The sequence below is a fragment of the Pseudomonas sp. SJZ103 genome, assembly GCF_007828335.1.
Taxonomy (GTDB): domain Bacteria; phylum Pseudomonadota; class Gammaproteobacteria; order Pseudomonadales; family Pseudomonadaceae; genus Aquipseudomonas.
In genome coordinates, this window is the sequence record NZ_VIUN01000002.1 from 285,297 (window position 1) to 397,748 (window position 112,452).

Annotated in this window: 108 protein-coding genes and 1 other RNA gene (2 of these 109 running past the window's edge); 41 read left to right on the top strand and 68 right to left on the bottom strand. The window is 61.0% G+C overall.

The annotated features are described in order from the left end of the window. From FBY10_RS06560 to FBY10_RS06580, 5 genes are all read right to left on the bottom strand, one after another. A protein-coding gene (locus tag FBY10_RS06560; RefSeq protein ID WP_145336920.1) for a putative 2-aminoethylphosphonate ABC transporter substrate-binding protein crosses the window boundary here: on the bottom strand, positions 1-891 show its 5' portion. It extends 132 nt beyond the left edge of the window; the window shows 891 of its 1,023 coding nt (coding positions 1-891); it begins with the start codon at positions 889-891; its stop codon lies beyond the left edge, outside the window. A gap of 22 nt (positions 892-913) precedes the next feature. Beyond that, on the bottom strand, positions 914-2,620 hold the full coding sequence (locus FBY10_RS06565) for a putative 2-aminoethylphosphonate ABC transporter permease subunit (protein WP_145336921.1): 1,707 nt from the start codon (positions 2,618-2,620) through the stop codon (positions 914-916). A gap of 1 nt (position 2,621) precedes the next feature. After that, complete coding sequence (locus FBY10_RS06570; RefSeq protein ID WP_131697536.1) at positions 2,622-3,686, bottom strand: putative 2-aminoethylphosphonate ABC transporter ATP-binding protein; 1,065 nt, start codon at positions 3,684-3,686, stop codon at positions 2,622-2,624. 246 nt (positions 3,687-3,932) lie between these two features. Continuing rightward, positions 3,933-4,796 (bottom strand): LysR family transcriptional regulator, encoded by an 864-nt coding sequence (locus FBY10_RS06575; protein ID WP_145336922.1) that lies wholly within the window; start codon positions 4,794-4,796, stop codon positions 3,933-3,935. A 16-nt stretch (positions 4,797-4,812) separates the two neighbouring features. Further along, positions 4,813-7,065: a heavy metal translocating P-type ATPase gene (locus FBY10_RS06580; RefSeq protein ID WP_145336923.1), complete on the bottom strand. Its 2,253-nt coding sequence runs from the start codon at positions 7,063-7,065 to the stop codon at positions 4,813-4,815. A gap of 85 nt (positions 7,066-7,150) precedes the next feature. On the opposite strand from FBY10_RS06580, the gene cadR reads away from it, so the two are divergent. After that, complete coding sequence (gene cadR / locus FBY10_RS06585) at positions 7,151-7,591, top strand: Cd(II)/Pb(II)-responsive transcriptional regulator (protein WP_131697539.1); 441 nt, start codon at positions 7,151-7,153, stop codon at positions 7,589-7,591. Positions 7,592-7,719: 128 nt separating this feature from the next. On the opposite strand, the gene FBY10_RS06590 is transcribed toward cadR, so the two are convergent. The 3 genes from FBY10_RS06590 to FBY10_RS06600 form a co-directional block, all read right to left on the bottom strand. Further along, positions 7,720-8,553 (bottom strand): thymidylate synthase, encoded by an 834-nt coding sequence (locus FBY10_RS06590; protein ID WP_131697540.1) that lies wholly within the window; start codon positions 8,551-8,553, stop codon positions 7,720-7,722. Between the two features lie 52 nt (positions 8,554-8,605). Beyond that, positions 8,606-9,418 (bottom strand): prolipoprotein diacylglyceryl transferase, encoded by an 813-nt coding sequence (gene lgt, locus FBY10_RS06595; RefSeq protein ID WP_090401608.1) that lies wholly within the window; start codon positions 9,416-9,418, stop codon positions 8,606-8,608. Positions 9,419-9,483: 65 nt separating this feature from the next. After that, positions 9,484-10,266 (bottom strand): sulfite exporter TauE/SafE family protein, encoded by a 783-nt coding sequence (locus FBY10_RS06600; RefSeq protein WP_145336924.1) that lies wholly within the window; start codon positions 10,264-10,266, stop codon positions 9,484-9,486. Between the two features lie 121 nt (positions 10,267-10,387). Here FBY10_RS06600 and FBY10_RS06605 point away from each other — a divergent pair, with 121 nt between their 5' ends. Beyond that, complete coding sequence (locus FBY10_RS06605) at positions 10,388-11,134, top strand: NRDE family protein (RefSeq protein WP_145336925.1); 747 nt, start codon at positions 10,388-10,390, stop codon at positions 11,132-11,134. Between the two features lie 118 nt (positions 11,135-11,252). Here FBY10_RS06605 and ptsP read toward each other — a convergent pair whose 3' ends face one another. Beyond that, positions 11,253-13,532 carry a phosphoenolpyruvate--protein phosphotransferase gene (gene ptsP / locus FBY10_RS06615; protein ID WP_092489401.1) on the bottom strand — a complete coding sequence of 760 codons (2,280 nt, stop codon included), beginning with the start codon at positions 13,530-13,532 and terminating at the stop codon, positions 11,253-11,255. Between the two features lie 22 nt (positions 13,533-13,554). Next, positions 13,555-14,034 (bottom strand): RNA pyrophosphohydrolase, encoded by a 480-nt coding sequence (locus FBY10_RS06620; protein WP_053128161.1) that lies wholly within the window; start codon positions 14,032-14,034, stop codon positions 13,555-13,557. Positions 14,035-14,177: 143 nt separating this feature from the next. Here FBY10_RS06620 and FBY10_RS06625 point away from each other — a divergent pair, with 143 nt between their 5' ends. After that, positions 14,178-14,834 carry an HAD family phosphatase gene (locus FBY10_RS06625; protein WP_131697543.1) on the top strand — a complete coding sequence of 219 codons (657 nt, stop codon included), beginning with the start codon at positions 14,178-14,180 and terminating at the stop codon, positions 14,832-14,834. Between the two features lie 111 nt (positions 14,835-14,945). Here FBY10_RS06625 and FBY10_RS06630 read toward each other — a convergent pair whose 3' ends face one another. Then, positions 14,946-15,359, bottom strand: coding sequence for a DUF2269 family protein (locus FBY10_RS06630; protein ID WP_131697544.1), 414 nt, complete (start codon positions 15,357-15,359; stop codon positions 14,946-14,948). Between the two features lie 41 nt (positions 15,360-15,400). Then, the gene (gene ilvA / locus FBY10_RS06635) at positions 15,401-16,915 is read right to left on the bottom strand and encodes a threonine ammonia-lyase, biosynthetic (RefSeq protein ID WP_145336926.1); all 1,515 of its coding nucleotides are present in this window, start codon (positions 16,913-16,915) and stop codon (positions 15,401-15,403) included. A 136-nt stretch (positions 16,916-17,051) separates the two neighbouring features. On the opposite strand from ilvA, the gene rpiA reads away from it, so the two are divergent. Next, the gene (rpiA, locus tag FBY10_RS06640) at positions 17,052-17,723 is read left to right on the top strand and encodes a ribose-5-phosphate isomerase RpiA (RefSeq protein WP_131697546.1); all 672 of its coding nucleotides are present in this window, start codon (positions 17,052-17,054) and stop codon (positions 17,721-17,723) included. A 71-nt stretch (positions 17,724-17,794) separates the two neighbouring features. Here rpiA and FBY10_RS06645 read toward each other — a convergent pair whose 3' ends face one another. The 4 genes from FBY10_RS06645 to FBY10_RS06660 form a co-directional block, all read right to left on the bottom strand. Continuing rightward, positions 17,795-18,709, bottom strand: coding sequence for an SdiA-regulated domain-containing protein (locus FBY10_RS06645; RefSeq protein WP_131697547.1), 915 nt, complete (start codon positions 18,707-18,709; stop codon positions 17,795-17,797). Positions 18,710-18,830: 121 nt separating this feature from the next. Beyond that, the gene (locus FBY10_RS06650; RefSeq protein ID WP_145336927.1) at positions 18,831-19,757 is read right to left on the bottom strand and encodes an SdiA-regulated domain-containing protein; all 927 of its coding nucleotides are present in this window, start codon (positions 19,755-19,757) and stop codon (positions 18,831-18,833) included. Positions 19,758-19,928: 171 nt separating this feature from the next. Further along, entirely contained in the window at positions 19,929-20,594 is a 666-nt protein-coding gene (locus FBY10_RS06655; RefSeq protein ID WP_145336928.1) for a fumarylacetoacetate hydrolase family protein, read from the bottom strand. Positions 20,595-20,616: 22 nt separating this feature from the next. Beyond that, positions 20,617-22,011, bottom strand: a complete 1,395-nt coding sequence (locus FBY10_RS06660; protein WP_145336929.1) for an FAD-binding oxidoreductase — start codon at positions 22,009-22,011, stop codon at positions 20,617-20,619. A 205-nt stretch (positions 22,012-22,216) separates the two neighbouring features. On the opposite strand from FBY10_RS06660, the gene serA reads away from it, so the two are divergent. Beyond that, entirely contained in the window at positions 22,217-23,446 is a 1,230-nt protein-coding gene (gene serA / locus FBY10_RS06670; protein WP_010167810.1) for a phosphoglycerate dehydrogenase, read from the top strand. 68 nt (positions 23,447-23,514) lie between these two features. Here serA and FBY10_RS06675 read toward each other — a convergent pair whose 3' ends face one another. Beyond that, positions 23,515-23,955: a DUF4399 domain-containing protein gene (locus FBY10_RS06675; protein WP_131697550.1), complete on the bottom strand. Its 441-nt coding sequence runs from the start codon at positions 23,953-23,955 to the stop codon at positions 23,515-23,517. 134 nt (positions 23,956-24,089) lie between these two features. Between FBY10_RS06675 and FBY10_RS06680 the strand changes: the two genes are divergently transcribed. Continuing rightward, positions 24,090-24,614, top strand: coding sequence for a transporter substrate-binding domain-containing protein (locus FBY10_RS06680; RefSeq protein ID WP_145336930.1), 525 nt, complete (start codon positions 24,090-24,092; stop codon positions 24,612-24,614). Here the strand turns inward: FBY10_RS06680 and FBY10_RS06685 are convergent. After that, positions 24,565-25,047, bottom strand: a complete 483-nt coding sequence (locus FBY10_RS06685) for a DUF523 domain-containing protein (protein ID WP_145336931.1) — start codon at positions 25,045-25,047, stop codon at positions 24,565-24,567. The genes FBY10_RS06680 and FBY10_RS06685 overlap by 50 nt on opposite strands. 2 nt (positions 25,048-25,049) lie before the next feature. Then, entirely contained in the window at positions 25,050-25,682 is a 633-nt protein-coding gene (locus FBY10_RS06690) for a 2OG-Fe(II) oxygenase (protein WP_145336952.1), read from the bottom strand. Between the two features lie 131 nt (positions 25,683-25,813). Between FBY10_RS06690 and FBY10_RS06695 the strand changes: the two genes are divergently transcribed. Next, positions 25,814-26,566, top strand: coding sequence for a DUF2059 domain-containing protein (locus tag FBY10_RS06695; RefSeq protein WP_145336932.1), 753 nt, complete (start codon positions 25,814-25,816; stop codon positions 26,564-26,566). 104 nt (positions 26,567-26,670) lie between these two features. Here FBY10_RS06695 and FBY10_RS06700 read toward each other — a convergent pair whose 3' ends face one another. Next, entirely contained in the window at positions 26,671-27,612 is a 942-nt protein-coding gene (locus FBY10_RS06700) for an alpha/beta hydrolase (RefSeq protein WP_145336933.1), read from the bottom strand. Between the two features lie 99 nt (positions 27,613-27,711). Between FBY10_RS06700 and FBY10_RS06705 the strand changes: the two genes are divergently transcribed. Both FBY10_RS06705 and FBY10_RS06710 read left to right on the top strand, forming a co-directional pair. Then, entirely contained in the window at positions 27,712-28,287 is a 576-nt protein-coding gene (locus FBY10_RS06705; protein WP_145336934.1) for a DUF6436 domain-containing protein, read from the top strand. A gap of 30 nt (positions 28,288-28,317) precedes the next feature. Beyond that, the gene (locus tag FBY10_RS06710; protein WP_145336935.1) at positions 28,318-30,672 is read left to right on the top strand and encodes a penicillin acylase family protein; all 2,355 of its coding nucleotides are present in this window, start codon (positions 28,318-28,320) and stop codon (positions 30,670-30,672) included. A 29-nt stretch (positions 30,673-30,701) separates the two neighbouring features. On the opposite strand, the gene FBY10_RS06715 is transcribed toward FBY10_RS06710, so the two are convergent. Continuing rightward, positions 30,702-31,673 (bottom strand): GlxA family transcriptional regulator, encoded by a 972-nt coding sequence (locus tag FBY10_RS06715; RefSeq protein ID WP_145336936.1) that lies wholly within the window; start codon positions 31,671-31,673, stop codon positions 30,702-30,704. A gap of 292 nt (positions 31,674-31,965) precedes the next feature. Between FBY10_RS06715 and FBY10_RS06720 the strand changes: the two genes are divergently transcribed. Beyond that, complete coding sequence (locus tag FBY10_RS06720; protein ID WP_131697558.1) at positions 31,966-32,607, top strand: HD domain-containing protein; 642 nt, start codon at positions 31,966-31,968, stop codon at positions 32,605-32,607. A 112-nt stretch (positions 32,608-32,719) separates the two neighbouring features. On the opposite strand, the gene FBY10_RS06725 is transcribed toward FBY10_RS06720, so the two are convergent. The 7 genes from FBY10_RS06725 to FBY10_RS06755 form a co-directional block, all read right to left on the bottom strand. Next, positions 32,720-33,604 (bottom strand): ABC transporter permease subunit, encoded by an 885-nt coding sequence (locus tag FBY10_RS06725; protein WP_095185162.1) that lies wholly within the window; start codon positions 33,602-33,604, stop codon positions 32,720-32,722. Next, positions 33,601-34,521, bottom strand: a complete 921-nt coding sequence (locus FBY10_RS06730) for an ABC transporter permease subunit (protein WP_027608406.1) — start codon at positions 34,519-34,521, stop codon at positions 33,601-33,603. Before FBY10_RS06730 ends, FBY10_RS06725 begins: the two co-directional genes overlap by 4 nt. Then, positions 34,518-35,660 (bottom strand): ABC transporter ATP-binding protein, encoded by a 1,143-nt coding sequence (locus tag FBY10_RS06735; protein WP_027608405.1) that lies wholly within the window; start codon positions 35,658-35,660, stop codon positions 34,518-34,520. Before FBY10_RS06735 ends, FBY10_RS06730 begins: the two co-directional genes overlap by 4 nt. A 64-nt stretch (positions 35,661-35,724) precedes the next feature. Next, the gene (locus FBY10_RS06740; RefSeq protein ID WP_145336937.1) at positions 35,725-36,819 is read right to left on the bottom strand and encodes a polyamine ABC transporter substrate-binding protein; all 1,095 of its coding nucleotides are present in this window, start codon (positions 36,817-36,819) and stop codon (positions 35,725-35,727) included. 155 nt (positions 36,820-36,974) lie between these two features. Then, positions 36,975-38,069 carry a polyamine ABC transporter substrate-binding protein gene (locus FBY10_RS06745; protein ID WP_131697742.1) on the bottom strand — a complete coding sequence of 365 codons (1,095 nt, stop codon included), beginning with the start codon at positions 38,067-38,069 and terminating at the stop codon, positions 36,975-36,977. A gap of 181 nt (positions 38,070-38,250) precedes the next feature. After that, positions 38,251-39,615, bottom strand: coding sequence for an aspartate aminotransferase family protein (locus FBY10_RS06750; protein ID WP_145336938.1), 1,365 nt, complete (start codon positions 39,613-39,615; stop codon positions 38,251-38,253). A 58-nt stretch (positions 39,616-39,673) separates the two neighbouring features. Beyond that, entirely contained in the window at positions 39,674-41,032 is a 1,359-nt protein-coding gene (locus FBY10_RS06755; protein ID WP_003176780.1) for a glutamine synthetase family protein, read from the bottom strand. Between the two features lie 597 nt (positions 41,033-41,629). Between FBY10_RS06755 and FBY10_RS06765 the strand changes: the two genes are divergently transcribed. After that, positions 41,630-43,006 carry a glutamine synthetase family protein gene (locus FBY10_RS06765; RefSeq protein WP_003213894.1) on the top strand — a complete coding sequence of 459 codons (1,377 nt, stop codon included), beginning with the start codon at positions 41,630-41,632 and terminating at the stop codon, positions 43,004-43,006. Between the two features lie 203 nt (positions 43,007-43,209). Beyond that, entirely contained in the window at positions 43,210-43,839 is a 630-nt protein-coding gene (locus FBY10_RS06770; protein ID WP_131697562.1) for a TetR/AcrR family transcriptional regulator, read from the top strand. 121 nt (positions 43,840-43,960) lie between these two features. Here the strand turns inward: FBY10_RS06770 and FBY10_RS06775 are convergent, their stop codons facing one another. The 10 genes from FBY10_RS06775 to argE all read right to left on the bottom strand — a co-directional run bounded on the left by FBY10_RS06775 (position 43,961) and on the right by argE (position 54,288). Then, positions 43,961-44,176 carry a molybdopterin-binding protein gene (locus FBY10_RS06775; RefSeq protein ID WP_003176783.1) on the bottom strand — a complete coding sequence of 72 codons (216 nt, stop codon included), beginning with the start codon at positions 44,174-44,176 and terminating at the stop codon, positions 43,961-43,963. Positions 44,177-44,204: 28 nt separating this feature from the next. After that, on the bottom strand, positions 44,205-45,011 hold the full coding sequence (gene ssuB, locus FBY10_RS06780; protein WP_122716502.1) for an aliphatic sulfonates ABC transporter ATP-binding protein: 807 nt from the start codon (positions 45,009-45,011) through the stop codon (positions 44,205-44,207). Next, entirely contained in the window at positions 45,008-45,796 is a 789-nt protein-coding gene (gene ssuC / locus FBY10_RS06785; protein WP_145336939.1) for an aliphatic sulfonate ABC transporter permease SsuC, read from the bottom strand. The genes ssuB and ssuC overlap by 4 nt, the downstream gene beginning before the upstream one ends. 9 nt (positions 45,797-45,805) lie before the next feature. Continuing rightward, positions 45,806-46,954: an FMNH2-dependent alkanesulfonate monooxygenase gene (gene ssuD, locus FBY10_RS06790; RefSeq protein ID WP_145336940.1), complete on the bottom strand. Its 1,149-nt coding sequence runs from the start codon at positions 46,952-46,954 to the stop codon at positions 45,806-45,808. Positions 46,955-46,979: 25 nt separating this feature from the next. Further along, positions 46,980-47,948: a sulfonate ABC transporter substrate-binding protein gene (locus FBY10_RS06795; RefSeq protein ID WP_027608397.1), complete on the bottom strand. Its 969-nt coding sequence runs from the start codon at positions 47,946-47,948 to the stop codon at positions 46,980-46,982. Positions 47,949-48,047: 99 nt separating this feature from the next. Continuing rightward, the gene (gene ssuE, locus FBY10_RS06800) at positions 48,048-48,641 is read right to left on the bottom strand and encodes an NADPH-dependent FMN reductase (RefSeq protein WP_145336941.1); all 594 of its coding nucleotides are present in this window, start codon (positions 48,639-48,641) and stop codon (positions 48,048-48,050) included. Between the two features lie 199 nt (positions 48,642-48,840). Continuing rightward, positions 48,841-49,479, bottom strand: a complete 639-nt coding sequence (locus FBY10_RS06805; RefSeq protein WP_053127857.1) for a peroxiredoxin — start codon at positions 49,477-49,479, stop codon at positions 48,841-48,843. Between the two features lie 275 nt (positions 49,480-49,754). Further along, the gene (locus tag FBY10_RS06810; protein ID WP_131697564.1) at positions 49,755-51,080 is read right to left on the bottom strand and encodes an OprD family outer membrane porin; all 1,326 of its coding nucleotides are present in this window, start codon (positions 51,078-51,080) and stop codon (positions 49,755-49,757) included. A 624-nt stretch (positions 51,081-51,704) separates the two neighbouring features. After that, positions 51,705-53,006, bottom strand: coding sequence for an amino-acid N-acetyltransferase (gene argA, locus FBY10_RS06815; RefSeq protein ID WP_090401578.1), 1,302 nt, complete (start codon positions 53,004-53,006; stop codon positions 51,705-51,707). Positions 53,007-53,139: 133 nt separating this feature from the next. Then, a complete protein-coding gene (gene argE / locus FBY10_RS06820) occupies positions 53,140-54,288 on the bottom strand; it encodes an acetylornithine deacetylase (protein WP_145336942.1) in 1,149 nt (382 codons plus the stop codon). A 158-nt stretch (positions 54,289-54,446) separates the two neighbouring features. On the opposite strand from argE, the gene FBY10_RS06825 reads away from it, so the two are divergent. Then, a complete protein-coding gene (locus tag FBY10_RS06825; protein ID WP_145336943.1) occupies positions 54,447-55,814 on the top strand; it encodes an inorganic triphosphatase in 1,368 nt (455 codons plus the stop codon). A 66-nt stretch (positions 55,815-55,880) separates the two neighbouring features. Here the strand turns inward: FBY10_RS06825 and FBY10_RS06830 are convergent, their stop codons facing one another. Next, complete coding sequence (locus tag FBY10_RS06830) at positions 55,881-56,351, bottom strand: Lrp/AsnC family transcriptional regulator (protein ID WP_069558544.1); 471 nt, start codon at positions 56,349-56,351, stop codon at positions 55,881-55,883. A gap of 127 nt (positions 56,352-56,478) precedes the next feature. Between FBY10_RS06830 and FBY10_RS06835 the strand changes: the two genes are divergently transcribed. The 6 genes from FBY10_RS06835 (at position 56,479) to FBY10_RS06860 (ending at position 61,725) form a co-directional block, all read left to right on the top strand. Further along, on the top strand, positions 56,479-56,817 hold the full coding sequence (locus tag FBY10_RS06835) for a hypothetical protein (protein WP_131697567.1): 339 nt from the start codon (positions 56,479-56,481) through the stop codon (positions 56,815-56,817). Positions 56,818-56,900: 83 nt separating this feature from the next. Further along, positions 56,901-58,580, top strand: coding sequence for a GspE/PulE family protein (locus FBY10_RS06840; RefSeq protein WP_131697568.1), 1,680 nt, complete (start codon positions 56,901-56,903; stop codon positions 58,578-58,580). 77 nt (positions 58,581-58,657) lie between these two features. Beyond that, positions 58,658-59,578, top strand: coding sequence for an SPFH domain-containing protein (locus FBY10_RS06845; RefSeq protein WP_145336944.1), 921 nt, complete (start codon positions 58,658-58,660; stop codon positions 59,576-59,578). A 10-nt stretch (positions 59,579-59,588) separates the two neighbouring features. Then, positions 59,589-60,035 (top strand): NfeD family protein, encoded by a 447-nt coding sequence (locus FBY10_RS06850; protein ID WP_145336945.1) that lies wholly within the window; start codon positions 59,589-59,591, stop codon positions 60,033-60,035. Positions 60,036-60,104: 69 nt separating this feature from the next. Beyond that, a complete protein-coding gene (locus tag FBY10_RS06855) occupies positions 60,105-60,419 on the top strand; it encodes a DUF2388 domain-containing protein (RefSeq protein ID WP_003176799.1) in 315 nt (104 codons plus the stop codon). Positions 60,420-60,582: 163 nt separating this feature from the next. Further along, positions 60,583-61,725 carry a DegT/DnrJ/EryC1/StrS aminotransferase family protein gene (locus tag FBY10_RS06860; RefSeq protein ID WP_145336946.1) on the top strand — a complete coding sequence of 381 codons (1,143 nt, stop codon included), beginning with the start codon at positions 60,583-60,585 and terminating at the stop codon, positions 61,723-61,725. A 65-nt stretch (positions 61,726-61,790) separates the two neighbouring features. On the opposite strand, the gene gcvH is transcribed toward FBY10_RS06860, so the two are convergent. The 9 genes from gcvH to FBY10_RS06905 form a co-directional block, all read right to left on the bottom strand. Next, positions 61,791-62,174 carry a glycine cleavage system protein GcvH gene (gene gcvH, locus FBY10_RS06865; RefSeq protein ID WP_028618385.1) on the bottom strand — a complete coding sequence of 128 codons (384 nt, stop codon included), beginning with the start codon at positions 62,172-62,174 and terminating at the stop codon, positions 61,791-61,793. Positions 62,175-62,226: 52 nt separating this feature from the next. Further along, a complete protein-coding gene (gcvT, locus tag FBY10_RS06870) occupies positions 62,227-63,309 on the bottom strand; it encodes a glycine cleavage system aminomethyltransferase GcvT (protein WP_145336947.1) in 1,083 nt (360 codons plus the stop codon). 155 nt (positions 63,310-63,464) lie between these two features. Further along, on the bottom strand, positions 63,465-65,081 hold the full coding sequence (locus tag FBY10_RS06875) for an iron ABC transporter permease (RefSeq protein ID WP_131697572.1): 1,617 nt from the start codon (positions 65,079-65,081) through the stop codon (positions 63,465-63,467). 159 nt (positions 65,082-65,240) lie between these two features. After that, positions 65,241-66,245 carry an extracellular solute-binding protein gene (locus FBY10_RS06880; RefSeq protein ID WP_053127831.1) on the bottom strand — a complete coding sequence of 335 codons (1,005 nt, stop codon included), beginning with the start codon at positions 66,243-66,245 and terminating at the stop codon, positions 65,241-65,243. Between the two features lie 95 nt (positions 66,246-66,340). Then, positions 66,341-67,558, bottom strand: a complete 1,218-nt coding sequence (locus FBY10_RS06885; RefSeq protein WP_167656808.1) for a 2-octaprenyl-3-methyl-6-methoxy-1,4-benzoquinol hydroxylase — start codon at positions 67,556-67,558, stop codon at positions 66,341-66,343. Positions 67,559-67,567: 9 nt separating this feature from the next. Beyond that, the gene (locus tag FBY10_RS06890; RefSeq protein WP_053127827.1) at positions 67,568-68,053 is read right to left on the bottom strand and encodes a DUF4442 domain-containing protein; all 486 of its coding nucleotides are present in this window, start codon (positions 68,051-68,053) and stop codon (positions 67,568-67,570) included. Continuing rightward, positions 68,046-69,233, bottom strand: a complete 1,188-nt coding sequence (ubiH, locus tag FBY10_RS06895; protein WP_131697574.1) for a 2-octaprenyl-6-methoxyphenyl hydroxylase — start codon at positions 69,231-69,233, stop codon at positions 68,046-68,048. The genes FBY10_RS06890 and ubiH overlap by 8 nt, the downstream gene beginning before the upstream one ends. Continuing rightward, positions 69,230-70,552, bottom strand: coding sequence for a Xaa-Pro aminopeptidase (gene pepP, locus FBY10_RS06900; RefSeq protein ID WP_145337450.1), 1,323 nt, complete (start codon positions 70,550-70,552; stop codon positions 69,230-69,232). The genes ubiH and pepP overlap by 4 nt, the downstream gene beginning before the upstream one ends. A gap of 24 nt (positions 70,553-70,576) precedes the next feature. Further along, the gene (locus FBY10_RS06905; protein WP_145337449.1) at positions 70,577-71,134 is read right to left on the bottom strand and encodes a YecA family protein; all 558 of its coding nucleotides are present in this window, start codon (positions 71,132-71,134) and stop codon (positions 70,577-70,579) included. A 138-nt stretch (positions 71,135-71,272) separates the two neighbouring features. On the opposite strand from FBY10_RS06905, the gene FBY10_RS06910 reads away from it, so the two are divergent. The 4 genes from FBY10_RS06910 to FBY10_RS06925 all read left to right on the top strand — a co-directional run bounded on the left by FBY10_RS06910 (position 71,273) and on the right by FBY10_RS06925 (position 72,691). Beyond that, positions 71,273-71,482 (top strand): TIGR02449 family protein, encoded by a 210-nt coding sequence (locus FBY10_RS06910; protein ID WP_007982902.1) that lies wholly within the window; start codon positions 71,273-71,275, stop codon positions 71,480-71,482. Next, on the top strand, positions 71,479-71,796 hold the full coding sequence (locus tag FBY10_RS06915; protein ID WP_131697576.1) for a cell division protein ZapA: 318 nt from the start codon (positions 71,479-71,481) through the stop codon (positions 71,794-71,796). The genes FBY10_RS06910 and FBY10_RS06915 overlap by 4 nt, the downstream gene beginning before the upstream one ends. Positions 71,797-71,826: 30 nt before the next feature. Then, positions 71,827-72,005: non-coding RNA, 6S RNA (gene ssrS / locus FBY10_RS06920), on the top strand. Positions 72,006-72,061: 56 nt separating this feature from the next. After that, positions 72,062-72,691: a 5-formyltetrahydrofolate cyclo-ligase gene (locus FBY10_RS06925; protein WP_131697577.1), complete on the top strand. Its 630-nt coding sequence runs from the start codon at positions 72,062-72,064 to the stop codon at positions 72,689-72,691. A 7-nt stretch (positions 72,692-72,698) separates the two neighbouring features. On the opposite strand, the gene FBY10_RS31455 is transcribed toward FBY10_RS06925, so the two are convergent. Continuing rightward, complete coding sequence (locus FBY10_RS31455; protein WP_164299887.1) at positions 72,699-72,848, bottom strand: hypothetical protein; 150 nt, start codon at positions 72,846-72,848, stop codon at positions 72,699-72,701. 195 nt (positions 72,849-73,043) lie between these two features. On the opposite strand from FBY10_RS31455, the gene FBY10_RS06930 reads away from it, so the two are divergent. From FBY10_RS06930 to FBY10_RS06945, 4 genes are all read left to right on the top strand, one after another. Continuing rightward, positions 73,044-73,493 (top strand): EVE domain-containing protein, encoded by a 450-nt coding sequence (locus FBY10_RS06930; protein ID WP_131697578.1) that lies wholly within the window; start codon positions 73,044-73,046, stop codon positions 73,491-73,493. Positions 73,494-73,630: 137 nt separating this feature from the next. Beyond that, positions 73,631-74,596, top strand: coding sequence for an HlyD family secretion protein (locus FBY10_RS06935; RefSeq protein WP_131697579.1), 966 nt, complete (start codon positions 73,631-73,633; stop codon positions 74,594-74,596). Then, a complete protein-coding gene (rbbA, locus tag FBY10_RS06940) occupies positions 74,593-77,310 on the top strand; it encodes a ribosome-associated ATPase/putative transporter RbbA (protein WP_145337448.1) in 2,718 nt (905 codons plus the stop codon). Before FBY10_RS06935 ends, rbbA begins: the two co-directional genes overlap by 4 nt. Next, the gene (locus FBY10_RS06945; protein WP_131697581.1) at positions 77,310-78,428 is read left to right on the top strand and encodes an ABC transporter permease; all 1,119 of its coding nucleotides are present in this window, start codon (positions 77,310-77,312) and stop codon (positions 78,426-78,428) included. The genes rbbA and FBY10_RS06945 overlap by 1 nt, the downstream gene beginning before the upstream one ends. A gap of 60 nt (positions 78,429-78,488) precedes the next feature. On the opposite strand, the gene FBY10_RS06950 is transcribed toward FBY10_RS06945, so the two are convergent. Beyond that, entirely contained in the window at positions 78,489-78,896 is a 408-nt protein-coding gene (locus FBY10_RS06950; RefSeq protein ID WP_131697582.1) for a flagellar basal body-associated protein FliL, read from the bottom strand. Between the two features lie 150 nt (positions 78,897-79,046). Between FBY10_RS06950 and FBY10_RS06955 the strand changes: the two genes are divergently transcribed. Further along, positions 79,047-80,024, top strand: a complete 978-nt coding sequence (locus FBY10_RS06955) for an NADPH:quinone oxidoreductase family protein (RefSeq protein ID WP_131697583.1) — start codon at positions 79,047-79,049, stop codon at positions 80,022-80,024. A 292-nt stretch (positions 80,025-80,316) separates the two neighbouring features. Then, complete coding sequence (glpT, locus tag FBY10_RS06960; protein ID WP_092489833.1) at positions 80,317-81,654, top strand: glycerol-3-phosphate transporter; 1,338 nt, start codon at positions 80,317-80,319, stop codon at positions 81,652-81,654. On the opposite strand, the gene FBY10_RS06965 is transcribed toward glpT, so the two are convergent. Then, positions 81,651-82,304, bottom strand: coding sequence for a gamma-glutamylcyclotransferase (locus FBY10_RS06965; RefSeq protein WP_145337447.1), 654 nt, complete (start codon positions 82,302-82,304; stop codon positions 81,651-81,653). The two genes, glpT and FBY10_RS06965, sit on opposite strands and share 4 nt — an antisense overlap. 265 nt (positions 82,305-82,569) lie before the next feature. On the opposite strand from FBY10_RS06965, the gene FBY10_RS06970 reads away from it, so the two are divergent. Then, positions 82,570-83,052 carry a sn-glycerol-3-phosphate transporter gene (locus FBY10_RS06970; RefSeq protein WP_131697585.1) on the top strand — a complete coding sequence of 161 codons (483 nt, stop codon included), beginning with the start codon at positions 82,570-82,572 and terminating at the stop codon, positions 83,050-83,052. 34 nt (positions 83,053-83,086) lie between these two features. On the opposite strand, the gene FBY10_RS06975 is transcribed toward FBY10_RS06970, so the two are convergent. The 5 genes from FBY10_RS06975 to FBY10_RS06995 all read right to left on the bottom strand — a co-directional run bounded on the left by FBY10_RS06975 (position 83,087) and on the right by FBY10_RS06995 (position 88,321). Then, on the bottom strand, positions 83,087-84,055 hold the full coding sequence (locus tag FBY10_RS06975) for a CDP-6-deoxy-delta-3,4-glucoseen reductase (RefSeq protein ID WP_131697586.1): 969 nt from the start codon (positions 84,053-84,055) through the stop codon (positions 83,087-83,089). Next, on the bottom strand, positions 84,055-85,521 hold the full coding sequence (gene ubiD / locus FBY10_RS06980) for a 4-hydroxy-3-polyprenylbenzoate decarboxylase (RefSeq protein ID WP_027608362.1): 1,467 nt from the start codon (positions 85,519-85,521) through the stop codon (positions 84,055-84,057). The genes FBY10_RS06975 and ubiD overlap by 1 nt, the downstream gene beginning before the upstream one ends. Positions 85,522-85,679: 158 nt before the next feature. Then, positions 85,680-86,939, bottom strand: coding sequence for a transcription termination factor Rho (rho, locus tag FBY10_RS06985; protein WP_003176825.1), 1,260 nt, complete (start codon positions 86,937-86,939; stop codon positions 85,680-85,682). A gap of 235 nt (positions 86,940-87,174) precedes the next feature. Further along, positions 87,175-87,504: a thioredoxin TrxA gene (gene trxA / locus FBY10_RS06990; RefSeq protein ID WP_015886460.1), complete on the bottom strand. Its 330-nt coding sequence runs from the start codon at positions 87,502-87,504 to the stop codon at positions 87,175-87,177. A 121-nt stretch (positions 87,505-87,625) separates the two neighbouring features. Beyond that, complete coding sequence (locus tag FBY10_RS06995) at positions 87,626-88,321, bottom strand: FadR/GntR family transcriptional regulator (protein ID WP_131697587.1); 696 nt, start codon at positions 88,319-88,321, stop codon at positions 87,626-87,628. Between the two features lie 255 nt (positions 88,322-88,576). On the opposite strand from FBY10_RS06995, the gene FBY10_RS07000 reads away from it, so the two are divergent. The 4 genes from FBY10_RS07000 to FBY10_RS07015 are packed head-to-tail and all read left to right on the top strand — an operon-like array spanning position 88,577 to position 91,416. Then, positions 88,577-89,362, top strand: a complete 786-nt coding sequence (locus FBY10_RS07000; protein WP_131697588.1) for a transporter substrate-binding domain-containing protein — start codon at positions 88,577-88,579, stop codon at positions 89,360-89,362. A gap of 14 nt (positions 89,363-89,376) precedes the next feature. Further along, positions 89,377-90,045, top strand: coding sequence for an amino acid ABC transporter permease (locus tag FBY10_RS07005; protein ID WP_017736949.1), 669 nt, complete (start codon positions 89,377-89,379; stop codon positions 90,043-90,045). Beyond that, positions 90,042-90,692 carry an amino acid ABC transporter permease gene (locus tag FBY10_RS07010; RefSeq protein ID WP_115485519.1) on the top strand — a complete coding sequence of 217 codons (651 nt, stop codon included), beginning with the start codon at positions 90,042-90,044 and terminating at the stop codon, positions 90,690-90,692. The genes FBY10_RS07005 and FBY10_RS07010 overlap by 4 nt, the downstream gene beginning before the upstream one ends. After that, positions 90,679-91,416 (top strand): amino acid ABC transporter ATP-binding protein, encoded by a 738-nt coding sequence (locus tag FBY10_RS07015; RefSeq protein ID WP_065938032.1) that lies wholly within the window; start codon positions 90,679-90,681, stop codon positions 91,414-91,416. The genes FBY10_RS07010 and FBY10_RS07015 overlap by 14 nt, the downstream gene beginning before the upstream one ends. Here the strand turns inward: FBY10_RS07015 and FBY10_RS07020 are convergent. The 4 genes from FBY10_RS07020 to FBY10_RS07035 form a co-directional block, all read right to left on the bottom strand. Then, positions 91,388-91,924, bottom strand: coding sequence for a hypothetical protein (locus FBY10_RS07020; RefSeq protein WP_145337446.1), 537 nt, complete (start codon positions 91,922-91,924; stop codon positions 91,388-91,390). The genes FBY10_RS07015 and FBY10_RS07020 overlap by 29 nt on opposite strands. Then, positions 91,914-94,352, bottom strand: coding sequence for a fimbria/pilus outer membrane usher protein (locus tag FBY10_RS07025; RefSeq protein WP_256663537.1), 2,439 nt, complete (start codon positions 94,350-94,352; stop codon positions 91,914-91,916). Before FBY10_RS07025 ends, FBY10_RS07020 begins: the two co-directional genes overlap by 11 nt. Positions 94,353-94,422: 70 nt before the next feature. Next, positions 94,423-95,139, bottom strand: coding sequence for a fimbria/pilus chaperone family protein (locus FBY10_RS07030; RefSeq protein ID WP_145337444.1), 717 nt, complete (start codon positions 95,137-95,139; stop codon positions 94,423-94,425). 103 nt (positions 95,140-95,242) lie between these two features. After that, entirely contained in the window at positions 95,243-95,899 is a 657-nt protein-coding gene (locus FBY10_RS07035; RefSeq protein ID WP_145337443.1) for a DUF1120 domain-containing protein, read from the bottom strand. A gap of 448 nt (positions 95,900-96,347) precedes the next feature. On the opposite strand from FBY10_RS07035, the gene ppx reads away from it, so the two are divergent. After that, positions 96,348-97,850, top strand: a complete 1,503-nt coding sequence (ppx, locus tag FBY10_RS07040) for an exopolyphosphatase (RefSeq protein ID WP_167656799.1) — start codon at positions 96,348-96,350, stop codon at positions 97,848-97,850. A gap of 139 nt (positions 97,851-97,989) precedes the next feature. On the opposite strand, the gene ppk1 is transcribed toward ppx, so the two are convergent. Beyond that, positions 97,990-100,221, bottom strand: coding sequence for a polyphosphate kinase 1 (ppk1, locus tag FBY10_RS07045; protein ID WP_145337442.1), 2,232 nt, complete (start codon positions 100,219-100,221; stop codon positions 97,990-97,992). An 18-nt stretch (positions 100,222-100,239) separates the two neighbouring features. Beyond that, positions 100,240-101,253, bottom strand: coding sequence for a porphobilinogen synthase (gene hemB, locus FBY10_RS07050; RefSeq protein ID WP_131697595.1), 1,014 nt, complete (start codon positions 101,251-101,253; stop codon positions 100,240-100,242). Positions 101,254-101,461: 208 nt separating this feature from the next. Here hemB and FBY10_RS07055 point away from each other — a divergent pair, with 208 nt between their 5' ends. Then, entirely contained in the window at positions 101,462-102,100 is a 639-nt protein-coding gene (locus tag FBY10_RS07055; protein WP_131697596.1) for a DedA family protein, read from the top strand. Here FBY10_RS07055 and FBY10_RS07060 read toward each other — a convergent pair. After that, positions 102,081-103,316 (bottom strand): sterol desaturase family protein, encoded by a 1,236-nt coding sequence (locus FBY10_RS07060; protein WP_131697597.1) that lies wholly within the window; start codon positions 103,314-103,316, stop codon positions 102,081-102,083. The genes FBY10_RS07055 and FBY10_RS07060 overlap by 20 nt on opposite strands. A 116-nt stretch (positions 103,317-103,432) precedes the next feature. Here FBY10_RS07060 and elbB point away from each other — a divergent pair, with 116 nt between their 5' ends. Then, a complete protein-coding gene (gene elbB / locus FBY10_RS07065; RefSeq protein ID WP_145337441.1) occupies positions 103,433-104,098 on the top strand; it encodes an isoprenoid biosynthesis glyoxalase ElbB in 666 nt (221 codons plus the stop codon). A 64-nt stretch (positions 104,099-104,162) separates the two neighbouring features. On the opposite strand, the gene FBY10_RS07070 is transcribed toward elbB, so the two are convergent. Beyond that, the gene (locus tag FBY10_RS07070) at positions 104,163-104,618 is read right to left on the bottom strand and encodes a YaiI/YqxD family protein (RefSeq protein WP_131697599.1); all 456 of its coding nucleotides are present in this window, start codon (positions 104,616-104,618) and stop codon (positions 104,163-104,165) included. Positions 104,619-104,620: 2 nt separating this feature from the next. Then, positions 104,621-106,516 (bottom strand): FTR1 family protein, encoded by a 1,896-nt coding sequence (locus tag FBY10_RS07075; RefSeq protein WP_145337440.1) that lies wholly within the window; start codon positions 106,514-106,516, stop codon positions 104,621-104,623. A gap of 267 nt (positions 106,517-106,783) precedes the next feature. On the opposite strand from FBY10_RS07075, the gene FBY10_RS07080 reads away from it, so the two are divergent. From FBY10_RS07080 to FBY10_RS07095, 4 genes are read left to right on the top strand one after another with little or no spacing between them, the layout of a single operon-like run. Further along, positions 106,784-108,181, top strand: coding sequence for a COG3014 family protein (locus tag FBY10_RS07080; protein WP_145337439.1), 1,398 nt, complete (start codon positions 106,784-106,786; stop codon positions 108,179-108,181). 10 nt (positions 108,182-108,191) lie between these two features. Beyond that, positions 108,192-108,563 carry a YcfL family protein gene (locus FBY10_RS07085; RefSeq protein ID WP_145337438.1) on the top strand — a complete coding sequence of 124 codons (372 nt, stop codon included), beginning with the start codon at positions 108,192-108,194 and terminating at the stop codon, positions 108,561-108,563. A 35-nt stretch (positions 108,564-108,598) separates the two neighbouring features. Beyond that, positions 108,599-109,186, top strand: a complete 588-nt coding sequence (gene lpoB, locus FBY10_RS07090; RefSeq protein ID WP_131697603.1) for a penicillin-binding protein activator LpoB — start codon at positions 108,599-108,601, stop codon at positions 109,184-109,186. A 3-nt stretch (positions 109,187-109,189) separates the two neighbouring features. Further along, positions 109,190-109,930, top strand: a complete 741-nt coding sequence (locus FBY10_RS07095; protein WP_145337437.1) for a penicillin-binding protein activator LpoB — start codon at positions 109,190-109,192, stop codon at positions 109,928-109,930. Between the two features lie 151 nt (positions 109,931-110,081). On the opposite strand, the gene FBY10_RS07100 is transcribed toward FBY10_RS07095, so the two are convergent. From FBY10_RS07100 to FBY10_RS07110, 3 genes are all read right to left on the bottom strand, one after another. Then, a complete protein-coding gene (locus FBY10_RS07100) occupies positions 110,082-110,714 on the bottom strand; it encodes a LysE family transporter (protein ID WP_131697605.1) in 633 nt (210 codons plus the stop codon). Between the two features lie 91 nt (positions 110,715-110,805). After that, positions 110,806-111,378 carry a mechanosensitive ion channel family protein gene (locus FBY10_RS07105; protein WP_145337436.1) on the bottom strand — a complete coding sequence of 191 codons (573 nt, stop codon included), beginning with the start codon at positions 111,376-111,378 and terminating at the stop codon, positions 110,806-110,808. Further along, positions 111,378-112,452, bottom strand: partial view of an ATP-binding cassette domain-containing protein gene (locus FBY10_RS07110; protein ID WP_131697607.1) — the 3' portion only. Its footprint extends 836 nt past the window's final position; the window shows 1,075 of its 1,911 coding nt (coding positions 837-1,911); its start codon lies off the right edge, out of view — the gene reads right to left on this strand; its stop codon occupies positions 111,378-111,380. The genes FBY10_RS07105 and FBY10_RS07110 overlap by 1 nt, the downstream gene beginning before the upstream one ends.

Genomic DNA, 112,452 nt, shown 5'->3' on the forward strand with positions numbered 1-112,452 from the left:
GGTCTGCGGCTTGGCGATCCCCGGCTGGGCGAGCACGGCGAAATTGTCCTTGTACAGGTCCATCGCCGCTGTACTGGCGGAAAAGTCGGCGAGCTTTCTGGCGGCGTCCGCATGGGCGGTGCCCTTGATCACGGCGGTGGCTTCGATGTCCCAGCCCAGGCCTTCCTTCGGCAGGATGATGTCCAGCGGTGCGCCCTGGCGCTTCAGCTGCACGGCCGGATACTCAAAGGAAATACCAATCGCGAACTCACCGGAAGCCGCCAGCTTGCAGGGCTTGGAGCCAGAATGTACGTACTGGCCGATGTTCTGGTGCAAGTCGTCCATGTACTGCCAGCCCTGCTTCTCGCCGAAGGTTTGCAGCCAGGCGCTCACATCCAGGAAGCCGGTGCCGGACGATGCCGGGTTGGGCATCACGATCTTGCCCTTGTACTCGGGCTTGGTCAGGTCTTGCCAGCTCACCGGCTTGGTCAGGCCCTGTTTCTCGGCTTCGACCGTATTGAAGCAAATGGTCGCGGCCCACACATCCATGCCGACCCAGGCCGGTGGGTTGGCGGCGTCACGGTAATGCTTGCCGATCTTGTCCAGGTCCTTGGGGGCGTAATTGTCCAGCATGCCTTGCTGATCGAGGATCGCCAGGCTCGACGCGGCCAGGCCCCAGACGACGTCGGCTTGCGGGCGGTCTTTTTCGGCCAGCAACTTGGCGGTAATGATGCCGGTGGAGTCGCGCACCCATTTGATCTCGACGTCGGGGTTGGCCTGCTCGAAGGCTTTTTTGTAGGTCTTCAACTGCTCGGCTTCAAGGGCCGTGTACACGGTCAACTCGGTCTTGGCGAAAGCATTCAGGCTGAATGCAGTGAGTACGGCAGCGACCAGCGCCAGGGGCTTGAACATGGAGCACCTCCTTCAGGGATGTTTATTGGCCGGGCGCGGTCTGGCGCCAGGCTTGGGAGCGGCGCAGCGCGCCACGTGAAGCCCACGCCAGCAGCAGCGAAACGCCGGCCGAGGTGAACAGGATCAGGGTCGACATGGCCGCCGCGCCGCCCACGTTGCCGGCGTCGTCCATGTTCAGCACGGCGACGGCGGCGAGGATGGTGTCGGGGCTGTAGAGGAAGATCGCGGCGGACACGGTGGTCATCGCCGACACAAACAGGTAGCGCACGATGTCCAGCAGCGCCGGCAGGCAGATCGGCACGGTGACTTTCAAGTAATGGCGATACAGCGGCGCCTTGAGCGACAGCGCGGCCGCTTCGAATTCGGCGTCCAGCTGGCGCAGCGCGGTGGTGGCGGTCATCTGTGCGGTGGTCAGATAGTGCGCAATGGTGCACACCACCAGCAGGGTCATGGTGCCGTAGAACACATGCAGCGGGTTGCCGCTCAGGTTGAAAAAGAACACGTAGCCCAGGCCCAGCACCAACCCCGGCACGGCCATCGGCACAAAGCTGAGCATGCGCAGCGCCAGGTTCAGGCCCTTCTGGCCCTTGGTCTTTTCCATCAGGTAGGCGCCGGTGAAGATCAATACGCTGCCGATCAACGCCGTGCACAACGCCAGGGTCAAGCTGTTGCGATAGGCCAGCCAACCGCCGCCGGCCGTGTCTTCGAACTGGTAGTGGCTGAGCGACAGCGACAGGTTGTACGGCCAGAACTTCACCAACGAGGAGTACACCGCCATGCCGAACACCAGCAGCAACACGGCACAGATCAACAACACGATGAGCAGGTAGCAGCCATCCCGTAAACGCGACGGCACCGGCTGGAAGACTTGGGCGCGGCCACTCATGCCGTCACCTTGGCGCCGACGCAACCAGGCGTCGACGCCAAAGCTGAACAGCGCCGGCAGCAGCAGCACCATGCCGATCAACGCACCCCGACCAAACTGTTGCTGGCCGACCACCGCCTTGTAGGCTTCCAGCGCCAGCACTTGATAATCCCCACCGACCACCACGGGCACGCCGAAATCCGTGATGGTCAGGGTGAACACCAGGCAGAACGCGGCAAACACCGCCTGGCGCGTGGCCGGCCAGGTGATGCTGCGGAACGCCCGCGCAGGGCTGGCGCCCATGCTCGAGGCCGCGTCGAACAGACGCGCATCGGCCAGGGACAGCGCCGAGAGCAAAATCATCAGGGCATGGGGGAAGGTGTAGATCACTTCACCGAGCACAATGCCCCAGAAGCCGTAGATGTTGTCCGAGAGCAGCCCGCGCAACAGGCCCTGGTTACCGAACAGATAGACCAGCGCAATGCCCGGCAGCATCGACGGTGCCATCAGCGGCAGCAGCGACAGGCCTCGCCAGATGGCCTTGCCGGGAATCAACGTGCGTTGCAGAGCGTAGGCAAACAGGTAGGCCAGCGGTACGACAATGGCCGCTACGCTGAGGGAGACTTTCAGGCTATTGCCCAGCAGCCAGTGGAAGTTGGCGCTGGTGACCAACGCCCGTGCGGCGACCAGGCCACCGCCCTGCCCGGCTTCACTGCTGAAGCCACGCCAGAAGATCGCCAACAGTGGCAGCAATACGGCGATGCCCAGCAGCAACAGCCAGAGCAGTTTGCCGCCGACCACGAAAATACGGTCGCCGGTTTCGGCGCGTGACACTTGACGCGCCAGAGTCATGACAGCGGCCATCTCAGGCAAACACCTGCAGGCTGCGCGGCGGCAAGGCGACCCAGATGTCCTGGGCGCCCAGGCGCGGCATGGCTTCCGGGGCCAGCTCGGCAAGCAGCGGATGGCCGGGCAGTTGCTCCAGCTCAAAGCTCATGCGGCAGCGGTTGCCGAGGAAGGTGATCTCGCGGACCTTGGCCGGGAACAGGTTTTCTTCATGCACCGGCGGGTTGACGCTGATGGCTTCCGGGCGGCAGAACAGCCGGCCGGACTTGGCCCCGCCGGCATCCTCGGCCAGGCGCATGTTCATCCCGCCGACCTGGGCATGGCTGGCACTGTTGCGGCTGAACGGCAGCCAATTGCCCTGGCCGACAAACTCCGCCACAAACGGCGTGGCCGGGCGGTCGTAGATTTCCTGGGGCGTAGCGTATTGCTCGACCTTGCCGTTGTTCATCACGGCAATGCGGTCGGCCATCAACATGGCTTCGTCCTGGTTGTGGGTGACCATCAGGGTGGTAATCCCGAGGCGCCGTTGCAGCTGGCGCAGCTCGGTGCACAGATGTTCGCGCACGCGGGCATCGAGGGCCGACATCGGCTCATCCAGCAACAGCAACGACGGGGCCGGCGCCAGCGCACGGGCCAGGGCGACGCGCTGCTGCTGACCGCCGGAGAGTTGGCCGGGGTACTTCTTTTCACTGCCGAGTAGCCCCACCAGTTCAAGCATCTGTCCGACACGCTGGCGCACTTCATCGCGACCGCTGCCGGTGAGGCCGTAGCCGATGTTCGCTTCGACGGTGAGATTGGGAAACAGCGCGTAGGACTGGAACAAAATGCCGTAGTCCCGAGCCTGGGGCGGCAGCCGGGAAACATCGCGATCACCCAGGTAAAGTTCGCCGCTGTCCTGGCGCTCCAGGCCGGCGATGCAGCGCAGCAACGTGGTCTTGCCGCAGCCGGAAGGGCCCAGCAGGCACACCAGCTCGCCGGCAGCTACGTCCAGGGACACATTGTCCAACGCAGTAAAAGCGCCGAAGCGTTTCTGGATACCGCGCACGTTCATCGGCGCGCCGGGTTGGGTCAGGGCTGTGTTCATGGTGGCACCTCATCAAACTGATGAAGGCCATGCTAGGCAGGCAATGCGTCCCTCTTGTGGCAGAAAGGCAAAACGCGGCGATAGTGGTATTCGTAGATTTGGGTAGGCCATTTAGAGACGGGTTGCCTGGTCTACCGCAATCGGGGGCAAGCCCCCTCCCACATTTGACCGAGTTCCAACATGGAAATGCGGTCACCTGTGGGAGGGGGCTTGCTCCCGATTGGTCCCCACAGCCACTACAAGGCTTTAGATCGGCGACATTTCCTGCGCCAACCCCAAAAACGCCGCCGGCAGGCGAGCGCCTTTTCGTTCTTTGAGGCAGTACAGATACTCCGGAATCTGCGGCGCATTCTCGATGGTCAGCACCCGCAATTGTGGGTCATGGGGCACTTCCTGGCGGGCGATGATGCTGATGCCGATATTGCGCAGCACCGCTTCGCGGATCGATTCACGGCTGCCGATTTCCAGCAGCGGCCCGTAGCTCACGCCCGCACCTTGCAGCATCTCTTCCGTAAGCCGTCGCGTGGTTGAGCCCGCTTCACGCATCAACAACGTATGCCCGGCCAACGCACTGAGCGGTACATGGTCGAGCTTGGCCAGTGGGTGATTGCGGTGCACCGCCAACACCAGGGGATCGGTGCCCAATACGCGGCGGATCAGGCGCGGGTCTTCGAGCAACTGCGAGGACGCGGCGACATCGACGCGGTAATCGTCCAGTGCTTCGAGCACCTGCTGGGAGTTGCCGATTTCCACCGACACTTCCACGTGCGGCAGGCGTTCGCGAAAGGCTTTGACCAAGTCGAGGATGTAGTACGGCGCCGTCGCGGCGATTCTCAGCGCCCCCTGGACCTGGCCGCTGTTACGCAGGAAAAACTCGATGTCCGCTTCCTGCTGCAGCAACGTCTTGACCATCGGCAGCAGGCGCGCACCCTCGTCGCTGACGGTCAGGCGGCGCCCGCCACGGTAGAACAGCTCAACGCCGTACTGGCTTTCCAGGTTGCGAATCTGGGTGGTGACCGTGGGCTGGCTCAGGCCGAGTTTTTTCGCCGCCTGGGTGATGCTGCCCAGGCGGGCAACCATAAAAAACGCCTTCAGCTCGGCACTCAGCACACCACCCTCTCATCCTCTATTTGCGCAACAGGCGCAGGCCATTGAACACCACCAGCAGGGCCACGCCCATGTCGGCGAACACCGCCATCCACATGGTAGCCATGCCCAGGAACGTGACCACCAGGAAGATCGCCTTGATCACCAGCGCCAGGGTGATGTTCTGCTTGAGGATACTCGACGTTTGCCGCGACAAACGAATGAATGCCGGAATCTTGCGCAAATCATCGTCCATCAAGGCGACGTCGGCGGTCTCGATAGCGGTGTCGGTACCTGCTGCAGCCATCGCAAAGCCAATCTCGGCGCGGGCCAGGGCCGGGGCGTCGTTGATGCCGTCGCCGACCATGCCAACCCGGTAGCCTTGGCCGTAGAGGGTTTCGATGGCGTGCAGTTTGTCGGTGGGCAACAGGTCGCCCTGAGCCTGGTCGATGCCGACCTGGGCGGCAATCGCCTGGGCGGTGTGGGTGTTGTCGCCGGTGAGCATCAGGGTCTTGATGCCCAGCTCATGCAATTGCTGGATGGCTTCGCGGCTGCTGTCCTTGACCGTGTCGGCCACCGCGAACAGGGCCAGCGGGCCGGACGTGTCGAGCAACAGCACCACGGACTTGCCTTGTTTCTCCAGAGCAAACAGTTTTTCCTCCAGCTCCGGCGAGCATAAGCCCAGGTCTTCCACGAGGCGGTGGTTGCCCAAGTGGTAGGTCTGGCCATTGATATCGCCGCGCACGCCGCGACCGGCCAGGGCTTCGAAGTTATCCACAACGTGCACAGGCAGGTTTTTATCCACAGCCGCGTTGGCGATTGCCAGGGACACCGGGTGGTCGGAACGCCCGGCCAAACTGGCAGCCAGGGCCGGGGCGCTGTCTTCGACAGTGGGGAACAGTGCAAGGTAGTCGGTTTGCACCGGCTTGCCGTGGGTGATAGTGCCGGTCTTGTCCAGCGCCAGGTAGTCCAGCTTGTATCCGCCCTCCAGGTACACGCCGCCCTTGATCAGGATGCCTTTGCGCGCCGCAGCCGCCAGGCCGCTGACGATGGTCACCGGGGTGGAAATCACCAACGCGCAAGGGCACGCCACCACCAGCAGCACCAAGGCGCGGTAGATCCAGTCGAACCAGGCGCCAGCCATGAACAGCGGTGGGATGACGGCCACGCCCAGGGCGAACAGGAACACGGCCGGGGTGTAGATTTTCGAGAAGCTATCGACAAAACGCTGGGTCGGTGCCCGTGCGCCCTGAGCCTGTTCCACCGCATGGATGATGCGGGCCAGGGTGGAGTTGTTAGCGGCCGCCGTGACCTTGTACTCCAGGGAACCGGCCTGGTTGATGGTGCCGGCGAAGACTTTATCGCCCACGGTCTTTTCAATCGGCAGGCTTTCACCGGTGATCGGCGCCTGGTCGATGGTGGATTGACCGGCGGTGACTTCACCGTCCAGACCAATGCGCTCGCCAGGTTTTACCCGCACGATTGCGCCCAGTTCAATGCTTTTGACCTCCGTTTCAATCCAGCGGCCATCAGCCTGCTGAACCGTGGCCTGTTCCGGTGTCATCTGCATCAAGCCACTGATGGCATTGCGCGCACGGTCCAGGGACTTGGCTTCTATCAACTCGGCCACGGTGAACAGGAACATCACCATCGCCGCTTCCGGCCACTGGCCAATCAGGATCGCGCCGGTGACCGCGATACTCATCAGCGCGTTGATGTTCAGGTTGAGGTTTTTCAGGGCGATCCAGCCCTTCTTGTAGGTGGTGAGGCCACCGCTGAGGATCGACACCAGTGCCACGATGGCGATGACCCAGGTCGGCGCGGCGTTGGTGAAGTGCAGTATTTCTGCGCCCAACGCCCCCACACCGGACAACGCCAACGGCCACCAATGCTTCTTGGCAGGCGGCTCGGCGGCCGGGGTACCCTCCACGATCGGGTCGGCCTGCATGCCCAGGGACTTGATCGCATCGATGATCGGCGCGGTGCTCGGCAGATCATGGGTGACGCCGAGGATGCGGTTGATCAGGTTGAATTCCAGCTGCTGCACACCGGCCAGCTTGCCCAGTTTGTTCTGGATCAGCGTCTGCTCGGTGGGGCAGTCCATGGCTTCGATGCGGAAGGTGCTCAGGCGCGAACCGGCGGTGGGCGCCTCGCTCAACTGCACCAGTGCAGGCGCGGGCGTGCCGGAACAGCACGAACCGCCATGACCGTGGTCATGCACAGGCGTGAGTTTCTTCGGGCCATGATCATGTTCGTGGTCATGTTTGTGCGGGGTATGGAGGGATTCGCTCATTCTGTCGCGTCCGTAAAGGTGCCTGTTGCCAAGTAAAGACCCTGTAGCCACTATAGGGTCAAGCACCCATTTGGAGATTGCTGCGATGAAGATCGGCGAACTGGCCAAACTGACCGACTGCCCGGTGGAAACCATCCGTTATTACGAGAAAGAAGGCCTGCTGCCCCCCCCGGCACGCACCGAGGCCAACTACCGCGTGTATACCCAGGCGCACACCGAGCGGCTGATCTTCATACGCAACTGCCGCAGCCTCGACATGACCCTGGAAGAAATCCGCAGTTTGCTCGGCTTAAGGGACAGCCCTCAGGACCAGTGTGAAAACGTGAATGCCTTGATAGATGAGCATATCCACCATGTGAAAGCGCGGATTGACGGGCTGTTGGCGTTGCAGGAGCAGTTGCTGGACCTGCGTCAACGCTGTGGCGGCGGGGACCACTGTGGGATTTTGCAGCAGCTGGAGGTCAGCGGAGGTGTTGCCGCCAGCGAGGCCGAGCCTTCACATGTGGGCAGAAGCCACGGGCATTAACTCAATGCGAACACGGTTCAAATGTGGGAGGGGGCTTGCCCCCGATGGCGGTGTGTCAGTCACTCTTCACTTAACTGATCCACCGCTATCGGGGGCAAGCCCCCTCCCACATTGGCCAGCGTCAGACTCTAGATGGCGACATCGGCCTTGATGCTTGGATCAGCGTCATAGCCCACGATTTCAAAGTCTTCGAACTTGTAATCGTAGATCGACGCAGGCTTACGCTTGATCACCAGTTCCGGCAGCTTCTTCGGCGTGCGCGCCAGCTGGGTCTGGATCTGTTCCATGTGGTTGCTGTAGGCGTGGGTGTCGCCGGTGGTGACGATGATCTCGTGGGGGATCAAGTCGCATTGCTGGGCCAACATGTGGGTCAGCAGCGCCAGGGCGGCGGTGTTGTACGGCAGGCCGAGGAACACGTCGGAACTGCGGATGTACAACTGCATCGACAGATGGCCGTCATGCACGAACGCCTGGTACAGCAGGTGGCACGGTGGCAGGGCTTGCTTGCCGTTGCGCGCGTTTTCCTGCGGGCTCCTGGTTTCGTCCGGCAGGTATTCGACGTTCCAGCCGTGGAACAGGATGCGACGGCTGTTGGGGTTGGTCTTGAGCGTGTGCACCATGTAGTCGATCTGGTTGATCGTGCCGCCATCCTTGGTCGGCCAGGCGGTCCACTGTTCGCCGTACACCGGGCCCAGGTCACCTTCTTCGGTGGCCCATTCGTCCCAGATTTTCACGCCGTTTTCATTCAACCACTTGATGTTGGTGTTGCCGCTCAACATCCAGATCAGCTCGTTGGCGATGCTTTTGAAGTGAAGCTTCTTGGTGGTCAGCAACGGGAAGCCGTCGGCCAAGTTATGCCGATACTGACGGGCGAACACGGCCTTGGTGCCGGTGCCGGTGCGATCGCCCTTGGTCAATCCATTGGTCACGACGTCGTTCAGTAGTTCGAGATATTGCTTCATGTCATTACCTGTATCGTTGAAGCCGGGACCTCGCAGGCCCCGGCATTCGAATTTAAAGCGCGGTGTTCTTCAGCGGTTGCGGGCGGTTGTACGCCCACCACAGCAGGCCCAGGCCGACCAGGATCATCGGAATGCTGAGCACTTGCCCCATGGTCAGCCAGCCCCACGCCAGGTAGCCCAGTTGGGCATCCGGCACGCGCACGAATTCGACGATGAAACGGAAGATCCCGTAGAACAGAGCAAACATGCCGGAAACGGCCATGGTCGGGCGCGGTTTGCGCGAGAAGAGGTACAGGATAAGGAACAGTGCCACCCCTTCCAACGCGAACTGGTAGAGCTGCGACGGATGGCGAGGCAGTTGCGCCGGGTCGCTGAACGGCGGGAACACCATGGCCCACGGCACGTCGGTCGGCTTGCCCCACAACTCGGCGTTGATGAAGTTACCGATGCGCCCGGCCCCCAGGCCGATCGGCACCAGGGGCGCGACGAAGTCCATCAGTTGGAAGAACGACTTGCCGTTACGACGGCCGAACCACCAGGCGGCGATCATCACGCCGATAAAGCCACCGTGGAATGCCATGCCGCCTTTCCACACTTCAAAGATCAGCGTCGGGTTGGCGATGTAGGCAGAGAGATCGTAAAACAGCACATACCCCAGTCGCCCGCCGACAATAACGCCCATCGACAACCAGAACACCATGTCGGAGAGCTTCTCCTTGGTCCAGGTCGGGTCGAAACGGTTCAGGCGCCGGGAGGCCAGCAGCCATGCACCGCCGATGCCGATCAGGTACATCAACCCGTACCAGTGGATTTTCAGCGGACCGATGGCCAGGGCCACCGGGTCGATCTGCGGGTAAGGCAGCATTGCGACTCCTCGTTAAATCATTCGTTATGGCGACCGGACCATGCCCGGGCGCGATTAAGCCTGCGTTACAGCAAAAAATTCAAACCGACACAAAACAGCAAGCCGGCGAACAACCGCTTGAGCAAGCGCGGCGACAACCGGTGCGCCAGGCGTGCGCCGAAACGGGCAAACACCATGCTGGTCAGGGCGATGCCCAGCAGCGCCGGCAAATACACGAACCCTAGACTATGAGCGGGCAACAGCGGGTCATGCCAGCCCAGAATCATGAAACTTAATGCACCGGCCAGGGCAATCGGCAGGCCACAGGCGGACGAGGTGGCCACCGCCTGTTGCATCGGCACGCTGCGCCAGGTCAGAAACGGCACGGTCAGCGAGCCGCCGCCGATGCCGAAAATCGCTGAAGCCCAGCCGATCACGGTACCGGCCAGGGTCAGGCCAAGCTTGCCCGGCACCGTGCGGCTGGCCTTGGGTTTGACCTCCAGGGCCAGTTGCACGGCGATGATCAGGGCGAATACGCCGATGATCTTCTGCAAGTTGGGGCCGGAAATTGCTTCGGCGGTCAGCGCACCAAAACCGGCGCCGAGCAGGATACCCACGGTCATCCATACAACGATCGGCCAACGCACCGCGCCACGTCGGTGGTGCTCACGCACGGCATTGACCGAGGTAAAGATGATTGTTGCCAGGGACGTGCCCACGGCCAGGTGGGTCAGCACCTGCGGGTCGAAGCCCTGCAAGGTGAAGCTGAACACCAGCACCGGCACAATGATGATCCCGCCGCCCACGCCAAACAGCCCGGCGAGCACACCCGCACACGCGCCCAGCAGCAAATACAGCAGAAATTCCATGGGAGCCCCCAAACCAAGTCCGGCATGTTAACGGATGGAAGGCATGCGACCCAACTGGATACGATGGAACGCTGCTGCCTGTGTGGGTAGAGTGGCTAAAAACACAAAAGGGAATCGCCTGATGTGCCTGATTGTTTTTGCCTGGCGGCCGGGCCATGCCCAGCCACTGATCGTCGCGGCCAACCGTGATGAGTTCTACGCCCGCCCCAGCCTGCCGCTGGCCCAGTGGCCGGATGCGCCCGAAGTCTACGCCGGCCGCGACCAGGAAGCCGGCGGCACCTGGCTGGGAGTTAATGCCGATGGGCGGTTTGCCGCCCTGACCAACATCCGTGATCCTCACCAGCCGCCTGCACGCAAGTCCCGCGGTGAACTGGTGGCGCGGTTTCTCAGTGGTTCGCTACCGATTGACGAATATTTGGCCGACGTTAACGGCCGTTCGATTGAATATGCCGGATTTAACCTGCTGGTGGGGACGCGGGAGGCGTTGTGGCATTACAACGCCAATCACACCGAGCCGACGCAGTTGAAAGCGGGCGTGTATGGGTTATCCAATGCAGGGCTGGATACACCTTGGCCGAAACTGCTTAAGGCCAAAGCCGCGCTGAGTGAGTTGCTGAACGACCCCCAGCCCGGAGCGCTACTGGAGATTCTGAGCGATCCGCAGATTGCACCGTTTGCCGAGCTGCCGGATACCGGCGTGGGGTTGGCGACGGAGAGTTTGCTGTCGAGTGTGTTTATCGCCAGCCCGAGTTATGGGACACGGGCGAGCACGGCGTTGATTGTGAATGCCGATGGCACGCGGCGGATGGTGGAGCGAAGCTTTGGACCGCATGGTGGGCGGTTGGGCGAGGTAGACATCAACCTGTAGGAGCGAGGGGGACGCCTGGTTCTTGCTCGCGAAAAACCTGAGAACGCCGCGGGGAATCAAGCACCCCGCGTTATCGTTGACGTTCTTCGCGAGCAAGAACCAGGCGTCCCCCTCGCTCCTACAAGGTTTTGGCGGAGGCCGGATTGATCATCCGCGTCAGCCCCAGGTTCTTCAGCGCCAATTGCAGCGAGCTGTGGATAACCTGCGGGTTGTCGATGGTCATCAACTCCGCCAGCAGATCCTTGGCCATGCTCAGCTCAACCTGGCGCAGCATCCACTTCACCTTCGGCAAGTTGGTGGCGTTCATCGACAGGCTGTCAAAGCCCATCGCCATCAACAGCACCGCCGCCGCCGGGTCGCCGGCCATCTCACCGCAGATGCTCACCGGCTTGCCTTCGGCATGGGCGTCGCGCACCACGTGTTGCAGGGCTTGCAGCACCGCCGGGTGCAGGTAGTCGTAGAGGTCGGCCACCCGTGGGTTGTTACGGTCCACGGCCAGCAGGTACTGGGTCAGGTCGTTGGAGCCCACCGACAGGAAGTCCACCTGCCGCGCCAGCTCCTTGGCCTGGTACACCGCCGCCGGGATTTCGATCATCACGCCAATCGGCGGCATCGGCACGTCGGCGCCTTCGTCGCGCACTTCGCCCCAGGCGCGGTGGATCAGGTGCAAGGCTTCTTCCAGCTCATGGGTGCCGGAGATCATCGGCAGCAGGATACGCAGGTTGTTCAGGCCTTCGCTGGCCTTGAGCATGGCACGGGTCTGCACCAGGAAGATTTCAGGGTGGTCGAGGGTGACGCGAATACCGCGCCAGCCGAGGAAGGGGTTGTCTTCCTTGATCGGGAAATACGACAGTGACTTGTCGCCGCCGATGTCCAGGCTGCGCATGGTCACCGGCAACGGGTGGAAGGCGGACAGTTGCTCGCGATAAATCGCCAGCTGCTCCTTCTCACTCGGGAAACGCTGGTTGATCATGAACGGCACTTCGGTGCGGTACAGCCCCACCCCTTCGGCGCCGCGCTGTTGCGCGCGGGCCACATCGGCCAGCAGGCCGGTGTTGACCAGCAGCGGTACGCGGTGGCCGTCGAGGGTCACGCACGGCAATTCGCGTAACGAATCGAGCCCGAGCGCCAGTTGCTTCTCTTCTTCCACCACCTCTGCGTATTGCTTGCGCAGGACTTCGCTGGGGTTGGTAAACACCTCGCCGCGATGCCCATCGACGATCATGTCGATGCCATCGACCTTGGAGTACGGCAGGTCGACCAGGCCCATCACCGTCGGAATGCCCATGGCCCGGGCCAGAATCGCGACGTGGGAGTTACCCGACCCCAGGACCGAGACCAGGCCCACCAATTTGCCTTCGGGCACTTCGCCGAGCATGGTGGCGGTCAGTTCTTCACTGATCAGGATGGTGTTGTCAGGGTAGACCAGGTTGGTGGTGCGGTCTTCCTGCAGGTAGGCCAGCAGACGGCGACCGAGGTCACGCACATCCGAGGCCCGCTCGCGCAGGTAGGCGTCGTCCATCAATTCGAAACGGTTGACGTGATCAGTGACCACCTGGCGCAGCGCACCCTGGGCCCACTGGCCGGTCTTGATCACGGTCTTGACTTCGTTCCCGAGGGACGCGTCGTCGAGCATCATCTGGTACACATCGAACAGCGCGCGCTCTTCAGGGCGCAACTGGGTAGCCAGCTTGGTCGACAGGTTGCGCATGTCGGCGCGCACGCCTTCCAGGGCCGTCTTGAACAGTTTGATTTCAGCGTCGATGTCGTCGACGTGCTTGTCCGGCACCACATCGAGGTCGGCCGGCGGCAACATGACCACAGCAGTACCGACCGCCGCACCCGGCGAACCCGGCACGCCGACGAACTTGGCTTCCTGGATACCCTTGCCCTGGCCCCCCAGGCCGCGAATCGAGCCAGTGGCTTCGGCGTGGGCAATAACCCCGGCGAGCTGCGCGCTCATGGTCACGAGGAAGGCTTCTTCACCTTCGTCGAACTGGCGACGCTCTTTTTGCTGGATGACCAACACGCCGACGACGCGGCGGTGGTGAATGATCGGTGCGCCGAGGAACGAGGCGTAACGCTCTTCGCCGGTTTCGGCAAAGTAGCGATAACGCGGGTGATCGGCCGCGTTTTCGAGGTTCAGGGGTTCTTCACGCGTCCCTACCAAGCCCACCAGACCTTCATTGGGCGCCATGCTGACCTTGCCGATGGAGCGCTTGTTCAAGCCCTCGGTGGCCATCAGCACAAAACGGTTGGTCTCTGGGTCCAGCAGGTAAACCGAGCAGACCTGGCTGCCCATGGCTTCCTTGACGCGCAACACAATAATCCCCAACGCCGCCTTGAGATCCTTGGCGGAGTTAACTTCCTGGACGATCTTGCGCAGCGTATTGAGCATGGCTCGGGGTCGAACTCCGTCGTCAGTCGCGCGATAAAAGGCGCGGGGCAAGCTCTTTGAGAGCGCGACGATAAACCTCGCGCTTGAATGTCACCACCTGGCCCAACGGGTACCAATAGCTGACCCAGCGCCAGCCATCGAACTCCGGTTTACCGGTCAAATCCATCCGCACCCGCTGCTCGTTGGAGATCAGGCGCAGGAGAAACCATTTCTGCTTCTGGCCGATGCACAGCGGTTGGCTGTGGGTACGCACCAGGCGTTGCGGCAAACGATAGCGCAACCAGCCCCGGGTACAGGCCAGAATTTGCACATCTTCGCGCTCAAGGCCTACTTCTTCATTCAACTCACGGTACAAGGCGTCTTCAGGGGTTTCATCGGGGTTGATCCCGCCTTGAGGAAACTGCCAGGCATCTTGGTTGATTCGGCGAGCCCATAGCACCTGTCCGGCATCATTCGTAAGAATAATCCCGACATTAGGACGGAAACCATCGGGGTCGATCACGGCAACAACCTCGCAAACGCATGTCGCCGCATTGTTCCACAAAGGTTGTTCCAGCGGCAACGAGGCTTCTTACCTTATGTGCACTCTTGTGAAAAGACCGTATTCTTGACGCCTTTTTACAGACTTTTCAGCGAGTAACTGCAATGCGCCTGGCTTTATTCGACTTGGACAACACCCTTCTCGGCGGTGACAGCGACCACGCCTGGGGCGATTACCTCTGCGAACGGGGGATTCTCGACGCGGTCGCCTACAAAGCCCGCAACGACGAGTTCTACCAGGACTACCTGGCCGGCAAGCTGGACAACGCCGCCTACCTGAACTTCTGCCTGGAAATCCTCGGCCGCACCGAGATGGCACAGTTGGACGAATGGCATAACGACTATATGCGCGACTGCATCGAGCCGATCATGCTGCCCCTGGCCGCTGAACTGTTGGCCAAGCACCGCGCCGCTGGCGACAAGCTGGTGATCATCACCGCCACCAACCGTTTCGTCACCGCGCCAATTGCCGCACGCCTGGGCGTGGAAACCCTGATCGCCACCGAATGCGAGATGGAAAACGGCCGCTACACCGGACGCAGCACCGATGTACCGTGCTTTCGCGAGGGCAAGGTGACGCGCTTGAATCGTTGGCTGGAAGAAACCGGGCATAGCCTGGAAGACAGTTACTTCTATAGCGACTCGATGAATGACCTGCCGCTGTTGGAGCAGGTGACGCATCCGGTGGCGGTGGACCCCGACCCGAATCTGCGCGCTGAAGCCGAGAAGCGTGGTTGGCCGGTGATTACGCTGCGTAGCTGATGGCCCTATCGGGAGCAAGCCCCCTCCCACATTTAACCGAGTACATCCTTTGGAATGCGGTCGAGTGTGGGAGGGGGCTTGCCCCCGATGCAGCCGACGCGGTTTAAAACCCTAAACCGGCTTGGCGCCCATGAGCCCCGCAATCGCCACAAACCCCACCAGGCTCACCACCGCCAGCACCAGGGTAAAATTCAAGCTGCCGCCCTCGCCTTTGCGCAGCCGGTTAAGCCGTGCCACCAGCCAGAACCAGGCCAACGCGGCCACGGTATAGAGGATGCTGGAACCCAGGATCCAGGTCTGCCCCAATGGCCAGCCGACCAGATGCACCAGCCACCAGCCGGTAAACGGCATGCTGACCATGCAAACGCCCATCAGCAACCACACGAACGCCCACGGGCGCTGCACAGTCACGGCCGGGCCGGCGCTGCGCTTGCGCCAGGCCAGCAGCGCCAGGCCGAGGCCGCTGAGCAGCAGCACCACGGTGGCCGCTATGTGGATAACTTTGAGTGTGGTCAGGGTTTCCATGTGTCGTCTTCCTTAAAGGCCGCCCCTATCAGCGTAGTCGCTCAACCGAGAAACAGTTTGTAGGCCGGGTTGTCACTCTCATCCCAGTACGGGTAGCCAATGGCTTCCAGTGCTGCCGATACCAGATGGCGCTCGTTCGCCGGCACTTGCAGGCCGGCGACCACACGGCCGTCAGCGGCACCGTGGTTGCGATAGTGGAACATCGAGATGTTCCAGCGCCCGCCCAATTTGTTAAGAAAGTTGAACAGGGCCCCCGGACGCTCCGGGAATTCGAAGCGAAACACCACTTCATCACTGACCTGGGCCGCATGCCCGCCCACCATATGGCGGATGTGCAACTTGGCCAGCTCGTTCTCGGTCAGGTCCAGCACCGGGAAACCCTGGCTGGTGAGGCTGGCGATCAGCGCACTGCGCGGGTCGTTTTCCGGGTGGGTCTGCACGCCGACAAAGATGTGCGCTTCGCTGCCGGAGTGGTAGCGGTAGTTGAATTCGGTGATCTGGCGCTTGCCCACGGCCTCGCAGAACGCCTTGAAGCTGCCCGGCTTCTCGGGGATGGTCACGGCGATGATGGCTTCGCGACCTTCACCCAGCTCGGCGCGCTCGGCCACATGGCGCAGGCGGTCGAAGTTGACGTTGGCGCCGGAGTCGATGGCTACCAGGGTTTGCCCGGTGATGCCACGGGTTTCCACGTATTTCTTGATGCCTGCCACGCCGAGCGCGCCGGCCGGCTCGGTGATGGAGCGGGTGTCGTCGTAAATGTCCTTGATCGCCGCACAGATTTCATCGGTGCTCACAGTGATCACTTCATCCACATAGTGCTTGCAGATCTCGAAGGTGTGCTGGCCGATCTGCGCCACCGCCACGCCATCGGCAAAGATACCTACGGTGGGCAGCACCACACGCTCGCCGGCGGCCATGGCGGCTTGCAGGCAGTTGGAGTCATCCGGTTCGACGCCGATGATCTTGATCTCCGGGCGCAGGTATTTCACGTACGCCGCAATGCCGGCGATCAGCCCGCCGCCGCCCACCGGTACGAAAATCGCATCCAGCGGCCCAGGGTGCTGGCGCAGGATTTCCATCGCCACGGTGCCCTGCCCGGCAATGGTGTGCGGATCATCGTAGGGGTGAATGTAGACGTAGCCTTTTTCGTCGACCAGTTTCAGCGAGTAGGCCAGGGCCTCCGGGAAGGAGTCGCCATGCAGCACCACTTTGCCGCCACGGGAGCGCACGCCTTCGACCTTGATCTCCGGGGTGGTCTTGGGCATCACGATCGTGGCCTTGACCCCCAGCACCTTGGCCGCCAGGGCCAGGCCCTGGGCATGGTTGCCCGCCGAGGCAGTGACGACGCCGCGCGCACGCTCTTCGGTGGTCAACTGAGTCAGCTTGTTATACGCGCCGCGAATCTTGAACGAGAACACCGGCTGCAAGTCTTCACGCTTGAGCCAGACCTTGTTACCCAGCCGCTCGGAGAGCTGGCGGGCGGTCTGCAGCGGGGTTTCTACGGCAACGTCATAGACGCGCGAGGTGAGGATCTTTTTGACGTACTGTTCAAGCATCGGCGGAAATCACTGGGCGGGTTGGGCAGGGCCAAGGAGTCTAACCCAGCGTTTGGCCGGGCGACCACACGAATCCAGAGGTTTTGTTGGGTTATACTCGCGCCCCTCTTTACTCCCCGCCCGTTCCGGAGCCCGCATGACCCAGGATCAACTCAAACAGGCGGTGGCCCAGGCCGCCGTCGATTTAATCCTTCCTAAACTCGACGACAAGAGCATCGTCGGTGTCGGCACCGGCTCCACCGCCAACTGCTTTATCGATGCGCTGGCCCGGCACAAAGGCGCGTTCGACGGCGCCGTGGCCAGCTCCGAAGCCACCGCCGCGCGCCTCAAGGGCCATGGCATTCCGGTGTACGAGCTCAACACCGTGAGCGACTTGGAGTTCTACGTCGACGGCGCCGATGAAAGCGACGAACACCTGAACCTGATCAAGGGCGGCGGTGCAGCCCTGACCCGCGAGAAGATCGTCGCGGCGGTGGCCAAGACCTTTATCTGCATCGCCGACGCCAGCAAGCTGGTACCGGTGCTCGGCGCGTTCCCGCTGCCGGTGGAAGTCATCCCGATGGCCCGCAGCCACGTAGCCCGCGAACTGGTGAAGCTCGGTGGCGATCCGGTGTACCGCGAAGGCGTGTTGACCGACAACGGCAACATCATCCTCGACGTGTTCAATATGCAGATCACCAACCCGGTGGAGCTTGAGACCCAGATCAACGCCATCGTCGGCGTGGTCACCAACGGCCTGTTCGCCGCACGTCCGGCGGATGTGCTGCTGCTGGGCACCGCTGAAGGCGTCAAAACCCTCAAGGCCTGATGCAAAACCAAATGTGGGAGGGGCGGTGCGACGATTCGACTTGCCCCCTCCCACATTGGGCGGCGGTATTTTCAGGATTCTGGTTTCTTGAACACGTAGAACAGGTTCGGCTCGCTGACGAGATACAACGTGCCCTCGTCATCCATGGCGATTCCTTCGGCCTGGGGCACCCGTTTTTTCAGGCCATGGCGCCCATTGAGCAGAGATAAGCTGCTCAATGGGCGACCGTCGATATCCAGCTCCAACACCAGAAACGACTCATCCGACAGCGCCAGCAGATGGCCGCTGCGCTCGTCGTATTGCAGGCTCGACAGGTCGCGCACAAACAACCCGGCATCGCGCTTGGGGTTGTTGATCACGTGCACCGAGTAGGTTTTTTCCGGTTTGAAATGGGGAAAGCCGTGGACCTCGTAGATCAGCATCGGGTCGCGCTCCTTGGCCACGAACAGGCGCTTGCCTACCGAGTCATAGGCCAACCCCTCAAACCCCTTGTTGCCCCCCACATGCAGGCCCAGGGTCATCTGTTCCGCATCGGCGGCGTCGAGGAATTGGGTATCGTCGTCCACATGCACCTTGATCAGCCGCTGCTGGCGTTCGTCGGTGATGACGTAAATGTTGTCGCTGATAAATTCCACCGCCTCAGCATCACCAAACCCCACCAACGGGATACGTCGCAGGATCTTGCCCTCAAGGGACAGCTCGATCAGCTCGGCGTTTTTATTGGTAACGGTAAACAGGCTCTTGCGCACCGGATCGTAGGTGAGGGCCGAGACATCGTCGTCCAGCCCTTCGATAACCTGGGCCTCAAGGGTCACTCGGTAATCCGCCAGGCCGATGGAGCGCTCGTCCGCCGGCTGACGCCAGGCCTGCCAGTTGAACCAGGCGCGCTCGAACAGGCGAAAGTGCTGCGCTACAGCCCCGGCGCTGACCAGGGCGATCAGCACAAGCATAAAGAGAATGGGTTTGGGGCGGGCAAATCGACGCATCGGGGGGTGCTCAAAGTCAAAAGTGGCGAATGAATATCACGCCTGTCTGAATTTAAACTTAAACGCACCCTGGCGTCTGGCGAATGCCGCTAATAGAGAAATATCCGACGTGATTCGTCTGTTATTTCTGCTTTTCGAAACGATAGAACAGGTTTGGCTCACTGACCACGTAGAGCGTGCCGTCCTCATCCATCGTTACCCCTTCAGCACGGGGGATGGTGTTCTTGAGGCCATTGAAGCCACCGAGCAGGGTCATGAAGCTGACTTGTTCACCCTTCTCGTCCAACTCCAGCAACAAGTGCGAATCGGCCGACAGCACCAGCAGATGGCCGGTGCGCGGGTCGACGGCCAGGGCCGAGAGGTTGCGCATGTCCAACTCTTTACTGGCCAGTTTCTGCTTGCCGCCCTCGAGGGCCTGGCTACCATCGCTTTTCCAGGTGAATAACGCCGGCGGGCGCTCTTCGCCGAGGATCAACTGCTGGTTGCGCCTGTCCCAGGCCACGGCTTCGAAGGCTTTGTTCTGGTCTTTTGACGGACCGAGGTCGTAGTTGGGAAAGTCCGCCTTGTTCAATTGCTGGGTGGCGGCGTCGACCTTGACGATGGTCAGGCTGTGCTGGCGTTCGTCGACCACCGCCATCAGGCCATTTTCCATCACGGTCACGCCTTCCGGGTTGTCCCAGCCATTGAGCGGCATCTTGCGCAGAACATCGCCCTGCAGGCTCAACTCAACGAGAAACGGGTTTTTGCCCATGACGGAAAACAGCGTTTTGGTCTGCGGGTTGTAGGCGACGTCCGAGGCTTCGTCCTTCTCCATTCCCGGCAACACCTTGGCGTCGATGACCGCGTGGTAGTCCGGCAGCCATACGCTTTCACTGCGCTCGGTGGGCGTCTCGAAGCGCTCCAGTACCCACAGCACGCCGCGGTCATCCCAATGCAGGGCCCAAGCAACGCCATAGACGATCACCCCCGCCAGAAACAGCCAGGAATACCAGCGCAGGGCAAAACGAGAACGCGGCTTGGGTGTGGCGGAAGGCAGGGGCACGGCCATTGGGGGCTTTTTCCGGAAGATCAGCGGTAGGTGATAGCACAGGATCAACAGGCCCGCGCGCTGGAGGCTGAGGATTATCCGGATGAGGTGTGAAAAAAATGCAAAAGCCAATGCACGAGATGGACTCGGACCCAATGTGGGAGGGAGCTTGCCCCCTCCCACACCAGGTGCTTAGCGAACGCTGCTTTCGAAGCGGTTCACACCTGTCAGCTCCAACACCAGCTCATCACCCACATTCAACGGGCCCACACCGGCCGGGGTGCCGGTGAGAATCACATCACCAGCCTGCAGCGAGAAGCAGCCGGCCATGTGCTGGATCATCGGGATGATCGGGTTGAGCATCTGTGAGCTGTTGCCGTCCTGACGCACTTCGCCGTTGATGGTCAGGCGAATGCCAATGTCGGTCACGTCCGCGAAGGTGCTGCCGACCACGAACGGCGCAAGCACCGCCGCGCCATCGAAGGACTTGGCGATTTCCCATGGCAGGCCCTTGGCTTTCAGTTCGGATTGCTTATCGCGCAGGGTCAGATCCAGGGCCGGGGCGAAGCCGGAGATGGCATCCAGCACTTCTTCACGGCTGGGCTTGTTCGACAGCGGTTTGCCGATCAGCACCGCGATTTCCGCCTCGTAGTGCACCGAACCACGCTCGGTCGGAATGCTGAAACCGCCTTCCAGCGGGACGACGCAACTGCCCGGCTTGATGAACAGCAACGGCTCGGTCGGCACCGGGTTGTCCAGTTCCTTGGCATGTTCGGCGTAGTTACGCCCAATGCACACCACCTTACCCACGGGAAAGTGGATGTTGGTGCCGTCGACATACTTGTGCTGGTAGCTCATGAAACGACTCCTTCGGGGGCGGTTAAACAGCGAAGATCTTGCCAGGGTTCATGATCCCGTTCGGGTCGAACACCGCCTTCACTGCTTTCATGTATTCGATCTCAACCGGCGAGCGGCTGTAGGTCAGGTAATCACGCTTGGTCATGCCCACGCCGTGTTCGGCGGAGATCGAACCGTTGTACTTCTGAACGGTTTCGAACACCCACTTGTTCACGGTGGCGCACTTGGCGAAGAACTCATCCTTGCTCAGGTTTTCCGGCTTGAGGATGTTCAGGTGCAGGTTGCCATCGCCGATATGGCCGAACCAGACAATTTCGAAGTCCGGGTAGTGTTCGCCGACGATCGTGTCAATTTCCTTCAAAAATGCCGGCACTTTCGAGACAGTGACCGAAATATCGTTCTTGTACGGCGTCCAGTGGGAAATGGTCTCGGAGATGTACTCGCGCAGTTTCCACAGGTTGTGCAGCTGGGTTTCGCTCTGGCTCATCACGCCGTCCAGCACCCAACCCTGCTCGACGCAGTGCTCGAAGGTTTCCAGGGCGTGGTTGGCGACTTCTTCGGTGGTGGCTTCGAATTCCAGCAGCGCGTAGAACGGGCACTCGGTTTCGAACGGCGCGGGCACGTCGCCGCGACCGAGGACTTTGGCCAGCGCCTTATCGGAGAAGAACTCGAAGGCGGTCAGGTCCAACTTGCTCTGGAAGGCGTGCAGCACCGGCATGATCGAGTCGAAATCGGTGGTGCCTAGCACCATCGCCGTGAGGTTTTTCGGCGCACGGTCCAGGCGCATGGTGGCTTCGACCACAAAGCCCAGGGTGCCTTCGGCGCCGATAAACAGTTGGCGCATGTCATAGCCGGTGGCGTTCTTGATCAGGTCGCGGTTCAGCTCCAGTACGTCACCCTTGCCGGTGACGACTTTCATGCCGGCCACCCAGTTGCGGGTCATGCCGTAGCGAATGACCTTGATCCCGCCGGCATTGGTGCCGATATTGCCGCCAATCTGGCTGGAACCGGACGACGCGAAGTCCACCGGGTAGTACAGGCCTTTTTCTTCGGCGACGTTCTGCAATTGTTTGGTGACCACGCCCGGCTGGCACACCGCGGTGCGGTCAGTGAGGTTCACGTCGAGGATCTGGTTCATATAGTCGAACGAAACGACCACTTCGCCATTGGCCGCCACGGCAGCAGCCGACAGGCCGGTACGACCACCGGATGGCACCAGCGCCACCTTATGCTCATTGGCCCAACGGACAATGGCCTGCACCTGTTCGGTGGTCTTGGGGAACACGATGGCGGTCGGCGCGGGCGCGAAGTGCTTGGTCCAATCCTTGCCGTAAGCCTCCAGGGAGTCGGCGTCGGTCAGCACTTTGCCGGGCTCAACCAGGGTCTTTAGCTCATCAATCAGGGCAGGATGGGTCATCGACAGAACTCTCGAACAATTCATGGTCATCCTGAGAACGCTTCACGTCGCAGGAATAGGTGTTTAGCGGGGCGCGTATGCTAGCATACCGCCCCCGCAGGACAGAGCCCAAGGGCGTTTCTGCGGTGACGGCTTTCCTGCCGTCCGGGTCAGCTTGCGCTGCTCGATTCCCTGCCATTTTTCTCCGGGATACAGGTTTACGCAGATGAGCAAGACTTCTCTCGATAAGAGCAAGATCAAGTTCCTTCTTCTGGAAGGCGTCCACCCATCGGCCGTCGACGTACTGAAGGCCGCCGGGTACTCCAGCATTGAGTACATCACCAGTTCTCTGCCGGAAGCCCAGCTCAAGGAAAAGATCGCCGACGCGCACTTTATCGGCATTCGCTCCCGCACTCAGCTGACCGAAGAGATCTTCGACCACGCCAAGAAACTCGTGGCGGTCGGCTGTTTCTGCATCGGCACCAACCAGGTCGACCTCAACGCAGCGCGCGAGCGCGGCATTGCAGTGTTCAACGCGCCGTACTCCAACACCCGTTCCGTAGCGGAACTGGTGCTGGCCGAGGCCATCCTGCTGCTGCGCGGTATCCCTGAGAAGAACGCCTCCTGCCACCGTGGCGGCTGGATCAAGAGCGCGGCCAACTCCTTCGAAATCCGGGGCAAGAAGCTGGGTATCGTTGGTTACGGCTCGATCGGTACGCAACTGTCGGTACTGGCCGAAGGCCTGGGCATGCAGGTGTTCTTCTACGACACCCTGACCAAGCTGCCATTGGGCAACGCCACCCAGGTGTCGAGCCTGACCGAACTGCTGGGCATGTCCGACATCGTCACCCTGCACGTTCCGGAAACCGCTGAGACCCAGTGGATGATCGGCGAAAAGGAAATCCGCGCCATCAAGAAAGGCGGCATCCTGATCAATGCTGCACGCGGCACCGTGGTCGAGCTGGACGCCCTGGCCGACGCGATCAAGGACAAGCACCTGATCGGCGCCGCAATCGACGTGTTCCCGGTGGAGCCACGCTCCAACGACGACATCTTCGAAAGCCCGCTGCGTGGCCTGGACAACGTGATCCTGACCCCGCACATCGGCGGCTCCACCGCTGAAGCCCAGGCCAACATCGGCCTGGAAGTGTCGGAGAAGCTGGTCAAGTACAGCGACAACGGTACGTCGGTCTCGTCCGTCAACTTCCCGGAAGTAGCCCTGCCGGCTCACCCTGGCAAGCACCGTCTGCTGCACATCCACCAGAACATTCCTGGCGTGATGATGGAGATCAACAAGGTCTTCGCGGAAAACGGCATCAACATCTCCGGTCAGTTCCTGCAGACCAACGAGAAGGTCGGCTACGTGGTGATCGACGTCGATGCCGAGTATTCGGACCTGGCGCAAGAGAAGCTGCAGCACATCAACGGCACTATCCGTAGCCGCGTGTTGTTCTAACGCTGCAAACGCGGCACAAAAAAATGGGAGGCCCGTGTGGGTCTCCCATTTTTTTGTCTGAACACATCTTACTTGACGTTAACCGTGATGACTTTCGAGGCTACCGTCGGGTCGAACTGCATGTGCAGCTTGTCGCCGGCCACCAGTTGCAGGGTGTGTTTGCCTGGGGTGAGGGTCAGCTCGGTCTCGGTCTGGGCCTTGCCGTAGTGAATCACGGTGTCGGTGGCCGGGATCGGCACGCTGGCGTCAGGCAGCGCTTTCTGGTCGATCAGCAGGTGGTGGTGGCCGGTGCCTGCGGTTTGGTCAGTGGCCGGGGCCAGCTTCAGGCCTTCCATGCCGAATTTGACGGTGAAGGTTTTATCGACGGTGGCACCGTCTTTTGGCGAGACGATAAACACTTTGGCGCCTTCGGGTGGAGCGCTGCGCGGGATGCCGTCGGCGGCGGTCGCCAACATCGAGGCACCCAGCAACAGGCTGGCAATCGTTGCACGGGACAATAGGGCTTTCATTCGCTTCTCCAGTTTTTCTGTGAAATCTGTAGGGTTTCGACAACTTCGCGATAAATTGCTGTCCAAGGCACTCACCACCATAGCAAAGCGATGCTGAACGGCGCCTCGCACATTCGAATTCTCTAGGAGTGACCATGCGCTTTTCGCCTGGCCTGTTACTTTTGCTACCCCTTCTGAGCCCCCTGGCTCACGCCGAACTGATCGACGATGTAAATGATCGCGGCGAACTGCGCATCGCCCTTGAAGCCAACACCCCGCCCTACAACTTCAAGGAAGGCGACAAACTCACCGGCTTTGAAGTCGAGCTGGGTGAACTGCTGGCAAAAGAAATGGACGTGCGCCCCTCATTTATCACCACCGATGACGCCGATATGCTGCCAGGGGTCTCAACCGGCAAATACGATGTGGCCATCAACCATATCGCTATGACTGCCGAGCTTAAGGATCGTTTCGATTTCAGCGAGGCTTATCACGAGAAGCCTGAGTTGGTGATCCCGTTCCAGAAGGGCAACCCGGCCTTCAAGACGAGCTTGGACGGGGCACTGAAGCGGGTGAAGGACGATGGCCGATTAAAGGCGCTGTCGCAGAAATGGTTCGAGGGCGACGCCCCTACAGGCGCGCCAACGCCTGTGCCGCCTCAGGCAACTCCAGCTCACTGAACACCTGCACGCCATGGCGCTTGAGCAGCGCCGCCGTTACACCCTCGCCACTGACCTTTACACCGGTGAAGGTACCGTCATAGGTCAGCAGGTTGCCGCAGGACGGGCTATTGGCCTTGAGGATGGCGATACGGATGTCATGGCGCTGCACCAACGCCAGAGCTTGGCGAGCGCCGTCGAGGAAGGCGGCGCTGAAGTCTTCGCCCTCGGCAGTCAACACTTGGGCGCGGCCTTCCCACACATCGATGCCCTGCCCGCCCGGAATCTCGGCAGAGGGCCTGGGCGTCGGCAAACCGCCCGACACTTCCGGGCAGATCGCAACCACACGACCTTCAGCCTGCCACGCCGCCAACGGGTCGAACGGCCCGCTGGCCCCGCCGTCATAGCGCACCTTGTGGCCGAGCAGGCAGCGGCTGATCAGAATCTTTTGCATGGTTAAAACGGCTCGTTGCCGCGCCGGCGAAACCACCCGGTGAGGGACAGGCGTTCGCGCGTGGCTGGCATGACTTCGTGGGGCACCTCGCCCGACAGGAACACCACCAGGCTTCCGCCGGTGGGCACCACATCGTATTCGACGCCGTCCTTGAGGTACATGCGCAACTGGCCACCGTGCTCGGGCAGCCAGGCATCGTTCAAGTAGATCACCGCCGAGACCATGCGCCGGTCGTCGTCGCGAAAACGGTCGAGGTGCCTGAGGTAAAACGCGCCGGGCGGGTACATCGCGAAGTGGCTTTCGAAATCCTCCAGGCCGAGGAACAAACCACGGTTCATCGCCAGGCGCAGGCTGTCCATCACCGCCATATAGCTGTCGCAGACCACCGCGTCGCCCTCCTCCAGCCACTGGATATGGTCGCCTCGAATGCCCTCGCGAATCTCCTGGGCCGGTCCGCGCCCCACCGCCGCAGGGGCTAATTCACCCTCGGCCGCACGTTTACGGCACTCAGCCGCCAGTTCCAGGGTCAGAGCCTGGGGCAGGAAGCCGTTCTGCTGCGACCAGCCTTTTTCGGCCAGGTCATCAACGATGCGTTGCAGCAGGGGGTGATCGAGGGGTATTTGCATGGCGCGCATAGTATCCATACGCCTGTGAATCCGACAGAGCCGCCGAGCGTCTGAATACACTTTAGTCAGGTGACTGATAGGACTTCTCGACAAATCCTACGCCCGACACGGACAATAGTGGCCGACTGACAGGAGTCCATATGCGTCGTTTGTTTTTTTCCTTGCTGATGTTCTGCGTTTTGCCCGCCTGGGCAGACGGCCATGACCAGTTGTACAAGGTCGCCGGCTGGGCCGAACAACGTGCGCACTTCAATGACGCCCTCAGTGCTGCCCAGCAACGCTACCGCAATAGCCTGCCGCCGGCGGTGTACCAGGCGCTGGTGGACAACAGCAATAAACGCTTTGGCGCCCAGGCCATGGACCAACGTGCCGAGGCGCAACTGCGCAAGAACCTGGCGGACCCCAAGCCCGCCTTGGCGTTCTTCCAGTCGCCGCTGGGCCGCAAGATCGTCGCCGCCGAATTGCTGGCCACGCGCCGTGACCAACTGGCAAAAAATGCCCAGGGCCTGCCCAAGGTCGAAGCCGACGCCACCCGCAGCCTGATCATCGGCCACCTGGCCCAGGCCCTGCCGGCCCGTGAAGCCGGGGCCGAAGTGAGCCTGGCGATTGCCGGTGTAGCCGCCGACAGCTTGAGCCAGATGATCCCCGGTCTGCTGGGTGGTGGCCAGGCTCAGGGCATGTTGAATGGCCAGCGTGAGCGGCTGATGCAACAGATCGACAAGGACTTGAACAACACGTTGCTGTACGTCTATCGGGATTTGTCCGACCCCGAGCTGGAGGAGTTCGCGACGTTTGCGGAGTCGCCGGAGGGTAAGGCGTATTACAAGGCGGCGCTGGCAGCGATTCGTGCGGGGCTGGCGGTCGGCCAGAGCACTTCAAGCCTGACGCAGTAGAAAATGTGGGAGGGGGCTTGCCCCCGATGGCAGTGGGTCAGCTACAGATAAGCTGACTGATACACCGCTATCGGGGGCAAGCCCCCTCCCACATTTTGACTGTGTTATTTCAGATGGGCCGTCAAATACCGGAAGTACTCTTCACGAATCTCCGGAATCTCGTTCGCCAGGTGATGCCGGCCACGCGGCAGCATCAACACTTCGGGCTGGTCGAACTTGCCCCGCAGCACCTGCAAGTTGTGCTGCCAATCCACCGTCATGTCGTCCTCACCCTGCACAATCACCGGCCGCCGTGGGCTGCGCGGGGCGGCTTCGATGCGGTTGATCCAGCGCGCCAGCGCCCCTACCCAGGCGGTTGGCAATTGGCGCGGCTGAAGGGGGTCGGCCTCCAGGAACGGCTTGAACTGCGGGTCATTGGTGTTCTCGCTGAAACGCCGGGCGATGCCTTTGACGAACGGGCGCAGCAGGTAATAGCTGACCTGCGACCACCCCCACGCACGCGGCCGCACCAGCGGTGAGAGCAGGAAGGTCTTGCCTTGGGCCGGGCTCTCGGCCCCCTGGTTGAGCAGGTGGTCTACCACCACCGCGCCGCCGGTGCTTTGCCCGAACAAATGCCAGGGCTGCGGCAATTGCAGCGCTTGGGCCTGGACGAACAGCGCCTGCACCACATCCTGGTACACGGCAAAATCATCGATGCTGGCGCGCGCGCCGCTGGACAAGCCATGGCCCGGCAAATCGCAGGCGATCACCACAAAGCCCTGGTCCAGCGCCCAGTTCACTACGTGGCGATAAAGGCCCATATGGTCGTAGAAGCCGTGGAACATAAACATCGTCGCCACCGGCACGGGCGGCCACCACACCTGAGCGACCACCTCAAACCCATCCACCTCGAAACGCCCCAGCCGACTCACTGTCGGCACTTTGCGTGTGCTCAGGTCCAGTCCATAGAAACGCTGGTAGACCCGCGCTTCGGCTGAAAGCGGTTGCGCATCCACCAGGGGCCGCAGGCTTTCGCGAAGGTGATCAGGGTCAAAGGTCACGGGCATAAAGGGTTCCAGACTTGCGGCGAAGATGAATATCGAGCTGCGATATTCATCTGTCAGGACAAGCATGGCAAGCTACGCGACCTGCGAGGATAGATCCGAATGCGACAGCCTTACCGTAACGCCCTGTTCGCCAGCCTGATCCTTATCATCTGCGCCAGTGTGCTGTGGGCGGCGTATGACTGGTTCCAGGGCCGCTACCTGCGCGCTTTCAGTGAGCACACGGCAGTGTTTTCCGGCGATGCCCTGCAACTGCCCGCCGAACTCGCAGGCCCCGGGCCGATCCGCCTGGTGCATTTCTGGGATCCGGCTTGCCCGTGCAATGTCGGCAACCAGCAACACCTGGGCGAGTTGATCGAGCAGTACGCGCCCCAGGGCGTCGAGTTCTATGCCCTGCAAAAAGCCGGCAGCCACGGTCAGTTGCCCGATAACCTGCGCCAGATGAAAACCCTCACTGCCCTGCCCGGCGCCGACCAGGTGCCGGCCAGCCCGGCCGTGGGCATCTGGGACCGAACCGGCAAGCTCGCGTATTTCGGGCCGTACAGCGAAGGGCTGACGTGTAACGCCAATAACAGTTTTATCGAGCCGATCCTGAAAGCCCTTGAAGCTGGGCGAGAGGTGAATGCCACGCACACCCTGGCGGTGGGCTGCTATTGTTCGTGGTCGAAAGATTTGTAGCTCGCCACCCACTCTCGGTAAGGAATGTCCATGAAGCGCGTCTTGCGGGTTCTCGCGGTTCTGCTGGTGCTGATCGGCCTCGGTGCGGGCTGGTACGTCTACAGCAAGCAACCCACCCGCCAGGGCACGGTTGAACTGGCCAACCTGCAAGGCTCGGTCATCGTGCGCTACGACGACCGTGGCGTGCCGCATATTCGCGCCGAGAACGAGACCGACCTGTATCGCGCCCTGGGCTACGTGCATGCCCAGGACCGCCTGTTCCAGATGGAGGTCATGCGGCGCCTGGCCCGTGGCGAGTTGGCCGAGGTGCTCGGGCCGAAGCTGCTGGAGACCGACAAGCTGTTCCGCAGCCTGCGCATTCGCGACCGCGCCGCCACCTACGTGGCGCAGCAGGACCATGAGTCGGCGCACTGGAAGGCCCTGCAAGCCTACCTGGACGGGATCAACCAATATCAGGACAGCCACGCCCGCCCGATGGAGTTCGACGTGCTGGGCATCCCCAGGCGCCCGTTTACCGCCGAGGACACCATCAGCGTCGCCGGGTACATGGCCTACAGCTTTGCCGCTGCGTTTCGTACCGAGCCCTTGCTGACTTACGTGCGCGACCAATTGGGCAGCGATTACCTGAAAGTCTTCGACCTCGACTGGCAACCCAAAGGCGCCCTCAACCTGGCCGACAATGACTGGAAAACCCTCGACGCCCTCGCCGCCCTGAGCGAGCAGGCGTTGGCCGACAACGGCTTGCCGCAATTCGAGGGCAGCAACGCCTGGGCCATCAGTGGCAGCCGCACCAAGAGCGGCAAACCGCTGCTGGCGGGTGACCCGCATATCCGCTTCTCGGTGCCATCGGTGTGGTACGAGGCGCAACTGTCGGCGCCGGGGTTTGAGCTGTATGGCTACCACAACGCGCTGGTGCCCGTGGCGTTCCTGGGGCACAACCTGGATTTCGGCTGGAGCCTGACCATGTTCCAGAACGACGACCTCGACCTGATCGCCGAAAAGGTCAACCCGGACAACGCCAACCAGGTCTGGTACCACGGCCAGTGGGTCGACATGACCCGCAGCGAGCAACAGATCGCCGTAAAAGGCCAGGCACCGGTCAGCCTCACCCTGCGCCAGTCGCCCCACGGCCCGATCGTCAATGACGTGCTCGGCGAGAACGGCGGCAAGACGCCGATTGCCATGTGGTGGGCGTTCCTCGACACCCAGAACCCGATCCTCGAAGGTTTCTACCAGCTCAACCGCGCCGACACCCTGGCCAAGGCGCGCGCGGCGGCGGCCAAGGTGTCGGCACCGGGGCTGAATATCGTGTGGGCCAATGCCAAGGGCGACATCGGCTGGTGGGCGGCGGCGCAGTTGCCGATTCGCCCGGCCGGCACCAACCCAGGTTTTATCCTCGACGGCAGCACCGCCCAGGCCGACAAGCTGGGCTTCTACCCCTTCAGCGCCAACCCCCAGGAAGAAAACCCGGCGCGTGGCTATGTGGTGTCGGCCAATGCCCAGCCGGTATCGCCCACCGGCATGGAAATCCCCGGCTATTACAACCTCGCCGACCGTGGCCAGCAGTTGAACGCGCAGTTGAGCGACAAGAGCGTGAAGTGGGATGTGAACAACAGCCAGGCCCTGCAACTGGGCACCACCACCGCCTTCGGCCCGCGCCTGCTCGCGCCGCTGTTGCCGGTACTGCGCGAGGTGGTCACGGACCCGGCGCAGTTGAAGCTGGTGGAACAGCTTGCCAACTGGAAGGGTGACTACCCGCTGGATTCCACCAGCGCCACGCTGTTCAACCAGTTCCTGTTCAACCTCGCCGACGCGGCTTTCCACCCGAAACTGGGGGACGGTATGTTCAAGACCTTGCTCACGACCCGCGTAATCGACGCCGCCCTGCCCCGCCTGGCTGCCGACCCGGCCTCGCCCTGGTGGGACGGCAAGCGCGCCGACAGCGTCAAGCGGGCCTGGGACAACAGCCTCGCGCACCTCAAGGCCACCTTCGGCGATGACCCGACGCAATGGCAGTGGGGCAAGGCCCATACCCTGACCCACGGTCATCCGCTGGGCTCACAGAAACCCTTGGACCTGATCGTCAACGTCGGCCCGTTCCCGGCCCCCGGCACCCACGAAGTGCCGAACAACCAGTCGGCCGTCATCGGCCCGGCGCCGTGGCCGGTGACCTACGGCCCTTCGACCCGCCGTCTGATCGACTTCGCCGATGTGGCCCATGCACTGACGATCAACCCGGTCGGGCAAAGCGGTGTGCCGTTTGACAAGCACTATGGCGACCAGGCAGAGACCTATATCGAAGGCGGTTACGAGCAGGCGCATTTCAGTGATGAGGAAGTCACGGCGAATACGCGCGGCACCTTGAAGCTGCTACCGGCGCGGTAGCCCTATGCAAGCCAACGCCTACAGTTGGTCTACGCCGTTGCTGGGGGCGCAAAGTTGAGCCGAAACTGCTGCGGCGTCACCCCCAGGCGGCGATTGAACACACTGCGCATGTGCTGGGCATCGCGAAAACCGCATTGGTACGCCACGGTTTTCAATGGCGCGTGAGTACTTTCAAGCATCACCCGCGCCGCATCCACCCGCGCCCGCTCAACAAATTCCGCAGGCGTAACCTGCGCCTCACGGGCAAACACCCGAGAAAAATTGCGCGCGCTCATATTGGCGGCCCTTGCCAGGTCGGCGATGGTCAGATCCCCGGTCAAATTCGCCAATACATACAGCTGCACCAGCGCTACCGCCGATGTGGTTTCGGCGTGGGGTATAAGAAACGGGCTGAACTGCGACTGCCCGCCCGAACGCTGGGTGAACACCACCAGGCGCTTGGCCACGCTCAAAGCCACTTCCGGGCCGTGGTCCTGGGCCAGCAGGTACAGCGACAAATCGATGCCCGCCGTGACCCCGGCCGAGGTGTAAAGGTTGCCGTCCTGCACGTAGAGGCGGTCGGCTTCGACCTGAGCCGAAGGACACAGGCGCGCCAGGTCAGCGGCGTCGTTCCAATGGGTGGTGATAGTTTTCCCGTCCAGCAATCCGGCGCGCGCCAGCATGAAGGCCCCGTTGCAGATCGAGCCAAACCGTCGCGCCCGGGCGGTGGCGCCACGCAGCCAATCATCGAACGGAGCGCCGAAGTCCTCGAAGGGTAACTGCGGGCCGCCCGCGACCAGCAGCAGGTCATAGGCCTGCAGGGCTTCGCTGTAATGCTTATGGGCCTGGAGTGACAGGCCATTGGAGGCCGCCATCGTGCCCTGGCCTAAACCTATCACTTCCAACTGGTAATGATCTTCGGGCACCAGAAAGCGGTTGGCCTCGCAGAACACATCCATGGGACCGGTCACATCCAGTGACTGGACGCCGGGGAAGATCAGGATCGCGACGGTCTTGTGCATGCTCACAGACACCTTTTTCTAGCGGAATAAAATGCAAACCCTGTGGGAGGGGGCTTGCTCCCGATGGCGCTGTATCAGTCAGCAGATGCAGTGCCTGGTACTCAGCAATCGGGAGCAAGCCCCCTCCCACACTGGGATTTTCGCAGGCTTCCAGAGTGATATCGCCCGCTACACCCTAGTCGATTTCTGCTTGGCACGATGTGTCGGCACATTGGCCGGGATCGCGCCCTCACCGCGATGGTCGCTGCACCGACCAGCGACCAAACTGACTGCTTTCCAGAGGAGAGCCACCATGACCACCACCATCGCCGGCATCAAGATCCCGGACAGCGCCCTGGCCAAGGCCACCACCGAATACATCCGCGACATCGAATCCGACCTGCTCTACCATCACTCTCGCCGGGTGTTCCTGTTCGGCGCCTTGAGCGGTGAGCGCAAGCAGTTGGCCTACAACCCGGAGCTGCTTTACGTCGGCGCCATGTTCCATGACCTGGGCCTGGTGGAAGGCCATCGCAGTGACGACGAACGCTTCGAAGTGGACGGCGCCAACGCCGCCGCGGCCTTTCTCAAGCCTTACGGGCTGAGCGACGACGATATCGAACAGGTGTGGCTGTCCATCGCCCTGCACACCACGCCGGGCGTACCGCAGCACCTGCGCCCGACCGTGGCCCTGGTGACAGCCGGCGTCGAAATGGACGTGCTGGGCATGGACTACGCCGCGTTCAGCAGCGTGCAGCGCGACGCCGTGGTGCATGCGCATCCACGCGGTGAAGGCTTCAAGGAGTGCATCATCTGCGCGTTTGCCGACGGCTTGCGCCATCGCCCGCAGACCACGTTTGGCAACGTGAAGACGGATGTGCTGGTGGATCAGGAGCCGGGGTTCAAGCCGATGAATTTTGTCGAGGTGATTCGCAAGTCGCCGTGGTTGGCGTAGCGGAGTTGAAATGCGATCAAATGTGGGAGGGGGCTTGCCCCCGATTGCTGAGTGTCAGTCACTGCATCTATTGACTGACCCACCGCCATCGGGAGCAAGCCCCCTCCCACCTTTAGACCGGCGCCTGCGCCCGACGCACGTCCGGCTGTTTCCAGCCATCGGCAGCGGCTTCTTCGATGGCTTGCTGGATGGCCTTCTTGCGCATCTCTTCGGCACGTCGGCTGAAGAACCACACCAGGAAGGTCACCAGCGACACCGCCAGCAGAATCAGGCTGGCCACGGCGTTGATCTCGGGTTTTACCCCAAGGCGCACGGCCGAGAACACTTCCATCGGCAACGTCGTAGAGCCCGGGCCCGAGACGAAGCTGGCCAGTACCAGGTCATCCAGGGACAGTGCGAACGACATCATGCCGCCCGCCGCCAACGACGGCGCGATCATCGGGATGGTGATCAGGAAGAACACCTTCCACGGCCGCGCACCCAGGTCCATCGCCGCTTCTTCGATCGACAGGTCCAGCTCACGCAAGCGCGCCGATACCACCACCGCCACATACGCCGCACAGAACGTGGTGTGGGCGATCCAGATGGTGACGATGCCACGCTCCTGGGGCCAGCCGATCATCTGCGCCATGGCCACGAACAGCAGCAGCAGCGACAGACCGGTGATCACTTCCGGCATCACCAACGGTGCGGTCACCAGGCCGCCGAACAGCGTGCGGCCCTTGAACTGGCTGATGCGCGTCAGCACAAACGCCGCCAACGTACCCAGCGCAACAGCGGCCACCGCCGTGTAGCAGGCGATTTCCAGGGAACGTGCCACCGACCCCATCAACTGGGTGTTGTCCAGCAGGCCCACGTACCACTTGATCGACCAACCGCCCCACACCGTTACCAGCTTGGATTCGTTGAACGAGTAGATCACCAGGATCAGCATCGGCAGGTAGATGAACAACAACCCCGCCACCAGCATGAAGCTTGAGAAACTGACGCGCTTCATATCTTGCCCTCCATCTCTTTGGCTTGGCTGCGGTTAAACAGAATGATGGGCACGATCAGGATCGCCAGCATCACTACCGCCAGGGCAGACGCCACCGGCCAGTCACGGTTGTTGAAGAACTCTTGCCACAACACTTTACCGATCATCAGGGTTTCCGGGCCGCCGAGCAGTTCCGGGATCACGAACTCGCCCACCACCGGGATAAACACCAGCATGCAGCCGGCGATGATGCCGTTCTTGGACAGCGGCACGGTGATTTTCCAGAAGCTGTTGAAGGTGCTCGAACCCAGGTCCGATGCGGCTTCCAGCAGGCTCTGGTCATGCTTCACCAGGTTGGCGTACAGCGGCAGGATCATGAACGGCAGGTACGAATAGACCACGCCGATATACACCGCGATGTTGGTGTTGAGGATCTGCAGCGGCTCGTTGATCAACCCCATGGACATCAGGAAGCCATTGAGCAAACCGTTGTTGCTGAGGATGCCCATCCACGCATACACGCGGATCAGGATCGCGGTCCAGGTCGGCATCATGATCAGCAGCACCAGCACGGTCTGCATCTCTTTGCGCGCAGTGGCAATGGCGTAGGCCATCGGGTAGCCGATCAGCAGGCACAGCAGCGTGCTGAAGAACGCCATTTTCAGCGAGCCCAGGTACGCCGCGATGTACAGCTCATCACCTGCCAGCAAACTGTAGTTGGCCAGGTTCAGCACCACCTGCAGCTTCTGTTCGACGTAGGTGTAGATCTCGGTGTACGGCGGGATCGCTACGTCGGCTTCGGCGAAGCTGATTTTCAGGACAATGAAAAACGGCAGGGCGAAAAACAGGAACAGCCACAGGAACGGAATCCCGATGACCACCTGCTTGCCACTGGGGACGATGCGGTGCAAGCGCCGCTTGAGCTTCTTCATGTTCATGTGCGCAGTACCACGCCGCTGTCGTCTTCCCACCACACGTACACCTGGTCACCCCAGGTTGGGCGCTGGCCACGGCGTTCGGCGTTGGCGACGAAGGACTGCACCAGCTTGCCGCTTGGCAGCTCGACGTAGAACACCGAGTGGCCGCCCAGGTAGGCGATGTCGTGCACCTTGCCGCTGGACCAGTTGTGCTCGCAGGTCGGCATTTCGGTGGTGACCAGCAGTTTTTCCGGGCGGATGGCGTAGGTCACCGACTTGTCTTCCACCGAGGTGGCGATGCCGTAGCCCACGTAGATATCGCGGTCCAGGTCCGGGCACTTGAGCACCGCGTGGCCTTCGGCGTCGTCCACCACCTGGGTGTCGAAGATGTTGACGTTACCGATGAATTCGCACACCAGGCGGCTGGTCGGCGTCTCGTAGATGTCGATCGGGCTGCCGATCTGGGCGATCCAGCCCAGGTGCATGATCGCGATGCGCTCGGCCATGGTCATGGCCTCTTCCTGGTCGTGCGTCACCATCACGCAGGTCACGCCGACGCGCTCGATGATCTCTACCAGTTCCAGTTGCATCTGCGAGCGCAGCTTTTTATCGAGGGCGCCCATCGGCTCATCGAGCAGCAGCAGCTTCGGGCGCTTGGCCAGGGAGCGGGCCAACGCCACACGCTGACGCTGGCCACCGGACAACTGGTGCGGCTTGCGCTTGGCGTACTGGCTCATCTGGACCAGCTTGAGCATTTCGGCCACGCGGGCATCGACCTCGGCCTTGGGAATCTTGTCCTGTTGCAGGCCGAACGCGATGTTCTGCGCCACGGTCATGTGCGGGAACAAGGCGTAGGACTGGAACATCATGTTGATCGGCCGCTCGTAGGGCGGCATATCGGTGATGTCCACACCGTCGAGGTAAATCCGACCTTCAGTCGGGCGCTCGAAGCCTGCGAGCATACGCAGCAGGGTGGACTTGCCCGAACCCGAACCGCCGAGCAAGGCGAAGATCTCGCCTTTCTTGATTTCCAGGGACACATCGTCCACGGCAATCGTCTCGTCGAACTTCTTCGTGACCCGGTCGATTTTGACCAGCACCTTTTTCGGTGTCTGGTCGCCCTCGAGGGCTTTCTTATAGGCGCCGGAGGCAACTGCCATTTACGAAACTCCCAAAAAAGAGTGCAGTTCGCCCGAGGCGGGCGAACCCAGGATAGTGTGAGCCTTACTTACCCGTCTTGACCTTGGTCCAGCTACGGGTCATTAAACGCTGCACTTTCGGGGGTAGCTCGAAGTTGACGAATGTCCTGTCGAGAACCGCCTGCGGTGGGTAAACCGCTTCGTCGGTGCGTATCGATTGCTCCATCAGCTTGTCCGCCCCTGGGTTAGGGTTGGCGTAGCCGACGGTGTCACTGACCTGAGCGATCACCTCAGATTTCAGCAAATAGTTGATGAAGGCGTGGGCTTCCTTGACGTTGGTGGCATCCTTGGGAATCGCCAGCACGTCAAACCACAGGTTGCCGCCTTCCTTCGGAATTGCGTAGGCGATGTTCACGCCTTTGCCCGCTTCGCTTGCGCGAGCCTTGGCCTGGAACACATCGCCGGAGAACCCGGCGGCCACGCAGATGTTGCCGTTGGCCAGGTCGGAGATGTATTTGGAAGAATGGAAGTAGGTCACGTAGGGCCGCACTTTGAGCAGCTTTTCTTCAGCCTTCTTGTAGTCGTCCGGGTTGGTGCTGTTAGGGTCCAGGCCCATGTAGTTAAGCACTGCCGGCAGCATTTCGTCCGCCGAGTCCATGAACGACACACCGCAGGTGGCCAGCTTCTTCATGTTTTCCGGTTCGAACAACACGGCCCAGGAGTCGATCTTGTCGACGCCCAGCACTTCCTTCACTTTGTCGACGTTGTAACCGATGCCATTGGTACCCCACAGGTACGGCACGGCGTACTGATTGCCAGGGTCGTTCTTCTCCAGGCGCTTGAGCAACACCGGATCCAGGTTGGCGTAGTTCGTCAGCAGCGACTTGTCGAGCTTCTGGAACGCACCGGCCTTGATCTGCTTGCCGAGGAAGTGGTTGGACGGCACCACCACGTCATAGCCGGTACGCCCGGCCAGTAACTTGCCTTCCAGGGTTTCGTTGGAATCAAACACGTCATACACGGGTTTGATGCCGGTGGCCTTTTCGAAGTTGGCCAGGGTGTCGGGGCCGATGTAATCCGACCAGTTATAAATATGCACAGTCGGTGCAGCCTGCACGCTGACAGCCAGCGTGATACCTGCACCTACCAGCAAGGCTTGGCGAAATAAAGAAATTGGCAAGTGGAGGTCCTCTTAAATAGTTGGGCCTTAAAGTTGTTGCCCGGCAACAAAACCGGCGCGCAACTTACCCTCGATAAACCGATCCGGCAAAACTTTCTGTCATTTATTTGTTTCATTAACCACCGCGGGCTGCGCGGTGGTTAACAAAGACCGGTTTATTTACCGGACTTGATCTTGGTCCAGCTGCGTGTCATTTCACGCTGGGTGGCAGCCGGCAAGTCTGCAATGGCGTAGAGCTTGGCTTGCACATCCGCTGGCGGGTAGATGCCCGGGTCATTGGTGATGTCTTTGTCGACCAGTGCGGTGGCCTTCTCGTTACCGTTCGGGAAGCGCACGCTGTTGGTGATCGAAGCCATGACTTCCGGCTTGAGCAGGTAGTTCAAGAACTTATAAGCAGCGTCGACGTTTTCGGCATCTTTAGGGATGGCGACCATGTCGAAGAAGCTACCGGCGCCTTCTTTCGGAATGTCGTAGGCCACCTTGACCTTGCCACCGGCTTCAGCCGCGCGGGACTTGGCCTGCTGGATGTCACCCGAGTAACCCACGGCTACGCAGATGTTGCCGTTGGCCAGGTCGGAGATGTACTTGGACGAGTGGAAGTAGCCGATCGAAGGACGGATTTTCAAGAAGAGCGCTTCGGCCTGCTTGAGGTCTTCTTTCTTCTGGCTGTCGGTTGGCAGGCCCAGGTAATGCAGCGCGATCGGCAGCATTTCGGTCGGCGAGTCGAGGAAGCTCACGCCGCAGCTCTTGAGCTTGGCGATATTTTCAGGCTTGAGCAGCACGTCCCACGAATCGATCTTGTCCACGCCCAGCGCGGCCTTGACCTTGTCCGGGTTGTAGCCGATGCCGATCGAACCCCACATGTACGGGAAAGCATGCTTGTTGTCCGGGTCGCTGACCGACACGGCTTTAAGCAGGGAGGTGTTCAGGTTGCCGTAGTTGGACAGTTTGGACTTGTCCAGCTCCTGGTAGACACCGGCCTTGATCTGCTTGGCGAGGAAGTTGTTCGACGGTACGACGATGTCGTAACCGGACTTGCCTGCCAGCAACTTGGCTTCGAGTGTCTCGTTGCTGTCAAAAACGTCGTACACCACTTTAATGCCCGACTCTTTTTCAAAGTTGGCGATGGTGTCCGGTGCAATGTAGTCGGACCAGTTGTAGACGTGCAGCACTTTATCGTCTGCCTGGGCCGCGCCCGCCATTGCGCCCATCAGGGACAAGGCCAGGAGGGTCTTGCCAGCGTTCTTCAAACCTAATGCCTTCATTTGGTGATGCTCCAATTTTTCTTTTTTGGGCCACGTTCTTTTATGTTCAGCGACCCTTCCAGAGGGCAACAAAACAGGGCGACAGTCTGGCAAGTTCAGGGGCCGGCTTTCAACCAAAGCCCCTACATTTATAACTGCCCGGTGCGCTGCGCACTGAGCCTAGCACTTAGCCCTGCAATGCCGCCAAAGTCAGGTCCAGGCAATGACGAGCCTTGGTAACCAACTCGTCGATTTCAGCCTTGCTGATCACCAGAGGCGGCGAAATGATCATGGTGTCGCCCACGGCACGCATGATCAGGCCATTCTCGAAGCAGAAGGTTCGGCAGATCATGCCTACGCCCCGGCCCTCGTAACGCTTGCGCGTCGCCTTGTCCTGAACCAGCTCAATTGCACCGAGCATGCCGACACCGCGCACTTCCCCCACCAACGGGTGATCCGCCAGCTCCCTCAGACGTTTCTGCAAATACGGTGCCGTTTCGTCGTGGACGCGGTTAACGATTTTTTCATCGCGCATGATGCGGATGTTTTCCAGGGCCACTGCCGCAGCCACCGGGTGGCCGGAGTACGTGAAGCCGTGGTTGAAATCACCGCCTTCGTTGAGCACGGCCACCACGTCGTCGCGCACGATCAGGCCGCCCATGGGGATGTAACCGGAGGTCAGGCCCTTGGCGATGGTCATCATGTGGGGCTTGAGGTCGTAGAAATCGCTACCGAACCACTCACCGGTACGGCCGAAACCGCAGATCACTTCGTCGGCAACAAACAGGATGTCGTACTTGGCGAGGATTTCCTTGATGCGCGGCCAGTAGCTGTCTGGCGGCACGATCACGCCACCGGCGCCCTGGATCGGCTCGGCAATAAAGGCACCGACGTTGTCCACGCCCAGTTCCAGGATCTTCTCTTCCAGCTGGTTGGCGGCCCAGATCCCGAACTCTTCGGGGCTCATGTCGCCGCCTTCGCCGAACCAGTACGGCTGGGCGATATGGACGATGCCCGGGATCGGCAAGTCGCCCTGTTCGTGCATATAGGTCATGCCGCCCAGGCTGGCGCCAGCCACGGTGGAGCCGTGGTAGCCATTCTTGCGGCTGATGATGGTTTTTTTGTTCGGCTGGCCCTTGATCGCCCAATAGTGGCGGACCATACGCAACATGGTGTCGTTGCCTTCGGAGCCGGAACCGGTGAAGAACACGTGGTTCATGCCGGCAGGCGCGATGTCGGAAATCGCCTTGGCCAACTCCAGTACAGGTGGGTGAGCGGTCTGGAAGAACAGGTTGTAGTACGGCAGTTCTTTCATTTGCTTGGCGGCGGCGTCGGCCAGTTCATCGCGACCGTAACCGATCGCCACGCACCACAGGCCGGCCATGCCGTCGAGGATCTTGTTGCCTTCGCTGTCCCACAGGTAAACGCCGTGGGCTTTGGTGATGATCCGTGGGCCTTTCTCTTTCAATTGTTTGAAGTCGCTGAACGGCGCCAGGTGGTGATCACTGCTCAAGGCTTGCCATTCACGGGTTTGCGGGTTGTTGCTGGACATACCAATCTCCTAGACTTTTCAGTGAAGGGCGCACAGGTTTCCCCGTGCGCCCGGCGCATCAGACGGCGAAGAGCAGGAATTCCCGCTCCCACGAACTGATCACGCGCTTGAAGTTTTCATGCTCGGCCCGCTTGACCGCGACGTAGCCTGTGATGAATTTCTGACCCAGGTATTTCTCGATGGTCTTGCTGTTTTCCATACGCTCCAGGGCGTCTTCGATGGTCAACGGCAGGCGCAGGTTGCGGCGCTCGTAACCACGACCTACCACCGGGGCGCTCGGGTTATGGCCTTCGACCATGCCGATGTAGCCACACAGCAGGCTGGCGGCAATCGCCAGGTATGGGTTGGCGTCGGCGCCCGGCAGGCGGTTTTCCACGCGACGGTTCTGCGGGCCGGCATCCGGGACGCGCAGGCCGACGGTGCGGTTTTCTTCGCCCCACTCCACGTTCACCGGCGCCGAGGTGTCGGGCAGGAAGCGACGGAACGAGTTCACGTTGGGAGCAAACAGCGGCAGCAATTCAGGGATGAACTTCTGCAGGCCGCCAATGTGGTTGAGGAACAGTTGGCTCATGGTCCCGTCTTCGTTAGAGAAGACGTTCTTGCCGGTGGCGATGTCGATGATGCTCTGGTGCAGGTGCATCGCGCTGCCGGGCTCGCCGGTCATCGGCTTGGCCATGAAGGTGGCCGCCACGTCGTGCTTGAGCGCGGCTTCACGCATGGTGCGCTTGAACACCAGGATCTGGTCGGCCAGGGACAAGGCATCACCGTGACGGAAGTTGATTTCCATCTGCGCCGTGCCGTCTTCGTGGATCAGGGTGTCGAGGTCCAGCTCCTGCAGCTCGCACCAGTCATAGACGTCTTCGAACAACGGGTCGAATTCGTTGGCTGCTTCTATAGAGAAGGACTGGCGGCCGGTCTCCGGACGCCCGGAACGACCGATCGGCGGTTGCAGCGGGAAGTCAGGGTCTTCGCAGCGTTTGGTCAGGTAGAACTCCATCTCAGGCGCCACGATGGGCTGCCAGCCTTTGTCGGCGTAGAGCTTGAGGACTTTCTTGAGTACGTTGCGCGGCGACAGCTCGATCGGGTTGCCTTGCTTGTCGTAGGTGTCGTGGATCACCTGGGCGGTCGGCTCGATGGCCCAGGGCACCAGGAACACCGCGTTCTGGTCGGGGCGGCAGATCATGTCGATGTCCGCCGGGTCGAGCAATTCGTAATAGATGTCGTCTTCGACATAGTCGCCGGTCACGGTCTGCAACAGAACGCTCTCGGGCAGGCGCATGCCTTTTTCGGCGATGAACTTGTTGGTCGGCGAGATCTTGCCCCGGGTGATACCGGTCAGGTCGCCAATCATGCATTCGACTTCTGTGATCTTGTGGTCTTTCAACCAATCGGTGAGCTGGTCGAGGTTGTTACTCATAAATGCCTCTGGGCTGGGTTTCCTGACATCCATTAAAGGCCAGGCGTTGGTTGACGCAGCATCCGCGTCGTTTTTTCGTTCAGGGTAGGAGCTTACCTGCCATTTGCTGCAGCGTTGCATTCCTCAAGCCAAAGTCGTGCAGAATCATGAGCGGCCGCGCAGAAGAGAGCCGGTCAGTGGCAGTCGAAATGGCAAAGAGGAGAGCGGATGGGCCGTCAAGAATATTGGCCGGTGCGTGGGCACTCACGCGGGACGAACGGACTGCGGACAAAGCCTGGCTGAAGCAGGCTGAGACGCCGAGTGGCGGCAGGCGAGACATGAAGCACCCCGGTATTATTGCTGTTATGGGTTTGAATCGAGCTTAGCCTTGTTCATTTTTTTACACAACACCCCCGTAAAAAATACAACACGGCCCGCTCAAGCCTGCGAGTCCCAAGCCCGTCAACCCGAAAAAACCGCCCCAAAAAGCCCCAAAAATGCCGTCACGGCGCTTTTTTAGGGCAAAAAAGGCCTCGCTTGACTTCGGCATGCCGTTCGGGTTGACTGAAACCAGAAAAGATCAATGATTGATATTTTTAACAACAAAGGTGTTGCATCATGTCGGTACCCCCGCGTGCCGTTCAGCTTAACGAAGCGAACGCGTTCCTTAAGGATCATCCTGAGGTTCTGTACGTAGACCTTCTAATTGCGGATATGAATGGTGTGGTGCGCGGTAAGCGCATCGAACGCACCAGCCTCCACAAGGTTTACGAGAAGGGCATTAACCTGCCTGCCTCTTTATTTGCCCTGGATATCAATGGCTCGACGGTGGAAAGCACCGGCCTGGGCCTGGACATCGGTGATGCTGACCGAATCTGTTATCCGATCCCTGACACCCTGTGCAATGAACCTTGGCAAAAGCGCCCTACCGCGCAACTGCTGATGACCATGCACGAACTTGAAGGTGAACCTTTCTTCGCCGATCCGCGCGAAGTGCTCCGCCAAGTTGTAAGCAAGTTTGACGACCTCGGTCTGACCATCTGCGCCGCCTTCGAGCTTGAGTTCTACCTGATCGACCAGGAGAACGTGAACGGCCGCCCACAACCGCCCCGCTCGCCGATCTCCGGCAAACGCCCGCACTCGACACAGGTCTACCTGATCGACGACCTCGACGAATACGTAGACTGCCTCCAGGACATCCTGGAAGGTGCCAAAGAGCAAGGCATCCCGGCCGACGCCATCGTCAAGGAAAGTGCCCCGGCGCAGTTCGAAGTGAACCTGCACCACGTGGCCGACCCGATCAAGGCCTGCGACTACGCAGTACTGCTCAAGCGCCTGATCAAGAACATCGCCTACGACCATGAGATGGATACCACCTTCATGGCCAAGCCTTACCCGGGCCAGGCAGGTAACGGTTTGCACGTACACATCTCGATCCTGGACAAGGACGGCAAGAACATCTTTGCCAGCGAGGATCCCGAGCAGAACGCCGCATTGCGTCACGCGATCGGCGGTGTGCTCGAGACCCTACCCGCCCAAATGGCGTTCCTGTGCCCTAACGTCAACTCCTACCGTCGTTTCGGCGCACAGTTCTACGTGCCGAACTCGCCGTGCTGGGGCCTGGACAACCGCACCGTGGCGATTCGCGTACCGACCGGCTCGTCCGACGCCGTACGGATCGAACACCGTGTGGCCGGTGCCGACGCCAACCCTTACCTGCTGATGGCTTCGGTCCTGGCAGGCGTGCACCACGGTCTGACCAACAAGATCGAACCGGGCGCACCCGTGGAAGGCAACAGCTACGAGCAGAACGAACAGAGCCTGCCGAACAACCTGCGCGATGCCCTGCGCGAGTTGGACGACAGCGAGGTGATGGCCAAGTACATCGATCCTAAATACATCGATATCTTCGTCGCCTGTAAGGAAAGTGAGCTGGAGGAGTTCGAACACTCCATCTCCGACCTTGAGTACAACTGGTACCTGCATACCGTGTAAGCGGTTGCTGCATTGAAAAAACGCTGCGGGCCTTTGGCCTGTGGCGTTTTTTTATGGGTTTCTTCCGGTAGATCGAGTTGGCCTCATCGGGGGCAAGCCCCCTCCCACATTTGAATGTATTCACAGATCAAAGTGTGGGAGGGGTCTGGAAGACAACACTCCTTCCTGCTCATACAATGCCCGCTGCCTTGTAGGAGACTTCCATGCCCACCCGCCCCGCTGCCCCTCGCAAACCCCGTGCCCGCAGCCAGGCGCGGATCGACGCGATTCTCGATGCCGCCCGCACCTTGCTGGCCGCCGAAGGCGTGGCGAGTTTGTCGATCTACAGCGTGGCCGAGCGCGCGCAGATTCCGCCGTCGTCGGTGTATCACTTTTTCGCCGGTGTGCCGGCGCTGCTGGAGGCGTTGACGGCGGATGTGCATGCCGCATTTCGTGCGGCCATCCAGGCGCCCATCGACCACGATTCACTCAAGCATTGGCGCGATCTGTCCTACATCGTCGAACAACGCATGCTCACCATCTACGATCAGGACGCCGCCGCGCGCCAGTTGATCCTGGCGCAGCATGGCCTCACCGAAGTGACCCAGGCCGACCGCCAGCATGATCTGGAACTGGGCGATCTGATGTTCAAGGTGTTCAACCGCCATTTCGAAGTGCCGACACTGCCCAGCGATGTGGATGTGTTCGCCCTGGCGCTGGAGCTGAGCGACCGCGTGTATGCGCGCTCGGTGCATCAGCATGGGCTGATCACGCCGCGTATGGCGGAGGAAGGGATGCGGGTTTTTGATGCGTATGTGGGGCTGTATTTGCCAGCGTATCTGCCTAAGCGCTGAATCCTGGGTTGGCTGGGCCGGCCTCATCGGGGGCAAGCCCCCTGCCACATTTTGAATGTGTTCACAGATCAATATGTGGGAGGGGGCTTGCCCCCGATGACGGTCTCAAGAGCGACGCAAATCACAACTTGGCGATCGACACCTCGGTGGACTTCACGAAGGCAATCACTTCACTGCCGATCACCAGCTCCAGCTCTTTGACCGAGCGGGTGGTGATCACGGAAGTGACGATACCGGACGCGGTCTGCACGTCGATTTCCGACAGCACATCGCCGACTACGATTTCCTTGATGGTGCCTTTGAACTGGTTACGCACGTTGATGGCTTTAATAGTCATGGTGTTCTTCCTTCTCGGGACAAGTGAGTTATTGAGCCCAACGCAATTGCGTAGGCAGCGGTGAAACAGGTTCGGGGTCCGGCGGCGTGCCGGGCAACGACAGCACACGGTTGAGCACTTCGGCTTCCAGCGCGGCCAGGCGATGTGAACCACGGGCCCGTGGGCGCGGCAGATCGACGATCAGGTCGAGGCCGATTTCGCCGTCTTCGATCAGGATTACCCGGTCGGCAATGGCCACGGCTTCGCTGACGTCATGGGTCACCAGCAACACGGTGAAACCGTGCTTTTGCCAAAGGTTTTCGATCAGTTGCTGCATCTCGATGCGGGTCAGGGCGTCCAACGCACCCAGCGGCTCATCCAGCAGCAGCAAGCGCGGCTGGTGGATCAGCGCGCGAGCCAGGGCCACGCGTTGCTTCTGGCCACCGGACAAGGCCGCCGGCCACTCATTGGCACGTTCGGCCAGGCCGACCGCTTCCAGGGCTTCCAAGGCTTTAGGGCGCCAGTTGCCTTTGAGGCCCAAGCCGACGTTGTCGATGATCTTTTTCCACGGCAGCAGGCGCGCTTCCTGGAACATCAACCGCGTGTCTTCAATCGCCTCGCTCAGCGGCGCCGAACCGGCCAGCAGCTCGCCGCCGCTGGCTTTGTCCAGGCCGGCCAACAAGCGCAGTAACGTACTTTTACCGCAGCCACTGCGACCGACCACGGCCACGAACTGGCCCGCCGGAATGTGCAGATCGATTTCCTTGAGCACTTCCCGCGCGCCGAAGGCCTTGCGCAATTTGCGCACCGCCAGGGGAATCCCTTTCAGCAGGCGCGGAGGTTGTTGAGCGGTCATGCCGCACCTCCTTTATTGACTTGATACGCCGGGTGCCAGCGCAGCCAAACACGTTCCAGACCGCGAGCGGCCAGGTCGGCCAGTTTGCCGAGGATGGCGTACATCACGATGGCCAACACCACTACGTCGGTTTGCAGGAATTCGCGGGCGTTCATCGCCAGGTAACCAATGCCGGAGCTGGCAGAGATGGTTTCCGCCACGATCAGCGTCAGCCACATAAAGCCCAGGGCAAAGCGCACGCCCACCAGGATCGAAGGCAGCGCGCCCGGCAGGATCACTTGCCAGAACAGGCTGAAACAGGACAAGCCATAGCTGCGCGACATTTCCACCAGCGCCGGGTCGACGTTGCGGATGCCGTGGTAAGTGTTGAGGTAGATCGGGAACAGCGTGCCGAGGGCCACCAGGAAAATCTTTGCGGTCTCATCGATGCCGAACCACAGGATCACCAGCGGAATCAGCGCCAAATGCGGCACGTTGCGGATCATCTGCACCGAGCTGTCCAGCAGGCGTTCGCCCCACGTCGACAGGCCGGTGATAAATCCCAGCGCCAGGCCGATGCTGCCACCGATCACAAAGCCCAGGCCCGCCCGCCAGCCACTGATAGCCAGGTGCGTCCAGATTTCGCCGCTGCGCACCAGGTTGACCCCGGCCTCAATCACCGCGCTGGGCGCCGGCAGAATACGCGTCGACAACCAGCCCGCCGACACCGATAACTGCCACACCGCCAGCAATAGAATCGGCAGCACCCAGGGCGCCACGCGATGGCTCAATTTTTCAAAGTTCATGGCGCCGCCTCAGCTCTGTGACGCAGCTTTGGGAAGGATATCGTTGGCGACCATTTCGCCGAACGGGCTCACGTAACCGGCGCTTTTCGGCAACTCTGGACGTTCGATATCCAGGTGCGGGAACAGCAGCTCGGCAACCCGATACGACTCTTCCAGGTGTGGATAACCGGAGAAGATGAAGGTGTCGATGCCCAGCGCTGCGTACTCCTTGACCCGTTCTGCAACCGTCGGACCATCGCCCACCAGCGCGGTGCCCGCACCGCCACGCACCAGGCCGACGCCGGCCCACAGGTTGGGGCTGACTTCCAGGTTGTCGCGATTACCGCCATGCAAGGCCGCCATACGCTGCTGGCCGACGGAATCGAAGCGCGCCAGGGAAGCCTGGGCACGGACGATGGTGTCGTCGTCCAGATGGGAGATCAGTTTGTCGGCGGCTTTCCAGGCTTCATCATTGGTTTCGCGCACGATCACATGCAGACGAATGCCGAAGCGCACGGTGCGCCCGAGTTTCGCCGCCTTGGCCCGCACCTGTTCGATCTTCTCGGCGACCGCGGCCGGTGGCTCGCCCCAGGTCAGCACCATCTCCACTTGTTCGGCGGCCAGGTCCTGGGCCGCTTCGGAGGAACCGCCGAAGTACAGCGGCGGGCGTGGTTGCTGGATCGGTGGGTAAAGCAACTTGGCGCCTTTGACGCTGATGTGCTCGCCGTCGTAATCCACGGTTTCGCCTTCCAGCACGCGGCGCCAGATGCGGGTGAATTCCACCGAAGCCTGGTAGCGCTCTTCATGACTGAGGAACAAGCCATCGCCGGCCAACTCTTCCGGGTCACCACCGGTCACCAGGTTGAACAGCGCGCGGCCGCCGGACAGGCGGTCCAGGGTCGCGGCCTGGCGCGCCGCCACCGTCGGGGAAATGATCCCGGGGCGCAGTGCGACAAGAAATTTCAAACGCTGGGTCACCGGGATCAGCGAGGCGGCCACCAACCACGAGTCTTCGCAGGAACGACCGGTGGGGATCAGCACCCCGCCGAATCCCAGGCGGTCAGCGGCCTGGGCCACTTGCTGCAGATAACCGTGATCAACAGCGCGAGCGCCTTCGGCGGTGCCAAGGTAATGGCCGTCGCCGTGGGTAGGCAGGAACCAGAAAATAGTGAGGCTCATGGAGTTGTCTCCTGAAGAAATCGGATTACGGCGCTTTAGCCACGGCAGCAGGTGGCGTCCAGATCACGTCCTTGATGCTCAAGGGCTTGGGGATCAATTTGAGTTGGTAGAAGCTGTCGGCGATTTTCTGCTGGGCCGCCACCACTTCCGGGGTCAGGAACAGCGCGCCGTAGCCCTGGCGTTTTACCGAGGTCAGGGTGATGTCAGCCGGCAGGCCGAGCAGTGGTGCGACCTGCTCGGTCACTTCCTGAGGGTTGGCCTTGGACCACTCGCCCACCGCACGCACTTCTTCGATCAGCGCCTTGACCACTTCAGGGTGCTTTTCGGCGTACGGCTTGGTGGCCAGGTAGAACTGGTGGTTGTCGGCGATGCCGGTGCCGTCACGCAAGGTGCGCGCTTGCAGTTGTTTCTCGGCGGCGGCCTGGTACGGGTCCCAGATCACCCACGCATCCACGCTGCCACGCTCGAAGGCGGCACGGGCATCGGCGGGCGGCAGGAAGACGGTCTGCACGTCGGTGTATTTCAGGCCGGCGTCTTCCAGGGCACGCACCAGCAGGTAGTGCACGTTGGAGCCTTTGTTGAGCACGACTTTCTTGCCCTTGAGCTCGGCCACCGATTTGATCGTCGAGTCTTTCGGCACCAGGATCGCTTCACTGGTGGGCGCTGGCGGCTCGTAGGCCACATAGAGCAGGTCGGCACCGGCGGCCTGGGCGAAGACCGGCGGGGTTTCGCCGGTGACACCGAAGTCGATGGAGCCGACGTTCAGGCCTTCGAGCAGTTGCGGGCCGCCGGGAAACTCGGTCCATTGCACCTGCACACCTTGGGCGGCCAGGCGTTTTTCCAGGGTGCCCTTGGCCTTGAGCAGCACCAGGGTTCCGTATTTCTGGTAACCGATCCGCAGGGTCTCGGCGGCTTGAGCCTGAACGATGGCGCCGAAGGACACAGCCGCAGCAAACAGTGCGACCAGACCACGACGCAAGATGACAGTGCGCATGGCGCTCTCTCCAAATAGTGCGATGAGGGGGTTGGCTGCACCTGCTTGGCCGTTGGCGGCTGAGTAAGGTGAGTACATCTATATAGCGGTGAGGCTTACTTAAATGCTCCAGCGAGCACTCAACAAACGTTCATTCAACACATGCGGGTCCAGCGGTTTCGGACGACGGGCCATGGCGCCATAAAGCGTCTCCAGGGCTTCGTGCAAACGGTGTTCGAGGACCGGCACCAGTTGCGCCTGGGCACTGCCTTCGCCGTAGGCGATCTGGCTGTCTTCGGCGAAAATCCCGTGGAGCAGTTCCTGGGCTTTGAGGGCCGACAATACCGGCTTCAAGGCGTAATCCACCGCCAGCATGTGGGCGATGCTGCCGCCGGTCGCCATCGCCAGCACAACCTTGTGGGCCAGGGCGCGTTCGGGCAGCAGGTCCAGCACGGTTTTCAACGCGCCGGAGAACGACGCCTTGTACACCGGCGTGGCGATCACCAGGCCATCCGCGTTAGCCACCTGTTGCAGCAGGTCAATGACCTTGGGGCTGTCGAAGCGTGCATGCAGCAAGTCTTCAGCCGGGAAGTCACGTATCTGGTAACTCACCACTTCAACGCCTTTGTCTTGCAACCACTGACGGGTTTTTTCCAACAAGACCCCGGAGCGGGAACGCTGGCTGGGACTGCCTCCAAGTGTTACGACCAACATGCAGGAATTCCTTGAGCAAGTGCCGGCGGTTCGCTGTGTGGCGATGGCGCCAAGATGGACAGACCTTATCAGCAGATCAATATATCTATAAATCTTATTTTTTCATTTGTTTATTCTTTAAATGCATATCAGATTTGTAAGTCGCCAGGCGAAAAAAAGGCCGTAGAAACGGCCTGAAAACCCCTGCTGTGATTCAGTTTCACCGATTGGGTTGTGGAGTAAGCCGCAAGTAGGGCTTCACCGCCCGATAACCCTTCGGAAAGCGCTTCTTGATCTCTTCCTCATCCTTGAGCGACGGCACGATCACCACTTCATCACCGTCCTGCCAGTTGGCGGGGGTGGCGACTTTGTAGTTGTCGGTCAGTTGCAGCGAGTCGATGACCCGCAGGATTTCGTGGAAATTACGGCCGGTGCTGGCCGGGTAGGTGATGGTCAGGCGGACCTTCTTGTTCGGGTCGATCACGAACAAGGAACGCACGGTGAGGGTGTCACTGGCGTTCGGGTGGATCAGGTCGTAGAGGTCCGAAACCTTGCGGTCGGCGTCGGCCAGGATCGGGAAATTGACGACGGTGTCCTGGGTTTCGTTGATGTCTTCGATCCACTTGTGGTGCGAGTCCACCGGGTCCACCGACAGGGCGATGGCCTTGACGCCGCGCTTGGCGAATTCGTCCTTGAGCTTGGCGGTAAAGCCCAGCTCAGTGGTGCACACCGGGGTGAAGTCCGCCGGGTGGGAAAACAACACACCCCAGCTGTCGCCCAGCCATTCGTGAAAACGAATCTTGCCGGCGCTGGAATCCTGTTCGAAGTCGGGGGCGATGTCGCCCAGTCTTAGGCTCATGGTGTGGCTCCTGGTGAGTGCTTATGGAGCCCACTGTGCATGGATTACGGGTTATTTAAAAAGAATAAATATCGATTTATCTAGACGATAAAGGAATATTAAAAATGTGTTCATTGGACGTGGGAAATGGAGAGGCGCACCATCGGTTCCAAGGTTCGAGAAGGCCTTGAGACGCTGTACAAAGAGGGGTTCAGGAAGGGCTTGCGGGGGTTTAGCCCGACTTGATTGAACGTGAGAAAAACCTCGCGATAACGCGAGGTTTTCCTTATCCAGCCTTACAAGAAGCTGTAAGTGTAGTTGAAGATCAGACGTGTCTGATCCTGGTCCTGGATACCGGTACCGCTGCCACGGTACGCACCGTGCCGCAGAGTGGTGCCAAAACCTTTGAGTGCGCCTGCCTGAATGGTGTAGTCGATACGCATATCGCGCTCCCACTCGGACTGATCACTGCCACCGCCCACGGCTTTGATGTTGTCGCCGTGCAAGTAGGCAATCGAGGTTCGCAGGCCTGGAACACCCAGTGCAGCGAAGTCATAAGAGTACTGACCGAAGGTGGTGTTTTCACCCGCACGGACGAAGGAGTTGATCATGCTGTCGGTGAACAGGTAGAAGCTCGACCCGCCAGCACCTTCGTTACGACCATTACCATCCAAAACGTTACCCTGGTTCACCCAGACGAAACCACCGTCATCGCTGACACGCTGATGGCCGAGCATAACGGCGCTGCCACCCAGGGTGTAAGTGAACATGGCACTCCAGGTTTTGTTATCAACCTCACCCGTGTTCTTCGCGTAGCCACCGTTGTTGTTGAAGCGATACCCAGCCTGACCGTTCTTGCCATCAGAACTGCTGTCGAAGTAGCGCAGGTCGGTCTTGAATGACTGACCTTCGCTGATCGGGTATACGTGCAACAAGCCCAGGAAGTGCTGCTTATAGTAGTCTTCGAGGTTTGCGTAGTAGTACTGCAGGGTCAAGTCTTTGGTGACTTTCCAATCAGCGCCACCAAAACGGAACTTATTGCTTTCCTCGGTACCGCCGGCGACGGCCAGGCCAGTGCTGTTGCTTGAAGCACGACCAGTGGCATGTTCGAGTTGACCGGCGTTAAAGGTCACGTTGTCGATTTCTTTGGAAGTGACAGTGCCGCCTTCAAAGCTTTGCGGCAACAAACGGCCGTCGCTCGCGATCAGGATTGGAAGGTTCGGCGCCAGGGCACCACCCAAGTGTGCCTCGGTCTTGGAGAAGCGGGCCTTGGCGTTGGCACTCGCACTGCTCCAACTGCTTACCGCAGAACCGTCGGTGTCACTTGGAACGAAGGAGTTGCTGTTTGGGTGATGACCGCGGCCACCATCCAGGTGAACACCTACCAATGCCTGGGCGTCGATACCAAAACCAACGACACCTTGAGTGAAGCCAGACTTGTAATCGAACTTCAGACCGGTAGCTGTTTCGCGTTGATCAGCACCGCCATCACGCTGATCGTTATCGAAATACAAGGTACGCGAGCTGACACTGGCCTTACTGTCTTCAATGAAACCGGCTGCTGCAGCTTGCTGGGCGACTGCCGCCAACGCTATAGCCAACGCCAAGGTGGACTTCTTCATGTACCGCTCCTCTCATTTCTAATTTTTGTATTTCTTTGGTCTCGGGTCTGACGCCCTTGATCCACAGATGCGCGATTAGCACCGGATAGTGACTGCCAAGTCAATCGTAACCTTGTGTGTCTACTACCTTCGTCTAACCACCGTTGATTTGGTCCCTGCAGGGTAATGAGTTTTTCATACACCCAAAAAGAATTATTTCATTCTTTTTAATACGATTCAGGAATAAGCCATTCCGTGATGCGGACAGGCGAGCATAGACCATCTGCTCCACAAGCTAATTCCTAAAGGGTATTTATTAGCGCTTTTTTAGAACGATTAGTGTTGACGCTCTGCCGCATACGTCACCCACGATCAAAAAGGCGACGCCATCATGGCCAAAGGCACATCCTCTCGTCAATTTGTTACAGTTTTTGTGTCACTAATAGTTTCTTTTGCTGTCCAAGCCGCCCCTTCGACGATTCAGGTGTGTGTGGAACTCCCACAATCTACCCATAGCCGCCATCCTGTTATCGGCGTCAGATCAAGAATGCTTAAACTTTAGTCGTGCGTGACGGCACGCCAGATTGGCCTGCGACGCGGGCAGGCTCTTACACGAGCCTGCTCATTGACTTGGGAGGTAGGGCTTTACAAGGCCTTCTCGAAAATCTTCGAGTTACGCTGGTAGTTGTACAGCGAGGCCCGCGCCGACGGCAGGCGATCAACGCTGCTCGGCACAAAGCCGCGCTCACGGAACCAGTGGGCAGTCCGCGTGGTAAGTACGAACAAGGTCTTCAAACCCTGCGCCCGGGCACGGGTTTCGATACGCTCCAGCAGCTCATCACCACGCCCGCCATGGCGGTACTCCGGGTTCACCGCCAGGCACGCCAGCTCACCCGCGTCCGAATCGGCGATCTGATACAACGCCGCACAGGCGATGATCATGCCTTCGCGCTCCACCACGCTGAACTGCTCGATCTCACGTTCGAGCACTTCCCGCGAACGGCGTACCAGGATGCCCTGCTCTTCCAGCGGGCTGATCAGGTCGAGCAAACCGCCGACGTCTTCAATCGCCGCCTCGCGCACCAGTTCGAATTGCTCCTGAGCCACCAGCGTACCGCCGCCATCGCGGGTAAACAGCTCGGTGAGCAAGGCGCCATCTTCGGCGTAGCTGACGATATGGCTGCGCCCTACCCCACCCCGGCAGGCCTGGGCGGCCGCATCGAGCAATTCGGACTGGTAGTTGCTGCTGCCCAGGCGTTGCAGATGCGCCGGTACTTGTTGCGGGCGCAGTTCGCGCACCAGACGGCCGTTTTCATCGATCAGGCCGAGATCCGCGCCGAACAGCAGCAGCTTGTCGGCCCCCAAGTCGATGGCGGCGCGGGTGGCGACGTCTTCGCAGGCCAGGTTGAAGATCTCACCCGTAGGCGAATAGCCCAGGGGTGACAACAGCACAATGGAGCGCTCATCCAGCAGGCGGTTGATGCCCTTGCGGTCGACCCGGCGCACTTCGCCGGTGTGGTGGTAATCCACACCTTCAAGCACGCCAATAGGCCGCGCGGTCACCAGGTTGCCGCTGGCCACCCGTAGGCGCGAGCCCTGCATCGGCGACGAGGCCATGTCCATCGACAAGCGCGCTTCGATGGCGATACGCAGGTGGCCAACCGCGTCGATCACACACTCCAGCGTCGCGGCATCGGTGATGCGCATGCCTTCGTGGTAAGTCGGGATCAGGCCGCGCGCTTCAAGGCGCGCTTCGATCTGAGGGCGCGAACCGTGCACCAGCACCAGGCGCACGCCCAGACTGTGAAGCAGCACCAGGTCGTGGACGATATTGCCGAAGTTCGGATGATCCACGCCGTCGCCGGGCAACATGACCACAAAGGTGCAGTCGCGGTGGGCGTTGATGTAGGGCGAAGCATGACGAAGCCAATTAACGTAGTCGGGCATGGAACCTGGGCCTGTAATAAAAAGCAGCCGAAAAAGGATGAGTCGTGAAAACGCACAGCGGGCTGATGGTTATCGTCGGAACAGGCTTGGCGACACGCTCGCTCTCCTTATGTACGAATGGACAGGGGTTAATTTACGCAGGTTTCAGGCAGTAATGTTCGATCAGTTCCCGCAATAGAAGCACTGTAGGCGTCAAGCGTGACATTTCGAGGTACTCGCCCGGTTGATGGGCACAGGCGATGTCGCCAGGCCCCAGCACCAGGGTTTCACAACCAAGGCGCTGAAGATAAGGCGCTTCGGTGCCGAACGCTACTGCTTCGGCACGATGACCGGTCAATCGTTCCGCGACCCGCACCAACTCGGCGTCTTCGGCCTGTTCGAACGGCGGCACTGCGGGGAACAACGGCGCGTAGTCGATCTTGACTTTATGGCGCTCGGCCAGCGGTTCGAGCTTTTGCCGGATAGCCGCACGCAGCACTTCGGGATCCATGCCCGGCAAGGGCCGCAGGTCGAATTCCAGGGAGCACTGGCCACAGATGCGGTTGGGGTTGTCGCCGCCATGGATACAGCCGAAGTTCATGGTCGGTTGCGGCACGCTGAATTGTGCATTGCGGTACTCGCGCTGCCAGGCCAGGCGAAGGCCGCGCAGTTCGCCGATGGCGTCGTGCATGGCTTCGAGGGCGCTATGGCCCAGGCTTGGATCCGACGAATGACCACTTTGGCCGAGAATGTCGATGCGCTCCATCATCACGCCTTTGTGCAGGCGGATCGGCTTGAGACCGGTCGGTTCGCCGATCACCGCCGCGCGGCCCAGCGGGCGCCCGGCTTCGGCCAATGCCCGGGCACCGGACATGGAGCTTTCTTCATCGCAGGTGGCGAGGATCAGCAACGGCTGCTTGAACGGCTGATCCAGCAGCGGCAACACCGCTTCAATCGCCAGCGCGAAAAAGCCCTTCATGTCGCAACTACCCAATCCTACCCAACGGCCGTCGACTTCCGTCAGCTTGAGCGGCTCGGTCTTCCACAACGCCGCGTCATAAGGAACGGTATCGCTATGGCCGGCCAACACCAGACCGCCGGGGCCAGTGCCGAAACTGGCCAGCAGGTTGAATTTGCCGGGGCTGACGGACTGGATGTCGATGGAGAAACCCAGGTCGCCCAACCAACTGGCGAGCAGATCGATCACCGGGCGGTTAGTCTGGTCGAGAGACGCTTGGGTGCAACTGACCGAAGGCGCGGCAATCAGCGCGGCGAACTGCTCTTTCATGGACGGTAACGGCATGCGCGGTCTCCCTACTTCCCGGATGAGCCCCACTATAGAGCCATCTGCACGACACAATAAACCGTTGCGGCGCGTTGCCGGGCTCAGTCCTGTACACTGCACGACCTTGGCAGCCACTCTTTTTCCCGGCTGCGCTCCCGATTCTGGATTTTCCGGCCATGCAGAAAGAAACCGAAATCAAGCTCCGCGTCAGCCGCGAAACACTCGCCGCGCTGCGTGAGCACCCGTTACTGAAAAAACGCAACAAAAGTGGCTGGGAACGCCGTGAGTTGATGAACCAGTACTTCGACACCCCCGACCGCGACCTGGCCCAGGCCAAAGTCGCCCTGCGCCTGCGCAAGGACGGTGACGACATTATCCAGACCCTCAAGACCCGTGGCCAAAGCGTCGCTGGTTTGTCGGAACGCAACGAGTACAACTGGGACCTACCCAAAGCCAAGCTCGACGTAAAGAAACTCGACGGCGAGTGCTGGCCCGAGCAGCTGGCCGAGTTGGACAAAAAAACCCTCAAGCCGATCTTCACCACCGACTTCGTGCGCGAACGCGCCGAAATCGCTTGGGGCCGTGGCAAGGCCAAGGTGGTGATCGAAGCCGCCCTGGACCTGGGCCATGTGGTGGTCGGCAAGCAGAAAGAAGAAATCTGCGAGCTGGAACTGGAACTGCGCGAAGGCGAACCGGCTGCCCTACTGGAGTTGGCCGCCGAGCTGGCCGCCACCCTCGCACTGATGCCGTGTGACATCAGCAAGGCCGAGCGCGGCTACCGCCTGTACGACGCCAGCAGCTACTCCTTGAGCCTGCCGGCCCCGCAGATCCACGCCGAAATGCCGCTGGACGACGCCTTCGCCGCAATCATGTGGCACCTGCTCGGCAGCAGCCAGCGCCTGGCCGAGCAATACCGCTTCAATGGCCACTGGCGTCTACTGCAGGACTGGGTCGACAACCTCGGCGAACTGCGCGCCCTGATCGGCAGCCTCGGCCAGGCCGCACCACGTCAATCCACCAGCGAACTGCGCAGCGCACTCGATGCACTGCTGGAAGACTGGCGCCCGCTGGTCCAGGCCGGTGACGACGACGAAGACATTCGCAAAGCCGCGCCCGAGCAATTCGCCGAAGAATTGGATGACGTACGCTGGGGCTTGTTCTCGCTGAACACATCCCGCTGGCTAATGGCCCGCACCTGGACCTCCGACCGCACCGTGCGCGGCAACCGCCAGGGCGCTGCGCAAATCACCAACTGGCTGCCGCGCCTGCTGGCCGACGATGCCGTCGCCCTGCAACTGCCGCGCTACCAGCAGCAGCCGGAAGACCTGGCAGAGCAACTGCCACGCATCGAGCGCATCCAGGCCTGGCTGCACCATGCGCGTAACGTGGTGGATATTCCGGAACTGGATCGTTTGTACGGCGAGCTGAACAAGCTGGTGCAACTGGCCAACCAGCCGATCACCGATGAGTCGCTGGATGCGCGTATGCATCAGGCGATTGCGGTGTACCAGAACCGTGCCTGGAAGACCCTCCTGCGTCTGTAATATCGCCATCGGGGGCAAGTCGAATCGTCGCGGTACGACGATTCGACTTGCCCCCGATGAGGCCGGTCAGCGCAATACTGGCAGGCTGGTGGTCGACTTGATCTCAGACAGCGCCACAATCGAGTTGACCTCCTGAATCCCCGGCACCATCGACAGCTTCTCGAAAAAAAACCGCTCGTACGCCTCAATGTCCGACGTCACGATGCGCAGCAGAAAATCCACCGCCCCCATCAGCACATAGCACTCCAAGACTTCCGGAAACCCACGAATCGCTTCGGTGAACTCGGTGAAGTTGGATCGGCCGTGGGCGTTGAGTTTGACCTCGGCGAAGATCTGCGTATTGAGGCCGATCTTCTTGCGATCCAACAGGGTGACCTGGCCGCGAATCACCCCTTCGTCCTTGAGCCGCTGGATGCGCCGCCAGCACGGCGACTGGGACAGGCCCACTTGCTCGGCGATCTGCGCGCTGGACAGCGAGGCGTCCTCTTGCAACAGGGCCAGGATGCGGCGGTCATAGGCGTCCAACTCGCTGTGCATAGAAATACCTTTAATTCTGGCTATTCTGAATTGATTGATTCGATTAATCGCAAATCAGGCTCATCTTAGATAAGAAATCTCCCGAGGCGAATGTAAAAATTTCTCCAGTCGAATCTGGAGAATCAGCATGCATGTCGTCGAAACCACCCACCCCCTGACCCGCGTCGATGTGTGGGCCGCCAACAGCGCCCATTGCCGAGCGCATTACCAGATCGTCGCCGAAGCGGAGCCCGATGTGTTGTGTCGGGTACTCAACTATTTTGCGTTGCAGTTCTTAACACCGAGCCAGGTCACCGTGAGCCGCCAAGAAGACCTGCTGAACATCGATATCGTGATGGAAAGCCTGAGCTGGCATCGCGCCCAAGTGATCGGTGAAAAGATTCGAAACCTGATCAGCGTGTGCACGCTGCACGTGTGGCCGGTTGATTCCGTAGGGCCCGCAGCAGTGGCGGCAGCAGCTCAGTAAAGGCCTGCAACATACGCTGGGAGGAGGATCTTCGAGGGCCGGCTAGCCTGAAGTTTCGTCCGAGGCTACCCAGGAAAACCTTCATGTCTGTTGATCACCGATTGGAACTGCATCAGTTGCTCCCGGCCTTGGTCGAGGGCGGCTTGATCACTGCCGACATCGCGCAGCGCTTATCGGCGCTGCCAGGCGGTAACGCCCAGCACCCGCTGGAGTGTATCGCCGCCTATGGGCCGGCACTGGAAACCCTGACCCAGTGGCTTGCCCAGCATGCCGGGCAACCTTATTGGCGTATCGACCCACTGCAAATCGATGTCGCGGCGGTGGTGCAGCTGATGTCCCAGGCGTTTGCCCAGCGCCACAGCATCCTTGCAGTGGCCGTGGACGCGCAGACCGTCACCGTTGCCAGCGCCCAGCCCCATGTCACCAGCTGGGAGTCGGGACTGGCACAGGTACTCAAACGCTCGATCAAGCGCGTGGTTGCCAACCCCCAGGACATTCAGCGTTGTATCAGCGAGTTTTACCGGTTGGCGAAGTCCGTCAGCGGGGCGGATCAAAAGGTCGCGGCGCCTGGCAACTTCGAGTTGCTCAACCTCGGCGCCGGTGACCAGGAGCCGGATGCCAACGACGCGCATATCGTCAATATCGTCGATTGGCTGTTGCAGTACGCCTTTGCCCAGCGGGCCAGTGATATTCATATCGAGCCGTGCCGTGAACAGGGGCGCATGCGCTTTCGCATTGATGGGCTGTTGCACGACGTCTATCAATTTCCACCCCAGGTGACGATGGCGGTGGTCAGCCGCCTGAAAAGCCTGGGCCGCATGAACGTGGCGGAAAAACGCAAACCCCAGGACGGCCGGATCAAGACCAAAAGCCCCACAGGCGCAGAAATCGAGTTGCGCCTGTCGACCTTGCCCACCGCCTTTGGCGAAAAACTGGTGATGCGGATTTTCGATCCGCAGGTGCTGCTCAAGGACTTCGACCAGCTCGGTTTGTCCGCTGAGGACCAGCAGCGATGGCACGCCATGACCCGCCAGGCCAACGGCATCATCCTGGTCACGGGCCCTACCGGTTCAGGCAAGACCAGTACCCTCTACACCACGCTCAAGCAACTGGCGTCCCGAGAAATCAACCTCTGCACCGTGGAAGACCCGATCGAGATGGTCGAGCCGGCCTTTAACCAGATGCAGGTGCAGCACAACATCGACCTGACGTTCGCCAGCGGCATCCGAGCCCTGCTACGCCAGGACCCGGACATCATCATGATCGGCGAAATCCGCGACCAGGAAACCGCCGAAATGGCGATCCAGGCCGCACTGACCGGACATTTGGTGCTCTCGACGCTGCACACCAACGATGCGCCCAGCGCCATCAGCCGCTTGCAGGAACTGGGTATTGCTCATTATTTGATCAAGGCCACATTATTGGGGGTAATGGCGCAGCGCCTGGTGCGGCTGCTGTGCCCTCATTGCAAGCGGGCGGCAGGCGATGTCCACGAGGCGGTGGGGTGTGCGGAATGTCGAAACAGCGGGTTTCAGGGGCGTGCCGGGGTCTACGAGATCATGGTGTTGAATGAATCGCTCCGTGCGCTGATCACCCCAGGCACCGACGTGCAGTCCCTGCGCAGAGAGGCGGTTGCGCAAGGCATGTGCAGCCTGCGCCTGGCCGGTATGGGAAAAGTAAAGGCGGGGCTGACGACGATGGCCGAGGTGTTGCGCGTGACACCTGGGGATTCGGTAACAAATGCTTTGATTACCGCGGGCTGAAACCGTTCTTATCGGTGACAAGACCGTTACAATCGGCCGAACGTCGTTTAACTGACACCATCAGATAGGGAATCGCTATGCAGATCGGAACCGTACTGCTTCTTTTCGTGGGTTTGGCCATTGCCATCCTGTTCATGGGCTTCAAGGTGGTACCCCAGGGCTATCAGTGGACCGTCGAGCGCTTCGGCCGTTACACCAACACCCTCAAGCCGGGTCTCAACATCATCATCCCGGTCATGGACCGCATCGGCCGCAAGATCAACGTGATGGAAAGCGTGCTGGATATTCCGCCCCAGGAAGTCATCACCGCCGACAACGCCACCGTGCAGATCGATGCCGTGTGCTTCTTCCAAGTGGTCAATACCGCCCAGGCCGCCTACGAGGTCAACAACCTCGAACACGCTATCCGCAACCTGCTGCAAACCAATATCCGTACCGTGCTCGGCTCCATGGAGCTGGATGCCATGCTCAGCCAGCGCGACGGCATCAACGAAAAACTGCTGCGTACCGTCGATGAAGCCACGGCGCCGTGGGGCATCAAGATCACCCGGATCGAAATCAAGGACATCAGCCCGCCCGCCGACCTGATGGCCGCCGTGTCCGGCCAGATGAAAGCCGAGCGGATCAAGCGCGCACAGATCCTGGAAGCCGAAGGTCTGCGGGCATCGGCGATCCTGACTGCCGAAGGCAAGAAGCAGGCACAGATTCTTGAAGCCGAAGGTGGACGCCAGGCCGCGTTCCTGGAGTCTGAAGCCCGTGAGCGCCAGGCAGAGGCAGAGGCCCGCGCGACCCAGGTGGTTTCCGAAGCGATCGCCACCGGCAACGTGCAGGCCATCAACTACTTCGTCGCGCAGAAATACATCGATGCCCTCGGCAAACTGGCATCGGCCAATAACAGCAAAGTGATCCTGATGCCGCTGGAAGCCAGCCAGGTGATCGGCGCTGTCGGCGGCATTGGCGAAATCGTCAAGGCGACCTTCGACAACAAGAAAGCCTGAGGCGATCGACATGTGGGATTTCCTGCAGCATCTTTCGTTCTGGGACTGGCTCGCGCTGGGTACGGTGCTATTGATTCTTGAGGTATTCGGCGCCGGTGGTTACCTGCTGTGGATGGGTATAGCTGCGGCAGCCGTGGGCGTGATCAAGTTTCTGGTGCCGCCGCTCGGGTTGGAGTGGCAACTGTTGCTGTTCGCTGTGCTGTCGATATTGACAGCGGTGTACTGGTGGAAACGCCAGCGCAGCAGTGCCAAAGCCAGTGACCAACCGGGGCTCAACGAACGTGGCTCGGAGCTGGTCGGCCGCGTCTTCGTGGTGCATCAGGCGATTGTGGATGGCCGGGGCAAGGTGAAAGTCGGTGATGGCGTATGGATGGTGACCGGTCCTGACAGCCCTGTAGGCGCTCAAGTGCGTGTGGTAGGCCTGGATGGCGTCATTTTAAAGGTAGAAACTGTTTAGTCAGGGATGGAACTCGGTTGGGCTAACTACAATCAAACGGTACAGATCACCCACCCGGAGTCACCCATCATGCGTCTTAAATATGCTGTCGCAACCCTCGCTGTGCTTTCCCTTCCTGTCGGTTCAGCCATGGCCGATAGTTTCTGGCGCAATGTCATTTCGTCGGGCGCCACTACCGGCTCGACGTACCTGACCTTCAAGGACCACAAGCTGGTGGTTGCCGCACAAGACGACGCAGGCAGCTTTGTTGCCAGCGACGGCGGCATCCGCGGACCGTACCTGGAAGCCGCCATGCAGAAAGTCCGCGCCGATAACCCTGGCCTGCAGGCCACGGATATGGAACTGGCCAACGCCATCCTCGCGAAGAACGCTGTTACCGAGTGATTCCCGCACGCTGAAGAATGCCGCTTTTGAAGCGGCATTTTTTTGCCCGCAATGTGACGATTCATTCACAGGCGACAGGCTATATTCAGTCTTACCGTGCCACCATGCTGGTACTGAATCCTCGCTTACTCATCGCCAATCTGAAACGGACTCCTTCGTCGTTATGAGCCAACAGCCCTTTCTGCCGTTCTCCAAACCTACCATCGATGAAGCCACCATCTCGGCGGTCGGCGATGTACTGCGCTCGGGATGGATCACCAGCGGGCCGAAAGTGCAGGCTTTCGAGGCGCAACTGTCGGAATACTTTGGCGGCCGGCCGGTGCGCACGTTCAACTCTGGCACCTGCACCATGGAAATCGCCTTGCGTATCGCCGGTATCGGGCCTGGGGATGAAGTCATCACCACACCGATCTCCTGGGTGGCCACGGCCAACGTGATTTTGGAGGTGGGGGCCACACCGGTGTTCGCTGATATCGATCCGATCACGCGCAATATCGACCTGGCCCAGGTGGAAGCCGCAATCACCCCGCGCACCAAGGCGATCATCCCGGTGTACCTGGCCGGCCTGCCCCTGGACATGCCGATGCTGTACGCACTGGCCAACAAGTACAACCTGCGCATCGTCGAAGACGCCGCCCAGGCCCTGGGCTCCAGCTGGGATGGCGAACGCATCGGCGCTACCGGGGACTTTGTATCGTTCAGCTTCCAGGCCAACAAGAACATCACCTCTTCCGAGGGCGGCTGCCTGGTGTTGAACAATGCCGAAGAAGCCCGCCTGGCAGAAAAATACCGCCTGCAGGGCGTCACCCGTACCGGCTTCGACGGCCTCGACGTGGATGTACTGGGCGGCAAGTTCAACATGACCGACATCGCCGCCGCCATCGGCCTGGGGCAGTTTGCCCACATCGAGAAGATCACCGCCCATCGCCAGCTCCTGGCACAGCACTACTTCAAATGTTTCGGCGATGATTTCGAGGAAAAGTACGGCGCGCAACTGCCGCCGGCCGACTTCGAAAACAGCAACTGGCACCTGTTCCAGTTAGTGCTGCCGGAGCGCCAGGACGGCCTGCCCGCCCGCGCGACCTTCATGGAGAAAATGCAGGCACAGGGTGTTGGCATTGGCTATCACTACCCGCCTATTCACCTGCTGAGCCTTTATCGGGCACAGGGATTCAAGGAAGGTATGTTCCCGGTAGCGGAAAAGGTTGGACGTTTGATCGTGTCGTTGCCGATGTTTACGGCAATGACAGAGGCAGATGTCGAGCGTTCGGTGGCGGCGGTAAAGGCAGTCCTGAAAGCGAACTGAACACTCACGGCTCCCGACGATTGAATGTGGGAGGGAGCTTGCTCCCTCCCACAGGGGTCTTGCGGTTACTCGCCGATGGCGGCTTTGTAGCCAGCCGCATCCAGCAGTTTTTCCAGATCAGCCGGGTTGCTTGGCTTGAGCTTGAAGATCCACGCGCCGTAAGGGTCGGAGTTCAGCAACTCAGGGCTACCACTCAGCTCTTCGTTGACGGCAATCACTTCGCCGGCAACCGGGGCGTAGATATCCGAAGCGGCCTTCACCGACTCAACCACACCCGCCTGGCCTTCGGCTTCAAACGTAGCGCCAACTTCGGCCAACTCAACAAACACCACATCACCCAGAGCTTCCTGTGCATGGTCGGAGATCCCGACGGTGACAGTACCGTCAGCTTCCAGACGCGCCCATTCGTGACTTTCGGCAAAACGCAGGTCGGCAGGGATATCGCTCATAGTCTGTGTCCTCAAGAAGAAATGTCAGCAGCCATTGGCCTGCCGGAAATAGTTAGATCAAGGTTTTGCCATGACGCACGAAGGTCGGTTTGACCACTCGAACCGGGTACCACTTGCCGCGGATTTCCACTTCGGCCCGATCGGCAGTCGCCGTCGGTACACGCGCCAGGGCAATGGATTTGCTCAGCGTAGGTGAGAAACTACCACTGGTGATCTCCCCTTCGCCAACATTGGCGATACGAACCACCTGGTGAGCGCGTAAAACCCCACGTTCTTCCAGTACCAGCCCGACCAGTTTGAACTGCACACCGGCGGCCAGCTCTGCTTCCAGCGCCGCACGCCCGATGAAATTGCGCTCGGCAGGTTCCCAGGCAATGCTCCAGGCCATGTTGGCCGCCAGGGGCGAAACGTTCTGGTGGATATCCTGGCCATACAGGTTCATGCCGGCTTCCAGCCGCAGGGTGTCCCGCGCGCCGAGGCCTATAGGTGAAATACCCGCACCTACCAGGTCGTTGAAAAATCCCGGCGCCTGATCGGCAGGCAGGACAATTTCCAGGCCGTCTTCGCCGGTGTAACCCGTGCGCGCGATAAACCAATCACCGTCGGCATACCCTTCAAAGGGCTTGAGCTGGTGGATCAGGGTGCCGCGAGACTGGGTGACCAACTCGGCAATCTTCTGCCGGGCGTGGGGACCTTGAATGGCGAGCATGGCCAACTCGGGCCGCTCATGCAGTTGCACTTGATAGCTGCCAAGTTGCGCCTGGATCCAGGCCATGTCCTGGTCTCGGGTGGCGGCGTTGACCACCAGCCGGTACCCGGCCTCGGTGCGGTAGACAATCATGTCGTCTACCACGCCACCCTGCTCGTTGAGCATAGCGCTGTACAACGCACGGCCACAGCCGTGCAAACGCTCGACATCATTGGCCAGCAGGTACTGGAGCCATTCCTTGGCCTGGGGGCCGGTGATATCGATCACGGTCATATGAGATACATCGAACACCCCGCAGTCGCGCCGCACCTGATGGTGCTCCTCAACTTGCGAGCCGTAATGCAAAGGCATATCCCAACCGCCAAAATCGACCATTTTCGCGCCGAGGGCGAGATGCAGGTCATACAGAGGCGTACGCTGTCCCATGGGTTTCTCCTTCCGGGCTTGGCGAAGGTGCGCAGGCCGTTGCCCGTGCCGGACACCTTGAATTACAAGGCCTGCGGCGACGTACAGCGACTCGATCCGAAGGACGGAGCGCACCGAATGCCGCGCATTGTAGCCGCAAGCCGTAGGACTGGCACCTAACCGATGGGGCGGGCGGAGCGTCGGATCAGCCCGATAACCGGCAGCAGCCCCACCAGCACCAGTGTCAACGCTGGCAGAGAAGCCCGCGCCCACTCGCCTTCGCTGGTCATTTCAAAGATCCGCACCGCCAGGGTGTCCCAGCCGAACGGGCGCATCAGCAGGGTCGCGGGCATTTCCTTGAGCACGTCTACGAACACCAGCAGTGCTGCACTCAGGGTGCCGGGTAGCAACAGCGGTAGATACACTTTGCAAAACAGTCGCGGCCCACTCACGCCCAAACTACGCGCAACTTCCGGCAACGAAGGGCGGATGCGCGCCAGGCTGTTTTCCAACGGCCCGTAGGCCACGGCCAGAAAGCGCACCAGATACGCCAGCACCAGCGCCGACAGACTGCCCAGCAACAATGGCTTGCCCGCCCCTCCGAGCCAGCCGGACAGCGGCACCACCAGCTCACGGTCCAGGTAACTGAACGCCAGCATGATCGACACCGCCAGCACCGAGCCCGGCAAGGCATAGCCGACATTGGCCAGGCTGATACCGGAGCGAATCGTCCGGGTCGGCGCCAGACGGTTGGCGAAGGCCAGTACCAGCGCCACGCTGACCGTGATCAGCGCCGCAATGCCGCCCAGGTAAAGGGTGTGGACGATCAGGCCCGAATAGCGCTCATCCAGATCGAACCGTCCACGCTGCCAGAACCAGGCCACCAGTTGCAGCACCGGGATGACAAAGGCGCAGGCGAACACCAGGCCACACCACCCACTGGCCGCTACCGCTTTGATCCCCTTCAAGTGGTACAGCGCCTTACCCCGGGGACGCTCGTTGCTGGACCGGCTGGCGCCCCGGGCACGCCGCTCGCCGTACAGAACCAGCATCACCACCAGCAGTAACAGGCTGGCCAGTTGGGCCGCGCTGGACAGGCTGAAAAAGCCGTACCAGGTCTTATAGATGGCGGTGGTGAAGGTATCGAAGTTGAACACCGAAACCGCACCGAAGTCCGCCAGGGTCTCCATCAGTGCCAACGCTACCCCGGCCCCTATCGCCGGCCGCGCCATGGGCAGGGCCACATGCCAGAACGCCCGCAAGGGTGACTGCCCCAGCACCCGCGCCGCCTCCATCAAGCCCTTGCCCTGGGCGAGGAATGCGCTGCGCGCCAGCAGGTACACATAGGGATAGAACACCAGCACCAGCACGATGATCACGCCGCTGGTGGAGCGCACCCGTGGCAGGCGCAAGCCGGTACCGAACCATTCACGCAGCAGGGTCTGCACGGGGCCAGAAAAATCCAACAGGCCGACAAACACGAAGGCCAGCACATAGGCGGGAATGGCAAAGGGCAGCATCAACGCCCAGTCAAGCCAGCGCCGGCCGGGGAATTCGCAGAGGCTGGTGAGCCAGGCCAGGCTTACGCCCAACAGGGTTACACCGACGCCGACCCCCAGCACCAAGGTCAGGGTGTTGCCCAGCAGGCGGGGCATCTGGGTTTCCCAGAGGTGGGACCAGATTTGCGCGTCGATGCTTTGCCAGGACAGCAACAGTACGCTCAACGGCAGCAGCACCAGGGCGGCGACGGTGAAGACCGGCAGGTACCAGCGGCGTTGGGCGGGGTGGGCCAAGGGTTGGTTCTCAATAATGAATATCTTCAAATCACAACAATTCAATGTGGGAGGGGCGGGGGGGGGGGGGGGGGGGGGGGGGGGGGGGGGCCCCCCCCCCCCCCCCCCCCCCCCCCCGCCCCTCCCACATTTGGACCTGCGGCGTCCTACAAATTGTACTTAGTTCCAGCCCGCCCGATCCATCAGGCGAATGGCTTCAGCCTGGCGCTTGCCCGCCACTTCCACCGGCAATGTATCCGCCACGAACTTGCCCCAGGTCGCCACTTCAGCCGACGGCGGTACCGCCGGGTTGGCCGGGAACTCCTGGTTCACATCGGCAAAGATCTTCTGCGCCTCAGGCGTGGTCATCCACTCCACCAGCGCCTTGGCGGCTTCCGGGTGTGGCGCGTGCTTGGTCAAGCCGATGCCCGACAGGTTCACATGCACGCCACGGTCGCCCTGGTTCGGCCAGAACAGCTTCACCGCCAGGTCCGGCTTCTGTTTGTGCAGGCGGCCGTAGTAGTAGGTGTTGACGATACCCACGTCGCACTGCCCGGCGTTGATCGCCTCCAGCACCGCGATGTCATCGGAGAACACGTCGGTGGACAGGTTATTCACCCAGCCCTTGACGATTTCTTCGGTCTTGGCCGCACCGTGGGTTTCGATCAGGGTGGCGGTCAGCGATTGGTTGTAGACCTTTTTCGCCGTGCGCAGGCACAGGCGGCCTTCCCACTGTTTGTCGGCCAGGGCTTCGTAGGTGGTCAGGTCACCCGGTTTGACCCGGTCGGTGGAATACGCGATGGTCCGCGCACGCAGGCTCAAGCCGGTCCAGGCGTGAGCCGAAGAGCGGTACTGCAGGGGAATGTTCTTGTCGATCACCGGGGAGGTGAAGGGTTGCAGGATGCCCATTTGCTCGGCCTGCCAGAGGTTGCCGGCATCCACGGTGAGCAGCAGGTCGGCGGTGGCGTTTTCGCCCTCGGCCTTGATGCGCTGCATCAGCGGGGCTTCCTTGTCGGTGATGAACTTCACCTGTACACCGGTCTTTTGGGTGTAGGCGTCGAACACCGGCTTGATCAGTTCGTCGATGCGCGAGGAGTAGACCACCACTTCGTCGGCGGCCTGCACGGTGGTGCTGCCGATCAGGGTGAGTGCCAGGGCAGTCAGGAGGCGCTTGGGTGCCAACATGGGTGCGGTCTCTCATTTGCAAAGTAGGCGCAAATGATAGGGACTCACATTTGGTAACGCTCGACTGAGGCGTTACCAAATGTTGCGCGGACCTGTCAGGGCTTGGCCAGCTCCGGCAGATCCCCGGTCAACCCGAGGGCCTGGCGCACAAACACGGCCTTGGCTTCGGGCATCTGGTCGACCATCTTCAACCCGGCATTACGCAACCAGCGCAGCGGCAGTTGATCGGCCTGGAACAAGCGCTCAAAGCCTTCCATCGCCGCCATCAGGGCCAGGTTATGCGGCATGCGTCGGCGCTCGTAACGGCTGAGCACTTTCACATCGGCCAGGCGTTCACCGCGTTCGGTGGCCGACAACAACACTTCGGCCAGCACCGCCGCATCGAGGAACCCCAGGTTGACGCCCTGCCCGGCCAATGGGTGGATGACGTGGGCCGCGTCGCCGATCAACGCCAGGCCCTCGGCCACATAGCGTTTGGCGTGGCGCTGGCGCAAAGGCACGCAAACGCGCGGATCAGCGCTGATCACGCTGCCAAGGCGCCCTTCAAAGGCGCGCTCCAGCTCACGGCAGAAGCCTTCATCATCCAATGCCATCAGGCGTTCGGATTCAGCCGGCGTAGTCGACCAGACGATCGAGCACCAATCCTCCTGCCCGTCCCGCACCAGCGGCAAAAACGCCAGCGGGCCGGTGTCGGTAAAGCGTTGCCAGGCCGTGCGCTGGTGCGGCTGGCTGCTGCGCACGCTGGTAACGATGGCGTTATGCAGGTAGTCCCATTCACGGGTCGCGGTGCCGGTCAGGCGGCGCACGGCGGAGTTGGCACCATCGGCGGCCACCACCAGCGGCGCGCGCAATGTGCGGCCATCGGCCAGGGTCAGCAGCCAGTCATCGCCGGAGCGACGCATCTGCTCCAGGCGCGCATTCGCCAGCAGGCCCAGGTCGCAGTCGTGCAGACGGTCGAGCAAGGCATCCTGGACCACACGGTTCTCGACGATATGCCCGAGCACTTCGGCATGCACACTGGCCGCCGAAAAGTGGATCTGCCCGGTGCCGCTGCCGTCCCACACCTGCATCTCGCCGTAAGGGCTGGCGCGTCGTTCAACGATGCCATCCCACACACCGAGGCGCTCGAGGATGCGCTGGCTGGCAGCCGACAAAGCGCTTACACGCGGTTCGAAGGCCGCCTCGCGGTCGAAGGGTTTGACGCTCAGCGGGCTACCGTCCAGCAGCAGCACCTGCAGGCCACTGCCCTGCAACGCCAGCGCCAGGGCGCTTCCGACCATTCCGGCCCCGACAATCAGCACATCTGCGCGCATGTCCATGCTTTAAGCCTGTCTCGCTGGCGGCTTGCGCCGCACGTAAAGGGTTTTGTCGACCCGCGCCACCAGGGTGCCGGAGCCGTCATGAATCTGCACCTTGAGGTGGGGCAAGTACTTCTCGCCACCTTCGGTCTGTCGACGCACCTCATCCAGCAAGGCCTCGTCGATGGAAAATTCGGCATACACCGGGCCCTTGCCCGGCGAGATGAAGTCGATGCTCGCGGCCTTGTCCCACACGATGTAATCGCGGCCCAGGTTCTCCATCAACATCAGCATGTAGAACGGATCGACCATCGAATACAGGCTGCCGCCAAATTGCGTGCCGACGTAATTGCGGTTGTACCAACCCAGGCCCATGCGCACTTTGACGTGACGAAAATCGGCGCTCATATGCTGTACGCTCACCCCGGCACCCAAGTACGGCGGGTACAGGGTCATGACCCAGCGCAACAACCGCGCCTTGCCCAACCGTTCAACCAGCCACTTACGCATCGGGACGGGTACCCAGGCCCATGGCCTGACGGGCGAACCAACGCTTGGCCGGCGGCAACAAATCCAGGCCCAGCAGGCCCATATTGCGGCCCAGGGCGACCAGCGGTTGCGCGCTGCCAAACAGTCGCGTGACCTGGTCGGAGAAACCCACGGTCAACTTCTGATCCATGCGCTGGCGCTCGCGATAAGCCTGCAACGTCGCCAGGTCACCCGGCACCGCCGGCCCGGCCAGCAAGGCCTCGGCCAAGGCATGTGCATCACGCAGGGACAGGTTGAACCCCTGCCCGGCAATCGGGTGCAGGCTGTGGGCGGCATTGCCGAGGATCGCCAGGTGCGAGCGCACTTGCTCTTCGGCTTCCACCAGGGTCAACGGATACAAATGACGGGCGCCCACTTGCTTGAGGGTGCCCAGGCGGTAGCCGAACACGCCCTGCAATTCACTCAAGAAGCTACGTTCATCAAGATTGGCCAGGCGCTGTGCGTCCATGCCGATACGGGTCCACACCAGCGCGCAGCGGTTGTCCGGCAGCGGCAGCAGGGCCATCGGGCCTTCATCGGTGAAACGCTCGAACGCTTCGCCGTTGTGGGCCTCGCTCGGGGTGATGTTGGCGATCAGCGCGCTTTGGTTGTACGGGCGGGTTTTCACGCCAATGCCCAGTTGCTCGCGCAGGCCGGAACGGCCGCCGTCGGCCAGCACAGCAAGGTCGCATTCCAGCACGGTTTCATCGTTGAGGGTCAGGCGGTAGCCATCGGGCAGCGGCTCCATGCGCGTGACTTCCGCCGGGCAACGCCAGCTCACCACGTCCTTGTCCAGGCCTTGCCACAGGCATTGGCCAAGCCAGGCGTTTTCCACCACGTAACCGAGGGCCGGCACGCCCTCCTCCATGGCGGACAACCGCGCGGTGGAGAAGCGCCCACGGTCCGACACATGGATCTGCTTGATCGGTTCGGCGCGGCGCGAGATTTGTTGCCACAGGCCCAGGCGCTGATAAATCTGCCGGGCGCCGTAGGACAGCGCCGAAGACCGCGCATCGTAGCTCGGCTGGTAGCTGTCGCCGGGCGCGAAGGGTTCGATCAGCACGATTTTCCAGCCACGCGCCTTGGCCCCGGCCTGCAACGCCAGCGCCAGGCTCGCGCCCACCAGGCCGCCGCCGATAATTGCCAGGTTGACCCGACTCATCGAGCGGCCGCCATCAGGGCTTCGATTTCGGCGACGCCCTTGGGGGCGCCGCCGGTCAGAATTTCACAGCCTTGCTTGGTCACCACTACGTCGTCCTCGATGCGTACGCCAATACCACGCCATTTTTTCGCGACGGCCTGGTTATCCGGCGAGATATAAATGCCCGGCTCCACGGTCAATGCCATGCCAACTTCCAGCACACGCCATTCGCCGCCCACCTTGTACTCGCCCACGTCATGCACATCCATCCCCAGCCAATGGCCGGCGCGGTGCATATAGAAGGGTTTGTAGGCTTCACTGGCGATCAGTTCATCGACGTCACCCTTCAGCAACCCCAGCTTCACCAGCCCGGCGGTGATGACCCGCACTGTCGCCTCATGGGCCTGATTCCAATGTTTGTTCGGCGCGATCTCGGCAAAGGCCGCCTCCTGGGAAGCCAGCACGATTTCATAGATCGCCTTCTGCTCCGCTGAAAACTTGCCGTTGACCGGCCAGGTGCGCGTGATGTCGCTGGCGTAGCAGTCGATTTCGCAACCGGCATCGATCAGCACCAGGTCGCCGTCCTTGAGCACGGCGTCATTCTGCTGGTAATGCAGGATGCAGCTGTTGCGCCCGGTGGCGACGATAGAGCCATAGGCCGGCATCTTCGCGCCGCCCTTGCGGAATTCGTAGTCCAGCTCGGCTTCCAGGCTGAACTCATGCAAGCCGGCGCGGCTGGCCTGCATCGCCTTCACATGGGCCGCGCAGGAAATTCGCGCAGCCTCGCGCATCACCTTCACTTCCGCCGCCGATTTATACAGGCGCATGTCGTGGAGCAGATGATCCAGGGCAACAAATTCGTTCGGTGGCTGGGCGCCAAGGTGCGCTTTAGAGCGGATGACGTTGATCCACTCCATCAAGTGCCGATCGAATTCGGCGTTACTGCCCATGGCTGAATACACCCGATCGCGGCCTTCGATCAGGCCGGGCAGAATGTCGTCGATATCGGTGATGGGGAAGGCATCGTCGGCGCCGTATTCGCGAATCGCGCCTTCGGTACCGGCGCGCAGGCCGTCCCACAATTCGCGTTCGGCGTTGCGCTCGCGGCAGAACAACACGTACTCGCCATGCTGGCGACCGGGCATCAGCACGATCACCGCTTCCGGTTCGGGGAAACCGCTCAGGTACTGGAAGTCGCTGTCCTGACGATAGACGTGCTCCACATCGCGATTGCGGATGGCCACGGCGGCGGCCGGCAGGATCGCGATGCTGTTGGGTTCCATCTGCGCCATGAGCGCCCTGCGGCGCCGGGTGTATTCCGCTTTGGGGATATGGATCATGGGCAGATGGGCTTCCTTTCTCTTTTAATGCAGCGAAGGCTTGGGGGCAGCAGGCTCAGCGGACTTTTTGGTCTCGGTGAACAGCAACAGCGGCGCGACGCGCAGGTATTCCATGACTTCCATGTAGTCGCCTTCACCGTCTTCGGACTCTTCCAGGGCATCTTGCACCTGGGAGATGGCCGCCAGGTCCTGCAGCACTTCCTTGGCGTCGGTACTCAACTCGAGGCCGCCGGCGTTCACGCCAAAACCGTGGAGGAAACCCTGGCACCACTGGCCCAGCGCGGCGGCGCGTTCGGTGAGCGGCGCGTCGTCGGTCGGCAGCAGCAGGACCACGGTGACGTCATCACCGGTCAGTTCGCCCTTGACCATCTCTTGCAGGCCGATCAGCGCGTTACGCACGTTGTCGGTCGGTTCGGTTTCCAGCAGTTCGGCCACATCGGCCAGCCAATTGTCGGCATCAAAGCCAACGCCGGTGCAACTGCGGCCGAGCAACACGCCGTGCAGTTCGGCAGCCGAGCAAGGATGACCGCTGGTGCTCAGCAGTTTGGAAAAAGCATCGTACGGGGAGTTCTGAATGGGCATGGTGAGCTAGGCGCCAGACGGCGCAATGTCTAGAATGGAGCGCTGTATCCTAGCACCGGCAGACGTACCAAGACTATCGAGGGCGTCAGATCGTTTATCCTGCAGTTGCCATTCATCAGACAAATCCAGTGGAACCCAATGGAAGACACCGACCTGCAAGCGCTGATGGCCAGACTCGAACTGCTAATTACTCGGGTCGAGCAACTTAAGAGTCAAAACGGACTCCTATTAGCTCAGGAAAAGACCTGGCGCGAGGAACGCGCTCACCTCATTGAAAAAAACGAAATCGCCCGGCGTAAGGTCGAATCGATGATTTCGCGCCTGAAGGCCCTGGAGCAAGACTCATGAGTTCAAGCAATAGCGTCACCGTGCAGATCCTCGACAAAGAATATTCGATCATCTGCCCCCAGGAAGAGCGCAACAACCTGGTGAGCGCCGCCCGCTACCTGGATGGCAAGATGCGTGAAATCCGCAGCAGCGGCAAAGTCATCGGTGCCGACCGCATTGCCGTGATGGCCGCGTTGAACATTACCCACGACCTGCTGCATAAGCAGGAGCGCCCTGACGTGCAGGCCAGCGGCTCGACGCGCGAACAGGTGCGTGACCTGCTCGAACGTGTGGATCTGGTACTTTCCAGCGATTCGGAAGCTCCCAAAGGCTGATTGCTGCGACTGTTTAAGGTATACTCGCCCCACTCCCTGGCGTGCTTGCCAGTCGGCGATGTCCCGGAGCCGATTCGCACTACCCTGGAAGTTGCACGTTGGGCTGGTGTGCATGTCCGCTAGACGGAAAGCCTTAAAGCCTACTGCTTCTTCCACCTTGAACTTTCGGGTTCAAGGGCTGAGTCGACAGCGGCGCTGTCGGGGAGCCTGAATACCAAACTCAATGCCAGTCTCCATGACTGGCATTGTTTTATGAGCTGAAATCATGACCGAACCTGCGCCGCCTTCCCGTCCGCAACTTCGACGCATGTTGCGCAACGCCCGCCGTGCCCTCACGCCGAGCCAGCAGCGCCAGGCTGCCCACGGCCTGTATCGGCAACTGGCGCAGCACCCGCTGTTTCGCCGGGCCAAACATATTTCCTTATATCTACCGACGGACGGTGAAATCGATCCGCGCCTGCTGCTGCGTGCGGCTCAGCGCCGGGGCAAGGCCACCTATCTGCCGGTGCTCAGCGCCTGGCCCCGGACCAAGATGGTGTTCCAACGCGTGCGACCGGGGGAAAAGCTGCGGCCCAACCGGTTTCGCATTCTTGAGCCGCAGGTAAATATCAGCCGGCAACGCGAGGTGTGGGCGCTGGACCTGGTGTTCTTGCCATTGGTGGGGTTCGACGAAACAGGCGGACGCCTGGGCATGGGCGGCGGCTTCTATGATCGCAGCCTCGCTTACCTGTCCCGCCGCCAGCGTTGGCGCAAGCCGACGCTACTGGGCCTGGCCCATGAATGTCAGAAAGTCGAACGACTGGTGCAGGCGAGCTGGGATGTGCCGTTGGCTGGCACAGTGACTGACAAGGGATGGTATATCGCACAGACGCCACTGGGATCAGCGGCGTCTTGAAGAAGGGTTAACGCTTGAACGGTTGCTGCTGCTGTTGAGCAAGCTCAACGGGCGCATCGGTCTTGTTCGACCACAAGCTTTGCGCATACCCGGTGGTCACGACGCCCAGACCAAACAAAATCACCAATATCCATAGTAAATCCGGTTTACGTTGCATCGATTGCCCCCCTTCAGGCACCTCGTACACGATGTTAACAACGTTCCACAGTAGTCCGTTGCAGCTGTGTCAAGCTTAAAACCCGCGCATTCTGCGGTAACGTGAACCAACACGCAAACCTTGGCGCCAACCGACTGTCGGTTTGTCATCAAATTGCCTGACAACTTGCCCAACGCCTTTTTCAGGAGTCCAAAAATGGCCTACTGGCTGATGAAATCCGAACCCGATGAACTCTCCATCAAAGGCTTGGAAAAGCTTGGCGAAGCGCGCTGGGACGGGGTGCGCAACTACCAGGCGCGCAACTTCCTGCGAGCGATGGCGGTGGGTGACCAATTTTTCTTCTACCACTCCAGTTGCCCCGAGCCGGGCATTGCCGGCATCGGCAAAATCATCGAGGCCGCCTACCCGGACCCTACCGCGCTGGAGCCGGACAGCCACTACTTCGACGCCAAGGCCACCCCGGAGAAAAACCCGTGGAGCGCGATCAACGTCGCGCACATCCAGACCTTTCCCAAGGTGCTGGGCCTGGGCTACCTGAAACAGCAAACCGCCCTCGCCGAATGGCCCCTGGTACAAAAAGGCAGTCGCTTGTCCGTGATGCCGGTCACCGCAGAACAATGGGCGGCGGTGCTGGCACTGCACTGACGAGAACCCTGCGGTCACGTTCCCGGCGCATGCATCTGCGCCTGAACAGGGTTAGGCTTGCGCTTCATTTGACCGGCATCAACGCCCCCTCGGGCTGCCTCGGTCAAACTAGGAAGCTAACGCTGCAGGATGCCCCCATGTCGATCACGCCACGCTCCTCCCACCTGTTTGCCGTTTTGTTGATTGCCTTGCTGCTCGCCGCCGGCGGCTTCGGTTACTGGAAGTCCACCCAGGACCGCCTGCCCGAAGGCTTGGGCATGGGCAACGGCCGCCTGGAATCCACCGAAGTACAGATCGCCGCCAAAATCCCCGGACGGCTGGCCGAGGTGCGGGTGGATGAAGGCGACAAGGTGCTCAAGGGCCAACTGCTGGCACGCATGGACACCCGCACCCTGGAAGCCCAGCGCGCCCAGGCCGAAGCCGAAGTGCTGCGCGCCAAGGAAAACTTCGCTGCCGCCGAGGCCAACGTGCAGTTGCGCCAAAGCGAGCAACTGCTGGCCAACCAGGAACTCAAGCGCACCCAGGAGCTGTACAAGCGCGGCTTTGCCAGCAGCCAGTTGATCGACCAGCAGCAGGCGCGCCAGAACACCGGCAACGCCGCCGTGATCGCCGCGCAAGCCCAGGTCAATTCGGTAAAGGCCGCCATCGGTGCCGCCCAGGCCCAGGTCGCCCAGCTGACCAGCGAAATCGACGACAGCAGCCTGCGCGCGCCCATCGACGGCATTATCCAACTGCGCCTGGCCGAGCCCGGCGAGGTCCTCGGTGCCGGCGGACGTGTGCTGTTGCTGATCGACCCCGAGGATCAGTACATGAACCTCTACCTGCCCGCCTCCGTCACCGGTCGCCTGACGGTTGGCAGTGACGCACGCATCCTGCTCGATGCCCTGCCCCAGCAACCGCTACCGGCCAAGATCAGCTTTGTTGCCGCCAAGTCGCAGTTCACCCCCAAGGAAGTGGAAACCCGCGACGAACGCCAGAAACTGGTGTTTCGCGTCAAGCTGCGCCTGACCCAACCCAGCGCCGTGCCCCAGGCCAAACCGGGCATGCCCGGCGCCGGCTACGTGCGCATGGCTGACATCGACTGGCCGGCCAACCTGCAATGACCGGCCTGGCGCTGCACGCCACCGCCATCAACCACCGTTACGGCAAGCAGCAGGCCTTGATCGACATCGCCTTCAGCCTGCCCACCGGCACGCGCTGCGGGCTGATCGGCCCGGATGGGGCGGGCAAGTCGAGCCTGTTGGGGTTGATCGCCGGGGTTAAAAAGCTCAAGGACGGCCAACTGGAGGTGCTCGGCGGCTCCATTCAGGACCGTCGCCATCGCAACAGCCTGTACCCACGCATCGCCTTCATGCCCCAGGGCCTGGGCGGCAACCTGTATCCCGAACTGTCCATCAGCGAAAACATCCGCTTCTTTGCCACGCTGTTCGGCCTGTCCAAAGCCGACTGCGACCAGCGCATGCACAACCTGCTGCTGGCCACCGACCTCGCGCGCTTCGCCGAGCGCCCGGCCGGCAAGCTCTCCGGCGGCATGAAGCAGAAGCTCGGCCTCTGCTGTGCGCTGATCCACGACCCGGACCTGTTGATCCTCGACGAGCCCACCACCGGCGTCGACCCGCTGTCGCGGCGGCGCTTCTGGGAACTGGTCGAGACCGTACGCAATGAGCGCCCGCAACTGACGCTGCTGGTAGCCACGGCCTATATGGAGGAAGCCGAGCAATTCGAACATTGCCTGATGCTCGACCGTGGCAAGCTGATCGCCGACGGGCTCAGCAGCGAACTGGCGGCAGCGACCCCCAGCGGCAAACTGGATGAGGCCTTCACCCACTTCCAGGGCGACAGCGCCCATGACAACCAGCCACTGGTGATCCCGCCAAGGGAAAACGCCAACACCGATATCGCCATCGAAGCCCACGACCTGACGCTGCGCTTCGGGGACTTCACGGCAGTGAACAAGGTCAGCTTTGCCATCGGCCGTGGCGAGATCTTCGGCTTCCTCGGCTCCAACGGTTGCGGCAAGACCACCACCATGAAAGTCCTCACCGGGCTGATGCCGGCCACTGAAGGCAGCGCCACGCTGCTGGGCAACCCGGTGAACGCCAAGGACCTGGCCACCCGCAAGCGCGTAGGGTTCATGTCGCAAAGCTTCTCGCTGTATGGCGAGCTCAGCGTGCGCCAGAACCTGGTGTTGCACGCGCAACTGTTCGATTTGCCCAAGGCCGACAGCGGCCCGCGCATCGATGAGCTGATCCAGCGCTTCGACCTCGGTGAAGTGGCCGAGCAGCCATCCGGGGAGCTGCCCCTCGGCCTGCGCCAACGCTTGTCATTGGCCGTGGCGGTGCTGCATCGCCCGGAAGTGTTGATCCTCGATGAGCCCACCTCGGGCGTCGACCCGGCGGCGCGGGATGATTTCTGGCGGCTGCTGATCGAGTTGTCCCGCGAACAAGGGGTGACGATCTTCCTGTCCACCCACTTCATGAATGAAGCCCAGCGCTGTGACCGCATCTCTTTGATGCATGCCGGCAAGGTACTGGCCTGCGACACGCCGAACGCACTGCAACGGCAATTCAACGGCGACACCCTGGAAGCCGCGTTCGTCACCTGCCTTGAACAAGCCCAAGGCGATGCCGAACCCGCCACGTCGGCCAAAACCGTCAGCGAAACCCATGCGCCACCCATCAGCAAGCGTGGTTTCAGCCTGTCTCGCCTGCTGGCCGTGGCCAGCCGCGAAGGCAAGGAGTTGCTGCGCGACAAAGTGCGCATGGCCTTCGCCCTGCTCGGCGCGATGTTCATGATGGTGATCTTCGGCTACGGCATTTCCCTGGACGTGGAAAACCTCGCCTTTGCCGTCTACGACCAGGACCAGACGCCACAAAGCCGCGCCTATCTGGAGGCCTTCCGCAGCTCGCGCTACTTCGCCGAGCAGGCGCCGATCCAGGACGCCCATGAATTGCACCGACGCCTGCAACGCTCGGAAATCAAACTGGCCCTGGAGATCCCGCCCGGCTTTGGTCGCGATCTCTATGCCGGGCGCCAACCCACCGTGGCCGCGTGGCTCGATGGCGGCATGCCGTTTCGTGCGGAAACCAGCCGCAACTATGTAGAGGCGGTGCACCAAGGCAACCTGCAGCAACTGGCTGAACTGAGCAGCCAACCCCGCAGCAACCAGGCCGCCGCCAAGCTCGAGACTCGTTTTCGCTATAACCAGGACGTGGTCAGCGTGAATGCCATCGGCCCGGGCGTGATGGCACTGATCCTGGCGTTTATCCCGGCAATGCTCACCGCCCTGGGCATCGTGCGCGAGAAAGAGCTGGGCTCGATCACCAACTTCTACGCCACACCCCTGACGCGCCTGGAATTCCTGCTCGGTAAGCAGGCGCCTTACCTGGCCGTGAGCCTGGTCAACCTGGCGGTTCTGGTGGCGATGAATCGCTGGCTGTTCGGTGTGCCGTTCAAGGGCAGCGGCCTGACGCTGGCGTTTGGCGGGCTCCTGTATGTGCTGGCCACCACCAGCATGGGCCTGCTGATTTCCGCGTTCACCCGCACCCAGATCGCGGCCATCCTCGGCACCATGATCATCACCAGCCTGCCAACCATTCAGTTCTCCGGGCTGATCGTGCCACGCTCGTCCCTGGAAGGCGCCGCCGCCTTGATGGGCGCACTGTTTCCAGCCGGGCACTTTTTGGATATTGCCGTGGGCACCTTCACCAAGGCACTCGACCTGCGCCAGTTGTGGCCACAATGCCTGGCGCTGTTCGGCTTCTTTATCGGCTTCACCGGGTTGAGCCTGGTCATGCTCAAGAAGCAGGAGGCCTGATGCACAAGCTCGCACACCTTTTCCGGCTGGGCATCAAGGAACTCACCAGCCTGCGTCACGACAGCGTATTGCTGCTGTTTCTGTTCTACGCCTTCACCGTCGCCATCTACATGCCCGCCGCCGGCTCGGTGATCGGCGTGCACAACGCCAGCGTGGCGTTTGTCGATGAAGACCACAGCGCGCTCTCACGGCAAATGGCCGAGGCGCTGCAACCGCCCGAGTTCCAACCACCGGCGCCGTTGGCCTACGACCAGTTGGACAAGGTGATGGACAGCGGCCAGTACACCTTCGTAATCAACGTGCCCGCCAACTTCCAGGCCGACCTGTTGGCCGGTCGCCAGCCTGGCGTGCAGGTGAACGTCGACGCCACGGCGATGAGTCAGGCGTTCATGGGCGCGGGCTATATCGGGCGGATCTTCCAGCGCGAGTTGCTCAACTACAGCGGGCAAACCGATGCCGCAACCCAGGCGCCCGCACTGCTCACGACCCGAGCACTGTTCAACACCAACCTGGAGGGCGGCTGGTTCCTGGCCGTAATCCAGATCGTCAACAACATCACCATCCTGGCCATCGTGCTCACGGGCACCGCGTTGCTGCGAGAGCGCGAGCACGGCACCCTCGACCACCTGCTGGTGCTGCCGCTGACGGCGCTGGAAATCATGCTGGCGAAAATCTGGAGCAACATGCTGGTGGTGGTGCTGTGCACTTGGCTATCGCTGGAGGTGGTGGTCAAAGGGCTGCTCGGCGTGCCGCTGGCCGGGTCGCTGGGGTTGTTCCTGTTTGTGACCGCCCTGTATCTGTTTGCCAGTACGGCACTGGGGATCTTCCTCGCCACCCTCGCCCGCTCCACGCCGCAGTTCGGCTTGCTGGCGATCCCGGTGATTATCCCGATGCTGCTCTTGTCAGGCGGCAGCACGCCGCTGGACAGCATGCCCGAGTGGTTGCAATGGGTGATGCAGGGCTCGCCGTCGACGCACTTTGTGAGCCTGAGCGCAGCGATTTTGTTTCGCGACGCAGGCATCGGCGTGGTGTGGCCGGACTTGCTGGCGCTGGCGGGGATTGGGCTGTTGTTTTTTGCAGTGGCGTTGGCGCGGTTCAGGAAGAGTTTGGCGTCTTGAGCGTGATGAGCCCGCTGATTGTGGCGAGCGGGCTTGCCACAACAAGCCCGCTCGACACAGTTACTGGATGATCAGGTTGTTGAACAACAGGTCTTCCACCATGGGCTTGCCAGTCTCGTCGTTCATCACTTGCTGGGTTTGCTTCAGCGCTTCCTGGCGCAGTTTTTCCTTGCCCTCGACAGTGCTCATCGTCTCGTTGGTCTGCTGGGTGAATAGCGCGACCAACTGGTTACGGATCAATGCGTCATTGGCCTTGACCGCTTTGGCGGCTTCCTCGCCGGTCACGCGCAGGGCGATGTCGGCCTTGAACACTTTGAGCTTGGCCGTGCCATCCAGGCCGTAGTTACCCACGAACGGCGGGCTCAGGCTGATATAGCTGACCTTCGGCGGCGCCCCTTCTTTGGCTTCTTCGGCCTGGGCTGCCATCGGCAAGGTCAGGGCCAGCATCAACAGGATCCACGCTTTCACAGTTCATTCCTCACATTCGGTTGCCGGGTAGCATAACGCTAGCAAGGCAGAGCACAAGCTTATGGCGACTTATCAGGGCCGAGCATGCTCGTTGACCCACACGGCTACCCTCCTACACTTATCGGCCACGACACCAAAAGGAATAGCCCGATGAAAGCTGTGCTGTGCAAAGCCTTCGGCCCCGCCGAAACCCTGGTGCTGGAAGAGATCGCCAGCCCGGCGATCAAGAAAAACGAAATCCTGCTGGATGTGCATGCCGCCGGGGTCAACTTCCCCGACACCCTGATCATCGAGGGTAAATACCAGTTCAAGCCGCCCTTCCCATTCTCGCCGGGTGGCGAGGCATCGGGCGTGGTCAGCGAAGTCGGGGAAAAGGTCAGCCACTTGAAAGTCGGCGACCGGGTCATGGCGCTCACCGGCTGGGGCAGCTTTGCCGAGCAGGTCGCGGTGCCGGGCTACAACGTGCTGCCGATCCCGCCGAGCATGGACTTCAACACCGCCGCCGCCTTCAGCATGACCTACGGCACCTCAATGCACGCGCTGAAACAACGCGCCAACCTGCAACCCGGCGAAACCCTGCTGGTCCTCGGCGCTTCCGGCGGCGTGGGCCTGGCCGCCGTGGAAATCGGCAAGGCCATGGGCGCACGGGTGATCGCCGCCGCGAGCAGCGCCGACAAACTCGCCGTGGCCAAAGCCGCCGGCGCCGATGAACTGATCAACTACAGCGAAGCCAGCCTCAAGGACGAGATCAAGCGCCTGACTGACGGTAACGGCGCCGATGTGATCTACGACCCGGTAGGCGGCGACCTGTTTGACCAGGCCATCCGCGCCATCGCCTGGAATGGCCGCCTGCTGGTGGTGGGTTTTGCCAGCGGGCGCATCCCGGAGCTGCCGGTGAACCTGGCGCTGCTCAAGGGCGCGGCGGTGGTCGGGGTGTTCTGGGGTTCATTTGCCCAGCGCCAGCCGCAGGACAACGCGGCGAACTTCCAGCAACTGTTCACTTGGTACGGTGAGGGCAAGCTCAAGCCATTGGTGTCGCAGGTCTATCCGCTGGAACAGGCCGCCCAGGCAATCAATGACCTCGGCCAGCGCAAGGCGGTGGGCAAGGTGGTCGTTCGAACCCGCTGACCGACCTGAAATGCAATCAAATGTGGGAGGGGGCTTGCCCCCGATGGCAGTGGGTCAGCTACAGATAAGCTGGCTGACCTACCGCTATCGGGGGCAAGCCCCCTCCCACATTTGTTCTCCATTGGTCTGAGAAACGCTAAGCGACCACCATTTATCTATTAGCGACATGTTCGTAAGAGAACACGCGCTTGCTCTCATTTCCTTTGTTTGCGCATAAGAGGCGATGCTATTTTCGGTAACGAAACTGTAACATTCGCATCCGCAGTCAAAACAAGAAATCTGGAGCTCTTGAATGTTTGCTTTCTTTCGTCCTGCCGCGCACCAGGCGCCCCTGCCTGAAGAAAAAATCGACAGTACCTATCGACGACTGCGCTGGCAGATCTTCGCCGGTATTTTCTTCGGTTATGCCGGGTACTACCTGCTGCGCAAAAACTTCTCTCTGGCCATGCCCTACCTGATCGACGAGGGTTACACCCGAGGTGAGCTGGGCTTGGCGATGTCGGCGATCGCGATCGCCTACGGCCTGTCCAAGTTCCTCATGGGCCTGGTGTCCGACCGTTCCAACCCACGCTACTTCCTGCCCTTCGGCCTGCTGGTTTCAGCGGGGGTGATGTTCATTTTCGGTTTCGCACCTTGGGCAACGTCCAGTGTGACCATGATGTTTATTTTGCTGTTCATCAACGGCTGGGCCCAGGGCATGGGCTGGCCGCCCAGTGGCCGGACCATGGTGCACTGGTGGTCGCAGAAAGAACGCGGCGGCGTGGTGTCGGTGTGGAACGTGGCGCACAACGTCGGCGGCGGCCTGATCGGCCCGCTGTTCCTGCTGGGGATGGCCTGGTTCAACGACTGGCATGCCGCCTTCTACGTGCCGGCCACGGTGGCCTTGGCGGTGGCGGCGTTTGCCTTCATCACCATGCGCGACACCCCGCAATCGGTGGGCCTGCCACCGATTGAGAAATACAAGAACGACTACCCGGAAGGCTACGACGCCAGCCACGAAGACGAATTCAGCGCCAAGGAAATCTTCGTCAAGTACGTGCTGCGCAACAAAATGCTCTGGTACATCGCCTTCGCCAACGTGTTCGTCTACCTGCTGCGCTACGGCGTACTGGACTGGGCACCGACCTACCTCAAGGAAGCCAAGCACTTCACGGTGGATAAATCGTCCTGGGCGTACTTCTTCTACGAATGGGCAGGTATTCCAGGCACGCTGCTGTGCGGCTGGATGTCGGACAAGATCTTCCGTGGCAACCGTGGCCTGACCGGCATCGTGTTCATGGCGCTGGTGACCGTGGCGACCCTGGTGTACTGGCTCAACCCGCCGGGCAACCCGATGGTCGACATGATCGCGCTGTTCTCGATCGGCTTTTTGATCTACGGCCCGGTGATGTTGATCGGCCTGCAGGCGCTGGAGCTGGCACCGAAGAAAGCCGCCGGTACGGCTGCGGGCTTCACCGGTCTGTTCGGCTACCTGGGCGGTTCGGTGGCAGCCAGTGCGGCCATGGGCTACACCGTGGACCATTTTGGCTGGGACGGTGGTTTCGTGCTGCTGATCGGCGCGTGCCTGCTGGCCATCGCGTTCCTGATCCCAACGCTGTGGCACACCAACAGTGTCAGCTCGGCGCGTTAATCGCCTGAGCAATCCTTGGCACAACGCTTGAGCCGCGCCTCCAGATTCTTGTCTGGCATGGCGTGGCTACGCAGGGCGTTGACGGTCTGCTCGACGTAATCGCGAGTAGTGCCGTAACGCCCGCAAGCGCTTTGCAGCACATGGTTCAGCACGATATCGGGCAAGTTGCCGGCGTAGCTGGGCAAGTGCCGCTCCAACACAAACCCCAACGCCTGCACCTGACTGCCATCTTCAAGACGACAGCTGAGCCAGTGCGGCCGGTACGAGGGGTAAGGCATCTCGCGCTGCCACAAGGCGTAAAGCGAGGCCTCCAGTTGATCTTCCGGCAAGCGATAGGCGAACCCGCTGCACGAACCTCCGCGATCCAGGCCAAAGACCAGGCCCGGTAACTCCGGCGTGCCCCGATGCTCATGGGACCATAGGTACAAGCCGCGGTGATAACCGTGCACCCGTGCCCGCACCCGTTCGGTCGACGAGCATTCCGGGCGCCAGATCAGCGAACCATACGCAAATAGCCAGACCGGCCCACCCTTGTGCCGGCACATGGTGGCCTGCATCGAGCTCATTAACTGTTCGTGAGTGAGTTGCGGCCCAAGATCGAGCCGCGGAGGGTAAGCCAATTGCAAAAGATCGGATTCAATGGCGGTCATGGCGAAAAGCGGTGCGCCTCCTGTGTGTTACCAGTTGTAAGCAACTTTACCGTAATAAAACGCGCCGCTGTAACCGTACGGCGAAAAAGTGCTATGGCGGTTGCCGCCACTGCTTTGGCGGCGCAGTCCCGTTCGTCAGGATTGAACGGGACAATCCCACTACTTTCAGCCCAGGTTCAGCCTGGGAACACGTCACGCCGTCAAACTGGCGCGCACATCACGACCCACCTAGCCGCCCATCAAACCGACTATTGAGGTCGCACCCATGAAGAAAATTCGACTGCCGGGCCTGCTGTTCCTGGCACAAGCCACCACCGCACTGGCTGGCGAAACGCCGCCCGCCGACGACGACAAAGGCTTCTGGTACGCGCAGACCAGCGTCTATACCCGGCACTTCGCGCCGGACAAAGACCACAACAACAACCAGGACCTGATCGGCCTGGAGCGCAATGAGGCATCAGGATTGGTGTATGGCGGGGCGACGTTTCGCAACTCGTTCAGCCAGCGCTCGTACTACGCCTACGCAGGCAAGCGCTATGACATGGCCGACTCTGCGGTGTACCTGAAGGTCACAGGCGGGGCGATCCAGGGCTATCGCGGCAAATACCGCGACAAGATCCCCCTCAACCGTTTCGGCGTGGCGCCGGTGATCATTCCGTCGGTAGGCACCCATTACGGGCCGGTGGCAGCGGAGTTGGTGCTGCTGGGGTTCAATGCGGCGATGGTGACGACCGGGGTACGATTCTGAGCGGGCGCAAGCCCCCTTCCAAAGCTCGGTTTCGTCAGGGCCGCGGCGCGTAGGCGAATACGTCGGCGCGCATCTGGTGCGCATCCATGCCGGCGTCGACCAACGCATCCAGCGTGCCGTAGATCATCGCCGGTGAACCGCTGGCGTAGACATGCACCGCCTTGAGGTCGGCAATGTCTTCGCACACCGCTTCATGCAGCAGGCCGCAGCGCCCCTCCCAACCACACAGGTCGCTGACCACCTTGTGCAGGAACAGGTTGGGCAGTTGCAGCCATTGGTCCCAGTGCTCGATCTCGTAGAAATCTTCCGGGCGACGCACACCCCAGTACAGGTGCACCGGATGCTTGAAGCCGGAAGCGCGGCAATGCTCGATCAGGCTGTGCATCTGCGCCATGCCGGTACCGGCGGCGATCAGCACCAATGGCCCGTCCGGCAGCTCGGCCAGGTGGGTGTCGCCAAAAGGCAGCTCGATGCGCGCCATCTGGTTGCGCTGCAATTGCTCCAGCAAGTTGCGCGCGCTGTCCTCGCGGGCCAGTACATGCAGTTCCAGTTCGCGACCGGCGTGGGGTGCCGACGCCAGGGAAAATGCCGACTTCTCGCCATTCTCCCGCTCGATCATCAGGTATTGCCCGGCGTGGTAACGCACCGCCTTGCCGGCCGGGGCCCGCAGGCGCACGCGCCACACGTCGCCACCCACTTCCACGCACTCACTCAATTGGCACGACAACTTGCGCAACGGCAACTCTCCCGGCGCCAGCACGCCATCCCACAACACAATGCAATCTTCCAGCGGCTCGGCGATGCAGGTGTAGAACTCACCATGATCGCGCACTTCGCCGGCTTGCTGCACCCGGCCTTCCACCAGCAGTGCGGCGCAAACGTGGCACACGCCATTGCGACACGCCTGGGGGCACTCGTAGCCCAGGCGGCGCGCGCCTTCGAGGATTCGCTCGCCGGGTTCCAGCTCCAGCACGGCGCCGGAAGGTTGCAGGGTTACACGCATCAATCTATTCCCAATTCTTTCCAGATCGCATCGACACGTGCCGTGACGGCCTCATCCTTGACGATCACCCGGCCCCACTCGCGGGTCGTTTCACCCGGCCATTTGTGGGTAGCGTCCAGGCCCATCTTCGAGCCCAGGCCCGACACCGGCGACGCGAAGTCGAGGTAGTCGATCGGTGTGTTGTCGATCATCACCGTGTCGCGCTTGGGGTCCATGCGCGTGGTGATGGCCCAGATCACATCGTTCCAGTCCCGGGCGTTGATGTCGTCGTCGGTGACGATAACGAACTTGGTGTACATGAACTGTCGCAAAAACGACCACACACCCAGCATTACCCGCTTGGCATGGCCCGGGTACGACTTCTTCATCGTCACGATGGCCATGCGATACGAGCAGCCTTCCGGCGGCAGGTAGAAGTCGGTGATCTCCGGGAATTGCTTCTGCAGGATCGGCACGAACACTTCGTTCAGCGCCACACCCAGAATCGCCGGCTCATCTGGCGGACGGCCGGTGTAGGTGCTGTGGTAGATCGGCTTGATCCGATGGGTGATGCGCTCGACGGTGAACACCGGAAAGCTGTCGACTTCGTTGTAATAGCCGGTGTGGTCGCCGTACGGGCCTTCATCGGCCATCTCGCCTGGATGAATCACGCCTTCGAGGATGATTTCAGCGGTGGCCGGTACTTGCAGGTCGTTGCCACGGCACTTCACCAGCTCGGTGCGGTTGCCACGTAACAGGCCGGCGAAGGCATACTCGGACAGGCTGTCGGGTACAGGGGTCACGGCGCCGAGGATGGTCGCCGGGTCAGCGCCCAGGGCCACGGAGACCGGGAACGGCTTGCCGGGATGCTTCTCGCACCACTCACGGAAGTCCAAGGCACCGCCACGGTGGCTCAGCCAACGCATGATCACCTTGTTGCGGCCGATCACTTGCTGGCGGTAGATACCGAGGTTCTGGCGGTCTTTGTTCGGGCCCTTGGTGACGGTCAGGCCCCAAGTGATCAGCGGGCCGACATCGCCGGGCCAGCAGGTTTGCACGGGGAGCATGGCCAGATCGACGTCATCCCCTTCGATGACCACTTCCTGGCACACCGCGTCCTTGACCACCTTGGGTGCCATGGCAATGATCTTGCGGAAGATCGGCAGCTTCGACCAGGCATCCTTAAGGCCCTTGGGCGGCTCGGGTTCCTTGAGGAACGCCAGCAGCTTGCCGATCTCGCGCAATTCGCTGACCGCCTCGGCGCCCATGCCAAAGGCCACACGCTCGGGGGTACCGAACAGGTTGCCGAGCACCGGAATATCAAAACCGGTGGGGTTCTCGAACAGCAGCGCCGGCCCCTTGTTACGCAAGGTGCGGTCGCAAATCTCAGTCATTTCCAGCACCGGGGAAATCGGCATCTGGATACGTTTCAACTCTCCGCGCTGCTCAAGTTGCTGCACGAAATCCCGAAGATCCTTGAATTTCATTAACCATGCCACCCGTAAAATAGGCGTACATCCTACCTGCTCTGAGGGCTGCTGGCAGCTTATCGCGGTGCATTTGGACCGGGAACATGCTTAAAAAACGCGCAAAAAAAAAATGGCGCCCCCGAGGGCGCCATTCTTTTGGACCTGAAACGTCGTTATTACTTACGTTTCATCGACAGGAAGAACTCGTCGTTGGTCTTGGTGGTTTTCAACTTGTCGATCAGGAACTCGATGGCCGCCACTTCATCCATCGGGTGCAGCAGCTTGCGCAGGATCCACATGCGCTGCAGTTCGTCGTCGGCGGTCAGCAACTCTTCGCGGCGGGTGCCGGAGCGGTTGATGTTGATCGCCGGGAACACGCGTTTTTCCGCGATGCGACGGTCCAGGGGCAGTTCCATGTTGCCGGTACCCTTGAACTCTTCGTAAATCACTTCGTCCATCTTCGAACCGGTTTCAACCAGTGCGGTGGCGATAATGGTCAGCGAGCCGCCTTCTTCGATATTCCGCGCGGCGCCGAAGAAACGCTTCGGTTTCTCCAGGGCGTGGGCATCGACACCACCGGTCAATACCTTGCCGGAGCTCGGGATCACGGTGTTGTAGGCACGGGCCAGACGGGTGATGGAGTCGAGCAGGATCACCACGTCCTTCTTGTGTTCGACCAGGCGCTTGGCCTTCTCGATCACCATTTCGGCAACCTGCACGTGGCGGGTTGGCGGCTCATCGAACGTCGAGGCAACCACTTCGCCGCGCACGGTGCGCTGCATTTCGGTTACTTCTTCCGGACGCTCATCGATCAGCAAGACGATCAGGTGAACTTCAGGATTGTTACGTGCGATGTTCGCTGCAATGTTCTGCAGCATGATGGTCTTACCGGCTTTCGGCGGAGCGACGATCAGGCCACGCTGGCCTTTGCCGATCGGGGCGCACAGGTCGATCACGCGACCGGTCAAGTCTTCGGTGGAACCGTTACCGGCTTCCATCTTCATGCGCACGGTCGGGAACAGCGGTGTCAGGTTCTCGAAGAGAATCTTGTTTTTCGCGTTCTCGGGACGATCGAAGTTGATCGTGTCGACCTTGAGCAGGGCGAAGTAACGCTCGCCTTCCTTCGGTGGGCGGATCTTGCCAACGATGGTGTCACCGGTGCGCAAGTTGAAGCGACGGATCTGGCTCGGCGAGACATAGATATCGTCTGGGCCGGCGAGATAGGAGGCGTCTGCAGAGCGGAGGAAGCCGAAGCCGTCCTGGAGAATCTCCAGCACGCCATCACCGGAGATTTCCTCGCCGCTTTTCGCGTGCTTTTTCAGCAGGGAGAAAATCACGTCCTGCTTGCGCGAACGGGCCATATTTTCTATGCCCATTTCTTCGGCCAGTTGGAGCAGGTCGGTAATCGGCTTTTGCTTGAGTTCAGTCAGATTCATATAGGAATGACGTAATCATTTATGGAGGGGGGGAAATTAAGCTTTTGGCTTAATGAGGCCGCGCCGCAGAGAAGGCGACAGGATCGCGTACTAATCGAAAAGGAATGCGTCGGCGACGGCTTGCAGGGGGCAGTGGAGAAACCAGTGCGGGGCCGAATGTACCACCTGAGTTTCGGAGCGTCTAGCCCTGTTTCACGAAAAAGCCCCGCTATTTGCGGGGCTTTTTTGATGACACTCAGATGTTGGCGTCGAGGAAAGCTTGCAGCTGCGACTTCGACAGCGCGCCCACCTTAGTGGCTTCGACGTTGCCGTTCTTGAACAGCATTAGCGTAGGAATACCGCGCACGCCATGCTTGGCCGGGGTTTCCTGATTGTCGTCGATGTTCAGCTTGGCAATGGTCAGCTTGCCTTCATAGGTGGTTGCAATGTCGTCCAGGACCGGAGCGATCATTTTGCAAGGGCCACACCATTCAGCCCAGTAGTCAACCAGCACCGGGCCAGCAGCCTTGAGTACTTCGGCCTCAAAGGTCGCGTCGGTGACGTGCTTGATAAGATCGTTGCTCATGGATGTCTCCGGATTGTAAGCAAAAAAAACGTTGCCCATCATAGCCGCCCTTCCCCCGTTCAGGAAGCCGCCTCTGATTGAGTCTTCCTATGATGGCGCATGAGTTTGGGTATAGCCCAACTCAGGGCGCAACGGGAGTCACGAAGGCAATACCCGTGCGCAACGCCGCATTGCGTACATGCTCCTGCATGGTTTTCTGCGCCGATGCGCTGGCCCGCCGGGCCAGGGCGCGCAGGATTTTGCGATGCTCCTGCCAGGTTTCCATGGCCCGCTCCGGTCGGATGAACGGTAGTTTCTGACTTTCCAGAAACACCTCGGCACTGGCACTCAGGATGCTCACCATCGCCCGGTTACCACTGGCCAACAGGATGCGCTGGTGGAACTCGAAGTCCAGCCGCGCAGCCGCTTCGAAGTCACTGGCCTTGAGCACCTTGCGCATCGCTTCGACGTTGTCTTCCAGGCTGTCCAGCGCATCGATCGTCAGCGTCACAGCCGCCAAACCCGCCGCAAACCCTTCCAGTGCGTAACGCAACTGAAAGATTTCGAGCGGCGTGGCCTGGGCGGCAAAAGGCCAGGCAAAGCCCGGTGCGTCCTCCACCGCCTGCACGAACACACCTTTGCCCGGCTGCACACTGACCACCCCCAAAGCGCTCAAGGACGACAGCGCTTCGCGCAGCGACGCCCGGCTGACGCCCAACTGCACCGCCAGGTCGCGCTGGGACGGCAGTGCATCGCCCGGCCCGAAGCCTTGCTCCTTGATCAGTTTGCGGATGGCCTGCAGGGCCGCCTCCGGTACGGCTTGGGCGATGGAATTCATAAAAAACTCAAGATTTGCGTCAACAGAGCGGCTAGTTGTAAAGCTATTCGGGGGCCGCGGCAAGCCACGCCCCAAAGGGGCTCGCGGAGTTTTACCGACGCTCGAAAAGGGTGCAAAAACGCGCAGCACTGTTCAGACCAGTAAGACCACTGAACCTCAACAAACTCGAGCCTCACAGACAATCCGAGCAGTACTGGCATGGGCTATGCACTGAGCAAATCCAGAAAATTCCTTCGCCCTTCTCGGAGAGTTGCCATGACCAAGCGCTTCAGCGCCCTGCTCACTGCCCTGTTTGCCAGCCTGATGCTGAGCCAGGCACCCGCCCAGGCCAACGGTCTGGACGATATCGTCGCCCGTGGCACCCTCAAGGTCGCCGTGCCCCAGGACTTCCCGCCGTTCGGCTCGGTCGGCCCCGACATGAAGCCACGTGGCCTGGACATCGACACCGCCAAGCTGCTGGCCGACCAACTTAAGGTCAAGCTGGAGCTGACCCCGGTCAACAGCACCAACCGCATCCCGTTCCTCACCACCGGCAAGGTCGACCTGGTGATCTCCAGCCTGGGCAAGAACCCCGAGCGCGAAAAGGTCATCGACTTCTCCAAGGCCTACGCACCGTTCTATCTGGCCGTGTTCGGCCCGCCTGATGCCGCCATCAGCAGCACCGACGACCTCAAGGGCAAGACCATCAGCGTGACCCGTGGCGCCATCGAAGACATCGAGCTGACTGCTGTAGCGCCGAAGGAAGCCACCATCAAGCGCTTCGAAGACAACAACTCCACCATCGCCGCCTACCTGGCCGGCCAGGTCGACCTGATCGCCAGCGGCAACGTGGTGATGGTGGCAATCAGCGAACGCAACCCGAAACGCGTGCCAGCGTTGAAAGTGAAGCTCAAGGACTCGCCGGTGTACGTGGGCGTGAACAAGAACGAGCCGGCGCTTCTGGAGAAGGTCAACCAGATCCTGGTCGCGGCCAAGGCTGACGGCAGCCTGGAAAAGAACGCGATGCAGTGGCTCAAAGAACCATTGCCTGCTGATCTCTGAAGCGGAGCTGATTGATGGCCTATCAATTCGACTTTGTGCCGGTGCTGGCCAATACCGACCTGCTGTTGCGCGGCGCGCTGTTCACCCTTGAGCTGACTGCCATCGGCGCAATCCTGGGCGTCGCCCTGGGCACTGTCGGCGCCGTGGTGCGGGCGTGGAAGATCCAGCCATTTGCCTGGTTCTTCGGTGTGTATGTCGAGTTGATCCGCAACACACCGTTCCTGGTGCAGTTGTTCTTCATCTTCTTCGGCCTGCCCTCCCTGGGATTGAAAATTACCGAGTGGCAAGCAGCCGTATTGGCGATGGTGATCAACCTGGGAGCCTACTCCACGGAGATCATCCGCGCCGGTATCCAGGCCATCCCACGTGGGCAACTGGAAGCCGCCGCTGCGCTGGCGATGACGCGCTTCGAAGCGTTTCGCCATGTGGTGCTGCTGCCGGCGCTGGGCAAGGTGTGGCCGGCCCTGAGCAGCCAGATCATCATCGTGATGCTCGGTTCGGCGGTGTGTTCGCAGATCGCCACCGAGGAGCTGAGCTTTGCCGCCAACTTTATCCAGTCGCGCAATTTCCGCGCGTTCGAAACCTATGCCCTGACCACCCTGGTGTACCTGTGCATGGCGTTGATGATTCGCCAGTTGCTCAACTGGATCGGCCGCCGCTTTGTGATGAGGAACAGCCGATGAGTGATTTTTCCTTCTGGGACATCGTGCGCAACCTGCTTACGGGCCTGCAGTGGACGCTGTTGCTGTCGCTCGTGGCGTTTATCGGCGGCGGCCTGATCGGCTTGCTGGTGATGACCCTGCGCATCAGCCGCAAGGCATTCGCGCGCAATGTTGCGCGCACCTATATCGAACTGTTCCAGGGCACACCGTTGTTGATGCAGCTGTTCCTGGTTTTTTTCGGCATTGCCCTGCTCGGCGTGGATATTTCGCCCTGGCTGGCGGCCGCGATCGCCTTGACGCTGTTTACCAGCGCCTACCTCGCCGAAATCTGGCGCGGCTGCGTCGACTCCATCGCCCACGGCCAGTGGGAAGCATCGGCCAGCCTGGCGTTGAATCCGCTTGAACAACTGCGCTACGTGATCCTGCCCCAAGCCCTGCGCATTGCAGTGGCGCCCACCGTTGGGTTCTCGGTGCAAGTGGTCAAAGGCACCGCTGTCACTTCAATCATCGGTTTTACCGAACTGACCAAGACCGGCGGCATGCTCGCCAACGCCACCTTCGAGCCCTTTATGGTCTACGGCCTGGTGGCCCTCGGTTACTTCCTGCTCTGCTACCCCTTGTCCCTCAGTGCGCGCTACCTGGAAAGGAGACTGCATGCCTCTGCTTAGAATTTCCGCTCTGCATAAGTATTACGGCGATCACCACGTCCTCAAGGGCATCGACCTGACCGTTGAAGAAGGCCAGGTGGTGGCAATCATCGGCCGCAGCGGCTCGGGCAAGTCCACCTTGCTGCGCACCCTCAATGGCCTGGAGTCGATCAATGACGGCGTGATCGAAGTCGATGGTGAATACCTCGATGCGGCCCGGGCCGACCTGCGCAGCCTGCGGCAGAAAGTCGGCATGGTGTTCCAACAGTTCAACCTGTTCCCGCACCTGACGGTGGGTGAAAACGTCATGCTTGCACCACAGGTCGTGCAGAAAGTGCCCAAGGCCAAGGCGGCCCAACTGGCCAGGCAGATGCTGGAACGCGTGGGGCTGGGCGAGAAATTCGACGCTTTCCCCGATCGCCTGTCCGGCGGCCAGCAACAGCGGGTTGCCATCGCCCGCGCCCTGGCCATGTCGCCCAAGGTGCTGCTGTGCGATGAAATCACCTCGGCCCTGGACCCGGAGCTGGTCAATGAAGTGCTCAGCGTGGTGCGCCAACTGGCCAAGGACGGCATGACCCTGATCATGGTCACCCACGAAATGCGATTCGCCCGGGAAGTCGGCGACAAGCTGGTGTTCATGCACCAAGGCAAGGTGCACGAAGTCGGCGATCCCAAGGTACTGTTCGCCAACCCGCAAACCCCCGAGTTCGCCAACTTCATCGGCTCAGTGGAACAGCCGGACTGACCAGTTCGAAACTGCCGCGCCCCTCCAGCACCACTTGACTGCTGACTTGCAGGGCGTTGGCGGGCAGGTCGGTGTCGACTTCAACCTGGGCAGTCAATCGCTTTCCCACCGCCCGAGCGACCAGGACCTGGCCCGGCAATAACTGCCCGTCGAACGCCTTACCCGGAAGGTGGGCCTGCGCCCATTCGACGGCACGCCCATTCACCTGGGCGTGCTTGAGAGTCAGGCTGAATCGCCCATGACGCCCAAACCGATAACCTTGCCCGTCGGCCACGCCGGTAAATCGCAACGCGATAGCTGCCGGCTCTGCGCACAGTACGTTCAGGTGCACCCTGCGCGTACCCAGCGCGATTGAACGGCTCTCGACAAGCGCCTCCCTGCGAATGACGCCATAGTCGATATACGGCTGGCTGACGGACAGCTGGCAGTTTTCGGCGCGAACTCCACCGGCCATCGACAGCGTGCAGAGTACTGCGAAAAAACCCGCGTTTTTCAGCTTAACGAGCATGGCACACCGCCGATGTTGTCTCATAGAACTTGTCATGGTCGGCCTTGGTCTCGGGAGCAAGGTTGAGCAGGCAAGAGGAGGAGTCCGGCAATGCAACGCGCAGGTGTTGCGAGTCATTGAAGTCGTTCAGAAAGATCATGCCGTCACCCACCACACTGGTCAGGAAGCGATTGTTTTTGTCGAACACCGAAGCACCCTGAGGCAGTGTTCGCCCTTGTTGATCAGTGGCCGTGACTAACACACGACGCACTGTCACCACATCGAATGCGACGGTATTGACGGCCCCTCGCCCAGGGGCAAGCACCCGGGTGCCGTTCTTCAGGTCAACGCGCTTGGGCAAGGACTGGGTCTGCACTTCGATGCGGCTGTTCGTGTAGGCGGGCAAGCCTGGGATCACGGCCTGCCCGCTGAAGTCGGTCCACACCGGACCGTAGGGCGTGTCGAGTTTGGCAGAGCCGATATCCCCTACCGATGCGATGCCAAAGGTGTCCTGGATGGCATACGGCGAGAAGGTCACGCCGCCCGCGTGAGCCACCACGCCACCTTGCAGCTGCCCCGTGTAACTGGTGCCCGATGGGTCGCGACTGACCCCCAGGCCCACGCGGATGTAGCGTGGCATCAGGTCCACCTGGCCGCGTATCGATTGCTCCCGGGCGCTGAGGTCGCGTTCGACACCGACCTCGTAATTCACATACTCATTGACCCGCTCACTGAGCGCCGTACCGGCTCGGGACTGATTGCCACGCTTGCTGACATAGCTGTTCACCCGCCGGTCGCTGCCCAGGGGTACGCTGACCTGCAGTCGCACGGACAGATCACTGTCCTCGACTGTAACGCGCCGACGGCCCTCACTCAGGGCATCGCGGCGTGCCGAAGTACCGCCTACCTGAGAGTCAGCGACCAATGCGACGTCCGCATAGCGGAACGACTTGTTCCATGCCGCAAACACATGGTCGGCCGACTGCCCATCAAACTGGGAACTGCGGGTATACCCCACGGAAAATGCACCCAGCGTGTTGTCGACCCAGCTCACACCCGCCGTGTACTGACGCTTGAAGCGTGCATCCAGCTCGTCGGTCCTGGCCGATCGGCCCGCTTCAAGGACCTCGCGATAGCCATGGCTTTGCGTAGTGACACTGAGATTAAGATCGATGTTGGCGCTCACCGGGCTGCTCGCGGACACGCTGCTGCGTGATCCGAACACCGTATTACGGCTGTCCCGGGAAACGTTGTGACGTGCGCCAACAGAAACCCGCTGGAAAAACACGCTGCTCAGGGTGCCTCCTGCCGCCCCATACTCATCGGAGCCCAACAAGCCGAAGCCCGCAGAGGAGTCTCGCCCCAAACCCCAGGTGCCGCTGCCCATGGCAACGACCGGAGTCGGGCCTTCCTCATGCGCATTTCTACGCACCTTGCCCAAGGAGAGATAGTAGCCAGGCTCCGCCGGGGCGCTCCCGGCAAATGAGGCCGCAGGTACCACGAAGCTGCGCTTGGCACCTCGCACATCGATGACGCTGACCTCCAGGTCGCTGGTGCCGTTGAGCAATGGCAAGCCCGTCAGCCGGAACGGTCCCTCGGGCACCAGTATGCTGTGGATCAACACTCCCGATTGACGTACTTCAATCCGCGACTGGCTCTGCGCCAGCCCCTCCACCACAGCATTGTTACTGCCCGCCGGCGTGCGCGACTGACCATCGGGGGAAAACTGCACACCGGACAGCTGAACACCGCCAAACAGCGGGTTGTTGCTGGAGAGCTGACCTACCTGAAAGGTCGATTGCAACGCGGCAATATCCCGCTGCGCATAAGCATAAAGATGCTCGTTGCGTGTCACTCCATTGTCGGACACATAAAATTGGCGGCTGCGGACAATCCAATCGCCCAGGTTGAAACCCGCCTCGGTATAGGCCGAAACAAAACGATTGCTTCCATTGTTCGAATAACTGTCGAATCCCTGCACGTCATAGTTGAACAACGCCGCCGCCCCGCCCCGGGCAAACTGGCCAGCCTCCCACTGCGGTTCACGCAGTGATCCGGTCGGCACTACCAGCGCCACTTCGTCATTTCCTGGGCGCAGCCGCACCATCGTGGCCGGGAAAGCACCCAGGAAGTCGTGGCAGGCCAGGTCTGCAGTAGCGCCCTTGCGGATAATGCCTTCGGGCTTCACCAATCCGGCTTTATCGAGCAGCCCCGGGGTGAAACACAGCTGCCCTTGCGAGTCGAACCGGGCATCGACCAACCCGAGCGGGTTGCCATTGACCCGCAACCCCACCACATGAACACCTTCGCGAAAGCGCGCCGCACTGCGAAAGTAGTCGGAGACCTTCGGATCAATGCCGTGGGTAGTCAGTGCAGCCAGGTCGAAACCCTCCCCCAGCTCCACTGCGGGGGCCAGGCCAGGCAAGCCCCATAGTGTCGCAACCCCCATCAGCAGAGTGGGCCGACACGGCCGCAAAGAAGCCACTCGTTTGTTATTCGACAGGTTGGCCATGGGTCGATTAACCCCTGTCGGCATTGATCGGAGCCCGGAAGCTGTCCGCCGAAAAGCCGTAGAGCGTGGCCGGCTGGATCTCGACGTCTGTTACCCCTTCCAACGCGCCATCCACCTTCAGCGTCAGCGTTTCCCCCGGCAACACGTAAGTGCGCGGCAAGGTCGCCAAGGCTCCTTGTGGCAGCAGCCGCACCTCCGGAATCAGGCGCACTACGTAGGCACTGTCGTTGTGAACCGTCAGCCCCGCCCCTGCGCGCGCCCACTTCAGCAGTTCCCAGGGCGTGTGATGAACCGGCAGATCTTTCGGGTGAAGGATCAACGGCAAATTCTGTCGCAGCGTGATGCCGATAGTCGCACCGCCTGCGGCGCGCGCCTGGGGGATGCCTTCGAAAGACACGCGTTTCAACCGCTGGGTCTTCAGTGGCTCCTTCAAGGTGCTGATGAAACGCACCAATTGAGTTTCCCCCGCCTCCACGCGGGTAATGGGTGGCGTCACAATCAACAGCGACTCCATATCCTCGGGCACATTTTCCACGACCGAGTGAAGCAGCGCTGGCACCGCGTCGGTATTCTTGATGTTCAGCGTGGCTTCGCCCTGGGCTTCATAAAGCACAACCACCGTAGTTTCCGGCAACATACCGTCGGCTAATGCAATACCGGTAAAACACAGACACGCGCCCGCACAAAACAACCGTGCATTATTTATTAATGAAAGACTAAACACTCAGTGCTCCCCACGAACTTGAAGTTGTTTGTTTATCCAGACGACCACATAAAAACAGCCGACAAGAAGCACGCAGCTTCTTTATCGGCTGCAGTTTGATCGCTTAGATGTAACTCAACTCAAGTGTCGCGCGCCCATCCAGGGTAATGTCACGACTCAGGTCCAGATCCTGCCCCCTGTTAATCACCGCCCGCACCGCGATAGTTCCGGTCAACTGAGCGATTGAGGCCGGGGTGATGGTTGTGCCACTGCGCCATGAATACTGAGTGGGCGATTGGGCGACCTTGCCGTCGCTGTTCTGCCAGGCACCGTTACCGACACGCATGATGGGCGACAGTACTGTACTCGACGACCTGAGGTCCCTGAGGGTGACCGCAAAGCCGCCGGTTCGCCGGCCGTTCGCAGTACCCAGGCCATAATTGTGCACCTCGGTATAGCCTGAGCCGAGCACATTGAGGATGCCCGGGACCTTACTGGCCGCCTGCAGGTCGACGAATTTCAGTCCGAACGTAGCAGGCGTGGTGCCGCAAGTGACGGTCAACGGGGCGGTTCTTTCCGCCAATGGGTTGAATGCCGTTGGCAGCAATTGGCCAGAGGGAATGTCGCCGTAGTTGATGATGCCACCACCGGTCATGCTGAGGTTGCAGGCGGCTGGTTTGATCGTCCCCCTGACGATCAGCTCGGCACTGGTGGATGCATGGACGTTGAGGGCGGCGGCCAGCCAAGCAATACCGAGAGTCAATCCAACAATTTTTTTCATAGTCGACCTGTCACTTAAAGTTATCAGGCGTACTTATTTTTGCCTCGAAGACACAAGCCATAAATAAATAGCGCCACGGCACGATTGCCGAATGACAGTCTGTCGCCTCAAGGCCCGAATAAAGAATAAGGCAATACCGTGTTTATTGTGGGAGCGATAAAAACAAACTGTCGGCCCAACCCACCAAGACAGTAGTCCTGAACATAAAAACCAATAGCGAACCGCCTCCAAAGTTGTAGGCGAAATCATATTTCGCCTTATAAAAATCTGAAGTTAAATGCCCCTACAGAACTACGCGAATGCGTCAACAGAAGCATGAAAAGACACCCTACACTTTCCACAAAAATCCCCTACAGACGAGCGCAGAGAAATTCACGGAGCACTACGCGTTGGCGTCAGCGGTCGATCGTGGCACGATGGTAAGGTTATCGACCGAGACCCCCTAACCATGCCGCAATCCCAAGCCAAGAATCTGTCCCTGATCGCCGCCATCGACCTGGGCTCCAACAGCTTTCACATGGTCGTGGCCAAGGCCCAGAACGGCGAAATCCGCATCCTTGAGCGGCTCGGAGAGAAAGTGCAGCTGGCTGCCGGAATCGACGACGAACGCCAGCTCAATGAAGAATCCATGCAGCGCGGGCTCGATTGCCTCAAGCGTTTTGCCCAACTGATCAACGGCATGCCCCTGGGCGCCGTGCGAATCGTCGGCACCAACGCCCTGCGCGAAGCCCGCAACCGGGGCGAATTCATCCGTCGCGCCGAGGAGATCCTCGGCCACCCGGTGGAAGTCATTTCCGGCCGTGAAGAAGCACGCCTTATCTACCTCGGCGTGTCGCATACCCTCGCCGACACCCCCGGCAAGCGCCTGGTGGCGGACATCGGCGGTGGCAGTACCGAGTTCATCATCGGCCAGCGCTTCGAACCGCTGCTGCGTGAAAGCCTGCAGATGGGCTGTGTCAGCTATACCCAGCGCTACTTCAAGGACGGCAAGATCACCCCGGCACGCTACGCCCAGGCCTACACGGCGGCGCGGCTGGAGATCATGAGCATCGAACACGCCCTGCACCGCCTGACCTGGGATGAAGCCATCGGCTCGTCCGGCACTATCCGTGCCATCGGCCTGGCGCTCAAGGCCGGCGGCCATGGCACCGGCGAGGTCAACGCCGAGGGCCTCGCGTGGCTCAAGCGCAAGCTGTTCAAGCTGGGCGATGCAGAGAAAATCGACTTCGACGGCATCAAGCCCGACCGTCGCACCATCTTCCCGGCCGGCCTGGCGATTCTCGAGGCGATCTTCGATGCCCTCGAACTGCAACGCATGGACCACTGTGACGGCGCCCTGCGCGAAGGCGTGCTCTACGACCTGCTGGGCCGTCATCACCACGAGGACGTACGTGAGCGCACCCTCAGCTCGTTGATGGAGCGTTATCACGTCGATCTGGAGCAGGCAGCCCGCGTGGAGCGTAAGGCCCTGCATGCCTTCGATCAGGTCGCCGAGGACTGGGACCTGGAAGACGGCGTGTGGCGAGAACTGCTGGGCTGGGCCGCCAAGGTGCATGAAGTGGGCCTGGACATTGCCCACTACCATTACCACAAGCACGGCGCCTACCTGATCGAGCACTCCGACCTGGCGGGCTTCTCCCGTGAAGACCAACAGATGCTCGCACTGCTGGTGCGCGGCCATCGTCGCAATATTCCCAAGGACAAGTTTGCCGAGTTCGGTGATGAAGGCATCAAGCTGATCCGCCTGTGCGTCCTGCTGCGCTTCGCGATCCTGTTCCACCACATTCGCGGCACCCAGGAAATGCCCCAGGTGAGCCTGCGCGCCAATGGCGACAGCCTGGATGTGGTGTTCCCGAAAGGCTGGCTGGATGAGAACCAACTGACCCAGGCTGACTTCGCCCAGGAAGCGGAGTGGCTGACACGGGTGGGGTTCAGCCTGAACCTGCGCTGAGCAGATCTAAAGAACACTGCAAAAACACATGTGGGAGGGGGCTTGCCCCCGATGGCGGTGGACCAGTCAATGAATCTGTTGACTGACACTCCTTCATCGGGAGCAAGCCCCCTCCCACATTTTCAGACCGCGTCGGTGTTTAGTTCACCGTGAGAATCGGGCTACCCAACTTCTCCAGCAACGTCGCCTGGGCACTGCGCGGGTTCTGGTTGCCGGTCGGCGTGTTACGCACGTAACGGCCATCCGACTGCAGGCTCCAGCTATGGGTGTTGTCGGTGAGGTAGCTTTCCAGCTCTTTCTTGACCCGCATGATCAGCTTCTTGCCCTCGACCGGGAAGCAGGTCTCCACACGCTTGTCGAGGTTGCGCTCCATCCAGTCGGCACTGGAGAGGAACATCTGCTCTTCGCCGCCGTTGAGGAAGTAGAACACCCGCGTGTGTTCCAGGAAGCGGCCGATGATCGAGCGCACATGGATGTTATGCGACACGCCGACAATGCCCGGACGCAGGCAGCACATGCCACGCACCACCAGGTCGATACGCACGCCGGACTGGCTGGCCTTGTACAGCGCGCGGATGATCTTCGGATCGGTCAGCGAGTTGAACTTGGCGATGATGTGCGCCGGTTTGCCCTCGAGGGCGAACTGGGTCTCGCGGGCAATCATGTCGAGCATGCCCTTCTTCAGGGTGAACGGCGCGTGCAGCAGCTTCTTCATGCGCAATGTCTTGCCCATGCCGATCAATTGGCTGAACAACTTGCCAACGTCCTCACACAAGGCGTCGTCGGAAGTCAGCAGGCTGTAGTCGGTATAGAGCTTGGCGTTGCCGGCGTGGTAGTTGCCGGTACCCAGGTGGGCGTAACGCACGATCTCACCGGCTTCGCGGCGCAGGATCAGCATCATCTTGGCGTGGGTCTTGAAGCCCACCACGCCGTAGATCACGACCGCACCGGCCGCTTGCAGGCGGCTGGCCAGTTGCAGGTTGGACTCTTCATCAAAGCGGGCCCGCAACTCGATCACCGCGGTGACTTCCTTGCCGTTGCGCGCGGCGTCTACCAACGCGTCGACGATTTCCGAGTTGGCGCCGCTGCGGTACAGCGTCTGGCGTACAGCCAACACGTGTGGGTCCTTGGCGGCCTGGCGCAGCAGGTCGACCACCGGGGTGAAGGACTCGAACGGGTGCAGCAGCAGGATGTCCTGCTTGCTCACCACGCTGAAGATGTTCTCGCTGTTTTGCAGCAGTTTCGGGATCTGCGGGGTGAACGGGGTGTATTGCAGTTCCGGATGACTGTCCAGGCCAGTAATGCTGAACAGCCGCGTGAGGTTCACCGGACCGTTGACCTGGTACAGCTCGGACTCGGCGAGGTTGAACTGCTTGAGCAGGTAGTCCGACAGATGTTTGGGGCAGGTATCCGCCACTTCCAGGCGCACCGCGTCGCCGTAGCGCCGCGAGAACAGCTCGCCGCGCAGGGCACGGGCCAAGTCTTCGACGTCTTCGGAATCCAGCGCCAGGTCGGCGTTACGGGTCAGGCGGAACTGGTAGCAGCCCTTGACCTTCATGCCTTGGAACAGGTCATCGGCGTGGGCATGGATCATCGACGACAGGAATACATAGTTATCGCCAGCGCCCCCCACCTCTTCCGGTACCTTAATGATCCGTGGCAGCAAGCGCGGCGCCGGGATGATCGCCAGGCCCGAATCGCGACCGAAGGCATCGATCCCTTCCAGCTCGACGATAAAGTTGAGGCTCTTGTTCACCAGCAACGGGAACGGGTGCGTCGGGTCGAGGCCGATTGGGGTGATGATCGGTGAAATCTCGTCACGGAAGTAACGGCGCACCCAGGTTTTGATCTTGGTGGTCCAGTGACGACGACGAATGAAGCGGACCTGATGTTTTTCCAGTTCCGGCAGCAGGATGTCGTTGAGAATCGCGTATTGGCGGTCCACATGGCCATGCACCAGCTCGCTGATGCGCGCCAGGGCCTGGTGCGGCTGCAGGCCGTCCGCGCCGGCTTGTTCACGGGCAAAGGTGATCTGTTTCTTGAGGCCGGCGACACGGATTTCGAAGAACTCGTCCAGGTTGCTGGAGAAGATCAGCAGGAACTTCAGGCGTTCCAGCAACGGGTAGGACTCATCCAGCGCCTGCTCGAGCACGCGGATGTTGAATTGCAGTTGTGACAGCTCGCGGTGGATGTACAGGCTGCTGTCATCCAGGTTGGTCACTACGGCGGCCACCGGGACTGGGGCTGGGGCTGGCGCTTCGGCTACCACCACAGGCGCGACCGGCTCGTGCTCCGGCGGGGTCTCGGTGACTTGTTCCACCACCGGGTGAGCGTCTTTTACGGCAACTTCGGAGAGTCCTTCGGTATTCATCGAATGTTCCTGTGAGGGCTATTGTTGCTCTCTAAGCAATTGGGCGGCGCGGACGGCGAAATAGGTCAGGATGCCATCAGCCCCGGCACGTTTAAAGGCCGTCAAGGATTCAAGGATTACCCCTTCACTCAACCAGCCATTTTGTATTGCAGCCATGTGCATGGCGTATTCGCCACTGACCTGATACACAAAGGTCGGCACCTTGAATTCCTCTTTGACCCGGTAAAGGATGTCCAGGTACGGCATCCCCGGCTTGACCATCACCATGTCGGCGCCTTCGGCCAAATCCGCCGCCACTTCGTGCAAGGCTTCATGGCTGTTGGCCGGGTCCATCTGGTACGAAGCCTTGTTGGCCTTACCCAGGTTGAGGGCCGAGCCCACCGCATCGCGAAACGGGCCGTAGTAGGCGCTGGCGTACTTGGCCGAGTAGGCCATGATCCGCACATTGACGTGGCCGGCCAGTTCCAGGGCTTCGCGAATCGCCTGGATGCGGCCGTCCATCATGTCCGACGGCGCAACCACCTGGGCGCCTGCTGCCGCGTGGGACAACGCCTGCTTGACCAGCGCATCGACGGTGATGTCGTTTTGAACATAGCCTTCTTCGTCCAGAATGCCATCCTGCCCGTGGGTGGTGAACGGGTCCAACGCCACGTCGGTGATCACCCCCAGCTCAGGGAAACGCTCGCGCAGCGCGCGGGTGGCGCGCTGGGCAATACCGTCCGGGTTCCAGGCTTCGGCAGCGTCCAGGGACTTGAGTTCAGACGGCGTGACCGGAAACAACGCCAACGCCGGTATCCCCAACTCGACCCAACCGGCTGCTTCTTCAAGCAGCAGATCGATGGTCAAGCGCTCCACTCCCGGCATCGATGCCACCGCTTCCCGGCGATTTTCACCGTCGAGCACAAACACCGGCAGGATCAGATCGTTCGTCGTCAGTACGTTTTCACGAACCAGGCGGCGAGAAAAATCATCACGGCGATTACGGCGCAGGCGGGTAGCAGGGAACAGGCGATTGGCAGGGGTAAAACTCACGACAGACTCCTGAGCCCGGGTTCACGGGCGAGCGTTGCAGTTATAAGCGGGCATTATGACGAAGGTATGACAGTTGTGCTTAACGATGCGACCTGTAGTCGCATTCGTCGCTTAATGTAGGAATTGTTCACTTCGTGACACATCTCGATACTTTCATGAATGTTCACGAAGGCGTAGGCTGCGCGTTCATTTCGCCAGCACCCAGACCATGCTTCAACAATTTCTGCATGACTTCGGCTACTTTGCCCTCTTCCTAGGCACGTTCTTCGAAGGCGAAACCATCCTGGTTCTCGCAGGCTTCCTGGCGTTCCGTGGGTACATGGATATCAACCTGGTGGTAGTCGTTGCCTTCTTCGGCAGCTACGCCGGCGACCAGCTTTGGTATTACATGGGCCGCAAGCACGGCCGCAAACTGTTGGCGCGCAAGCCGCGCTGGCAATTGATGGGCGACAAAGCCCTGGAACATATCCGCAAGCACCCGGATATCTGGGTGCTGAGCTTCCGCTTTGTCTACGGATTACGCACGGTAATGCCCGTCGCGATCGGCCTGTCAGGCTACCCGCCAGTACGCTACCTGATCCTCAACGGTATTGGTGCTGCAATCTGGGCTGCGGCCTTGGGTGCTGCGGCTTATCACTTCGGTGCCGTGCTGGAAGGCATGCTGGGCAGCGTCAAGAAATACGAGCTGTGGGTACTGGGCGCCTTGCTGCTGCTGGGCTTTGGCCTGTGGCTGCGCCGCCGTTTCAAGAACGCCCGTATCGCCCGCCAGGCCTGTGCCGATGCCAAGGCGCGGCTCGCCGCCGCCGAGCCCGCTCCGGTAGAAGCGCCTAAGACACCAGTCGAGTAAGCCGGCCTCTGCAACAGTAGAGGCCAATCACGCTGAGCAGGCTGTAGCTCACCAGGCCCAACCATCCCAGGTTGCTCGCCGGCCACAGCCCGACCAGCGGCGCCAGCCACACCAGCGGCACATTCAGCGCCAGGCGCATCAGTTCGGCCTTTAACGCCCACGGGCGATTCTCCAGGGCCACGCCCAGGGTAAACAATCCAAGCGCCATCGCACTCCAGCCGAGAATCAGCGCTGCGGTGGGCAGACCCTCGCCGACATTCATCAAATAGCTGCCAAAACCCACATACGCCGCGAACTGCAGGGCGATGTAGACCTGTTGGCGCGCGTCCAGCGGCACTTCGAATTTGCGGAACTGACTCAAATCCGGCTTGGCCAACGGGTACTTGGCCTTCACGTCCGCCGGGCGCCAACCAGTGCGCATGAACCAGATGCGCAGCTTGTCCCACTTACTTTCGGTACGCCGTGCATCACGCCAAAGCTGTGCATAAAACTGCAGGTTGGCCCACAACGGATTCCAGCTGGCCAAGGGCGTGGTCACGCCGAAAATCACCGGCTCGTTGTCGTCTTCTTCCTGGAAGGTGCCGAACAGCCTGTCCCAAAGAATGAACACCCCGCCGTAGTTGCGATCCATGTAGAGAGCGTTCTGTGCATGGTGGGCCCGATGATTGGATGGCGTGACGAAAAACCACTCGAACCAGCCAAGCTTGGGCACGTGTCGGGTATGCACCCAGAATTGATACAGCAGGTTAAGGGACGCCACACTGATAAACACCACCAGCGGCACGCCAAGCACGGCAAGGGGCAGGTAGAAAATCCAGCTCAGCAGGAAGCCGGTGCTGGTCTGGCGCAGGGCGGTGCTGAGGTTGTAGTCCTCGCTCTGGTGATGCACCGAGTGCGCGGCCCAGAGGATATTGCGCTCGTGCCCCATTCGATGCAGCCAGTAGTAGCAGAAGTCGTAGAACACAAAGGCGAATACCCAGGTCCAGACACTCTGGGCAGACAGTTCGATCAGCGCCAGGTGCTTGAGGGCAAACGCGTAGGTCAGCAGCCCCACACCCTTGGTCAACAGCCCGGTGGTGGTGGACAGTACGCCGGTGCTGAGGCTGTTGATGGCGTCCGCCACGCGATAGTTGCGCTGGCCACGCCAACGGTCGGCGAGCAGCTCCACTACGATCAAGGCAATGAAAAACGGTACCGCGTAAGGCACGAAGTCCATGGTCTGGTCCGATCTATTTTTGTTACATCAAGATTAGGTGCAGCGGTGCGAGATCCCATTGGCAACAGGTTACAAATTAGTAGACATTTAACGCCAAGACCCCAGGAGAAATGCCCATGAGCAAAAAGATTGCAGTGATCCTTTCCGGCTGTGGCGTGTACGACGGCGCAGAGATCCACGAAAGCGTGATCACCTTGCTGCGCCTGGATCAGCGCGGCGCTCAGGTCCAATGTTTTGCACCGAATATGGCGCAGTTGCACGTGATCAACCACCTGACGGGCGAGGAAATGCACGAGTCGCGCAATGTGCTGGTGGAATCGGCGCGCATTGCCCGAGGTGCCGTGCAGGACATTGCCGAGGCGAGTGCCGCAGACTTCGATGCGTTGATCGTACCCGGCGGGTTTGGTGCGGCGAAGAACCTGTCGGACTTTGCCCTGGAGGGCGCCGCTTGCAGCGTCAACCCGCAGGTACTGGCGCTGGCTGAAGCCTTTGCAGAAGCCGGCAAGCCGGTGGGGCTGATCTGCATTTCGCCGGCTCTGGCCGCGAAGATCTACGGCCCGGGAGTGACCTGCACCATCGGCAACGATGCCGGCACCGCCGCCGCCCTCGACAAAATGGGCGCCACCCACCACGAATGCACAGTGGAAGACATTGTCGAGGACAAAGCACGCAAGTTGGTAAGCACGCCGGCCTATATGCTGGGCAAGAACATCAGCGAGGTGGCGTCAGGCATCAACAAGCTGGTGGATCGGGTGCTGGAGCTGACCCACGAGAACGATTGATGAGGGAGCCGTGAACTTAACGGTAGTAAGCCGGCCTGGTGTGGCGAGTACCCTCGCCACAAGGTCAGGCCTGGCGCATCAATTTGGTCAGGATGCGGTCAAGTGAGTTGGCAAACGCCTGCTTGTCCTTTTCCCCATGGGGTGGGGGACCACCGCCCATTTGACCTTGCTCGCGCAGGTCAGTGAACAAGTTACGCACCGCCAACCGTTCGCTCATGTTCGCCGGGCTGAACTCCTTGCCCCGTGGGTCGAGGGCGGTGACGCCCTTCTTCACCAGACGATCAGCCAGCGGTACATCGCTGCAGATCACCAGCTCACCGGGTACTGCGTGCTCGACCAAATAATCGTCTGCGGCGTCCGGTCCACTGGGCACCACGATCAACTTCACACACGAGAAGCTCGGCTTGATCTGGCTCTGCCCGGCCACCAATACCACTTCGAACTGGCGCTTGAGGGCGAACTTCACCACTTGGTCCTTGGCGGCCCGAGGGCAGGCGTCGGCGTCGATCCATACCCGCATGGTCAGGCCACCACCCGGCGTTTTTCAGCCAGGCGACTGCGGCCATACAACACCATAATCGCCAGGATCGCCAAGGCCTGTGCACTCAACGAGTACGCATCGGCGTGGATGCCCAGCCAGTCGAAGTCAAAGAACGCCACCGGCCGTGTGCCAAAGATGCCGGCTTCCTGCAACGCTTTGACGCCATGGCCGGCAAACACCACCGACAGCGCGCACAGCAGCGCCGCGTTGATGCCGAAAAACAGCGCCAGCGGCAGTTTCGCCGAACCGCGCAGGATCACCCAGGCCAGGCCCACCAGCAGCACCAACGCCGTGGCACCACCCGCCAGCACCGCGTTGTGCCCGGCCGGGCCCGCTTGCAGCCACAGAGTTTCGTAGAACAGGATCACTTCGAACAGCTCGCGGTAGACCGAGAAAAACGCCAGCATGGCAAACCCGAAACGCCCGCCCCCGCCCACCAGGCTGCTCTTGATGTAGTCCTGCCATGCCGCAGCATGGCGGCGGTCGTGCATCCATACGCCAAGCCACAGCACCATTACACTGGCGAACAGCGCCGTGCAGCCTTCGAGCAATTCGCGCTGGGCGCCGCTGACGTCTATCACATACGCCGCCAGTGCCCAGGTGGCCAAGCCGGCCAATAGTGCCAGGCCCCAGCCGACGTTGACGCTGCGCACCGCCGATTGCTGGCCGGTGTTGCGCAGGAAGGCGAGGATCGCCGCCAGCACCAGGATCGCTTCCAGGCCTTCACGCAGCAGGATCAGCAGACCGGAGATGTAGCTCAACGACCAGCTCAAGCCATCGCTGCCCAGCAAGCCTGCGGATTCAGCGAGCTTGCCCTTGGCCACGTCCAGGCGCTGCTGCACCTGCTCGATCGGCAGGCCGTCCTGCAACGACTGCCGGTAAGCCATCAGGGCCTTCTCGGTGTCCTTACGTACATTGGCGTCGACGTTATCCAGAGAGCTTTCCACCAACTCGAAGCCTTCGAGGTAGGCCGCTACCGACAAGTCATAGGCCTGGTCGTGGTCACCATTGCGGAACGCCGCGAGGCTTTTGTCCAGGGTGGTGGCGGTGTAATCGAGCAATTGCGCCGGGCCACGCTTGACCTGCGGCGGTTGCGCACGCTGGGCGCGGAAGGTCGTGGCAGCCGCCGCGCCGCTTGCGGCCAGCACTTCATCAGGTGTCTGACGGGCCAAGTCGGCGAGATTGAAGGGTTGTTCGCTTTTCGCGGCGGCCGGGTCGGCGGTGAAACCGGCGATGTAGGTGGCCAGGTCCCAGCGCTGGCGGTCGTCCAGTTGGTCGGCGAAAGACGGCATGTCGGTGCCTTCGACACCCAGGCCCAGGGTGTTGTAGATCGCGTAGAGGCTCAGGCGGTCCAGGCGTGCTGCATCCGTCAAGTTGGCAGGTGGCGGCGTCATCCCCACGCCGGCCGGGCCATCGCCAGCACCGGCAGTACCGTGGCACACCGAGCAGTGCTGGGCGTAGAGCGGTGCGCCGCGCGTCGGGTCGGGCGTGATGGCCGGGGCTTGGCTGACTTCATACGCGACTGCCAGCTTGGCCCCCAACTGGCGGGCCTGGCGAGCAACGGTCGCGCCATCTGCGTGAGCGGTGACAGCGGCCAGTAGTTCATTGACGCCCTTCACCAACTCCGCACGCTCGGGCCTTTGCGGCAAATCCGCCACCAACCCCTGCAATACCCCGAGAAACTCCACCTGCTCACGGTATTCCGAATCATCCACCACCTTGCCCGCCTGCACCGTCGGCGGGTAGTCAGCGCCAATGTAGTCCAGCAAATGCAGGGCCTGTGGGGCGCCCTCGGCGGTCGCGGCCAACAGGTTGAAGCTGCACGACATCAACGCCGGCAACAGCAGCCAGGCGAGAAAACGGAAGGGGCCAGTCATGAATGAATCTCAAGTGGAAATACGAAGTAACACATTGTTAAGCCTTAAAGGGTTTGACTCAAGGCGTTAGTGATTTGTCGTTTGAGCGGGAGGGGAATTTCAGCCGCGCGGTAATGGCATCTATGTCGACCAATCAAAGCAAAAAGCCATTGTTTTGCCATTAACGGTGCTTATAATGCCGCGCCCTGTTAGTGCGAAAGGGAATTTCGTTCCTCGTTTTTATGAGGAATTACCACATCGGTCGGCTACTTTCAGGGAAGAAGTCACATGGCTTTTCGCGCCTTAACTCCGCTCACGCTCGCGGCAGTCACCTTGCTCTCCGGCTGTTCAATGTTCCGCAGCTACGACTCAGAGCTGCAAGCTACCAACCAGCAACTGGCCACCGGCAATGTCGACGCCGCCCTGACCCTGCTGGAAAAGAACAACACCGGCGAAGACAAAGACCTGCTGTATTTCTTCGAAAAGGGCGAGTTGCTGCGGGCCAAGGGCGACCTGACCGGCAGCCAGACCGCCTGGCGCAGCGCCGACCTGCAAGTCTACAAGTGGGAAGAGTCGGTCAAGTTCGACGGCGCAAAGTACCTAGCCCAGTTCGGCAGCTTCCTGGCCAACGACAAGGTGCGTCGCTACGAAGGCTATGACTACGAAAAAGTCATGCTGACCACGCAGATGGCCCTGAACCTGCTGGCCTTGAACGACTTCGACGGTGCACGCACCGAAATCAAGAAGACCCACGAACGCGAAGCGGTGATCGCCGACCTGCGCGACAAGGAATACCTCAAGCGCGAAGACGACGCCGAGCGCCAGGGCGTGACCACCCAGCTCAAGGACCTGCACGGCTACCCGGTGCAAGCCCTCGACGCGCCGGAAGTGGTCGGCCTGAAGAACAGCTACCAAAGTGCGTTCAGCCATTACCTGGCCGGCTTCGTCTACGAAGCCCTGGGCGAAAAAGACCTGGCCGCCCCCGGTTATCGCAAGGCCGTCGAGCTGCGTCCTAACACACCACTGCTGGAAAAAGCGTTGCTCGACCTGGATAAATCCAAGGTCGGCGCCGATGAAACCGACGTGCTGATCGTGGTGCAGAGCGGTCTCGCACCCGCCCGCGACTCGATCCGCCTGCCGCTGCCCATCCCGATCAATGGCAACCTGGTGATCACCCCGCTGTCGTTCCCGGTGATCAAGGCCGACACCTCCACGGCGACCTTCGCCCAGATCGGTGTCGATGGCCAGCAACAGAACCTCACGGCGCTCAACAGCACCACTGCCATGTCCCGCCGCGCCCTGCGGGATGACATGCCAGGGATCATTCTGCGCACCACCGTGCGTGCGGTAACCCGTGGTGTGGCGCAGAACAACCTGAACAAGACCAACCCCATGGCAGGCCTGGTACTGGGTATCGCCTCGGCCGTAACCGAGGGCGCCGACACCCGCACCTGGCGCACCTTGCCGGACATGACCCAAGTGTCCCGCCTGCGCCTCAAGCGCGGCGAGCACCAGGTCAGCCTGCCCAACGCCCTGGGTGGCACGCGGGTGACGATCAAGGCTGATCAACGCTACCAGGTGATCACGCTGCGCGTGGTCGGCAACCAGGTGTTCGCCGGTGGCCTGGCCGCCCATGTGGTGCCGAACAATCCGCCCCAGGCCATTGCCACCCTCAAACAACCTTAAGGAGCACGCTATGCGTCACTTCATCCTCGGCGCCCTGGCGCTGGTCCTGCTTGCCGGCTGCGCCACCCCGCCACCACCGGAACCTGGCAGTGCTGCGAGCAAAATCGTGGTGATGGGCAAGTTCAAGGGCATCGCGGTCGGCGCCATTCGTGTGGCCCGCGAGAACGGTTTCCTTACCGCCAAGGTGCAACTGAGCAACATCACCAGCAGTAACCAGATGATGTATTACCGCTTCGCCTGGCTGGGCGCCGATGGTTTCCCCGTAGGCGATGAAGAGCCCTGGAAGGTGCTGAACCTGTACGCCAACCAGGCGACCTTCCTGCCCGCCATTGCCAATGTGCCCCAGGCCGCGGACTTCCGCCTTGAAGTCAAAACCCCTTGAGCCGTTCATTCTTTTTGCTGCTGAGAGATTTCCCCATGTTTGTACGTTTCTCGATTCTCGCCGTGGTTGCCGTCCTGGCCAGCGGTTGCGCGAACACCTCCCCGGTACTGGGCGGTAAAAATATCAGCTACGGCGACACCAAGGCCGTGGAACTGGTGACCAACGAGTTCGGCTCCACCGACCTGCAGATGATTGCCGAAAGCATGACCCGCTCCCTGGCCCAGTCCGGCATCCTGCAAGGCCGCCCGGTGGTGCAGGTGTATGACGTAAAGAACAAGACCAGCGAGTACATCGATACCCGTGAGATCACCACGTCGATCAAGACCCAACTGATGAAGACCGGCACCGCACGCTTCGCCAGTGACAACACCGACATGCAGAGCCAGGTCGACCAGCTCAAGCTTCAGAACCAGAGCGGCTTGTACAAGAAGTCCACCGTCAGCAAAACCGGCAACATGGTCGCCGCCAAGTACCGCCTGGAAGGCTCCATCAGCTCCATCGTCAAGCGCAGTTCGGACTACAAGGACGTGTTCTACAAGTTCAGCCTGCAGCTGATCGACGTCGAGAGCGGCCTGGCTGAATGGATGGACGAAAAAGAAATCCGCAAGACCACGGAGCGCTAAGCGATGCGTGCATGGATTGGTTTGATCGGCCTGCTGTGCGCCTTTGGCGCCTCGGCCGCGCCCAAAATCGCGGTGACTGACCTGGCCTACCAGGCGCGGGTCGAGGAGTACATCCACCACGTTTCGGCCAGCAACAACTTCCAGGCAAGCAGCTACAACGCCAGCGGTGCATCGAACTACAGCGAGTACGAGAGCCGTAGCAGCTACATCGAACAGACCGAGCTGCGTAAATTCAGCGGTGATATCAAGGGCGAAATCCTCAAGTCTCGCCAGTTCCAGCTGGTGCAGGGCACGCCCTACACCGCCGATGCCAAAGGTGACGTCTATGACGTGATCAAGCGCATCAAGGCCGGTAACTTCAAGGGCGCGGACTACGTGCTGTTCGGCACGCTGTCAGACATCGACTTCACCCAGGACATCAACGCCCTGGACCACACCAACAGCTACTCGGCGGTGCTGGGCCTGACGCTGGTGGCGGATTTCAGCCTGATCAACACCCGCACCTACGAAATCACCTCGGCGTTTACCGCCATGGGCGAAGGCCAGGACACCAAGCTGGTGAACAGCCGCGACATACGCGTGAGCCTGAACCGGCCGCGCGTGGTGAAGGAGGTATCGAAGGCGCTGGGTGAGGACGTGGCACGGCAACTGGCGGAACAGTTGGGCGGCGGCTATCAAGAGCCTGGCCAGCCGGCGTTGCGTAATAACCTGCCAAGGGATGAAGCGCCGAAGATCCTGCGCTGAAGGGTAATCCTTTGGAAACACATAACCAATGTGTGAGGGGGCTTGCTCCCGATAGCAGGGTGTCAGTCAGCTTAGCTGTAGCTGAGACACCGCCATCGGGGGCAAGCCCCCTCCCACACTTTTAATTCGGTTTCTTCAGAGGTTCCGAGGTTTACGCCGTTGCGCGATGCAAGCTGGCCAGGAAACCCGCAGCCCCCACGAACAACCCGGCAAACGTACGGTTCACGCGCTTCTGCTGCTTGGGCGTGCGCAACAGGCGCAGGACTTTGGACGCCAACCCCGTATACCCCGCCATTACGACCATATCGACGCTGATCATCGTCGCACCGATGATCAGGTACTGCACCAGCAGCGGCGCCTGCGGATTCACGAACTGCGGCAGCACCGCGAGCATGAACACCAGCGCCTTGGGGTTGCTGGCGTTGACCAGGAAACCCCGGAACATCATCGCCATCGGCTTGCCGAGCGGGCGTATCGCCGCGTCATCGGCCATGTCCATGGGCAAGGCACGCCATTGCTTGACGGCCAGGTACACAAGGTACGCCACACCAAACCATTTGATCGCATAGAACGCGGTCGACGACGCCGCCAGAATGGCACCCAAACCGCCCGCCACCACGGCAATCTGCATTGCCAGGCCCAGTTGCAGGCCAATGGCGTTCCAGTAACCGCGCAGGAAACCGTATTGCAGGCCGCTGGACATTGAAGCGATGGCGCCGGCGCCAGGGGACAGGGAGATGATCCAACTTGCCAGGAAAAAGGCCAGCCACGTGTCGAGTGCCATTGCACACCTCGGGAAAGAGTCAGCGATTGTTGTGCCTTAAGCTAACTCCGCCGACCAGAGGCTGGCTATAGATTTTTACAGGATGTAAACGCTAGCGGTCGCCCGAGAACACATGGGTACCTGGCCAACGCCGCACCGAGCGCTGGAAGAACAAGCTGTTGGGCACCTGTACGATGGCGCTGTCGGTGCCTGCTGCTTCCACTTCGATCAGCGTGGTGTAGAGCAAGTTGATCGCCACTACCCTGCCCTTCACTCCTGGCTTGTCGACGGTATCCACCAACTCGACGATGTCACCGAGGCGAAATGGCCCGACGGTAAAGATCAGGATCGCGCACAGCAGGTTGGACAACACCGACCACATGGCGAAGAACGCCACTGCCGCCACCGCGACAAACCCCGACAGTGCGGTCCACAATACCGTGGCGGACACACCCAGCCGGCCCAGCACAAAGATCAACGCACTGCCCATGATCAGCCAACGCAATCCACCACGCAGCGGCATCAGCAATTGCGGCGGGAACGGGTAGCGCTCACCCAGGCGTGTCAGGCCCTTGGCGACAAACCGCTGGGCGAGGTAGCCGGCCAGCAGGATCAGCAGGATTTGCACGCCGATCCATACAGGCTCGATCCATTGCGCAGGCAACGGCAGTTGCAAGGCTTCCATCAGGACAGCGCCTCCAGCTCCGCTTGCAGGGTTTCCAGCAGTTCGAGGGCTTCCATCCAGGTTTCCTCCAATTGCCCTTCGCGGACCTTGAGCTTGGCCTGTTCAGCCAGCAGGTCGCGCAGCTCATCCTTGCGTGCCGCCTCGTACACGGCGCTGTCACCCAGGCTGGCTTCGATCCTGGCCAGGCGCTCGTGCACCTTGCCCAACTCGGCCTCAAGCTTGTCGGCTTCGCGCTTGTGCGGTGCCAACTGCTGGCGCAGTGCGGCAGCGGCCTGGCGCTGGGCTTTCTTGTCGGTCTTGTCCGGGTTGACCGGGGTGTTGCTGACCGGCGCATTGCGCAGGCGGTAATCCGTGAGCCAGCGCGCGTAGTCGTCCAGGTCACCGTCGAACTCTTCGACTTTGCCATCCGCTACCAGCAGGAAGTTGTCGGTGGTGCTCTTGAGCAAGTGGCGATCGTGAGACACCACCAGTACCGCACCGCTGAACTCCTGCAAGGCCATGGTCAGCGCCAGGCGCATTTCCAGGTCGAGGTGGTTGGTCGGTTCGTCGAGCAGCAGCAGGTTCGGGCGGTCCCAGGCAATGAGCGCCAGGGCCAGGCGGGCTTTTTCGCCACCGGAGAAGTTCAGCACCGGCTCATCGATGCGCGCGCCACGAAAGTCAAAGCCACCGAGGAAGTCGCGCAGGGTTTGCTCGCGCTCGGTCGGCGCCAGGCGTTGCAGGTGCAGCAACGGGCTGGCCTTGGCGTCGAGGGAGTCCAACTGATGCTGGGCGAAATAGCCCACCACCAGGTTCTCGCCACGGGTCAGGCGACCGGCCAGGGGTTGCAGCTCGCCCGAGAGGTTCTTGATCAGCGTTGACTTGCCCGCGCCGTTAGGGCCGAGCAAACCAATGCGTGCACCCGGGGTGAGCTGCAGCTTGACCTTCTCCAGGATGGTTTTCTCGCCATAACCCAGGCGGGCATCCGAAAGATCCAGCAAGGGGCTGGAGATCTTCACCGACTCGCGGAACACAAAGTCGAACGGCGAATCGACGTGGGCCGCCGACAGTTCTTCCATGCGCTCCAGGGCCTTGATC

What these genes read in the sequence shown, in the direction of transcription:
- FBY10_RS06565 (WP_145336921.1), bottom strand. Translation starts at nt 2,620, where the DNA reads ATGGCCGCTGTCATGACTCTGGCGCGTCAAGTGTCACGCGCCGAAACC.
- FBY10_RS06570 (WP_131697536.1), bottom strand. Translation starts at nt 3,686, where the DNA reads ATGAACACAGCCCTGACCCAACCCGGCGCGCCGATGAACGTGCGCGGT.
- FBY10_RS06580 (WP_145336923.1), bottom strand. Translation starts at nt 7,065, where the DNA reads ATGAGCGAATCCCTCCATACCCCGCACAAACATGACCACGAACATGAT.
- cadR (WP_131697539.1), top strand. Translation starts at nt 7,151, where the DNA reads ATGAAGATCGGCGAACTGGCCAAACTGACCGACTGCCCGGTGGAAACC.
- FBY10_RS06590 (WP_131697540.1), bottom strand. Translation starts at nt 8,553, where the DNA reads ATGAAGCAATATCTCGAACTACTGAACGACGTCGTGACCAATGGATTG.
- lgt (WP_090401608.1), bottom strand. Translation starts at nt 9,418, where the DNA reads ATGCTGCCTTACCCGCAGATCGACCCGGTGGCCCTGGCCATCGGTCCG.
- FBY10_RS06600 (WP_145336924.1), bottom strand. Translation starts at nt 10,266, where the DNA reads ATGGAATTTCTGCTGTATTTGCTGCTGGGCGCGTGTGCGGGTGTGCTC.
- FBY10_RS06605 (WP_145336925.1), top strand. Translation starts at nt 10,388, where the DNA reads ATGTGCCTGATTGTTTTTGCCTGGCGGCCGGGCCATGCCCAGCCACTG.
- ptsP (WP_092489401.1), bottom strand. Translation starts at nt 13,532, where the DNA reads ATGCTCAATACGCTGCGCAAGATCGTCCAGGAAGTTAACTCCGCCAAG.
- FBY10_RS06625 (WP_131697543.1), top strand. Translation starts at nt 14,178, where the DNA reads ATGCGCCTGGCTTTATTCGACTTGGACAACACCCTTCTCGGCGGTGAC.
- FBY10_RS06630 (WP_131697544.1), bottom strand. Translation starts at nt 15,359, where the DNA reads ATGGAAACCCTGACCACACTCAAAGTTATCCACATAGCGGCCACCGTG.
- ilvA (WP_145336926.1), bottom strand. Translation starts at nt 16,915, where the DNA reads ATGCTTGAACAGTACGTCAAAAAGATCCTCACCTCGCGCGTCTATGAC.
- rpiA (WP_131697546.1), top strand. Translation starts at nt 17,052, where the DNA reads ATGACCCAGGATCAACTCAAACAGGCGGTGGCCCAGGCCGCCGTCGAT.
- FBY10_RS06645 (WP_131697547.1), bottom strand. Translation starts at nt 18,709, where the DNA reads ATGCGTCGATTTGCCCGCCCCAAACCCATTCTCTTTATGCTTGTGCTG.
- FBY10_RS06650 (WP_145336927.1), bottom strand. Translation starts at nt 19,757, where the DNA reads ATGGCCGTGCCCCTGCCTTCCGCCACACCCAAGCCGCGTTCTCGTTTT.
- FBY10_RS06655 (WP_145336928.1), bottom strand. Translation starts at nt 20,594, where the DNA reads ATGAGCTACCAGCACAAGTATGTCGACGGCACCAACATCCACTTTCCC.
- FBY10_RS06660 (WP_145336929.1), bottom strand. Translation starts at nt 22,011, where the DNA reads ATGACCCATCCTGCCCTGATTGATGAGCTAAAGACCCTGGTTGAGCCC.
- serA (WP_010167810.1), top strand. Translation starts at nt 22,217, where the DNA reads ATGAGCAAGACTTCTCTCGATAAGAGCAAGATCAAGTTCCTTCTTCTG.
- FBY10_RS06675 (WP_131697550.1), bottom strand. Translation starts at nt 23,955, where the DNA reads ATGAAAGCCCTATTGTCCCGTGCAACGATTGCCAGCCTGTTGCTGGGT.
- FBY10_RS06680 (WP_145336930.1), top strand. Translation starts at nt 24,090, where the DNA reads ATGCGCTTTTCGCCTGGCCTGTTACTTTTGCTACCCCTTCTGAGCCCC.
- FBY10_RS06685 (WP_145336931.1), bottom strand. Translation starts at nt 25,047, where the DNA reads ATGCAAAAGATTCTGATCAGCCGCTGCCTGCTCGGCCACAAGGTGCGC.
- FBY10_RS06690 (WP_145336952.1), bottom strand. Translation starts at nt 25,682, where the DNA reads ATGCGCGCCATGCAAATACCCCTCGATCACCCCCTGCTGCAACGCATC.
- FBY10_RS06695 (WP_145336932.1), top strand. Translation starts at nt 25,814, where the DNA reads ATGCGTCGTTTGTTTTTTTCCTTGCTGATGTTCTGCGTTTTGCCCGCC.
- FBY10_RS06700 (WP_145336933.1), bottom strand. Translation starts at nt 27,612, where the DNA reads ATGCCCGTGACCTTTGACCCTGATCACCTTCGCGAAAGCCTGCGGCCC.
- FBY10_RS06705 (WP_145336934.1), top strand. Translation starts at nt 27,712, where the DNA reads ATGCGACAGCCTTACCGTAACGCCCTGTTCGCCAGCCTGATCCTTATC.
- FBY10_RS06710 (WP_145336935.1), top strand. Translation starts at nt 28,318, where the DNA reads ATGAAGCGCGTCTTGCGGGTTCTCGCGGTTCTGCTGGTGCTGATCGGC.
- FBY10_RS06715 (WP_145336936.1), bottom strand. Translation starts at nt 31,673, where the DNA reads ATGCACAAGACCGTCGCGATCCTGATCTTCCCCGGCGTCCAGTCACTG.
- FBY10_RS06720 (WP_131697558.1), top strand. Translation starts at nt 31,966, where the DNA reads ATGACCACCACCATCGCCGGCATCAAGATCCCGGACAGCGCCCTGGCC.
- FBY10_RS06725 (WP_095185162.1), bottom strand. Translation starts at nt 33,604, where the DNA reads ATGAAGCGCGTCAGTTTCTCAAGCTTCATGCTGGTGGCGGGGTTGTTG.
- FBY10_RS06730 (WP_027608406.1), bottom strand. Translation starts at nt 34,521, where the DNA reads ATGAACATGAAGAAGCTCAAGCGGCGCTTGCACCGCATCGTCCCCAGT.
- FBY10_RS06735 (WP_027608405.1), bottom strand. Translation starts at nt 35,660, where the DNA reads ATGGCAGTTGCCTCCGGCGCCTATAAGAAAGCCCTCGAGGGCGACCAG.
- FBY10_RS06750 (WP_145336938.1), bottom strand. Translation starts at nt 39,615, where the DNA reads ATGTCCAGCAACAACCCGCAAACCCGTGAATGGCAAGCCTTGAGCAGT.
- FBY10_RS06755 (WP_003176780.1), bottom strand. Translation starts at nt 41,032, where the DNA reads ATGAGTAACAACCTCGACCAGCTCACCGATTGGTTGAAAGACCACAAG.
- FBY10_RS06765 (WP_003213894.1), top strand. Translation starts at nt 41,630, where the DNA reads ATGTCGGTACCCCCGCGTGCCGTTCAGCTTAACGAAGCGAACGCGTTC.
- FBY10_RS06770 (WP_131697562.1), top strand. Translation starts at nt 43,210, where the DNA reads ATGCCCACCCGCCCCGCTGCCCCTCGCAAACCCCGTGCCCGCAGCCAG.
- FBY10_RS06775 (WP_003176783.1), bottom strand. Translation starts at nt 44,176, where the DNA reads ATGACTATTAAAGCCATCAACGTGCGTAACCAGTTCAAAGGCACCATC.
- ssuB (WP_122716502.1), bottom strand. Translation starts at nt 45,011, where the DNA reads ATGACCGCTCAACAACCTCCGCGCCTGCTGAAAGGGATTCCCCTGGCG.
- ssuC (WP_145336939.1), bottom strand. Translation starts at nt 45,796, where the DNA reads ATGAACTTTGAAAAATTGAGCCATCGCGTGGCGCCCTGGGTGCTGCCG.
- ssuD (WP_145336940.1), bottom strand. Translation starts at nt 46,954, where the DNA reads ATGAGCCTCACTATTTTCTGGTTCCTGCCTACCCACGGCGACGGCCAT.
- FBY10_RS06795 (WP_027608397.1), bottom strand. Translation starts at nt 47,948, where the DNA reads ATGCGCACTGTCATCTTGCGTCGTGGTCTGGTCGCACTGTTTGCTGCG.
- ssuE (WP_145336941.1), bottom strand. Translation starts at nt 48,641, where the DNA reads ATGTTGGTCGTAACACTTGGAGGCAGTCCCAGCCAGCGTTCCCGCTCC.
- FBY10_RS06805 (WP_053127857.1), bottom strand. Translation starts at nt 49,479, where the DNA reads ATGAGCCTAAGACTGGGCGACATCGCCCCCGACTTCGAACAGGATTCC.
- FBY10_RS06810 (WP_131697564.1), bottom strand. Translation starts at nt 51,080, where the DNA reads ATGAAGAAGTCCACCTTGGCGTTGGCTATAGCGTTGGCGGCAGTCGCC.
- argA (WP_090401578.1), bottom strand. Translation starts at nt 53,006, where the DNA reads ATGCCCGACTACGTTAATTGGCTTCGTCATGCTTCGCCCTACATCAAC.
- argE (WP_145336942.1), bottom strand. Translation starts at nt 54,288, where the DNA reads ATGCCGTTACCGTCCATGAAAGAGCAGTTCGCCGCGCTGATTGCCGCG.
- FBY10_RS06825 (WP_145336943.1), top strand. Translation starts at nt 54,447, where the DNA reads ATGCAGAAAGAAACCGAAATCAAGCTCCGCGTCAGCCGCGAAACACTC.
- FBY10_RS06830 (WP_069558544.1), bottom strand. Translation starts at nt 56,351, where the DNA reads ATGCACAGCGAGTTGGACGCCTATGACCGCCGCATCCTGGCCCTGTTG.
- FBY10_RS06835 (WP_131697567.1), top strand. Translation starts at nt 56,479, where the DNA reads ATGCATGTCGTCGAAACCACCCACCCCCTGACCCGCGTCGATGTGTGG.
- FBY10_RS06840 (WP_131697568.1), top strand. Translation starts at nt 56,901, where the DNA reads ATGTCTGTTGATCACCGATTGGAACTGCATCAGTTGCTCCCGGCCTTG.
- FBY10_RS06845 (WP_145336944.1), top strand. Translation starts at nt 58,658, where the DNA reads ATGCAGATCGGAACCGTACTGCTTCTTTTCGTGGGTTTGGCCATTGCC.
- FBY10_RS06850 (WP_145336945.1), top strand. Translation starts at nt 59,589, where the DNA reads ATGTGGGATTTCCTGCAGCATCTTTCGTTCTGGGACTGGCTCGCGCTG.
- FBY10_RS06855 (WP_003176799.1), top strand. Translation starts at nt 60,105, where the DNA reads ATGCGTCTTAAATATGCTGTCGCAACCCTCGCTGTGCTTTCCCTTCCT.
- FBY10_RS06860 (WP_145336946.1), top strand. Translation starts at nt 60,583, where the DNA reads ATGAGCCAACAGCCCTTTCTGCCGTTCTCCAAACCTACCATCGATGAA.
- gcvH (WP_028618385.1), bottom strand. Translation starts at nt 62,174, where the DNA reads ATGAGCGATATCCCTGCCGACCTGCGTTTTGCCGAAAGTCACGAATGG.
- gcvT (WP_145336947.1), bottom strand. Translation starts at nt 63,309, where the DNA reads ATGGGACAGCGTACGCCTCTGTATGACCTGCATCTCGCCCTCGGCGCG.
- FBY10_RS06880 (WP_053127831.1), bottom strand. Translation starts at nt 66,245, where the DNA reads ATGTTGGCACCCAAGCGCCTCCTGACTGCCCTGGCACTCACCCTGATC.
- FBY10_RS06885 (WP_167656808.1), bottom strand. Translation starts at nt 67,558, where the DNA reads ATGCGCGCAGATGTGCTGATTGTCGGGGCCGGAATGGTCGGAAGCGCC.
- FBY10_RS06890 (WP_053127827.1), bottom strand. Translation starts at nt 68,053, where the DNA reads ATGCGTAAGTGGCTGGTTGAACGGTTGGGCAAGGCGCGGTTGTTGCGC.
- ubiH (WP_131697574.1), bottom strand. Translation starts at nt 69,233, where the DNA reads ATGAGTCGGGTCAACCTGGCAATTATCGGCGGCGGCCTGGTGGGCGCG.
- pepP (WP_145337450.1), bottom strand. Translation starts at nt 70,552, where the DNA reads ATGATCCATATCCCCAAAGCGGAATACACCCGGCGCCGCAGGGCGCTC.
- FBY10_RS06905 (WP_145337449.1), bottom strand. Translation starts at nt 71,134, where the DNA reads ATGCCCATTCAGAACTCCCCGTACGATGCTTTTTCCAAACTGCTGAGC.
- FBY10_RS06910 (WP_007982902.1), top strand. Translation starts at nt 71,273, where the DNA reads ATGGAAGACACCGACCTGCAAGCGCTGATGGCCAGACTCGAACTGCTA.
- FBY10_RS06915 (WP_131697576.1), top strand. Translation starts at nt 71,479, where the DNA reads ATGAGTTCAAGCAATAGCGTCACCGTGCAGATCCTCGACAAAGAATAT.
- FBY10_RS06925 (WP_131697577.1), top strand. Translation starts at nt 72,062, where the DNA reads ATGACCGAACCTGCGCCGCCTTCCCGTCCGCAACTTCGACGCATGTTG.
- FBY10_RS31455 (WP_164299887.1), bottom strand. Translation starts at nt 72,848, where the DNA reads ATGCAACGTAAACCGGATTTACTATGGATATTGGTGATTTTGTTTGGT.
- FBY10_RS06930 (WP_131697578.1), top strand. Translation starts at nt 73,044, where the DNA reads ATGGCCTACTGGCTGATGAAATCCGAACCCGATGAACTCTCCATCAAA.
- FBY10_RS06935 (WP_131697579.1), top strand. Translation starts at nt 73,631, where the DNA reads ATGTCGATCACGCCACGCTCCTCCCACCTGTTTGCCGTTTTGTTGATT.
- rbbA (WP_145337448.1), top strand. Translation starts at nt 74,593, where the DNA reads ATGACCGGCCTGGCGCTGCACGCCACCGCCATCAACCACCGTTACGGC.
- FBY10_RS06945 (WP_131697581.1), top strand. Translation starts at nt 77,310, where the DNA reads ATGCACAAGCTCGCACACCTTTTCCGGCTGGGCATCAAGGAACTCACC.
- FBY10_RS06955 (WP_131697583.1), top strand. Translation starts at nt 79,047, where the DNA reads ATGAAAGCTGTGCTGTGCAAAGCCTTCGGCCCCGCCGAAACCCTGGTG.
- glpT (WP_092489833.1), top strand. Translation starts at nt 80,317, where the DNA reads ATGTTTGCTTTCTTTCGTCCTGCCGCGCACCAGGCGCCCCTGCCTGAA.
- FBY10_RS06965 (WP_145337447.1), bottom strand. Translation starts at nt 82,304, where the DNA reads ATGACCGCCATTGAATCCGATCTTTTGCAATTGGCTTACCCTCCGCGG.
- FBY10_RS06970 (WP_131697585.1), top strand. Translation starts at nt 82,570, where the DNA reads ATGAAGAAAATTCGACTGCCGGGCCTGCTGTTCCTGGCACAAGCCACC.
- FBY10_RS06975 (WP_131697586.1), bottom strand. Translation starts at nt 84,055, where the DNA reads ATGCGTGTAACCCTGCAACCTTCCGGCGCCGTGCTGGAGCTGGAACCC.
- ubiD (WP_027608362.1), bottom strand. Translation starts at nt 85,521, where the DNA reads ATGAAATTCAAGGATCTTCGGGATTTCGTGCAGCAACTTGAGCAGCGC.
- rho (WP_003176825.1), bottom strand. Translation starts at nt 86,939, where the DNA reads ATGAATCTGACTGAACTCAAGCAAAAGCCGATTACCGACCTGCTCCAA.
- trxA (WP_015886460.1), bottom strand. Translation starts at nt 87,504, where the DNA reads ATGAGCAACGATCTTATCAAGCACGTCACCGACGCGACCTTTGAGGCC.
- FBY10_RS06995 (WP_131697587.1), bottom strand. Translation starts at nt 88,321, where the DNA reads ATGAATTCCATCGCCCAAGCCGTACCGGAGGCGGCCCTGCAGGCCATC.
- FBY10_RS07000 (WP_131697588.1), top strand. Translation starts at nt 88,577, where the DNA reads ATGACCAAGCGCTTCAGCGCCCTGCTCACTGCCCTGTTTGCCAGCCTG.
- FBY10_RS07005 (WP_017736949.1), top strand. Translation starts at nt 89,377, where the DNA reads ATGGCCTATCAATTCGACTTTGTGCCGGTGCTGGCCAATACCGACCTG.
- FBY10_RS07010 (WP_115485519.1), top strand. Translation starts at nt 90,042, where the DNA reads ATGAGTGATTTTTCCTTCTGGGACATCGTGCGCAACCTGCTTACGGGC.
- FBY10_RS07015 (WP_065938032.1), top strand. Translation starts at nt 90,679, where the DNA reads ATGCCTCTGCTTAGAATTTCCGCTCTGCATAAGTATTACGGCGATCAC.
- FBY10_RS07020 (WP_145337446.1), bottom strand. Translation starts at nt 91,924, where the DNA reads ATGCTCGTTAAGCTGAAAAACGCGGGTTTTTTCGCAGTACTCTGCACG.
- FBY10_RS07025 (WP_256663537.1), bottom strand. Translation starts at nt 94,352, where the DNA reads ATGGGGGTTGCGACACTATGGGGCTTGCCTGGCCTGGCCCCCGCAGTG.
- FBY10_RS07035 (WP_145337443.1), bottom strand. Translation starts at nt 95,899, where the DNA reads ATGAAAAAAATTGTTGGATTGACTCTCGGTATTGCTTGGCTGGCCGCC.
- ppx (WP_167656799.1), top strand. Translation starts at nt 96,348, where the DNA reads ATGCCGCAATCCCAAGCCAAGAATCTGTCCCTGATCGCCGCCATCGAC.
- ppk1 (WP_145337442.1), bottom strand. Translation starts at nt 100,221, where the DNA reads ATGAATACCGAAGGACTCTCCGAAGTTGCCGTAAAAGACGCTCACCCG.
- FBY10_RS07055 (WP_131697596.1), top strand. Translation starts at nt 101,462, where the DNA reads ATGCTTCAACAATTTCTGCATGACTTCGGCTACTTTGCCCTCTTCCTA.
- FBY10_RS07060 (WP_131697597.1), bottom strand. Translation starts at nt 103,316, where the DNA reads ATGGACTTCGTGCCTTACGCGGTACCGTTTTTCATTGCCTTGATCGTA.
- elbB (WP_145337441.1), top strand. Translation starts at nt 103,433, where the DNA reads ATGAGCAAAAAGATTGCAGTGATCCTTTCCGGCTGTGGCGTGTACGAC.
- FBY10_RS07070 (WP_131697599.1), bottom strand. Translation starts at nt 104,618, where the DNA reads ATGCGGGTATGGATCGACGCCGACGCCTGCCCTCGGGCCGCCAAGGAC.
- FBY10_RS07075 (WP_145337440.1), bottom strand. Translation starts at nt 106,516, where the DNA reads ATGACTGGCCCCTTCCGTTTTCTCGCCTGGCTGCTGTTGCCGGCGTTG.
- FBY10_RS07080 (WP_145337439.1), top strand. Translation starts at nt 106,784, where the DNA reads ATGGCTTTTCGCGCCTTAACTCCGCTCACGCTCGCGGCAGTCACCTTG.
- FBY10_RS07085 (WP_145337438.1), top strand. Translation starts at nt 108,192, where the DNA reads ATGCGTCACTTCATCCTCGGCGCCCTGGCGCTGGTCCTGCTTGCCGGC.
- lpoB (WP_131697603.1), top strand. Translation starts at nt 108,599, where the DNA reads ATGTTTGTACGTTTCTCGATTCTCGCCGTGGTTGCCGTCCTGGCCAGC.
- FBY10_RS07095 (WP_145337437.1), top strand. Translation starts at nt 109,190, where the DNA reads ATGCGTGCATGGATTGGTTTGATCGGCCTGCTGTGCGCCTTTGGCGCC.
- FBY10_RS07100 (WP_131697605.1), bottom strand. Translation starts at nt 110,714, where the DNA reads ATGGCACTCGACACGTGGCTGGCCTTTTTCCTGGCAAGTTGGATCATC.
- FBY10_RS07105 (WP_145337436.1), bottom strand. Translation starts at nt 111,378, where the DNA reads ATGGAAGCCTTGCAACTGCCGTTGCCTGCGCAATGGATCGAGCCTGTA.